At 60.9% G+C, this 115,343-nt stretch carries 102 protein-coding genes, 2 tRNA genes and 1 riboswitch (2 of these 105 cut by a window edge); of the genes, 38 read left to right on the forward strand and 66 right to left on the reverse strand.

The genetic code is table 11. The annotated features are described in order from the left end of the window. From PMI31_RS05830 to ureC, 4 genes are all read left to right on the forward strand, one after another. Positions 1-169, forward strand: the final stretch of a protein-coding gene (locus PMI31_RS05830; RefSeq protein WP_008016828.1) for a GNAT family N-acetyltransferase. It extends 365 nt beyond the left edge of the window; only the last 169 of its 534 coding nucleotides appear in the window; the start codon falls outside the window, past its left edge; its stop codon occupies positions 167-169. Positions 170-175: 6 nt separating this feature from the next. Then, complete coding sequence (locus tag PMI31_RS05835; protein ID WP_008016829.1) at positions 176-709, forward strand: GNAT family N-acetyltransferase; 534 nt, start codon at positions 176-178, stop codon at positions 707-709. Further along, a complete protein-coding gene (locus PMI31_RS05840) occupies positions 709-1,014 on the forward strand; it encodes an urease subunit beta (RefSeq protein ID WP_008016830.1) in 306 nt (101 codons plus the stop codon). Before PMI31_RS05835 ends, PMI31_RS05840 begins: the two co-directional genes overlap by 1 nt. Before the next feature lie 151 nt (positions 1,015-1,165). After that, entirely contained in the window at positions 1,166-2,866 is a 1,701-nt protein-coding gene (gene ureC / locus PMI31_RS05845) for an urease subunit alpha (RefSeq protein ID WP_008016831.1), read from the forward strand. Positions 2,867-3,002: 136 nt separating this feature from the next. Here ureC and PMI31_RS05850 read toward each other — a convergent pair whose 3' ends face one another. Both PMI31_RS05850 and PMI31_RS05855 read right to left on the reverse strand, forming a co-directional pair. Then, a complete protein-coding gene (locus PMI31_RS05850) occupies positions 3,003-3,308 on the reverse strand; it encodes a chaperone modulator CbpM (RefSeq protein ID WP_008016832.1) in 306 nt (101 codons plus the stop codon). Between the two features lie 27 nt (positions 3,309-3,335). Beyond that, positions 3,336-4,280 (reverse strand): DnaJ C-terminal domain-containing protein, encoded by a 945-nt coding sequence (locus PMI31_RS05855; protein ID WP_008016833.1) that lies wholly within the window; start codon positions 4,278-4,280, stop codon positions 3,336-3,338. A 298-nt stretch (positions 4,281-4,578) separates the two neighbouring features. Between PMI31_RS05855 and PMI31_RS05860 the strand changes: the two genes are divergently transcribed. Further along, entirely contained in the window at positions 4,579-5,853 is a 1,275-nt protein-coding gene (locus PMI31_RS05860) for an Hsp70 family protein (protein WP_008016835.1), read from the forward strand. Between the two features lie 114 nt (positions 5,854-5,967). Here PMI31_RS05860 and PMI31_RS05865 read toward each other — a convergent pair whose 3' ends face one another. The 3 genes from PMI31_RS05865 to PMI31_RS05875 all read right to left on the reverse strand — a co-directional run bounded on the left by PMI31_RS05865 (position 5,968) and on the right by PMI31_RS05875 (position 8,327). After that, positions 5,968-6,981: an AI-2E family transporter gene (locus PMI31_RS05865; RefSeq protein WP_008016836.1), complete on the reverse strand. Its 1,014-nt coding sequence runs from the start codon at positions 6,979-6,981 to the stop codon at positions 5,968-5,970. Positions 6,982-7,159: 178 nt separating this feature from the next. Then, the gene (locus PMI31_RS05870) at positions 7,160-7,468 is read right to left on the reverse strand and encodes a PsiF family protein (protein ID WP_008016837.1); all 309 of its coding nucleotides are present in this window, start codon (positions 7,466-7,468) and stop codon (positions 7,160-7,162) included. A 64-nt stretch (positions 7,469-7,532) separates the two neighbouring features. After that, complete coding sequence (locus tag PMI31_RS05875) at positions 7,533-8,327, reverse strand: AraC family transcriptional regulator (protein WP_043302231.1); 795 nt, start codon at positions 8,325-8,327, stop codon at positions 7,533-7,535. 97 nt (positions 8,328-8,424) lie between these two features. Here PMI31_RS05875 and PMI31_RS05880 point away from each other — a divergent pair, with 97 nt between their 5' ends. Next, on the forward strand, positions 8,425-9,312 hold the full coding sequence (locus PMI31_RS05880; protein WP_008016840.1) for a DMT family transporter: 888 nt from the start codon (positions 8,425-8,427) through the stop codon (positions 9,310-9,312). Positions 9,313-9,427: 115 nt separating this feature from the next. On the opposite strand, the gene PMI31_RS05885 is transcribed toward PMI31_RS05880, so the two are convergent. The 3 genes from PMI31_RS05885 to PMI31_RS05895 form a co-directional block, all read right to left on the reverse strand. Next, complete coding sequence (locus PMI31_RS05885) at positions 9,428-10,318, reverse strand: esterase/lipase family protein (RefSeq protein WP_008016841.1); 891 nt, start codon at positions 10,316-10,318, stop codon at positions 9,428-9,430. Between the two features lie 107 nt (positions 10,319-10,425). Then, positions 10,426-10,731, reverse strand: coding sequence for a DMT family transporter (locus PMI31_RS05890; protein ID WP_008016842.1), 306 nt, complete (start codon positions 10,729-10,731; stop codon positions 10,426-10,428). After that, the gene (locus PMI31_RS05895; RefSeq protein WP_043302233.1) at positions 10,732-11,370 is read right to left on the reverse strand and encodes an FMN-dependent NADH-azoreductase; all 639 of its coding nucleotides are present in this window, start codon (positions 11,368-11,370) and stop codon (positions 10,732-10,734) included. It abuts the gene before it with no gap. A gap of 110 nt (positions 11,371-11,480) precedes the next feature. Here PMI31_RS05895 and PMI31_RS05900 point away from each other — a divergent pair, with 110 nt between their 5' ends. After that, positions 11,481-12,413, forward strand: a complete 933-nt coding sequence (locus PMI31_RS05900; protein ID WP_162130430.1) for a LysR substrate-binding domain-containing protein — start codon at positions 11,481-11,483, stop codon at positions 12,411-12,413. Here PMI31_RS05900 and PMI31_RS05905 read toward each other — a convergent pair. Then, positions 12,403-14,472 (reverse strand): AsmA family protein, encoded by a 2,070-nt coding sequence (locus tag PMI31_RS05905; protein WP_008016845.1) that lies wholly within the window; start codon positions 14,470-14,472, stop codon positions 12,403-12,405. The genes PMI31_RS05900 and PMI31_RS05905 overlap by 11 nt on opposite strands. Positions 14,473-14,548: 76 nt before the next feature. On the opposite strand from PMI31_RS05905, the gene PMI31_RS30710 reads away from it, so the two are divergent. From PMI31_RS30710 to PMI31_RS05940, 8 genes are all read left to right on the forward strand, one after another. Beyond that, positions 14,549-14,854: a hypothetical protein gene (locus PMI31_RS30710; protein ID WP_157213263.1), complete on the forward strand. Its 306-nt coding sequence runs from the start codon at positions 14,549-14,551 to the stop codon at positions 14,852-14,854. Further along, the gene (locus PMI31_RS05910; RefSeq protein ID WP_008016846.1) at positions 14,851-15,405 is read left to right on the forward strand and encodes a hypothetical protein; all 555 of its coding nucleotides are present in this window, start codon (positions 14,851-14,853) and stop codon (positions 15,403-15,405) included. The genes PMI31_RS30710 and PMI31_RS05910 overlap by 4 nt, the downstream gene beginning before the upstream one ends. Positions 15,406-15,577: 172 nt before the next feature. Beyond that, positions 15,578-16,210: a TetR family transcriptional regulator gene (locus tag PMI31_RS05915; protein ID WP_008016847.1), complete on the forward strand. Its 633-nt coding sequence runs from the start codon at positions 15,578-15,580 to the stop codon at positions 16,208-16,210. Between the two features lie 270 nt (positions 16,211-16,480). After that, entirely contained in the window at positions 16,481-16,981 is a 501-nt protein-coding gene (gene ureE, locus PMI31_RS05920) for an urease accessory protein UreE (protein WP_008016848.1), read from the forward strand. Next, a complete protein-coding gene (locus PMI31_RS05925; protein ID WP_008016850.1) occupies positions 16,978-17,652 on the forward strand; it encodes an urease accessory protein UreF in 675 nt (224 codons plus the stop codon). The genes ureE and PMI31_RS05925 overlap by 4 nt, the downstream gene beginning before the upstream one ends. 23 nt (positions 17,653-17,675) lie before the next feature. After that, positions 17,676-18,290: an urease accessory protein UreG gene (ureG, locus tag PMI31_RS05930; RefSeq protein ID WP_008016851.1), complete on the forward strand. Its 615-nt coding sequence runs from the start codon at positions 17,676-17,678 to the stop codon at positions 18,288-18,290. A 29-nt stretch (positions 18,291-18,319) separates the two neighbouring features. Continuing rightward, positions 18,320-18,892 (forward strand): HupE/UreJ family protein, encoded by a 573-nt coding sequence (locus PMI31_RS05935; protein ID WP_008016852.1) that lies wholly within the window; start codon positions 18,320-18,322, stop codon positions 18,890-18,892. A 215-nt stretch (positions 18,893-19,107) separates the two neighbouring features. Continuing rightward, positions 19,108-20,241, forward strand: a complete 1,134-nt coding sequence (locus PMI31_RS05940; RefSeq protein WP_008016853.1) for an AGE family epimerase/isomerase — start codon at positions 19,108-19,110, stop codon at positions 20,239-20,241. Between the two features lie 7 nt (positions 20,242-20,248). Here the strand turns inward: PMI31_RS05940 and PMI31_RS05945 are convergent, their stop codons facing one another. From PMI31_RS05945 to amaB, 10 genes are all read right to left on the reverse strand, one after another. Further along, complete coding sequence (locus tag PMI31_RS05945; protein ID WP_008016854.1) at positions 20,249-21,154, reverse strand: cation diffusion facilitator family transporter; 906 nt, start codon at positions 21,152-21,154, stop codon at positions 20,249-20,251. A gap of 213 nt (positions 21,155-21,367) precedes the next feature. Continuing rightward, positions 21,368-22,129: an SDR family oxidoreductase gene (locus tag PMI31_RS05950; RefSeq protein WP_008016855.1), complete on the reverse strand. Its 762-nt coding sequence runs from the start codon at positions 22,127-22,129 to the stop codon at positions 21,368-21,370. A gap of 297 nt (positions 22,130-22,426) precedes the next feature. Continuing rightward, positions 22,427-22,675, reverse strand: a complete 249-nt coding sequence (locus PMI31_RS05955) for a hypothetical protein (RefSeq protein WP_008016857.1) — start codon at positions 22,673-22,675, stop codon at positions 22,427-22,429. 297 nt (positions 22,676-22,972) lie between these two features. Next, a complete protein-coding gene (locus PMI31_RS05960) occupies positions 22,973-23,689 on the reverse strand; it encodes an ABC transporter ATP-binding protein (RefSeq protein ID WP_008016858.1) in 717 nt (238 codons plus the stop codon). Next, the gene (locus PMI31_RS05965) at positions 23,686-24,561 is read right to left on the reverse strand and encodes an ABC transporter ATP-binding protein (protein WP_008016859.1); all 876 of its coding nucleotides are present in this window, start codon (positions 24,559-24,561) and stop codon (positions 23,686-23,688) included. The genes PMI31_RS05960 and PMI31_RS05965 overlap by 4 nt, the downstream gene beginning before the upstream one ends. Beyond that, positions 24,558-25,841 (reverse strand): high-affinity branched-chain amino acid ABC transporter permease LivM, encoded by a 1,284-nt coding sequence (livM, locus tag PMI31_RS05970; protein ID WP_008016861.1) that lies wholly within the window; start codon positions 25,839-25,841, stop codon positions 24,558-24,560. Before livM ends, PMI31_RS05965 begins: the two co-directional genes overlap by 4 nt. Before the next feature lie 3 nt (positions 25,842-25,844). Further along, entirely contained in the window at positions 25,845-26,759 is a 915-nt protein-coding gene (locus tag PMI31_RS05975; protein WP_008016863.1) for an ABC transporter permease subunit, read from the reverse strand. 240 nt (positions 26,760-26,999) lie between these two features. Beyond that, positions 27,000-28,133: an ABC transporter substrate-binding protein gene (locus PMI31_RS05980; RefSeq protein WP_008016864.1), complete on the reverse strand. Its 1,134-nt coding sequence runs from the start codon at positions 28,131-28,133 to the stop codon at positions 27,000-27,002. Positions 28,134-28,498: 365 nt separating this feature from the next. Further along, the gene (amaA, locus tag PMI31_RS05985) at positions 28,499-29,782 is read right to left on the reverse strand and encodes an L-pipecolate oxidase (protein WP_008016866.1); all 1,284 of its coding nucleotides are present in this window, start codon (positions 29,780-29,782) and stop codon (positions 28,499-28,501) included. A 110-nt stretch (positions 29,783-29,892) separates the two neighbouring features. Then, positions 29,893-31,383 carry an L-piperidine-6-carboxylate dehydrogenase gene (gene amaB, locus PMI31_RS05990; protein WP_008016867.1) on the reverse strand — a complete coding sequence of 497 codons (1,491 nt, stop codon included), beginning with the start codon at positions 31,381-31,383 and terminating at the stop codon, positions 29,893-29,895. Positions 31,384-31,557: 174 nt separating this feature from the next. On the opposite strand from amaB, the gene PMI31_RS05995 reads away from it, so the two are divergent. The 3 genes from PMI31_RS05995 (at position 31,558) to nadE (ending at position 34,733) form a co-directional block, all read left to right on the forward strand. Continuing rightward, a complete protein-coding gene (locus PMI31_RS05995; RefSeq protein ID WP_008016869.1) occupies positions 31,558-32,469 on the forward strand; it encodes a LysR family transcriptional regulator in 912 nt (303 codons plus the stop codon). A gap of 205 nt (positions 32,470-32,674) precedes the next feature. Next, a complete protein-coding gene (gene pncB / locus PMI31_RS06000) occupies positions 32,675-33,901 on the forward strand; it encodes a nicotinate phosphoribosyltransferase (protein ID WP_008016871.1) in 1,227 nt (408 codons plus the stop codon). 4 nt (positions 33,902-33,905) lie between these two features. After that, positions 33,906-34,733 (forward strand): ammonia-dependent NAD(+) synthetase, encoded by an 828-nt coding sequence (nadE, locus tag PMI31_RS06005; protein WP_008016872.1) that lies wholly within the window; start codon positions 33,906-33,908, stop codon positions 34,731-34,733. 182 nt (positions 34,734-34,915) lie between these two features. On the opposite strand, the gene azu is transcribed toward nadE, so the two are convergent. After that, positions 34,916-35,362 carry an azurin gene (azu, locus tag PMI31_RS06010; RefSeq protein WP_008016873.1) on the reverse strand — a complete coding sequence of 149 codons (447 nt, stop codon included), beginning with the start codon at positions 35,360-35,362 and terminating at the stop codon, positions 34,916-34,918. Between the two features lie 359 nt (positions 35,363-35,721). Here azu and PMI31_RS06015 point away from each other — a divergent pair, with 359 nt between their 5' ends. Together PMI31_RS06015 and PMI31_RS06020 are read left to right on the forward strand one after the other, a co-directional pair. Then, positions 35,722-36,309, forward strand: a complete 588-nt coding sequence (locus PMI31_RS06015; RefSeq protein WP_008016876.1) for a TIGR00730 family Rossman fold protein — start codon at positions 35,722-35,724, stop codon at positions 36,307-36,309. A 68-nt stretch (positions 36,310-36,377) separates the two neighbouring features. Continuing rightward, positions 36,378-36,557, forward strand: coding sequence for a hypothetical protein (locus PMI31_RS06020; RefSeq protein ID WP_008003055.1), 180 nt, complete (start codon positions 36,378-36,380; stop codon positions 36,555-36,557). 163 nt (positions 36,558-36,720) lie between these two features. On the opposite strand, the gene PMI31_RS06025 is transcribed toward PMI31_RS06020, so the two are convergent. From PMI31_RS06025 to rnr, 11 genes are all read right to left on the reverse strand, one after another. Then, positions 36,721-37,611 (reverse strand): transglutaminase family protein, encoded by an 891-nt coding sequence (locus tag PMI31_RS06025; RefSeq protein ID WP_008016877.1) that lies wholly within the window; start codon positions 37,609-37,611, stop codon positions 36,721-36,723. Next, positions 37,611-40,097 (reverse strand): circularly permuted type 2 ATP-grasp protein, encoded by a 2,487-nt coding sequence (locus tag PMI31_RS06030; RefSeq protein ID WP_008016878.1) that lies wholly within the window; start codon positions 40,095-40,097, stop codon positions 37,611-37,613. Before PMI31_RS06030 ends, PMI31_RS06025 begins: the two co-directional genes overlap by 1 nt. 88 nt (positions 40,098-40,185) lie before the next feature. Then, positions 40,186-43,461 (reverse strand): transglutaminase family protein, encoded by a 3,276-nt coding sequence (locus PMI31_RS06035; protein WP_008016880.1) that lies wholly within the window; start codon positions 43,459-43,461, stop codon positions 40,186-40,188. A 378-nt stretch (positions 43,462-43,839) separates the two neighbouring features. Beyond that, positions 43,840-46,143: a YgiQ family radical SAM protein gene (locus PMI31_RS06040; RefSeq protein WP_008016881.1), complete on the reverse strand. Its 2,304-nt coding sequence runs from the start codon at positions 46,141-46,143 to the stop codon at positions 43,840-43,842. A gap of 204 nt (positions 46,144-46,347) precedes the next feature. Further along, the gene (gene dnaB, locus PMI31_RS06045) at positions 46,348-47,745 is read right to left on the reverse strand and encodes a replicative DNA helicase (protein ID WP_008016882.1); all 1,398 of its coding nucleotides are present in this window, start codon (positions 47,743-47,745) and stop codon (positions 46,348-46,350) included. Positions 47,746-47,868: 123 nt separating this feature from the next. Then, the gene (rplI, locus tag PMI31_RS06050; RefSeq protein WP_007973276.1) at positions 47,869-48,315 is read right to left on the reverse strand and encodes a 50S ribosomal protein L9; all 447 of its coding nucleotides are present in this window, start codon (positions 48,313-48,315) and stop codon (positions 47,869-47,871) included. 19 nt (positions 48,316-48,334) lie between these two features. After that, the gene (locus PMI31_RS06055) at positions 48,335-49,228 is read right to left on the reverse strand and encodes a hypothetical protein (protein WP_008016883.1); all 894 of its coding nucleotides are present in this window, start codon (positions 49,226-49,228) and stop codon (positions 48,335-48,337) included. A 36-nt stretch (positions 49,229-49,264) separates the two neighbouring features. Then, complete coding sequence (gene rpsR, locus PMI31_RS06060) at positions 49,265-49,495, reverse strand: 30S ribosomal protein S18 (RefSeq protein ID WP_002551829.1); 231 nt, start codon at positions 49,493-49,495, stop codon at positions 49,265-49,267. A gap of 28 nt (positions 49,496-49,523) precedes the next feature. Further along, complete coding sequence (gene rpsF, locus PMI31_RS06065) at positions 49,524-49,946, reverse strand: 30S ribosomal protein S6 (RefSeq protein ID WP_008016884.1); 423 nt, start codon at positions 49,944-49,946, stop codon at positions 49,524-49,526. Positions 49,947-50,213: 267 nt separating this feature from the next. Further along, positions 50,214-50,981, reverse strand: coding sequence for a 23S rRNA (guanosine(2251)-2'-O)-methyltransferase RlmB (rlmB, locus tag PMI31_RS06070; RefSeq protein ID WP_008016885.1), 768 nt, complete (start codon positions 50,979-50,981; stop codon positions 50,214-50,216). Beyond that, a complete protein-coding gene (rnr, locus tag PMI31_RS06075; RefSeq protein ID WP_008016886.1) occupies positions 50,978-53,602 on the reverse strand; it encodes a ribonuclease R in 2,625 nt (874 codons plus the stop codon). The genes rlmB and rnr overlap by 4 nt, the downstream gene beginning before the upstream one ends. A 224-nt stretch (positions 53,603-53,826) precedes the next feature. On the opposite strand from rnr, the gene PMI31_RS06080 reads away from it, so the two are divergent. From PMI31_RS06080 to PMI31_RS06095, 4 genes are all read left to right on the forward strand, one after another. Beyond that, a tRNA-Leu gene (locus PMI31_RS06080) sits at positions 53,827-53,913 on the forward strand. Positions 53,914-54,080: 167 nt separating this feature from the next. Next, positions 54,081-54,167: transfer RNA gene (locus PMI31_RS06085), tRNA-Leu, on the forward strand. A gap of 275 nt (positions 54,168-54,442) precedes the next feature. Further along, positions 54,443-55,453, forward strand: coding sequence for an iron ABC transporter substrate-binding protein (locus tag PMI31_RS06090; RefSeq protein ID WP_008016888.1), 1,011 nt, complete (start codon positions 54,443-54,445; stop codon positions 55,451-55,453). Continuing rightward, on the forward strand, positions 55,453-57,000 hold the full coding sequence (locus PMI31_RS06095; protein WP_008016889.1) for an ABC transporter permease: 1,548 nt from the start codon (positions 55,453-55,455) through the stop codon (positions 56,998-57,000). Before PMI31_RS06090 ends, PMI31_RS06095 begins: the two co-directional genes overlap by 1 nt. A 118-nt stretch (positions 57,001-57,118) precedes the next feature. Here PMI31_RS06095 and PMI31_RS06100 read toward each other — a convergent pair whose 3' ends face one another. From PMI31_RS06100 to PMI31_RS06155, 12 genes are all read right to left on the reverse strand, one after another. Next, entirely contained in the window at positions 57,119-59,053 is a 1,935-nt protein-coding gene (locus PMI31_RS06100) for a methyl-accepting chemotaxis protein (RefSeq protein WP_008016890.1), read from the reverse strand. 150 nt (positions 59,054-59,203) lie between these two features. Beyond that, positions 59,204-60,496, reverse strand: a complete 1,293-nt coding sequence (locus PMI31_RS06105) for an adenylosuccinate synthase (protein WP_008016891.1) — start codon at positions 60,494-60,496, stop codon at positions 59,204-59,206. A gap of 54 nt (positions 60,497-60,550) precedes the next feature. Continuing rightward, on the reverse strand, positions 60,551-61,738 hold the full coding sequence (locus tag PMI31_RS06110) for an ATP phosphoribosyltransferase regulatory subunit (protein WP_008016892.1): 1,188 nt from the start codon (positions 61,736-61,738) through the stop codon (positions 60,551-60,553). Positions 61,739-62,048: 310 nt separating this feature from the next. Next, the gene (hflC, locus tag PMI31_RS06115; protein WP_007973264.1) at positions 62,049-62,918 is read right to left on the reverse strand and encodes a protease modulator HflC; all 870 of its coding nucleotides are present in this window, start codon (positions 62,916-62,918) and stop codon (positions 62,049-62,051) included. Next, positions 62,918-64,093 (reverse strand): FtsH protease activity modulator HflK, encoded by a 1,176-nt coding sequence (gene hflK, locus PMI31_RS06120; protein WP_008016893.1) that lies wholly within the window; start codon positions 64,091-64,093, stop codon positions 62,918-62,920. Before hflK ends, hflC begins: the two co-directional genes overlap by 1 nt. Positions 64,094-64,189: 96 nt before the next feature. Continuing rightward, positions 64,190-65,491, reverse strand: a complete 1,302-nt coding sequence (gene hflX / locus PMI31_RS06125; RefSeq protein WP_008016894.1) for a ribosome rescue GTPase HflX — start codon at positions 65,489-65,491, stop codon at positions 64,190-64,192. A gap of 12 nt (positions 65,492-65,503) precedes the next feature. Further along, the gene (hfq, locus tag PMI31_RS06130) at positions 65,504-65,764 is read right to left on the reverse strand and encodes an RNA chaperone Hfq (protein ID WP_008016896.1); all 261 of its coding nucleotides are present in this window, start codon (positions 65,762-65,764) and stop codon (positions 65,504-65,506) included. Positions 65,765-65,857: 93 nt separating this feature from the next. Next, positions 65,858-66,829, reverse strand: coding sequence for a tRNA (adenosine(37)-N6)-dimethylallyltransferase MiaA (gene miaA / locus PMI31_RS06135; protein ID WP_008016898.1), 972 nt, complete (start codon positions 66,827-66,829; stop codon positions 65,858-65,860). After that, positions 66,829-68,739: a DNA mismatch repair endonuclease MutL gene (mutL, locus tag PMI31_RS06140; RefSeq protein ID WP_008016899.1), complete on the reverse strand. Its 1,911-nt coding sequence runs from the start codon at positions 68,737-68,739 to the stop codon at positions 66,829-66,831. Before mutL ends, miaA begins: the two co-directional genes overlap by 1 nt. Continuing rightward, positions 68,736-70,166 carry an N-acetylmuramoyl-L-alanine amidase gene (locus PMI31_RS06145; protein WP_008016900.1) on the reverse strand — a complete coding sequence of 477 codons (1,431 nt, stop codon included), beginning with the start codon at positions 70,164-70,166 and terminating at the stop codon, positions 68,736-68,738. The genes mutL and PMI31_RS06145 overlap by 4 nt, the downstream gene beginning before the upstream one ends. After that, positions 70,167-70,637 (reverse strand): tRNA (adenosine(37)-N6)-threonylcarbamoyltransferase complex ATPase subunit type 1 TsaE, encoded by a 471-nt coding sequence (tsaE, locus tag PMI31_RS06150; RefSeq protein ID WP_008016901.1) that lies wholly within the window; start codon positions 70,635-70,637, stop codon positions 70,167-70,169. Beyond that, a complete protein-coding gene (locus PMI31_RS06155) occupies positions 70,625-72,124 on the reverse strand; it encodes a bifunctional ADP-dependent NAD(P)H-hydrate dehydratase/NAD(P)H-hydrate epimerase (protein ID WP_008016902.1) in 1,500 nt (499 codons plus the stop codon). Before PMI31_RS06155 ends, tsaE begins: the two co-directional genes overlap by 13 nt. A 63-nt stretch (positions 72,125-72,187) precedes the next feature. Here PMI31_RS06155 and queG point away from each other — a divergent pair, with 63 nt between their 5' ends. Then, positions 72,188-73,267 (forward strand): tRNA epoxyqueuosine(34) reductase QueG, encoded by a 1,080-nt coding sequence (queG, locus tag PMI31_RS06160; RefSeq protein WP_008016903.1) that lies wholly within the window; start codon positions 72,188-72,190, stop codon positions 73,265-73,267. Here the strand turns inward: queG and PMI31_RS06165 are convergent. Next, positions 73,249-73,860, reverse strand: coding sequence for a trimeric intracellular cation channel family protein (locus PMI31_RS06165; RefSeq protein WP_008016905.1), 612 nt, complete (start codon positions 73,858-73,860; stop codon positions 73,249-73,251). The genes queG and PMI31_RS06165 overlap by 19 nt on opposite strands. Positions 73,861-74,013: 153 nt before the next feature. Next, complete coding sequence (orn, locus tag PMI31_RS06170) at positions 74,014-74,556, reverse strand: oligoribonuclease (RefSeq protein WP_007983969.1); 543 nt, start codon at positions 74,554-74,556, stop codon at positions 74,014-74,016. Between the two features lie 107 nt (positions 74,557-74,663). Between orn and rsgA the strand changes: the two genes are divergently transcribed. Beyond that, complete coding sequence (gene rsgA / locus PMI31_RS06175) at positions 74,664-75,695, forward strand: small ribosomal subunit biogenesis GTPase RsgA (RefSeq protein ID WP_008016907.1); 1,032 nt, start codon at positions 74,664-74,666, stop codon at positions 75,693-75,695. A gap of 52 nt (positions 75,696-75,747) precedes the next feature. Here rsgA and motB read toward each other — a convergent pair whose 3' ends face one another. Beyond that, positions 75,748-76,770: a flagellar motor protein MotB gene (motB, locus tag PMI31_RS06180; protein ID WP_008016908.1), complete on the reverse strand. Its 1,023-nt coding sequence runs from the start codon at positions 76,768-76,770 to the stop codon at positions 75,748-75,750. A gap of 3 nt (positions 76,771-76,773) precedes the next feature. Then, positions 76,774-77,625, reverse strand: a complete 852-nt coding sequence (gene motA, locus PMI31_RS06185) for a flagellar motor stator protein MotA (protein ID WP_008016909.1) — start codon at positions 77,623-77,625, stop codon at positions 76,774-76,776. Between the two features lie 166 nt (positions 77,626-77,791). Here motA and PMI31_RS06190 point away from each other — a divergent pair, with 166 nt between their 5' ends. The 3 genes from PMI31_RS06190 to asd are packed head-to-tail and all read left to right on the forward strand — an operon-like array spanning position 77,792 to position 81,067. Further along, positions 77,792-79,330 (forward strand): HDOD domain-containing protein, encoded by a 1,539-nt coding sequence (locus PMI31_RS06190; protein WP_008016910.1) that lies wholly within the window; start codon positions 77,792-77,794, stop codon positions 79,328-79,330. 42 nt (positions 79,331-79,372) lie between these two features. Further along, positions 79,373-80,188: a thiosulfate sulfurtransferase gene (rhdA, locus tag PMI31_RS06195; RefSeq protein WP_008016911.1), complete on the forward strand. Its 816-nt coding sequence runs from the start codon at positions 79,373-79,375 to the stop codon at positions 80,186-80,188. Positions 80,189-80,206: 18 nt separating this feature from the next. Continuing rightward, positions 80,207-81,067 (forward strand): archaetidylserine decarboxylase, encoded by an 861-nt coding sequence (gene asd / locus PMI31_RS06200; RefSeq protein ID WP_008016912.1) that lies wholly within the window; start codon positions 80,207-80,209, stop codon positions 81,065-81,067. A gap of 101 nt (positions 81,068-81,168) precedes the next feature. Here asd and serB read toward each other — a convergent pair whose 3' ends face one another. Next, positions 81,169-82,383, reverse strand: a complete 1,215-nt coding sequence (serB, locus tag PMI31_RS06205; RefSeq protein ID WP_008016913.1) for a phosphoserine phosphatase SerB — start codon at positions 82,381-82,383, stop codon at positions 81,169-81,171. 135 nt (positions 82,384-82,518) lie between these two features. Here serB and PMI31_RS06210 point away from each other — a divergent pair, with 135 nt between their 5' ends. Beyond that, positions 82,519-84,036: an AhpA/YtjB family protein gene (locus PMI31_RS06210; RefSeq protein WP_008016914.1), complete on the forward strand. Its 1,518-nt coding sequence runs from the start codon at positions 82,519-82,521 to the stop codon at positions 84,034-84,036. A gap of 252 nt (positions 84,037-84,288) precedes the next feature. Here the strand turns inward: PMI31_RS06210 and PMI31_RS06215 are convergent, their stop codons facing one another. The 9 genes from PMI31_RS06215 to PMI31_RS06255 all read right to left on the reverse strand — a co-directional run bounded on the left by PMI31_RS06215 (position 84,289) and on the right by PMI31_RS06255 (position 93,719). Beyond that, a complete protein-coding gene (locus PMI31_RS06215; protein ID WP_008016916.1) occupies positions 84,289-85,005 on the reverse strand; it encodes a PqiC family protein in 717 nt (238 codons plus the stop codon). A 175-nt stretch (positions 85,006-85,180) separates the two neighbouring features. Then, the gene (gene parC, locus PMI31_RS06220; RefSeq protein WP_008016917.1) at positions 85,181-87,448 is read right to left on the reverse strand and encodes a DNA topoisomerase IV subunit A; all 2,268 of its coding nucleotides are present in this window, start codon (positions 87,446-87,448) and stop codon (positions 85,181-85,183) included. A gap of 7 nt (positions 87,449-87,455) precedes the next feature. Then, entirely contained in the window at positions 87,456-87,980 is a 525-nt protein-coding gene (locus tag PMI31_RS06225; RefSeq protein ID WP_008016918.1) for a retropepsin-like aspartic protease family protein, read from the reverse strand. Further along, positions 87,977-88,966, reverse strand: coding sequence for an esterase-like activity of phytase family protein (locus tag PMI31_RS06230; protein WP_008016920.1), 990 nt, complete (start codon positions 88,964-88,966; stop codon positions 87,977-87,979). The genes PMI31_RS06225 and PMI31_RS06230 overlap by 4 nt, the downstream gene beginning before the upstream one ends. Next, entirely contained in the window at positions 88,966-90,870 is a 1,905-nt protein-coding gene (gene parE, locus PMI31_RS06235) for a DNA topoisomerase IV subunit B (protein ID WP_008016922.1), read from the reverse strand. The genes PMI31_RS06230 and parE overlap by 1 nt, the downstream gene beginning before the upstream one ends. Before the next feature lie 56 nt (positions 90,871-90,926). Beyond that, on the reverse strand, positions 90,927-91,535 hold the full coding sequence (locus PMI31_RS06240) for a YqiA/YcfP family alpha/beta fold hydrolase (RefSeq protein ID WP_008016923.1): 609 nt from the start codon (positions 91,533-91,535) through the stop codon (positions 90,927-90,929). A 195-nt stretch (positions 91,536-91,730) separates the two neighbouring features. Then, positions 91,731-92,546: a 3',5'-cyclic-AMP phosphodiesterase gene (gene cpdA / locus PMI31_RS06245; protein ID WP_008016924.1), complete on the reverse strand. Its 816-nt coding sequence runs from the start codon at positions 92,544-92,546 to the stop codon at positions 91,731-91,733. A gap of 112 nt (positions 92,547-92,658) precedes the next feature. Continuing rightward, positions 92,659-93,111, reverse strand: a complete 453-nt coding sequence (locus tag PMI31_RS06250; RefSeq protein ID WP_007977461.1) for a DUF1249 domain-containing protein — start codon at positions 93,109-93,111, stop codon at positions 92,659-92,661. Further along, entirely contained in the window at positions 93,102-93,719 is a 618-nt protein-coding gene (locus PMI31_RS06255; RefSeq protein WP_008016925.1) for an NUDIX domain-containing protein, read from the reverse strand. Before PMI31_RS06255 ends, PMI31_RS06250 begins: the two co-directional genes overlap by 10 nt. A 225-nt stretch (positions 93,720-93,944) precedes the next feature. Between PMI31_RS06255 and PMI31_RS06260 the strand changes: the two genes are divergently transcribed. Continuing rightward, positions 93,945-94,691, forward strand: a complete 747-nt coding sequence (locus tag PMI31_RS06260; RefSeq protein WP_008016926.1) for an RsiV family protein — start codon at positions 93,945-93,947, stop codon at positions 94,689-94,691. Here the strand turns inward: PMI31_RS06260 and cytX are convergent. Both cytX and thiC read right to left on the reverse strand, forming a co-directional pair. Beyond that, positions 94,660-95,952: a putative hydroxymethylpyrimidine transporter CytX gene (gene cytX / locus PMI31_RS06265; protein ID WP_043302240.1), complete on the reverse strand. Its 1,293-nt coding sequence runs from the start codon at positions 95,950-95,952 to the stop codon at positions 94,660-94,662. The genes PMI31_RS06260 and cytX overlap by 32 nt on opposite strands. Positions 95,953-96,089: 137 nt before the next feature. Then, positions 96,090-97,979, reverse strand: a complete 1,890-nt coding sequence (thiC, locus tag PMI31_RS06270; RefSeq protein ID WP_008016928.1) for a phosphomethylpyrimidine synthase ThiC — start codon at positions 97,977-97,979, stop codon at positions 96,090-96,092. 164 nt (positions 97,980-98,143) lie between these two features. Then, positions 98,144-98,249: riboswitch (TPP riboswitch) on the reverse strand. A 205-nt stretch (positions 98,250-98,454) separates the two neighbouring features. Between thiC and PMI31_RS06275 the strand changes: the two genes are divergently transcribed. Next, positions 98,455-99,894, forward strand: coding sequence for a TolC family outer membrane protein (locus PMI31_RS06275; protein ID WP_008016929.1), 1,440 nt, complete (start codon positions 98,455-98,457; stop codon positions 99,892-99,894). A gap of 83 nt (positions 99,895-99,977) precedes the next feature. Here PMI31_RS06275 and waaA read toward each other — a convergent pair whose 3' ends face one another. Next, positions 99,978-101,255, reverse strand: coding sequence for a lipid IV(A) 3-deoxy-D-manno-octulosonic acid transferase (gene waaA, locus PMI31_RS06280; RefSeq protein WP_008016930.1), 1,278 nt, complete (start codon positions 101,253-101,255; stop codon positions 99,978-99,980). 11 nt (positions 101,256-101,266) lie between these two features. Further along, complete coding sequence (locus PMI31_RS06285; protein ID WP_177323555.1) at positions 101,267-102,169, reverse strand: LysR family transcriptional regulator; 903 nt, start codon at positions 102,167-102,169, stop codon at positions 101,267-101,269. Positions 102,170-102,272: 103 nt separating this feature from the next. Between PMI31_RS06285 and PMI31_RS06290 the strand changes: the two genes are divergently transcribed. The 4 genes from PMI31_RS06290 (at position 102,273) to PMI31_RS06305 (ending at position 105,752) form a co-directional block, all read left to right on the forward strand. Beyond that, positions 102,273-102,605, forward strand: coding sequence for a DMT family transporter (locus PMI31_RS06290; protein ID WP_007977444.1), 333 nt, complete (start codon positions 102,273-102,275; stop codon positions 102,603-102,605). A 161-nt stretch (positions 102,606-102,766) separates the two neighbouring features. Further along, on the forward strand, positions 102,767-103,942 hold the full coding sequence (locus PMI31_RS06295) for an NAD(P)/FAD-dependent oxidoreductase (RefSeq protein ID WP_008016932.1): 1,176 nt from the start codon (positions 102,767-102,769) through the stop codon (positions 103,940-103,942). Next, positions 103,939-104,751, forward strand: a complete 813-nt coding sequence (locus PMI31_RS06300; protein ID WP_008016934.1) for an aldo/keto reductase — start codon at positions 103,939-103,941, stop codon at positions 104,749-104,751. Before PMI31_RS06295 ends, PMI31_RS06300 begins: the two co-directional genes overlap by 4 nt. A 32-nt stretch (positions 104,752-104,783) precedes the next feature. Continuing rightward, on the forward strand, positions 104,784-105,752 hold the full coding sequence (locus PMI31_RS06305) for a hypothetical protein (RefSeq protein ID WP_008016935.1): 969 nt from the start codon (positions 104,784-104,786) through the stop codon (positions 105,750-105,752). A gap of 147 nt (positions 105,753-105,899) precedes the next feature. On the opposite strand, the gene hldE is transcribed toward PMI31_RS06305, so the two are convergent. Both hldE and msbA read right to left on the reverse strand, forming a co-directional pair. Beyond that, positions 105,900-107,324 (reverse strand): bifunctional D-glycero-beta-D-manno-heptose-7-phosphate kinase/D-glycero-beta-D-manno-heptose 1-phosphate adenylyltransferase HldE, encoded by a 1,425-nt coding sequence (gene hldE / locus PMI31_RS06310; protein ID WP_008016936.1) that lies wholly within the window; start codon positions 107,322-107,324, stop codon positions 105,900-105,902. Between the two features lie 211 nt (positions 107,325-107,535). Next, positions 107,536-109,338, reverse strand: coding sequence for a lipid A export permease/ATP-binding protein MsbA (gene msbA / locus PMI31_RS06315; protein ID WP_008016937.1), 1,803 nt, complete (start codon positions 109,336-109,338; stop codon positions 107,536-107,538). 154 nt (positions 109,339-109,492) lie between these two features. Between msbA and PMI31_RS06320 the strand changes: the two genes are divergently transcribed. Together PMI31_RS06320 and PMI31_RS06325 are read left to right on the forward strand one after the other, a co-directional pair. Next, positions 109,493-111,358: a bifunctional O-antigen ligase/aminoglycoside phosphotransferase family protein gene (locus tag PMI31_RS06320; RefSeq protein WP_008016938.1), complete on the forward strand. Its 1,866-nt coding sequence runs from the start codon at positions 109,493-109,495 to the stop codon at positions 111,356-111,358. Beyond that, positions 111,355-112,575: an acyltransferase family protein gene (locus PMI31_RS06325; protein WP_008016939.1), complete on the forward strand. Its 1,221-nt coding sequence runs from the start codon at positions 111,355-111,357 to the stop codon at positions 112,573-112,575. Before PMI31_RS06320 ends, PMI31_RS06325 begins: the two co-directional genes overlap by 4 nt. 68 nt (positions 112,576-112,643) lie before the next feature. On the opposite strand, the gene PMI31_RS06330 is transcribed toward PMI31_RS06325, so the two are convergent. The 3 genes in view from PMI31_RS06330 to PMI31_RS06340 are tightly spaced (each overlapping or abutting the next) and all read right to left on the reverse strand, a layout consistent with a single transcriptional unit that may run on beyond the window. Continuing rightward, on the reverse strand, positions 112,644-113,528 hold the full coding sequence (locus tag PMI31_RS06330) for a glycosyltransferase (protein ID WP_008016940.1): 885 nt from the start codon (positions 113,526-113,528) through the stop codon (positions 112,644-112,646). Next, complete coding sequence (locus PMI31_RS06335) at positions 113,525-114,679, reverse strand: glycosyltransferase family 4 protein (RefSeq protein WP_008016942.1); 1,155 nt, start codon at positions 114,677-114,679, stop codon at positions 113,525-113,527. Before PMI31_RS06335 ends, PMI31_RS06330 begins: the two co-directional genes overlap by 4 nt. Continuing rightward, a protein-coding gene (locus PMI31_RS06340) for a PIG-L deacetylase family protein (protein ID WP_008016944.1) crosses the window boundary here: on the reverse strand, positions 114,676-115,343 show its end. It continues 775 nt past the right edge of the window; only the last 668 of its 1,443 coding nucleotides appear in the window; its start codon lies off the right edge, out of view — the gene reads right to left on this strand; it ends in the stop codon at positions 114,676-114,678. The genes PMI31_RS06335 and PMI31_RS06340 overlap by 4 nt, the downstream gene beginning before the upstream one ends.

Raw genomic sequence — 115,343 nt, forward strand, 5'->3', positions numbered from 1 at the left:
CATCGAAAGCGGTAACGCGGCCTCCATTCGCTTGCATGAGCGCATCGGCTTTATCACCACCGGGCAAATGCCTCAGGTCGGCACCAAGTTCGGCCGCTGGCTGGACCTGACGTTCATGCAATTGACCCTCAACCCCGGCGCCCAGCCGCCAGGCATCGACCAGGAGTAATGCCCGATGAACGCCGCCCAACTGCGACGCGTCAACGTTGAAAGCTTTGCGCATTATCGCCAGGGCCTGATCGACCTGCTGCTCGATGCCGTCGGCTATGGCGCCAGTGTCGGCTTCATGGCTGACCTCGATGCAACCCAGGCCCATGCCTATTTCGATGAGGTCCAGGACAACCTCAACAAGGGCAGTGTATTGCTGTGGGTGGTGGTCAAGGACGAGCAGGTGCAGGCCAGCGTACAGCTGAGTCTGTGCCAGAAAGCCAACGGCCTGAACCGTGCCGAAGTGCAGAAGTTGCTGGTACGCGAGCATGCGCGGCGTCGTGGACTGGGCCAGCAACTGATGAGCGCTCTGGAGGCGGCCGCCCTGCAGCACAAGCGCGGCTTGCTTTACCTCGACACCGAGGCCGGTTCACCCGCCGAAGCCTTCTACCAGTCCTTGGGCTATACCCGCGCCGGTGAGATTCCCGATTACGCCTGCGACCCGAGCGGCCGCTACAAGCCGACCGCCCTCTACTACAAGATTCTCCAAGGAGCCCATTGATGATTCCCGGTGAATACCAGATCCAGCCTGGCGAGATCGAGCTCAACGCCGGCCGGCGCACCCTCAGCCTGAAGGTGGCCAACAGCGGCGACCGGCCGATTCAGGTCGGCTCGCACTACCATTTTTTCGAAACCAACGACGCCCTGACTTTCGACCGCGCCGCCAGTCGCGGCATGCGCCTGAACATCCCGGCCGGCACGGCGGTACGTTTCGAACCGGGGCAGAGTCGCGTGGTGGAGTTGGTGGACCTGGCCGGGCATCGGCGGGTGTTCGGGTTTGCCGGGCGCATCATGGGTGATCTCTAAGTCATGCAGCGCCAGTACCGGCCCCTTCGCCGGCAAGCCGGCTCCTACAGGGAATCGCACTCCAATACCGTTTCCCCTGTAGGAGCTGGCTTGCCAGCGATAGCGAGCAACGCGAGCGGTCTCAAATCCAATTGAATTCCAAGGCGAACGAATGAAGATTTCCCGTCAAGCCTACGCCGACATGTTCGGCCCCACCGTCGGTGACAAGGTGCGTCTGGCCGATACCGAGTTGTGGATCGAAGTGGAACAGGACTTCACCACCTACGGCGAAGAAGTGAAATTCGGTGGCGGTAAAGTCATCCGTGACGGCCAGGGTCAGAGCCAGTTGCTGGCCGCCGAGGTGGTCGACACCCTGATCACCAACGCGCTGATCATCGATCACTGGGGCATCGTCAAGGCAGACGTCGGCCTCAAGGACGGGCGCATCGCGGCGATCGGCAAGGCCGGCAACCCGGACATCCAGCCCAACGTCAACATCGCCATTGGCGCCAGCACCGAAGTCATCGCTGGCGAAGGCATGATCCTCACCGCTGGTGGCATCGACACCCACATCCACTTCATCTGCCCGCAACAGATCGAAGAGGCATTGATGAGCGGCGTCACCACCATGATCGGTGGCGGCACCGGACCGGCCACCGGCACCAATGCGACCACATGCACTTCCGGGCCGTGGCACCTGGCGCGCATGCTCCAGGCCGCCGATGCGTTCCCGATGAACATCGGCCTGACCGGCAAAGGCAATGCCAGCCTGCCGGAGCCGTTGATCGAACAGGTCAAGGCCGGCGCAATCGGCCTCAAGTTGCATGAGGACTGGGGCACCACGCCTGCGAGTATCGACAACTGCCTGAGCGTGGCCGACCGGTTCGACGTGCAGGTGGCGATCCACACCGACACCCTCAACGAATCCGGCTTCGTCGAGACCACCATTGCCGCCTTCAAGGGCCGCACCATTCACACCTATCACACCGAAGGTGCCGGGGGCGGTCACGCGCCGGACATCATCAAGGCCTGCGGTCTTGCCAACGTGCTGCCGAGCTCCACCAATCCGACACGGCCGTTCACCCGCAACACCATCGATGAACACCTCGACATGCTGATGGTCTGCCATCACCTCGACCCGAGCATTGCCGAGGACGTGGCCTTCGCTGAAAGCCGCATTCGCCGCGAGACGATTGCCGCCGAAGATATCCTCCACGACCTCGGCGCCTTCTCGATGATCAGCTCGGATAGCCAAGCCATGGGACGGGTCGGCGAAGTCATCACGCGCACCTGGCAGACCGCCGACAAGATGAAAAAACAACGCGGGCCGCTACCCGGCGATGGCGCAGGCAACGACAACTTCCGCGCCAAACGCTACATCGCCAAATACACCATCAACCCGGCGATCACCCACGGCATCAGCCATGAAGTGGGTTCGGTCGAAGTGGGCAAATGGGCGGATCTGGTGCTCTGGCGTCCGGCGTTTTTCGGCGTGAAACCGACGCTGATTCTCAAGGGCGGTGCCATCGCGGCCAGCCTGATGGGCGACGCCAATGCCTCGATCCCGACGCCGCAACCGGTGCACTACCGCCCGATGTTCGCCAGCTTCGGCGGTTCGCTGCACGCCACCAGCCTGACCTTCATCAGCCAGGCAGCGCAGAATGCAGGCTTGCCTGAGGCGTTGGGCTTGAAGAAGAAAATCGCTGTGGTCAAAGGTTGCCGCGACGTGCAGAAAACCGACCTGATCCACAACGACTACCTGCCGAACATCGACGTCGATTCGCAGACCTATCAGGTCAAGGCCGATGGCGTGTTGCTGTGGTGCGAACCGGCGCAAACCCTGCCGATGGCCCAGCGATATTTCCTGTTCTGAGCCCTCGCCACACCATGAAACAGGCCTCGATGCCTTGCAGGACGCGAGGGATCAGGCTCGCTCCCACAGGTGAAATACGATCAACTGTGGGAGCGAGCCTGCTCGCGAAAGAGTCATGCCAGATGACCTGAAAACATCACTCCACCACCAACCGCCCCAGCCGCTGCTTGAGCATTTCGTTCTCGGCCCGCAGTTGCCGCACTTCCTCGAGCAGGTCCAGCGCCAGGGCGACGCCTTCCCATTCCAGATCAAGGTCGCGCCGCAGCTTGGCGGCGCGCTTGGCCAGGGTCAGCTCGTAGTCATTGAAACGCCAGTCCTTGGGCTGAGCGCCCTGAGGTTCGAGGATGCCGTGTTCGACGATTTCGATCACGTAGACGTCCGACAGCTCGGTCGCCTCACAGAATTCTGCCATGTCCAGTTGAACGTTCAGGGGACTGCTCATTGTCAGTGACTCCTTGGTTCCAAGGGATCAAAAATGCTCTCGCGGGTCGAACGCGGCTTTTTTCGCCAACTCCTGCCACAGGGCCTTGATGTCATCATCGGACTTCTTCGGCATCACGGCCTTCAGTTGCACGAACAGGTAACCACGCTCACCGGCCTTGTTCATCAGGCCATGGCCTTTGGCGCGCATGCGCTGGCCGTTCTGGCTGCCGGCCGGCACCTTGAGGTTGATCTTGCCGGTCAGGGTCGGCACGGCGACTTCGGCGCCCAGCGCCAGCTCCCACGGTGCCAGTGGCAAGGTGATGATCAGGTTCTCGCCTTCAACGTCGAATTTCGGGTGCGGCGCAAAACGGATCGTCAGGTACAGGTCGCCATTGGCCCCGCCACCCGTACCCGGCGCGCCCTGCCCCTTGAGGCGAATACGCTCGCCGTCGCTCACGCCAGCGGGGATCTTCACGTTCAGGCTTTTGCTGGTGTTGCTCACATGCTGGCCGGCCGCGTTGTACTGCGGTACCTGGAAGGTGACCTTCTTCGACTCGGTCGACAGTGTTTCTTCGAGAAAAACCCCAAGCTCCATTTCCACGTCCTGCCCTCGACGTCCTGTGCTGCGACGTGACTGTCCACCACCAAAGCCTGGCCCACGGTTGCCGAATATCGAACTGAAAAAGTCCGAGAAATCGCCCGTGTCCTGGCCGCCACCACCGAAACCGCCACGGCTCTGCCAGCCCGGTGGCCCCTGGAACGGCTGGCCATGCTGGCCATAGCGGCGCAGATCATCGTATTCGGCGCGTTTGTCGGCGCTTTTCAGTGCTTCATAGGCTTCCGAAGCGTCCTTGAACTTGGCCTCGGCATCCTTTTCCTTGCTGACGTCGGGGTGGTATTTGCGCGCCAGCTTGCGATAGGCGGCCTTGATCGCCTTATCGTCTGCGGTCGGTTCCACACCGAGAATCTTGTAATAGTCTTTGAAGTCCATCGCGGGAATCACCATCCGTTATCAAAATCGCGCCACGGGCCACAGCATGCGCTTGTTTGCAGCCATTGGTCTGACCGATCTCAAATTTGTGACCGGGCGGCGCAGCAGAAGTTTATCGGCAGCAGGCGGGGCTTCTTGCGAGCACTCCCGTGGCTGTCCGGTTGATGCAGGGTAGTTTGGGGGGGATGCCCCATCTTTCAAGGCATTGTTTGCGAAGAATTAGCAGATAACCGGCCTTCGAATCTGGCGCACTCTGACATACACTGCGCGGCCGTTTTTTAACCGGAACCTGAAAGACATGAACAACGCATCTCCAGCCCGTGCCGTGGGTATCGACTTTGGCACGTCCAACTCCACCGTCGGCTGGCTGCGCCCCGGCATGGAAACGCTGATCGCGCTGGAGGACGACAAGATCACCCTGCCGTCAGTGGTCTTCTTCAATATCGAAGAACGCCGCCCGGTGTACGGCCGGCTGGCACTGCACGAGTACCTGGAAGGCTACGAAGGCCGCCTGATGCGCTCGCTCAAGAGCCTGCTGGGTTCCAAGCTGATCAAGCACGACACCAGCGTCCTGGGCACGGCGATGCCGTTCAAGGACCTGCTCGGGCTGTTCATCGGCCAGCTCAAGGCCCGTGCCGAAGCGGCCGCCGGTCGCGAGTTCGAAGAAGTGGTGCTGGGTCGGCCGGTGTTCTTTGTCGATGATGACCCGATGGCCGACAAGGAAGCCGAAGACACCCTGGTCGAAGTGGCGCGCAAGATCGGCTTCAAGGAAGTCTCGTTCCAGTTCGAACCGATTGCCGCGGCATTCGACTACGAGTCGACCATCGAGAAAGAAGAGCTGGTGCTGATCGTCGACATCGGCGGTGGTACGTCCGACTTCTCCCTGGTGCGTCTGTCGCCAGAGCGTCGCGCTGTGGATAACCGTCAGGACGACATCCTCGCCACCGGCGGCGTGCACATCGGCGGAACCGACTTCGACAAACAACTTTCGCTGGCCGGCCTGATGCCCCTGTTCGGCTACGGCAGCCGGATGAAGAGCGGAGCCTACATGCCCACCAGCCACCACATGAACCTGGCGACCTGGCACACGATCAACTCGGTGTACTCGCAGAAGTCCCAGCTGGCCCTGGGCAGCATGCGCTATGACATCGAGGACACCGGCGGCATCGATCGCCTGTTCAAGCTGATCGAGCAGCGCGCCGGGCACTGGCTGGCGATGGAAGTGGAAGAAACCAAGATCCAGCTGACCCACGCCGACAGCCGCCACGTGCCGCTGGACCGCATTGAAGCGGGCCTGAGCGTGGACTTGAGCCGTGCACTGTTCGAGTCGGCCATCGACAGCCTGCTGGAGCGGGTGCGCAACAGCGTCACCCAACTGCTGGCAAACGCCGACGTGCGGGTCGACCAGGTCGATACGGTGTTCTTCACCGGCGGTTCGAGCGGTATCCCGGCGCTGCGCAACAGCGTTTCGGCGATGCTGCCGAAGGCGCGGCATGTGGAAGGGAATATCTTTGGCAGTATCGGTAGCGGTCTGGCGATCGAGGCTGCAAAGCGTTACGGCTCGATTGACTGATCCGAAATCTGCGGTACGCCCATCGCTGGCAAGCCAGCTCCTACAGGTATTGCGTCGCCCTTGTAGGAGCTGGCTTGCCAGCGATAGCGTCAGATCAGGTACGCAAGTACCGGATCAAACCATCCCCACCTGCTTCAACTCACTCTTCAGATACGCGTAGTAAATCGGCCCCGCCACCACCCCCGGCAGGCCGAACGCGGCCTCGAACACCAGCATCGCCAGCAGCAACTCCCACGACTTGGCACTGATCTGCCCGCCGACGATGCGCGCGTTGAGGAAGTATTCGAGCTTGTGGATAAAAATCAGGTAACCCAGCGCCGCCACGGCGACCCAGATCGACAGCGATAGACCGACGATGGTGATCAGGGTGTTCGACATCAGGTTGCCGATCACCGGCAGCAGGCCGAGCAGGAACGTCAGCACGATCAGGGTTTTGGTCAGCGGCAGCTTGATGCCGAACAGCGGCAGGATCACTGCCAGGAAAATCCCGGTGAAGAAGGTGTTGAGCAGGGAAATCTTGATCTGGGCGAACACGATGTTGCGAAACGCCTGGACCAGCAGGTGCAGGCGATCGAACAGCGCCGCAGCCAGCGGCTTGCGTTTGGTCAGGTCCGGCACACGCTGCAAGGCAATGATCGCCCCCAGCACCATGCCGATCAGCAAGGTCACGAACATGTGCGCCGCGTCCTTGCCCACCAGTTGCAAATCGCTGAGGTGCTTGCTGACCCATTCGCCAATCGCCACGCGAAACTCGGCGGCACTGGCCGGCAGATAGGCGTCGATGAACGGCGGCAGTTGTCCGCGTGCGCGGTCGACCACCCCCATGAACTTGTCGAGGGAAGCACCGGGGTTTTCCGCTTCGTGCAGCAGAAAACTGATGGCGCCGGCAAAGATCAGCGACAGTACGCTGACAATCAGAGTCCCCAGCAACGCCACTGCCAGCCAACGTGCACGTCGGCCTTCAATCAGTCGTTGCAGTTGCGGGGTGAGCATGTTGACCAGTTCGAACACCAGCAGCCCGGCGAGCAGGCTGGGCAGCAACCGCAGCGGCAGGACCAGCAGCAGCCCGCCAAAAATGATGACCCAGCTGATGACCAGCAAAACTTGACGCTGAGAAAACGTTGGCATACAGCCTCAAAAACGAACGGCATAAAAAGGATTGGCAGTCTGCCAGCGATCCGGTGCGAGCACTAGGGATTGTGTGGGGCGACCTGTAGGAGCTGGCTTGCCAGCGATGGGCTCACCACGGTGACCTGATACTCCGCGTCATTTTCATCGCCGGCAAGCCGGCTCCTACAAGTGCAAATTATTTCTTCTTCAGGCAATCACTCATGAATGCCTTGCGCTCATCACCCTTGAGAGCTTTGGTGGCGGCGTCGGCATTGCAGGTCTTCATCTTTTCTTGCTGAGGGGTCAAGGCTTTACCGGCCTCGTTTGCCGCCGGCGCGGCCTTCAGGCAGGTGCTCATGAAGGCTTTGCGCTCGTCACCCTTGAGGCTTTTGGCCGTGGCGTCGGCGTTGCAGGTAGTCATTTTGTTCTGTTGGGCCGTGGCCGCGAAACCCTGGGAACAGAGCAGCAAACCGATAATCAACAAAGGGACACGCAACATCTTCATGGAGTTTTCTCCTGGTTGCCACACCGAGGGGCGCGGCCTTGTACTGGAGTGTAGACAACCCCTGTTACACCTTCCTGTTCTCCAGATGGCTGCGTCGATACTGCTCCGGCGTGCACCCGGCCTGGCGCTGGAACATCGCGATAAACGCAGAACCAGTGCTGTAGCCCATGTCGAAGGCGATTTCCTGAATGCTTCGCGGGCTATCCAGCGCTTCGATCGCCGCCAGAAAGCGCAGGCGCTGGCGCCACTCACCGAAACTCATGCCCAGCTCGCGCATGAACTGCCGTGCCAGTGTGCGCTCGCTGACATGGATGCGCGCGGCCCACTCCGACAGCGGCCGGTTATCCCCAGGCTCGGCCTGCAACGCCTCCAGGATCCCCAGCAATCCGGGGCTGCTGGCGTAGGGCAGATAACACTCGTGCACCGGGGCCTGTTGTAGCTGGTCCACCAATACCTGGGCCAGACGCTGATCGGCGGCCTGTTCGGGAATTTTCACATCCCGGGCAGCGAAGTCCTTGAGGATCGCCTTGAGGATGTCGCTGATGGCCAGGGTGCAGGCTCGCGACGGCAGATCGGCGCACACCTTGGGTGCCAGGCACACGGCGCGGTAGTTGACCGGCTGGTGGCTATAGAAACTGTGCTCGATCTGCGGCGGTACCCACACCGCGTATTGCGGTGGCGACATGAAACGGCTGCCCTCGACGTCCATGTGCAGCACGCCATGGGCTGCATATTCCAGCGTCCCCCAAGGATGTCGATGGGGTGCGGCGTATTCGTGGGCGTCGAAATCGGCGTAGCGGAAGTACACCGCCGACGGCAGTTCGCTGAAATCCAGCAGGTCGATGTGTTTACTGCTCATGCTGTCCGTCATCAGGGGCGGGTTGTCTGGTTCGAAGTATAGGCTTGCATCCAGACAAGCGGATAATTGCCCTTCATTAACGTTCTGGTTTTTCCCGATGCAATACGCTTATCCCCTGCTGGCTATTTTTATCTGGGCCGGCAACACCGTGATCACCAAAATGTCGGCCGGGGCGATCTTCCCCGCCGAGATCGGTTTCTACCGCTGGCTGCTGGCCGGGTTGCTGTTCACGCCCTTCATGCTCAAGCCAGTGCTCGCTCATTGGCCGCTGATCCGCCCGAACCTGGGCAAGATCCTTGTCCTCGGTGTTCTCGGCATGGCGGTCTATCAAAGCCTGGCGTACTTCGCCGCGAGCCTGACCTCGGCCACCAACATGGGCATCATCCTGTCGCTGATGCCGCTGATGTCGCTCGCCATGGCAATCATCAGCCTCGGCCAGCGCCTGACCATGGGGGCCCTGGCCGGTGCCGCGCTGTCATTCACCGGTGTCCTGGTGGTGGTGTCATCCGGCAGCCTTGAGGTATTGCTGGAGCACGGGGTCAACCTGGGCGACGCGATGATGCTGATCGCCACCCTGGCCTACGCGGTCTACAGCACCCTGTTGAAAAAATGGCAGCTGAAACTGCCGCCGCTGGTGCTCCTGTATTTGCAGGTGCTGGTGGCCGTGGTGGTGTTGTTTCCGCTGTTCCTCGCCTCACCGAAAGTCGGCCCGACCCTGCAGAACATTCCACTGGTGCTGTATGCCTGCCTGCTGGCTTCGATGGTTGCGCCGCTGGCGTGGATGCAGGCCGTGGTGCGTTTGGGGCCGAGCCGGACCACGCAGTTTTTCAACTTGCTGCCGGTGATTACGGCATTGATTGCGGCGGTGGTGCTGCATGAACAACTGGCGATGTATCACCTGGTGGGCGGGGTGTTGACCTTGGGCGGGGTGATTGTTTCCGAGCGCTGGACGATGGTGTTGGGTCGTAAGGCCTGCGTTGCCTGATCCGGCGCCTTCGCGGGCAAGCCACGCTCCCACAGGTTTTGTGTCGAATCTGAAATCTGTGAGCAACCGGAAACCTGTGGGAGCGTGGCTTGCCCGCGATGAACGATAACGCGGACTAGAGCCCAGCCGCGTTGAGCCGCGCCGCATGCTCGACAAACAACCGGATCGGCTCGGCCCCCTTGCCTACCAACCCCAGCGACTGGTTGACGATATCGAAGTGATCCAGAGGATATTCATCGCCAATCACCGTCCCCAGGTGTGAGCTATAGCGTCCGACCATGCCATCGCAATGCCCGGCTTCGCGGACGAAGGTTTTGGCGAACAACCGGCAACTGCGGTTGGTGCCGTCCAGCAGATTGCGCCCGCGATCGGTAATGCCCGGTTGCAAGGTGCCGGACCAGGAGTAATAACGCACGCCGTTGACCTCTTCCGCTCCGTGACCGCCCCAGATGTCGGGCAGCCCCTGTGGATAACGCTGGTTGAACAGCGCGACGCCAGCGGTGGTGAGGGAATGGTGGGACGCATGGATATCCACCGGCAGCTTCGGCCCGCGGTAACCGGTATCCAGCCACGCCATCAGCGCGCCAATCATCCGCAGCAAAAAGCACAGCAGTCGGCCACGTACACTGTCATGGGAATAATGCTCGTGCAGGTAATCGGCGAGTTCCGAACCGTGATTCGGCCCCGCCACCGAGGTTACCGATGCCACCAGATCAGGACGCTTGGCCGCTGCATAACGGGCGGTCAGCGAGCCCTGGCTATGCCCTATCAGGTTGACCTTGCCGGCACCGGTTTCCCGCAGGATTTCGTCGATACGCGCCAGCAATTGCTCACCGCGCACCTCGTTCGAGTTGAGCGGCGAGACCTGCACCGCGAACACCACCGCACCACCACGGCGCAATGCCTCGACGATCCCGTACCAGTACGGATAAAGCACCAGGCGGATGAACCCGAGCATTCCGGGTACCAACACCAGCGGGTAGCGCGGGGCAGAACCTTGCGACATGGGTGGACATCCTTGTGGTCGGGGGGTGACGCAAGGCGGGGTGCAGGACATCCACCCAGCATCACCAGCGAAGATGACAACTCGACGACAAGTCTATGTCATCCACCCTACTTCAACCCCGCCACACCCGCCACGATCAGCCCGACCGAGACCAGTTTGATCGCAGTCAGGCTTTCACCCAGCAGCGCGAAACCGAGAAACACCGTGCCCAGCGAACCGATGGCGGTCCAGATCGGGTAGGCAATGCTCACCGGCAATTCGCGCATGGCCAGGGTCAGGAAGTAGATCCCGCCCACCGCGGCCACCACGGTGATCAACGAAGGCCAGAGCCGGGTGAAGCCCTCGGCGTACTTCATGCCCATGGCGAAGGTGACTTCGAACCCGGAGGCGACCAGCAGAAACAGCCAGGCCATCTAGAACTCCCCGGCCAGCGCCAACAAGCGCCGCTCGGCCTCGGCGGCGGAGATTTCAAAGGTGCGCTCGGCGGATTCTTCACCCTCGGCGGCCACCACGGTGACGTCCGTGATGCCGATGAATCCGAGCACCGTGCGCAGTAGCTTGTCGGCATGGTTCATGGCTTCCAGCTCGCCTCCCGGGCCAAAACCGAAGCCGCCACGGCTGGTGATGATCAGGGCTTTTTTGCCCTGCACCAAAGGCTGGTACTGGGCCACGCCATTGTCCAGGGTGTGATCGAAGGTCACCCCGACCCGCACGATCTGATCGATCCACGCCTTGAGGCCGCTGGGCACGCTGAAGTTGTGCATCGGCGTGGAAATCAGCAACACATCGTGGCCCAGCAGTTCGCCGACCAGCTCGTCGCTGAGCGCCAGGTCGGCCTGCATCGAAAGTGGCCGGGCGTCGGGCTCGGGGTAAAACGCGGCCGCCACGAATGCCTCGTTGACCGGCGGTATCAGCGCCCGACCGACTTCGCGCCGGGTCAACTGCGCTTGCGGATGACGGGCCTGCCAAGCCGCCAGAAACACTTCGGCCAAACGACGGGAGTGAGAGCGGTCACCACGGGGACTGGCATGTACGGCAAGAATTTTACTCATCTGAACCTCCTCAAGGACTAAACTCAAACGGCTTGTGGCTTGTAGCTTGAGGCTCATAGCTGCGCCTCTTCAAATGAGCAAAAATCAGTCAGGGTGAATCCATTTCATCCGTGGAGTTTTCAATGTTCGCCTCGCTGCCCTTGACCGCCCTGCGCGCCTTCGAATCCGCCTCTCGCTTGTTGAGCTTCAAGGCGGCCGCCGAAGAACTGTCGGTCACCCCGACGGCGGTGTCCCATCAGATCCGCTCCCTGGAGAGCTGGCTCGGCGTGCCGTTGTTCGAGCGCCTGCCACGCCAGGTGCGCCTGACCGAATGCGGCGAACGGCTGTTCCAGAGCTTGCACGGGGCTTTCCTCGAAGTGGCGCAAAGTGTCGATACCCTGCGCCCGCAACGCAGCGGCGCCAACCTGACGGTGTCCACCACCGCTGCCTTCGCCGCGCTGTGGCTGGTGCCACGACTGGGACGCTTCTACGCTCGGCACCCGAACATCAACGTGCGCCTCGATACCCACTGCGAAGTCATCGATCTGCATCAGGACGCCAGTGTCGATCTGGTGCTGCGCTACAGCCTCGACGATTACCCCAACCTGTACGGCCAGTGCCTGTTCGATGAGTCCTTCGGTGTCTACGGTTCCCCTGAACAGGTGGCCCTGGCAGTGAGTCGTGCCCCGACGCTGATCAGCGTGCGCTGGCACAACTCGAAGCTGTATGCCCACGGCTGGGAGGCCTGGTGCGCCCGCTCCGGCGAAACCTGGCTGAGCGGCCGGCCCGCGGTGCGCGAATACGACGAAGAGCATTACGCCCTGCAAGCGGCGATTGCCGGGCAAGGTCTGGTGTTGGCAAGCAATATCCTGGTGTCGGAAAGCGTGGCCAGTGGTCTGTTGCTGCCGTACCGGGGCGAAATCCAGGTCGATGGCGCTGGCTATAGCGCACTGTGCGTGCCGGGACGCGAACGTCATCCACCGGTTCGGGCGTTTTTTGCGTGGCTGCGTGAAGAGGCATTGTTGTCCGGGCATGCAGTGCGCGGATCAGCGATCAGTTTTTGACGGTCTTGGGCACCTTGCCCGCCTTCATTTGCTCCAGCAACGGCGCGCATTGATTCGGCTCGCCCCCACTCGGCGCCACCAGCGCGAGCAACCCGGCCGCCGGTGCGGCGATCACGCCCAGCGCCACCATCCCGGCTCCGCGCAGCATCAACGGCACGGCCTTGACCCCGGCATCGGGCTTGATGAACTTGCCGCGCACATACAGCGGCGAGCGCAATGAAAGCAGGCGCCAGCCCTTGGATTCCGGGGTGATGGTCAGGTCCAGTTGTTCGGTCGCCATGTTAGCGGTGCCGTCGATGTAGATGATGGCGTTCTCGGTATCGAACACAAACAAGCGGGTACTCGCCAGACCGGACTGGATACCGAAGTCGGCGGCCGCGCAGTTGATCTTCACTTCCTTGTCGCCAAAGATCTTGCCAACCACGTAGTTGCCGACGTTCAGGCCCGCCAGCTCCATCAGTTCGCGACTGATGGCGCCATCGTTGATCAGCATTTTCAGATTGCCATTGGCGCTGCCCAGCAGCTTGGCCACCGAATTGCCGCGCCCGCTGATATCGGCATCGCCGTTGAGTTCGCCAAAACTGGTTTTCATTGGCTCAAAGCCGGGGAACAACTGCTTGAGCTTGAAGCCCCGTGCGGTGAGTTTTGCCTGGCCTTGCAACGGCTCGGCATGGCCGTTCAGGCGAATCTGCGCATCCAGCTTGCCGCCGGCCACGCCGAAGCGCAGCGGCTCGAGACTGAGCACGCCATCGGTGAGCACCAGATGGGTATAGAGGTCGTTGAACGGCAGTTTTTCGCTGTGCACGATGCGCTTGCCGGTGAACTCGACATCGGCATCCATATCGCGCCAGCGATCGGTCTTGAATTCTTCGACCGGCAGCACCTTGTCCGCCGGCTGTTTGCTGTCACCGCCACGGGCCTTCTGTTCAGCGTTGGAGTCAGCACCGATCAGCGGCGCCAGATCAGCGAACAGCAATTGATTGGACAACAGCGAGCCGCTGAGTTTTGGCCGTGGCTGGCTGGCCACGTAAGTCAGATTGCCGTGGATGTCACTCTCGCCGATCTTGCCGTTGAATTCTTCATAGCGAAACACCGCGCCACCGGCCTCGTGCAACCTGGCAATCAGGTGGCCGTCGGTGGCATAGGGTGGCGTGTCCGGCAGGGTTACGCCGGTCAGCGGGTAGAGGTTGCCCAGGCTGGTGCCGGCCAGTTTCAGGCGCAGGTCGAGGGCGCCGAGATTCATCGGATCGGTCAGGGTGCCGGCCAGTTCAACGCTGGAATCGGCGATCTTCACCTGTGCCTGAAGCGGAAACGGTCGTGCCGCATCCTGCAATGCCAACAGCCCGCCAATCTTGCCCTGGCCCGCGAGCTTCTGGCCGTGGTACTGGCCGTTGACCTTGAGGGCGAATGCATAATCCTGGGGCGACGAGCCCTTTTCCTGCGCGGCTTTCGCCACTTTGTCGCCGACAATATCGCTGAACGGAACCGGTTTGCCCAATGGATCGATCAGCACGTCGAGTTGAGTCTTCAGGCTCTGGTCGTCGAGGATGACGTGGCCCTTGTCGAAGCCGATCGCGCCAATATCCACCCCCCAGCTGGAAGGCTCGGCGTTCGGGTCTTTCGGGTCGAGTTTGAAGACCCAGTTGGCGCGCCCGTCAGCCAGGCGTTGCAGGTGGGCATACGGCTCGGTGAGATCGATACGCGGGATCACCACCCGCTGCGCCAGCAATGCCAGGGGTGAAATACGCAGTTCGACGCGCTTGAGGGTGACCATCTGCGGTTGCTTTGACCAGTCCGGATTGCCCAGGCTGAGGTCCTCGGCCACCACGTGGGGCCACGGCACCCAGGCGCGCCAGCCGCTTTCATCGGGTTCGGGCCGCCAGACCACCGACAGATTGCCGTTAATCGCAAAAGCCCGGTGCAGTTCTTCGGAAACTTTGGCGCTGAGTGGCGGTTTGATCCGGTTCCAGTCGAAGAACACGATGATCAGCACCAGTACCGCCAACAAGGTAAGGAAAGTGGAAAGGGTCCAGACAAACGTCTTTTGAGTGCGCGTCATTGCACAGGGCTCCTGATACGACCGGGCGCCCCGACTGCGACGCACATGTGAAACGGTGAGCCGCAAGCGGCTCGCCATGAAGTCTACGACCGATAAAAATCCGCCAGGTTTAATCGACAGACAGATTTCGCCAAGTCAAACAATGACCAGCCAGTCAATCAGCGTTACCGGCCCCGCACTTTTGCATGTCACAGGTGAGTCGAAAATACCCACATCAGTGCAGAACAATTCGCCTGAAACGCCCGGCCTAGAGCTTCTGCAGCAAACAATCAATTCCGTTGATTATTACCATTGCGTTTATGAACTTTTATATCGACTTATCGAGAGTAGCATTGCTCTCGTGCCCACTTATTCGCCCCCACAAGGAGCAAAACAATCATGAAACGCCAACTCCTGCTTAGCCTTTCCCTCTCGATGCTGGCCAGCACTGCCTTTGCCCTGCCAGCCGCTGACCAGGCCACGCCACAAGTGAAACAGAACCACTCGGTGTTCAGCCAGACCGTCGCCGCCGATGGCTCCGAACGCACGCCACAAGGCCAGACCCTTGCCGAAGGCGGCAATGATCGCCTGAAAGAAAAAGGCCTGATCACTCAGGATGGCTCGGACCGTACTCCACAAGGCCAAACCCTGGCTGCCGATGGTTCGGATCGCACCCCACAAGGCCAGACCCTCGCCGCTGACGGTTCGGATCGCACCCCACAAGGCCAGACCCTGGCTGCCGACGGTTCCGACCGCACCCCACAAGGCCAGACCCTGGCTGCCGACGGTTCCGACCGCACCCCACAAGGCCAGACCCTGGCTGCCGACGGTTCGGATCGCACCCCACAAGGTCAAACCCTGGCTGCCGACGGTTCGGATCGTACTCCACAAGGTCAAACCCTCGCTGAAGGCGGTGGTGACCGTGTGATCGAACGCAACAGCGCCCTGAGCTAAGTCCCATGGCCGCCTCGAAAAGAAGCCCAATCCCCGGATTGGGCTTTTGACTTTTCAGCGGTCCGCTGGATAGATACCGCACTTCCCCGCTGGATCCCCCCACAGTCGTTCGACGCCGGCAAAGCCGATTTGCTAGAGTGCGCCGCGTCCCAGTCCAGAAAACGCCCTTGCGATGCTGCCCCGCGCCGAACAGAAGCAACAGACCCGTAACGCCCTGATGGACGCTGCCCGGCGCTTGATGGACGGCGGCCGAGGATTCGGCAGCCTGAGCCTGCGCGAAGTCGCGAAAACCGCCGGCATCGTGCCGACCGGTTTCTACCGCCATTTTGCCGATATGGATGAATTGGGCCTGGTGCTGGTCAGCGAAGTCGGCCAGACATTCCGCGAAACCATTCGCTTGGTACGACACAACGAATTCGTGATGGGCGGCATCATCGATGCCTCGGTGCGGATCTTTCTCGACGTGGTCAGCGCCAACCGTTCGCAGTTCCTGTTTCTCGCCCGCGAGCAATACGGCGGTTCGCTGCCGGTGCGCAAGGCCATCGGCCGCTTGCGTGAAGACATCAGTTCGGATCTGGCGGCGGATTTGTCACTGATGCCGAAACTGCAGCATTTGGACATCGCCGACCTGAGCGTCATGGCGGACCTGATCGTCAAAAGCGTGTTCGCCACCCTGCCAGACATCATCGATCCGCCAACCGAAGCCTTGCCCGAGCACCTGACGCCCCAGGCGAAAATCACCCAGCAACTGCGGTTTATCTTTATCGGCCTCAAGCATTGGCAAGGCCTCGGCAGCACTGAATAAGCAACCTGTAGGAGCGAGCTTGCTCGCGATGGCGTCGGCACCGTCAGCATTCATATGACAGACACACTGCCATCGCGAGCAAGCTCGCTCCTACAGAGATGCGCATCGCATCATCTTGGTGCGCACCGCAAAAGCAACGCACTAAATTCATCCAAAAACCTCACGCCAAAAAAACCGTCCTACGCCCCCATCAGGCATTTCCTACGCATCACGTCGATTGGCAAGCCCCTTGCTCTAGCCTGAGCATTGTTCATTGCTGGAAGCCTTCCGATGCTGGTGATTCACCGCAGAATCGACCCTCAACCCGTTTGGGCCGCCGAACTGCATCTGACGTTCGAAGCCCGCAGCAAAAGCCGTTTACGCTGTTTCAGTGCCGAAGGCGAAGACGTCGGCTTGTTTTTGGCGCGCGGCCAGCCGCCCTTGCATGACGGTGAATGCCTGCAAGCCGAAGACGGGCGAATCGTGCGTGTCTGCGCCCGCCCCGAACAATTGCTGCACGTCACCTGCGCCAATGCCTTCGAACTGACCCGCGCGGCCTATCACCTTGGCAACCGTCATGTCGCCCTGCAAGTTGGCGACGGCTGGTTGCGCCTGCTCGACGATTACGTGCTCAAGGCCATGCTCGAACAACTCGGCGCCGTTGCCTCGAACATCGAAGCGCCGTTCCAGCCGGAACACGGTGCCTATGGTGGTGGCCACCATCATTCGCGACACGGTGATGAAGACTTCAACTACGCACCGAAACTGCACCAGTTCGGCGTACGCCCATGAACCCGGCCTGGGCACTGCTGCGTCTGGCCAGTCCGCAATTGCCGATTGGCGGCTACAGCTACTCCCAGGGGCTGGAAATGGCGGTGGATAACGGCCGCGTAAACGACTCCGACAGCGCCCGACGCTGGATCAGCGATCAATTGTTGCTGAACCTGGCCCGCTTCGAAGCACCGTTGCTGCTCGCCCATTGCATGGCCGCCAGTGAGGACAACTGGGGCCAATTGCTGCAACGCTGTGAGGAACACCGCGCCAGTCGCGAAACCCGCGAGCTGCATCAGGAGAGCCGGCAGATGGGCTACTCGTTGCAGCAATTGCTCAACGGCTTGCCGGAACTCGACACACCCGCCCGCACCTTCCTCGAACAACGCACCGAGCCACATCTGGCCCTGGGTTGGGCGTTGGCCGCACGCGCCTGGCAGATCAACCCGCAGGACGCCCTGGCCGCGTGGCTGTGGAGCTGGCTGGAAAACCAATTGGCGGTGCTGATGAAGACCTTGCCACTGGGTCAGCAAGCCGCCCAACGCCTGACCAGCGAACTGTTGCCGCTGCTTCAACAAGCCCAACAGAACGCCAGTCAAGTCGATCCCGATCATTTCGGCAGCGCCGCTTTCGGCCTGTCCCTGGCGTGTATGGCCCATGAGCGCCAATACAGCCGCCTGTTCCGTTCCTAGGGCCCCTTATTTTGGAGAACCACATGAACACACAACCCCTGCGTGTCGGCATCGGCGGCCCGGTCGGCTCCGGCAAAACCGCCCTGACCCTGGCCCTGTGCCTGGCCCTGCGCGAGCGCTACAACCTGGCCGTCGTGACCAACGACATCTACACCCGCGAAGACGCCGATTTTCTGGTGCGCAACGAAGCCCTGGCGCCGGAACGCATCATTGGCGTGGAAACCGGCGGCTGCCCGCACACGGCCATCCGCGAAGACGCCTCGATCAACCTCGAAGCCGTGGATCAACTCAATCGCCGTTTTCCGGGGCTGGACTTGATTCTCGTGGAGTCCGGTGGCGACAACCTCTCCGCGACCTTCAGCCCGGAACTGTCCGACCTGACGATCTACGTGATCGACGTATCCGCCGGCGACAAGCTGCCGCGCAAGGGTGGGCCGGGGATCTGCAAATCCGACCTGCTGGTGATCAACAAGATCGACCTGGCGCCGCTGGTCGGCGCCTCGCTGGAGATGATGAACAGCGACACCCGGCGCATGCGCAACGGCAAGCCATTCGTGTTCAGCAACCAGAAAACCGGCCTGGGCCTGGAAGAGATCATCGCTTTCATCGAACGCCAGGGATTGCTGACCGCGGCCTGATTACGACTTATCAACAAGGAAGCTTATCCATGACATTCAAACGCATTCTCGGCGCCCTGGCCCTGCTGCTGACCCCGGCCCTCGCCTTCGCCCATCCGGGGCATGGCGACAACGGCTTGATCGCCGGAATCAGCCATCCGCTTGGCGGTCTCGATCACCTGCTGGCGATGCTCGCGGTGGGGTTGTGGGCGGCACAGCAACAAGGTGCCGCACGCTGGGCGCTGCCGTGCACTTTTGTCGGCACCCTGCTGATCGGCGGACTGTTGGGCTTTGAGGGATTGAACCTGCCGGCACTGGAGAGCGGGATTGCCGCGTCGGTGTTCGCATTGGGTCTGGCCGTGGCATTGGCGGTGCGTCCACCGCTGGGCATGGCGGTGGCTGCGACGGCGTTGTTTGCGCTGTTCCATGGCGTGGCCCATGGCCTGGAGTTGCCGGAGATGTCGAGTCCCTGGACCTACGCCGCAGGCTTCGTCGCGGCGACGGCAGTATTGCACGCGGCAGGTTATGCGCTGGTGCGGATATTGCCGCAGGCGGCGGCACCGTTGGTGCGATTGGCGGGTGCGGCGTCGGCAGCGACCGGTGTGTGGTTGTTGGCGGGTTGATTCCTCGGCGCCTGACCTGACCTCTTCGCGGGCAAGCCCGCTCCCACAGGTTTTTGGGGTGTGGTTACGATCGCATGTACACCGCGAATCCCTGTGGGAGCGGGCTTGCTCCGGGCGGCGTTCCGACGAAGGCGGCCTGACAGACACAGCCTCTCTCAGGCCAGCCTCTCTGCTAACATGTCGCGCAATCGCCCCTGCCGTGACGACGCCAGCCAATGCCGCCTGTTTCCCGCTCCGCCTCTCAGCCTGAATTGACCGCCCTGTTCGCCTCGGTGCAACAGCACTTCCTGAACGTCATCGTGCCGCTCTGGCAAGGTCCGGGCTGGAATGCCGACATGGCGTTGCCCTACGAGGCGCTCGATGCCGAACACCAACCGCTGCCACCGCAACGCTACCGGGCCATGGCCTGTGCGCGGCAGTTGTATCTGTTTGCCAGCCTGATCGGTCAGGTGCCTGGTGCCGAGGAGCGCGCCGCCGCGCTGTTCCGCTCGTTGCAGCGGCACTTCCACGATGCCGAGCACGGTGGCTGGTTCTACAGCGTCGACGCACAAGGGGCGCCGCTGGACCCACGCAAAGACCTCTACACCCACGCCTTCATCCTGTTCGCCTGCGCCCATTACTGGGACAAGGTCCGCGAACCACTGGTGGAATCAGTGCTCAACGCCGCACTGGAAGTGGTGGCGCAGCGCTTCGCCACGGGCGACGGCCTGTACGAAGCCAGCCTGGACCGTGATTGGTCCTCGCTCGACTCCGGGCCATTGCAGAATCCTCTGATGCATTTGGCCGAAGCCTTCCTCGCCACTCTGTCGGTGCGCGAAGACGCGGCTGTGCAGAACGCGCTCGTCGAGTTATGCACAGCCATGCAAAAGCGCTTCATCGACCCGCAACGCGCGGTGTTGATGGAGAAGCCGCTCGGAGCTGTGGATAACTGGTTCGAGCCAGGCCATCAGTTCGAATGGTATTTCCTGTTGCAATCCTCGCCACTGCTGCGCGGCTCGACACTGCATGCCTCGCTGGAGCGTGCGTTTGCGTTCACCGAGCAACGGGGTGTCGATCAGCAGACCGGTGCCGTGGGAGCGATGCTGGAACTGGACGACCACCCTCGCGACGCAACCCAACGCATCTGGGCACAGGCCGAATACTTGCGTGCCCTGACCTTGCGCCCGGGCAGTGACGCATCGGTGCAACGCCAATTGCAGGCGTTGCAACAGCGCTTTCTTCATGCGGGCGGTTGGTATGAGTGTCGCGATGAGCAGGGCGAAGTGAGTCGCAAGGACATGCCGTCGACCACGCCCTATCACTTGGCGACCTGCTATCGCGGGTTGGCGGAATATCTCGCCACAAGGTGAAATCCAATCACTCAATCCACTTGCGATCCCCGGTAAAGCTGATGGTCAGCCATCGCGCAGCGTCCGGCTCGCCAAGCTTTGTTGAAATTTCCTCGCGCAAGCTGTCCAGTTGCCCCACACCATCGAGCCAGTAATCCTTCGGCAATACGATGTGAATCTCGATGAAACAGGCCCTGCCGTGTTTCTGCACGTAGGAAATGTAATCGTCGAAACCATGCTCGACCTTCGCCACCTCCATCACCTGACGCACCTTGTCGTCCAGTTGATCCGGGACGATCCCCAGCACATCGCGCAATGCCGGCCCGAGGATTTTGAACGCCGGAGGAAGCATGCCCAAGGCCAGCAGAATCAGGATCATCGGATCGACATACACCGCCCACTTGTCGTACCCCTGAGTCTTCAGCAGCAGTGCTATCAGGAAACTCACCAGCAGTCCCGCCGACAGCATCGCGTCCACCAGCCAACTGATGTTGTCGAACTGGATCAGCGATGATTTGAGTGTGCGATTGCGATGGCGGACGTAGAAAAAATAAATCAGTTCAACAACGGTAAACACCGCCGCATAGAGGATTACCAGACCGAGTTCGACCTCGCGGCCACCACTGATGATGCCGAACACACCGTTGAGAAACGCATAAACGGCCACCAGGAATATGAAACTGCCTTCGATCACCAGCACCATGGGCTCCAGGTGCCAGGAACCGAACTGGAAGCGTTGATTGCTTTCCTTGGCGATCAACCGGGCGGTGATCAGCATCAACACCTTGATGAAAGCTGCGACTAACGAAAAAAAGCCATCGAACAGGATGGATTGGGCGCCTGAAACAAAACCGGTGATGATCCCGGCAAATGTCACGGCGAGCATCAGGAAGGTCGATTGTTTGAGCAGCGACTGCTCGCCTCGATTACTCACTTCATCTCCTCTGATACCTCTAGACCGACGGGCGTGGCGGGTTGTTTGAGGGAGGAGTCTAGCTGATGTCCTGTTTAGTCTGTTCCGGCCCCTTCGTCGGAGCGCCGCCCGGAGCAAGCCCGCTCCCACAGTGGATCGTGGTGAACACAAGTTGTGTGGACGACACAAAAACCTGTGGGAGCGGGCTTGCCCGCGATTGGCCGCTATTCGGTCTTAAGACTTGCGATCAATCGCAAACCCGGCCCAGGTCTGGCTCACCGGCATCAACTCCAGGCTGTTGATGTTGATGTGCGCCGGGGCGTTGAGCACCCAGAAGATGGTTTCAGCGATGTCTTGCGGCTGAATCGCCTCGGCGCCGGCGTAAGTGGCGTTGTAGCGCTCCTGGTCACCGGCAAAACGCACCAGCGAGAACTCACTCTCGCACAGGCCCGGCTCGATGTTGCTGACCCGTACGCCCGTGCCTTGCAGGTCGCAGCGCAGGTTCAGGGAGAATTGTTTGACGAACGCCTTGGTCGCGCCATACACGTGGCTGCCCGGGTACGGGTAGTTGCCGGCAATGGAACCCAGGTTGACGATGCCGGCACCACGACCATGGGCAATCAGGCGTGGCAACAGCAGACGGGTGCTGTACATCAGGCCTTTGACGTTGGTATCGACCATGGTGTCCCAATCGTCCAGGTCGCACTTGGGCGCAGGGTCAACCCCCAGGGCCAGCCCGGCGTTGTTGATCAATCCGCGCAGTTTGGCAAAGGATGGCGGCAGGTTGGCGATGGCCTCCTCCATGGCCTTGCGATCACGCACGTCGAGCACCAGCCCATGCACCTCAGTCTGCTTCGACAGCTCGGCGCACAGTGCCTTGAGGCGTTCTTCACGACGGCCGGTCAGCACCAGTTTCCAGCCGGCCTCGGCAAAACGACGGGCACAGGCTTCACCAAAACCGGAGGTCGCGCCGGTAATAAACAGGGTGTTGGACATCGTGTTCTCCTTGCTTCGGCTGATCGCCAGCCATTGGAATAGAAAATCAGCAGGCAGCATGCCCGGCCTTGTTCGCAGCGGCAACCACCGCTCAAACTGTGCAAAAAACGCTCAACCCCGGCAAGCCCTTGACCTGCGTAGCCTGTAGCCATGTGCGCGCACGTTATCCACAGGCCGGTCCACAGTCTTTGGGGGCAAGTGGAAAAGCTGCAAGCCGCTATCCACAAGGCTTTGCGCGGAGTTTTAAAACTTTTTTGCTTGACCCTCAAGTGCCGGCTGTGTAGCCCTTAGCGATTTTCATGACTGACGGGTCAAACCGGCGATGGCGCCAAGCCAGTAACCACGGCCTTCAGCCGAGTCTTTCCAGAGTTTAATCACAGACTTATCCACAGGCTTGTTCACACTCGTCGCCGGCACTTTCACCGCCAAGAAAAAAGTTGACAAAGCCACTTCCAGGTTTCGAAAAAGCGCCTGATCAAAAAACAACCACACCTCTGCAAGCCACGGATTAAAAGGCCTCCAGCCAGCTACACCCACGTTATTCACAGCCGGCTCCACAGCAAACGGGGACAAGTCAAAACCGTGACAAAACAGGTATTTGCAGCGGCTTTATGTCGCGCTTCGGGAGCTTGGGAATATTGTTTTCCACAATTTCCATTTTCCATGCACCACTACCCTCTGTAGGAGCCGGCTTGCTGGCGAAGACGGCGGTACATTCCGCATCATCGGCACAGATCCACCGCTTTCGCCGGCAAGCCGGCTCCTACAGGGGTAATGGTGTATGGGAGATGTAAAAAAGCCCCGGCGATTGCTCGACGGGGCTGTGGGTATTTCAGAAAGGTATCAGTGCCCGCCGAGGTAGGCGTTGCGCACATCCTCGTTGACCAGCAACTCCTTGCCGGTGCCGGTCATGCGGATTTCGCCGTTGACCATCACGTACGCCCGGTCCGACAGACGCAAGGCGTGGTTGGCGTTCTGCTCCACCAGGAAGATGGTCATGCCGGTCTTGGCCAGTTCACGCAGGGTCGCGAAGATCTGCTTCACCACGATCGGCGCCAGGCCCAGGCTCGGCTCGTCCAGCAGCAACAATTTGGGTCGACTCATCAGGGCCCGGGCGATGGCGAGCATCTGCTGCTCGCCGCCGGACATGGTCATCGCCCGCTGGGTACGCCGCTCTTCGAGCCGCGGGAACAGCTCGAACATGCGTTGCATGTCTTCCTTGGCGTACTTGTCACCAATAGGGATAGTGCCCATCAGCAGGTTTTCCTCGACGGTCATGTCGGGGAACACCCGCCGCCCTTCCGGCGACTGCGCGATGCCGTTGGAGGCGATGTAGTGCGACGACTTGTGGGTAATGTCCACGCCCTGATAAAGGATCTGCCCGTCCGCCGCCCGTGGCTGGCCGAAGATCGACATCAGCAGGGTCGACTTGCCGGCACCGTTGGAGCCGATCAGGCTGACGGTTTCCCCTTCCTTGATGTGCAGCGAGACTTTCTTCAGGGCCTGGATCGGCCCGTAAAACACATCCAGTTCCTTGAGTTCGAGGATGGGTTGGCTCATAGCACCACTTCCTCTTCATCGGCGCCCAGGTAGGCCGCAATCACTTTCGGATCGTTACGAATCGCATCGGGTCCGCCCTCGGCGATGACGATGCCGTGGTCCAGCACCACGATGTGGTCGGAAATGCTCATTACCATGCCCATGTCGTGTTCGATCAGCACCACGGTCAGATCGTGCTCGTCGCGCAGCAGCCGGATCATCGCGCTCAGCGCTTCGGTTTCCTGAGGGTTGAGGCCGGCGGCCGGCTCGTCGAGGCAGATGATCTGCGGACGGGTGCACATGGCGCGGGCGATTTCCAGGCGGCGTTGCTGGCCGTAGGACAGCTCACCGGCCAGGCGGTTGGCGCAATCCACCAGGTCCACCACTTCCAGCCAGTAGAACGCGTGGTCCAGCGCATCGCTTTCGGCCTTGCGATAGCCCTTGGTGTTGAGGATGCCGGCCAGCATGCTGCGGTTGACCCACATGTGCTGGGCCACCAGCAGGTTTTCCAGCACCGACATTTCCTTGAACAGGCGAATGTTCTGGAAGGTCCGCGCCAGCCCGGCACGGTTCACCAGGTGGGTGCCGCCGAACGCCTTGTAGAACAGCCGGCTGGCGAAGGATTTCGGCGAGACGAAATCGGTCGGTTTGAACGATTCGCCCAGCAACTTGATGACGTTGGTCTGCTGACCACGCACATTGAGTTCGATTTTGCCGCCGGTGGCCTTGTAGAACCCGGTCAGGCAGTTGAACACCGTGGTTTTGCCGGCGCCGTTGGGCCCGATCAGGGCGAAGATCGAATTGCGGTGGACTTTCAGGCTGACATCGTTCAACGCCTTGATGCCGCCGAAGTGCATCATCAGCTTTTCGACACTGAGTACGACTTCGCTCATGGCGCTACTCCTTTACGCGGGGTCACACCGGTACGGCTGATCCGAATCAGGCCGCGCGGTCGCCAGATCATCATCAACACCATCAGGATGCCGAACAGCAGCACGCGGTATTCGGCGAAGCCACGCAGCAGTTCCGGAGCCACGGTCAGCACAAAGGCGGCGATGACGACGCCTATGGTCGAGCCCATGCCGCCGAGTACCACGATGGCGAGGATCAGCGCCGACTCAAAGAAGGTGAACGAGGTCGGGTTGACGAAGCCCTGGTAAGTGGCGAAGAACACACCGGCCAGACCAGCCGTCGAAGCGCCGATGGTGAACGCCGAGAGCTTGACCAGTACGTGGTTCAGGCCCATGGAGCGGCAGGCGATTTCGTCTTCCCGCAGCGCTTCCCAGGCACGGCCGACCGGCATGCGGGTCAGGCGATGCTTGATGTGCAGCACGGCCAGGACCACCAGGAACAACACGGCGTAGATGAAGTAGTACTTCACGTCAGGGTTGTAGGCGATACCGAAGAACTCGTGGAACGGCACCCCGCCATCCTTCGCCCGCTTGCCGAACTCCAGGCCGAAGAAGGTTGGCAACGGTGCCGGCATGCCGTTCGGGCCGCCGGTCAGGGACAGCCAGTTGTTGAGGATCAGGCGGATGATTTCACCGAAGCCCAGGGTCACGATCGCCAGGTAGTCACCGTGCAAACGCAGCACCGGGAAACCGAGGATGCAACCAGCCAGGCCGGCCGTGATCGCCGCCAGCGGCAACACGGTCCAGAAGCCCAACCCCAGGTATTGATAACCGAGCGCCAGGCCGTAGGCGCCGATGGCGTAGAACGCCACGTAACCCAGGTCGAGCAGGCCGGCCAGGCCGACCACGATGTTCAGCCCCAGCCCCAGCAACACGTAGATCAGCCCGAGGATGACCACGCCCAGCAGATAGGAGTTGGAGAAAAACGGGAACACCACGGCAATCGCGATGACCAGCGGGATGACCCAGCGCAGCCGCGACTTGTAGTCCGGTGCCAGCACGTGTACGCCGGAACCGGTGACTTCAAAGCCTTCGAGGATTTTCAGGCCCTTGGGCGTTTGCAGGAACAGGCTCAAGGCGAACCGGCCGCCCATGACGATGGCAATGATCCAGGCGACCCGGGTCGGCTCCAGATTGAAACCGTAGCCGTCGAGGACGACGCCGACGATCGGCCCGAACACGATCAGGGCAATGAGGCCGGAGAGAATCGCGTCAACCAGGCTTTTTTTGATATCGATTGTTTTATGAGTGGTTGAAGACATCGCTTACACCTTCGACACAAGAGGACGGCCGAGCAGGCCTTGGGGCCGAAAGACCAGAACGAGGACCAGCAGCGAGAAGCTGAAAACGTCCTTGTAGTCCGAGTTGACCAGGCCCGAGAACAGCGATTCGGAGATGCCGAGGATGATCCCGCCGAGCATAGCGCCAGGCAGCGAGCCGATCCCGCCGAGTACCGCTGCGGTGAAGGCCTTGATGCCTATCACGAAGCCTGCGTAAAAGTCGAAAGTGCCATAGTTCATGGTGATCAGCACGCCGGCCAGGGCCGCCATGGCTGCACCGATGATGAACACGTAGGAGATCACCCGGTCGGTGTTGATCCCCAGGATCGAGGCCATCTTGCGGTCTTGCTGGGTGGCACGGCACATGCGGCCGAGCTTGGTGTACTTGATGACGTAGGTCAGCAGGCCCATCCCGACAAAGGCGGCGACCAGAATGAAGATCTTGGTGTAGGTAAGCTGCACGAAGCCGCTCCCGACATCGATTCGCCATGCCCCGGTCAGCAGGGTCGGAACGCCTTGTTGGCGGGCACCCTGGGCGATCTGAGCATAGTTTTGCAGGATCAGCGAAATCCCGATGGCGCTGATCAGCGGTGCCAGCCGGGTGGAGTTACGCAGGGGTTTGTAGGCAACACGCTCGATGACCCAGCCATACACCGCCGTGACGACGATGGTGAAGATCAGTGTGCCGAGCATCAACAGGGGGAAGGATTCAATACCGAAGTATGCCAGCAGAGCCAGACTGATTGCCGCGAGGTAAGCGGAAATCATGTAAACCTCGCCGTGGGCGAAGTTGATCATGCCAATGATGCCATAGACCATTGTGTAGCCGATGGCGATCAGGCCATAGACCGACCCGAGGGTCAGGCCGTTGACCATTTGCTGCAGGAAAATACCATCCATAACGCAATCTCACGCAATGAGAACCTGCACAGGTGGCTGTGCGGTTCTTCTAAGAAAAATACAGATATACGTCGGAGCAATGTCAGCCACGATCAGGCAAGCCACCACTGCTCCCCGTAGGAGCTGGCTTGCCAGCGAAAGCGGTGTATCAGCCAACATTGATGTCGACTGATCTGTCGCATTCGCGAGCAAGCTCGCTCCTACAAGGGTTCTGTGGAACTCAGCCGATCAAGCCAGCCCTTACTTCTGTTTTTCCAGCTGGTGGTATTTGCCGTCCTTGTCCCACTGGTAAACCACGTAGTCGGAGATTTTCAGGTCGCCCTTGCTGTCCCAGGTCTTCTCGCCCATGACGGTCTTGACCGGGTTGGCTTTCAGCCACTTGGCAGCGTCTTCGCCCTTGTTGGACTTGGCGCCATTGAAGGCGGCAGCCAGGGCTTGAACCGAAGCGTAGGCATACAGGGTGTAGCCTTCAGGCTCGTAGCCAGTCTTGCGGAACGTGTCCACCACGGCCTTGCTGTCCGGCAGCAGACGCGGGTCGGCGCCGAAGGTCATCAACACGCCGTCGACGTATTGCGGGCCACCAGCAGTGGTCACCAATTCGTCGGTCACGATGCCGTCGTCGGACATGAATTTCACGTCTTTGAGGCCTTCGGTGCGCAGTTGTTTAACCAGTGGACCGGCTTCCGGGTGCAGACCACCGAAGTAGACCACGTCGGCACCGGCCGCACGGATCTTGGTCACGATGGCGCTGAAGTCTTTCTCGCCGCGGGTCAGGCCTTCATACAGCACCGGCGTGACGCCGCGCTTGATCAGTTGTGCCTTGGTGGCATCCGCCAGGCCCTGGCCGTAGGTGTCCTTGTCGTGCAGGACAGCCACTTTCTTGCCCTTGAGCACGTCGACAATGTAGTCGCCGGCCACGATGCCCTGCTGGTCGTCACGTCCGCACATACGGAACATGGCACTCAGGCCACGCTCGGTAACCTGCGGGTTGGTGGAACCCGGGGTGATCGCGATGATCCCGGCTTCGTCGTAGATTTCCGACGCGGGAATGGTGTTGGAAGAACAGAAGTGACCGACCACGCCGGCAACTTTCTGGTTGGTCAGGTCCTTGGCGACCGTCACAGCCTGTTTCGGTTCGCAGGCGTCATCGCCCTTGACCAGTACGATTTTTTCCCCATTCACGCCGCCCGCTGCGTTCACCGCATCGGCTGCTGCCTGTGCACCCTTCATGTACTGCTCGCCAAATGCCGCGTTGGCGCCTGTCATCGGGCCCGCCACACCGATTTTCACGTCAGCTTGTGCAAATGCAGAAACACCCAGCGCAGTTGCCACTGCGAGAGCCAGAAAGCCTTTCTTGTAAAACGTATGGGACATGAGGTGGTGCTCCATGGTTTTTTTTAATTGGCACTGCGACTTCACTGAATGCTCAGAGCAAGGGCCGTGCCATCGGTTTTTTATTCTGAAAAAAGTCGCTGCTTTCTTGTTATTTCGACTGTTTCGGGCCCATTTTCATTGGGCGTGCAACCGTCTAAACCGCGGAAGGTAAAACCATTATTTTTTTGAGGCGCAACCCGCCTGCGCCATCATTGCAACCGCGGCTTTAAACGACGTGCAACCAGCCTGTAACAACGTGCGTCACCGAAGTGCACACTGCTGGTGCGGGGACTGCTACAACCCGCACCATTGACAGGCTAGCTGCAGATCGAAAAAGCGCCGCTTCCCGCTGCAAAAATCAACATTCAGATCACGATCCGCAGGCACTGGCCTGCGTGATACAGCGAGAATCCCGCCTCATACAGACAGCTGCGCAACCCCACCCCGGCCAGTGGCTGCATGGGGGCAAAGGGGATCGGTAGCGCTTGAGGATTTCCGTTACACAGGTAGTCGGCAAAGGCCTTGCCGACCACCGTCCCGGTGGTCACGCCCCGTCCGTTGTAACCGGTGACGGCCACCAGACCGGGCGCCGGTTCGAACAGGCGCATCAAATGATCGGGGGTGAAGGCGATGCGACCGGTCCAGGTGCACTCCCACTCCACCGGTTTGAGATACGGGAAATAGTGTTGCTGTACCCGATCGGCCCAGGCCTTGAGAAACCAGACCGGTTTCTGATTGCCATTACCGAGGCTACCCAGCAGCAGCCTTCCGTCTTTATCCCGACGGATGCTGCTCAGGACCTGGCGGGTGTCCCAGGAACCCTGGCCGCCGGGAAGAATTTGCCGGGCGGCCTCTTCGGTCAGCGGGACCGAGGCCACCTGGTAGTAATAACCGGGGAAGAAATTGCGCCGCAGCTCCGTCCAGTCGCCTTCGGTGTAGGCATTGGAGGCAATCACCACTTTCTCGGCCATGACCGAACCCTGGGCGGTTTGCACTGACCAGCGCTGGCCCTGGCGTTCGAGTCGGGTGACCGGAGAATGATCGAACAATTGACCGCCCAGACCGATGGCCGCCTTGGCCAGCCCCGTGGTGTAGGCCATCGGGTTGAGAGTGCCGGCACGGCGATCGAGCAGCGCGGCGGCGATCTTCTTGGTGCCCGTGGCTTGCTCGCAAGCCTGACCGGTCAACAATTCCACCGGCGCCCCACGACGTTTCCATTGTTCTTCTCGACTGCGCAGGTCGGCCTCGCCACGGGCGTTATGCGCCATGTGCAGCGTGCCTTCGCGGCGCAACTGGCAATCGATGTCGTACTTGTCCACCAGGCTGAACACCAGGGATGGCGCCGCGCCCAGCATGCGGTTGAGCTGGCTGCCGACTTCCGTGCCGAACCCGGCTTCGATCTCGTCCGGGGGAATCCACATCCCGGCATTGACCAGCCCGACGTTGCGCCCCGAACCACCGTGGCCGGCGCGATGGGCCTCCAGCACACAAACGGTCTTGCCTTGCTCCAGCAGATGCACCGCCGCCGACAAGCCGGTAAAACCGGCGCCGATGACGCAGACATCCACCGTGACCTCACCCTTGAGGGCCGAATTGTCCGGCCTTTGCGGCGTCAGTTTTTCCCACAGACACTCTTCGCGTAACGGCATTGCCAGACTCCAACAGAAACCTAACAAACAACAAGAGCTTCGCTGGCAAGCCAGCTCCTACAGAAGTTTGCAATGCCCTGTAGGAGCTGGCTTGCCAGCGAAGGGGACCATCAGTCGAATGTGATGCCCTGCGCCAACGGCAACTCCAGCGAATAGTTCACGGTGTTGGTCTGGCGGCGCATGTAGCCGCGCCATGCATCGGAGCCGGACTCACGACCGCCGCCGGTTTCTTTCTCGCCACCGAATGCGCCGCCGATTTCCGCGCCGCTCGGGCCGATGTTGACGTTGGCGATGCCGCAGTCGCTGCCCACCGCCGACATGAACTGCTCGGCTTCACGCACGTCGGTGGTGAAGATGCACGAGGACAGGCCTTGTGGCACGGCATTGTTCAGGCGCAGGGCTTCCTGGAAATCGCTGTAACCGACCACGTACAGGATCGGGGCGAAGGTTTCGTGGCAGACCACGTCGCTCTGCTCCGGCATTTCGACGATGGCCGGCGACACGTAGTAGGCATTCGGGAATTTGTCTTCCAGCTGACGCTGGCCGCCGAACACCCGACCGCCTTCGCTCAGAGCCTGTTCCAGCGCGTCCTGCATGTTGTCGAAGCTTTGCTTGTCGATCAGCGGACCGACCAGATTGCCTTCCAGCGGATGGCCGATGCGTACTTTCGAGTACGCAGCTTTCAGGCGGGTGACGATTTCTTCTTTCACCGATTCATGCGCGATCAGGCGACGCAGGGTGGTGCAGCGCTGACCGGCGGTGCCAACGGCGCTGAACAGGATCGCGCGAACGGCCATGTCCAGGTCGGCGCTCGGGCCGAGGATCATCGCGTTGTTACCGCCCAATTCGAGAATGCTGCGGGCAAAGCGCGCGGCCACTTTCGGTGCCACTTCGCGGCCCATGCGGGTGCTGCCGGTGGCACTGATCAGGGCCACGCGTGGGTCATCGACCAGCGCTTCGCCGGCATCGCGACCGCCGATGATGACCTGGCTCAGGTGCGCAGGTGCATCACTGAAGTTTTTCAGCACGCGGTCGAACAGTGCCTGGCAGGCCAATGCGGTGAGCGGAGTCTTTTCCGATGGTTTCCACACCACAGGGTTGCCACACACCAGCGCCAGCGTGGCGTTCCAGGCCCAGACCGCGACCGGGAAGTTGAAGGCGCTGATCACCCCGACGACGCCCAGCGGATGCCAGGTTTCACGCATGTGGTGGCCAGGACGCTCGGAGGCGATGGTCAAGCCGTACAGTTGACGGGACAGGCCGACGGCGAAGTCGCAGATGTCGATCATTTCCTGAACTTCACCCAGGCCTTCCTGAGTGATCTTGCCGGCTTCCCAGGACACCAGTTCGCCCAGATCGGCCTTGTATTCACGCAGGATATCGCCCAGTTGACGCACCAGTTCGCCACGGCGCGGTGCCGGGACCTTGCGCCACAGTTCGAACGCATGATCTGCGCGACTGATGTGCTGCTCGACTTCAGCCGCGCCTTCCCAGTTCACGGCGGCGATCCTGCTGCCATCGATCGGCGAGTGCACCGGCACTTTGCCGTTCTGGTACAGGGCCGGGTTCACACCTAGACGATCAAGCAATGCGGCAACCATGGGTCACTCCTCAAGCAAAAGACAGAACACGTGCAGCCGGAAAGTCACGGCTGATCAGACCTGTAGTTTTAGCTGCCCGGAGGTTACTCAACAAACGACCTTTAAGAGAGATATCATTCCGTTTATTCATGCTGTGCATTGCTGGCAATAAGAAACAAGAACCAAGGACCGCCCATGCTGAATAAACGCTACTTGCCATCGATCGCTGCGTTGCAGTGCTTCGAAGCCGTCACCCGGCACTTGAGCTTCACCCGGGCCGCCGAAGAGCTAAACCTTACCCAAAGCGCCGTGAGCAAACAGGTCGCACAACTCGAAGAGCTGTTGCAGCACCTGCTGTTTCGCCGGGTGCGCCGCCGCCTGCAGATGACACCGGCCGGCGATCTGTACTTGGTTGAGGTGCGGAAAATCCTCACACAGGTCGAGATGTCGACCCATTACCTGCGTTCCTACGGTGGCGAAACAGAAGTCTTGCGGGTTTCGACGCCTCCCACCTTCGGCGCGCGCTGGCTGGTGCCGCGCCTGAAAGGCTGGCGCCTGCGGCACCCGTCGATCCACCTGGACCTGTGCAGCGAGCAGGAAGCCGACGATCTGCTGCAAGGTCGCAGCGACCTGGCGTTCTACTTCGGCCAGGGCTCGCGGCCCGGCACCGAATGCCTGAAGCTGTTCGGCGAAGAGCTTGTTCCTGTATGTGCCCCCGGCAGCCTGCCGGACACGCCATTTACCGACCCGACGCAACTGACCGACCTGGTCCTGCTGCAAAACGCGTCCCGCCCCCAGGCCTGGCATGACTGGTTCGACCACCAGGGCTACCACACCGAGCACAGCTACCACGGCCCGCGTTTCGAAACCTTCTATATGTGCATCCGCGCCGCCCAGGTTGGCTGCGGCGTGGCGCTGCTGCCACGGTTTCTGGTGGAAGAGGAACTGGCGGACGGCAAGCTGGTCATTCCCTGGCAGCATGCAATGCCCAGTACCGATGCGTATTACCTGGCGTATCCGGAGCATTCGGCGGAAGTGCCCAAGGTGCGGGACTTTGTGAAGTGGATGCTGGAGCAGATCGATAGCCCGGATGCCCTCCCCCATTGAGCCTTGCGCATACCCTGTGGGAGCGGGCTTGCTCGCGAAAGCGGTTTCACATCCAACAATGATGTTGCCTGACACTCAGCCTTCGCGAGCAAGCCCGCTCCCACAGGGATCTGTTGTGATCCAAGAAATTGCTGGCAATCCTGCCCTCTGATATGCGCCACTAGCGCCACTGATCAATACCGCTGCAACGCTGGAGATTCCCGTTATGAGCGAGAGTGTGTTTGCCGATCGTATCGTGCAGAACCTGCTCGACACCGACTTCTACAAACTGACGATGATGCAGGCGGTGCTGCACAACTACCCGAACGTCGAAGTCGAATGGGAGTTTCGTTGCCGTAACAGCGAGGACTTGCGCCCCTATCTGGCGGAAATCCGCTTCCAGATCGAGCGCCTGGCCGAACTGAGCCTGACCGCCGACCAGTTGAGCTTTCTGGAGCGCATCAGCTTCCTGAAGCCGGACTTCCTGCGTTTTCTCGGTTTGTTTCGCTTCAACCTGCGCTACATCCACACCGGCCTCGAAAACGGTGAGCTGTTTATCCGCCTGCGGGGTCCCTGGCTGCATGTGATCCTGTTCGAAGTGCCGCTGCTGGCGCTGGTCAGCGAGGTGCGCAACCGCTACCGCTACCCCGAAGTCGTGCTGGAGCAGGTCCGCGAGCAGCTCTACCGCAAGTTCGACTGGCTGAGCGTCAACGCCAGCAGCGATGAACTATCCGAATTGCAGGTGGCCGATTTCGGCACCCGTCGCCGTTTTTCCTACCGCGTGCAGGAAGAAGTGGTGAACGTGCTCAAGCACGACTTCCCCGGCCGCTTCGTCGGCACCAGCAACGTGCACCTGTCCCGGGAGCTGGACATGAAGCCCCTGGGCACCATGGCTCACGAATGGATCATGGCGCACCAGCAGCTCGGCCCGCGGCTGATCGACAGCCAGATAGCCGCGCTCGATTGCTGGGTTCGCGAATACCGTGGCCTGCTGGGGATTGCCCTGACGGACTGCATCACCATGGATGCCTTCCTCGGCGATTTCGATCTGTTTTTCGCCAAGCTTTTCGACGGTTTGCGCCACGATTCAGGCGATCCCGTGCTGTGGGCGGAAAAAGCCATCGCCCACTATCACAAGCTCGGCATCGACCCGATGAGCAAGACGCTGACCTTCTCCGACAGCCTGAACCTGCCCAAGGCCCTGGAGATATTCCGGGCGTTGCGTGGTCGGATCAATGTCAGCTTCGGCATCGGCACCAACCTGACCTGTGACATTCCGGGTGTCGAACCGATGAGCATCGTGCTTAAAATGAGCGCCTGCAACGACCAGCCGGTGGCGAAGGTCTCCGACGAGCCAGGCAAGACGCACTGCAAAGACCCGAATTTCGTCGCTTACTTGCGACACGTTTTTCAAGTACCTGCCGCCCTTTCAAGTACATCAAGCAAGGAGTGAATTCATGCAAGCCGTACAGCGTGAGATTGCTGAACAGCTCAAGGTCCAGCCGCCATTCGCCGACGAGGCCGCCCTCGAGGCCGAAGTCGCCCGGCGAGTGGCCTTCATTCAGGACTGCCTGGTCAACTCCGGGCTCAAGACCCTGGTATTGGGCATCAGCGGCGGTGTCGACTCCCTGACCGCCGGCCTGTTGGCCCAGCGTGCCGTCCGTGAACTGCGCCAGCGCAGCGGTGATGCCGCCTACAAATTCATTGCCGTGCGCCTGCCCTACGAAACCCAGTTCGATGAGCACGACGCCCAGGCTTCGGTGGACTTCATCAAGCCGGACGAGCGCCACACCGTGAACATCGGCCCGGCGGTCAAAGCCCTGGCCAATGAAGTGGCGGCTTTTGAAGGCAAGCACGCGGTGTCGGTGGATTTCGTGCTCGGCAACACCAAGGCGCGCATGCGCATGGTCGCCCAGTACACCATCGCCGGCGCGACCCATGGCCTGGTGATCGGCACCGATCACGCGGCGGAAGCGGTCATGGGGTTCTTCACCAAGTTCGGTGACGGCGCCTGCGACCTGGCGCCACTGAGTGGCCTGGTGAAAAACCAGGTCCGCGCCATCGCCCGCAGCTTCGGTGCGCCGGAGTCGCTGGTGGAGAAAGTCCCGACCGCCGACCTTGAAGACCTGGCGCCCGGCAAACCGGACGAAGCCTCCCACGGCGTGACCTACGCCGAGATCGATGCGTTCCTGCACGGCAACCCGGTGCGCGAGGAAGCATTCAGGATCATTTGCGACACCTACAACAAGACCCATCACAAGCGTGTCATGCCGTTTGCGCCTTGAGGCGTGAGTGAATGAAAAAGCCCGCTGAAGTGTTGAACTTCAGCGGGCTTTTCTTTGGCCAAAACATGCGTTGATGTTTCTGGCCTCTTCGCTGGCAAGCCAGCTCCTACTATGATTTGTGTCGTTCACAAAACCTGTGGGGGCTGGCTCGCCAGCGAAGAACGATGACGCGGTGAACCTGCTTACTTCAGGGTCACGGTACCTTTCATCATCGAGATGTGGCCCGGGAACGAGCAGAAGAAACCGTATTTTTCAGCGGCGTCGAGCTTCGACACGTCGAAGGTCACCGAGTCGGTTTCATTGGCGCCGATGATCTTGGTGTGGGCGATCACGCGGGCGTCGCCTTCCTTCAGGTAGTTCTTGTCGATGCCGGCGCTCAGGCCATCGGTGGCGATCGGCTGCATGTCGGCTTCTTTACTCAGCACCCAGTTATGGCCCATGACGTTCTTCGGCAAGCTGCCGGAGTGCTTGAGTTCCACGGTAAACGTCTTGCAGCTCTTATCGATTTCAATGGCCTTTGTGTCGAAAGACATCTGGTCGGTGGAGTCGACGGTGACTTTGCACTCTGCAGCCATCAATTGGCTGCTGGCCAGTGTCAACAGGGATACCGCAACAAGTTTGGCAAACATGGTGAATCTCCAAGGCAGGGTTAGCAGAAATGCGAATGGACAGAAGACTGCCTGAAAACTTCGCAAGTTCATATGACTTGAATCAAAAATTGTATACAACTTTCGGGCTATAGGCACGATGCAAACAATCTACCGGCCAGGCGTCTGGTCCGGCCCTATCATCAGGTCGTCCCCTTCTCTCTCCCCCCAAAAAAGCCGGAGCACTGATCATGTCCATCAACAACCTGTTGTACAGTTTGCTCGCCGCCTACGCCTGCGGCGCCAGCGGTACGTACGAAACACCGAAACACGAAGTCTAGCCCTTGGAGTGCCGTGCGCCTGCCTTTACTCTGTGGCCCTGATCGACCAAGGAGCAAGGCATGTCTTTAACATCCGTTTGTGTTTTTTGTGGTGCCAGCACCGGCACCAACCCGGCTTACCGCGAAGCAGCGATGGCCCTTGGCCGGGCTTTGGCCGAACGCAAGTTGACGCTCGTTTATGGCGGCGGCGCCGTAGGCTTGATGGGGATCGTCGCCGACGCGGCCCTGGCGGCCGGCGGTGAAGTGATCGGCATCATCCCGCAAAGCCTCAAGGACAAGGAAATCGGCCACAGCGGCCTGACTCGCCTGGAAGTCGTCGATGGCATGCACGCGCGCAAGGCCCGGATGGCCGAGCTCAGCGATGCCTTTATCGCGCTGCCCGGCGGCCTTGGCACCCTCGAAGAACTGTTCGAAGTCTGGACCTGGGGCCAACTCGGCTACCACGGCAAACCACTGGGTTTGCTGGAAGTGAACGGTTTCTACAGCAAATTGACGGCTTTTCTCGATCACATCGTCGGCGAAGGCTTCGTTCGCGGGCAGCACCGTGACATGCTGCAAGTGAGCGAATCGCCGCAAACCCTGCTCGATGCTCTGGATGCCTGGCAACCCTCCATAGCGCCAAAATGGGCCGAGCAAAAACCCAGCTAACGGCCCGGCACCGATACAGGGCAGAATATGCGCCGCTCAACCTCACCTTCGACCCCAGAGGATCGCCCATGGCCAAACCTAATTATTCCTTCGCCAAACGTCAGAGAGACTTGGCCAAGGAGCAGAAGAAAGAGGAAAAGCTTCAGCGCAAGAAAGCTTCAGCTGAAGAAGCTGCCCTGAACCCCGAGGGTGAAGTGGCGGCAGAAGATGATGTTGATGCACCGAAAGACTCGGCGCCTGACGCCTGAGAACCTCCGGGCCGGCTGATCTGATCCGGCCCACCGGATCCTGTGCCCCTTGTAGGAGCGAGCTTGCTCGCGAAGATATCGAAGACAACGCGTTTTTCCAGACAGGACGCGTCATCGTTGACGTCCATCGCGAGCAAGCTCGCTCCTACAGGGTGGATCGTTATTATTCCAGTGGCATCACGGTTACCCGAACTTCCGGGTCGTGGCTCCCTCCTCCCAGAATCACCCCCCGCAACGGCGACACATCGGAAAAATCCCGGCCCCAGGCCAGGGTGATGTGCTCCAGTGCCGGCTGCACATTGTTGGTCGGGTCGAAATCCACCCACCCCAGCACCGGGCAAAACACCGATACCCAGGCGTGGGACGCGTCAGCACCAATCAACCGTGGCTGACCCGGCGGTGGCTGGGTCAGCAAATAGCCGCTGATGTACCGCGCCGCCAATCCACGGGAGCGCACGCAAGCGAGCATCAGGTGAGCAAAGTCCTGACAGACCCCGCGTCGGCGCTCCAGCACTTCCACCAGCGGCGTCGCCACTTGGGTCGCTTCGGCATCGAAGGTGAACTCGCTGAAGATTTTCTCCATCAGCGCCTGCACGCCGAGCAGCAGCGGTCGACCCGCCGGGAAGCAACTTTCGGAAAACTCCACGAAGTTTTTCTTCAAATGCACATACGGCGATTCAAAGCGGTATCGGCAGGCTTCCAGCAATTGCGGCGACAGCGGCTGACTGCTGTAGGTCAGCGCGCTTCGTGTGCGTTCCCACGCCGTTGACCGTCTGAAGTCCGGCACAGGTCGGGGCAACACTTCGATCGTGAGGTTGGCGTTGACCAGCAGTTCATCGTGGGGACGCTCGAATGCCAGCCGGGTCAGCGGATTGCCGAACACATCCAGTTCATCGCGACGCGAGGTCGGCTGCGGACTGATCTGCAATTGCCGGTCGGTGCAGCGCTGCCATTCACAAGGCCGCGGCCACAAATGTGCCAGTTGCTGGGCCAAGGACACAGGACTGTCGTAGTGATAATGGGTGTCGTGGAAAATCTGGTAGTGAGCGCTCATCAGACGGACACCGTGCGCTGGCTGACATCGTCGACATGGGCGAAATGCCGCAGCGCCAGTCGATCGGAAACCTGCCCACTGGCATCGGCGATCTCTTGCAGCAGCGCGGCCAGCCCCTCGATGGCGGCGCGAACACTCGCGTCGCCGAACAGCGGGTTTTCCAGGCAGCCCAGATCGAATCGCGCCAGACGCTCGACCAATTGCGGCAGTGCCGCTTCGCGCGGCACCCCAAAGTCATCATTGAGGCGCTTGAGGGTGCGGGTCACCAATTTCAACTGGAACAACACGGCGTGAGGGTTCTGTTCGTCGAGCAACAACAGGTCGAGCACCGGGATCAACTGCGCCACCGCCAGGTAGCGAGAACGGTAGGTGATACTGCTGTTGCCCAGTTCCAGCAACCATTCCAGCCCGGCCTGATCGAAAGCCCCAGCGCCCCGCAGGAACGCCGCCAGGCTGCCGCTGAGAAATTGCAGTCGCTCGACCCGCCGGCCAATCATCAGGAAACGCCAGCCTTCGTCCCGGGTCATGTCGTCCAGGGCAAAGCCGGACAGCGCCGCCAGGGACATCACCAGACGGTTGAGGAAATCCAGCAACTCGCCGAAATCCGGCTCTTCGGTTTCCAGCTCCATGGCTTCACGCTGCAACTCCACCAGCGCCTGCCAGTTTTCCCGCGAGAGCTTGCCGCGCACCTGCGAAGCCGCCCACTGCAAGCGTTGCAGGTTGGAACGCAGGCTGAACGGCCAGTCATCGCCGAGCAGCGCCGCCAACAGGCGCTCCGGCAATTCGCCCTCATCGGGCAGCAGCATCAGCCGCTCGCCGAGATCCACCGCTGCTTGCAGGGCTTGTGGGTCGTCGCCATCGACATAGCGCGCCAGCATGATGCGCAGCAAACGGGCACTGTCGTCGCAACGTTCGCAGTAACGACCGAACCAGAACAGGTTTTCCACCACCCGCGACGGCAGGTACGGATCGCGCCGCACCAGGTCATGCACACCGATGTTGCGTTGGGCCTTCCATTGTTCACCGCTGGGTGCACGATCGCCCAGCACCCAGGTGTCTTTACTGGCGCCACCGCGCTGCATCGACACCACTTCGGCGTCGGCTTCGGCGGCGACCCGGGTCAAGCCACCGGGCAGCACCCGATATCCCTCGCGGCTGGCGACCGCATACACGCGCATGCCGATGGCACGGGGTTGCAACTGACCGTCTTCGGCTTGCCAGACCGGCGCCTGGGACAATTGCGCAAGTTCTTGCGCCACATAAGCGTATGGCCGCGCCTGCATGCGCTCGGCGAGCTCCTGGCGCTGTTTTTCACTCAAGTCACGGCCAAATACCGGTGCAAAGCTCTGGGACGGAAACGCCGGTTTGATCAGCAGCTCCGGCAGTTTTTCCAGGGCCTGGGCCAATACCGGCGCTTCGCCGCACCACCAGGTGGCGATGGACGGCAGGATCAGTTCTTCGCCGAACAGGAATTGATTGATCTTCGGCAGGAAACCCAACAGGCCTGGTGACTCCAGTACTCCGCTGCCCAGAGCGTTGGCCACCAGCACCCGCCCCTGCCGCACAGCCTCAAGCAGCCCCGGCACACCAAGGGCCGAGTCAGTACGCAGCTCCAGCGGGTCGCAGAAATCATCGTCGAGCCGGCGCATGATCGCGTGGACCCGACGCAGACCACTGAGGGTCTTCAGGTAGACCGTGGCGTCGCGCACCGTCAGGTCGCCGCCCTCCACCAGTGGGTAGCCAAGCTGACGAGCGAGGTACAGATGTTCAAAATAGCTTTCGTTGAAACGCCCTGGCGTCAGCAGTACGACCAACGGCGCGTCCCCGTCACTCGGGGCCTGACGAGCCAGCGTTTCCTGCAAGGTGCGGAAGAACCCGGCCAAGTGCTGCACTTTCAGATCGCGGTACAACTCGGGAAAGGCCCGGGACACAATCGTGCGGTTTTCCAGCGCATACCCGGCACCCGAAGGCGCCTGGGTACGATCCGCCGTGACCCACCAGCGGCCATCGGGTGTGCGCGCCAGATCCATGGCATACAGATGCAGAAAGGCGCCGTCAGGTGGGCGGATGCCCTGACAGGGCCAAAGGAAATTGTTGTGACCGAACACCAGCTCCGCCGGCAGCAACCCCTCGGCAATCAGGCGCTGCGGGCCGTACAGGTCAGCCAGCACCGCATTGAGCAACCTGGCCCGTTGCGCGATGCCGGCCGCCAGACGCGCCCACTCATCATTAGCGATGATATGCGGCAGCAGGTCCAGCTCCCATGGCCGGTCAGCGCCCTTGGGATCGGCATAAACGTTATAGGTCACGCCGTTTTCCTGAATCTGCCGGGTCAGCAGGGCCTGACGCTGCACCAATTGCGCCGGCGTGCTGCGTTGCAACTGCTCGAACAGCCGGCGCCAATGCGGACGCACACCGCCACTGTCGTCGAGCAGTTCATGATAGGTGCCCGCCGTCAGCGGGTAGCGGTCTAGCAGGTCAGGCATGGAAAACTCGGCAGACAGCATTGAACGGTCAGACTAACGCAGGCTCATGACGCCCGGGTATACGAAAAACCCGAGCGTCGCGCACGGTTCAGAAACGTCGCAAATCGAGCGTCATCGGCAGCTCGTCGTTAATTTCCAGATGGGGTACAGGCAGTTTCCCCGGCGTGTGTCCGATGCGGAAGAAACGCGCCATGCGCCGGCTCTCGGCCTCGTTGGCATTGACCGGCAAGCTGTCGTAATTGCGCCCGCCCGGATGAGCGACGTGGTACTGGCAGCCGCCCAGCGAACGCTGCATCCAGGTATCGAGCAGGTCAAATACCAGCGGCGCATGGACCGGGATGGTCGGTTGCAGGCAGTTGGCCGGTTGCCAGGCTCGGAAACGCACGCCGGCCACGAACTCGCCGAGCCGCCCCGTGGGCTGCAATGGCACCGGGATGCCATTACAGGTCAGCAGATATCGCTGGGGCGGCAAGCCGCTGAGCTTGACCTGCAAACGCTCCAGCGACGAATCCACGTAACGCACCGTACCGCCCATGGCGCCCTCTTCGCCCAGCACGTGCCAAGGCTCGAGCGCCTGGCGCAGTTCCAGTGCAATACCACTGACGGCGTAATCGCCAACCTTGGGAAAACGGAACTCCAGATGCGCGGCGAACCATTCGGCCCGCACCGGATAACCGGCGGCGTTGAGGTCGACGATGACATCGGCGAAGTCTTGCTCGATAAAGTGCGGCAACAGGAAGCGATCGTGCAGCTCCGTGCCCCAGCGCGCCAGTTTCTGCGGTGCATAGGGCTCGCGCCAGAACCGCGCCACCAGCGCCCGCAGCAACAATTGTTGCGCCAGGCTCATGCGGGCATGGGGCGGCATCTCGAATGCACGCAGTTCCAGCAATCCGAGGCGTCCGGTGGCTCCGTCCGGCGAATAGAGTTTGTCGATGCAGAACTCGGCACGGTGGGTGTTGCCGGTCACATCGATCAGCAGGTTGCGCAGCAGTCGATCCACTAGCCATGGCGGGCACTCCTCACCCGCTTCAGGCATTTGTGCGAAAGCAATTTCCAGTTCGTACAAGGCATCGTTGCGTGCTTCGTCGACCCGCGGCGCCTGGGACGTCGGGCCGATGAACAATCCGGAAAACAGGTAGGACAGCGACGGATGGTTGTGCCAGTAGCTGATCAGGCTGCGCAGCAGATCCGGACGGCGCAGAAACGGTGAGTCCCCCGGGGTCGCGCCACCCAGCACGAAATGGTTACCGCCACCGGTGCCGGTGTGCCGGCCGTCGATCATGAATTTTTCGGTGGTCAGCCGGGTCTGGCGCGCCTCTTCGTAGAGGAATTCGGTGCGCTCGACCAATTCATCCCAGGTCGCGGAAGGCTGCACGTTGACCTCGATCACTCCCGGATCCGGAGTGATACGGAAGTTGCTCAGGCGTGGATCGCTTGGCGGCTCATAGCCCTCCAGCAATACCGGGCACATCAGCTCTTCAGCGGTGGCTTCGATGGCGGCGATCAGTTCGAGGTAGTCCTCGACCCGCTCCAGTGGCGGCATGAACAGGTACAAACGGCCTTCCCGCGCCTCGGCGCAGAAGGCGGTGCGGGTCAGCCAGTCGGCGGATTCGTCGACCTTAGGTGCGCGCTCTTGCACCTCGGCAGTCTCGCCCTGGCTTTGCAGTTGCGCGGTGTCGGGCAGCGGCGGGAAATCCTGATTCGGGTCTCGTGGATGAATAAACGGGTACTCCGCCGCTTTTACCCAGGGCTGTGAGCCCAGCGGCAAGCGATACCCCAGCGGCGAATCCCCCGGCACCAGTCGGCAGTGCTCGTCGCGCAGATACCAGCGACCGCTCTGCCACTGATCGCCCTTGGCGGTGCGCGCCAGCGGCAGGACCTGGCCGATGACCTTGTCCAGGCCTTGACTGAAGACCTTGCGCAGACGCGCACGCTCCAAAGGCTCTTCCAGGCGCGAATCTTCGGCGCTGACGTTTTGCGGCAACATCCCTTCGCGCCAGAGGTAATAGAAATTGTCTTCGTAGGCTGGAAACACAAAGCGTGTCGGAATGTTCAAGCGCTCGGCCACGCTTGCCAGAAAACGTCCGGCCAGCGCGCCATCGGCGCCATAGTCTTCCTGCTCATCGGCGATCAGCGCGCTGTTGTGCCAGATCGGCACGCCGTCACGGCGCCAATAGCAATTGAGCGACCAGCGCGGCAGTTGCTCGCCGGGGTACCACTTGCCCTGCCCGAAATGCACCAGTCCCATGGGCGCGTAGTGTTTACGCAGGCGCTGGAACAGTTCGGCGGACAGCCGCCGTTTATCCGGCCCCAGTGCCGCGGTGTTCCACTCGGCGCCATCCGGGTCATCAATGGACACAAAGGTCGGCTCGCCGCCCATGGTCAGGCGTACATCGCCTTCCAGCAGATCGGCATCGATCTGTCGCCCCAATGCCTGGATCGCCTGCCACTGTTCGTCGGTGTAGGGCTTGGTGACCCGTGGTGCTTCCCAAACCCGCTCCACGGACATTTCGTGGCTGAATTCACACTCGCACGGTTCCACCAGGCCAGTGATCGGCGCCGCAGAGGACGGATCGGGACTACAGGCCAACGGAATATGCCCTTCACCGGCAAACAGCCCGGAGGTCGCATCCAGGCCGATCCAGCCGGCACCGGGCAAGTACACCTCGCACCAGGCGTGCAGATCGGTGAAATCCACTTCGGTGCCGGACGGACCGTCGAGACTTTTGACGTCGGCGGTCAGCTGGATCAGATAGCCCGATACGAAACGCGCCGCCAGTCCCAGGTTGCGCAACAGTTGCACCAGCAACCAGGCGGAATCGCGGCACGAACCGGAGGCCTGTTCGAGGGTGTGTTCAGGTGTTTGTACGCCGGGCTCCATGCGGATCAGGTAGTCGATGTCTTCGCTCAGGCGCTGGTTGAGCGCGACGAGAAAATCCACGGCGGGCAACGGTGTACGGTCGATGCCGTCCAGATAGGCCTTGAACTTCGGCGTCAGGGGCAGGGTTTCCAGGTACGGCGCCAGCTCCTTGCGCTCGTCAGTGGCATAGGTAAAAGGGATTTTTTCCGCGTAGGGCTCGAGGAAAAAATCGAACGGATTGAAGATCGCCATCTCCGCCAGCAGGTCGACTTCGATCCGCAACTCTTCAGTCTTCTCCGGGAACACCAGCCGCGCCAGGTAATTGCCCTGAGGGTCCTGTTGCCAGTTGATGAAGTGCTGCTCGGGCGAGACTTTCAGCGCATAGGACAGAATCCGCGTGCGGCTGTGAGCGGCGGGACGCAGGCGAACAATCTGCGGGCCGAGCTCGACAGCGCGGTCGTAGCGGTAATGCGTGACATGGTGCAATGCGACATGAATCGACACGGCGTGCCTCCTGCGAGCCTTGAGCGTATGGGAAAGCGCGCAAGACTTATGCCATCCAGCAACGCTGGCGCTTTCCTTGGTTGCCTGAGGCAGTACAGCACCAAAATCGGGCGATGCGGGAAAATGGTTTGGCGCAGGTGCACGTAAATGTGGCGGCCAGCCAGAAATTGGTTGGCAACTCCGGCCTCATCGCGGGCAAGCCCGCTCCCACAGTTTTCGGGGTGCCCGCAGTTTTGTGTTCGCCACAAATCCTGTGGGAGCGGGCTTGGTCCGGGCGGCGATCCGACGAAGAGGCCAGTGGCTCCAGCACAAATGGTTGAACCCTGAAACGCAAAACGCCAACCCGAAGGTTGGCGTTCTGTTCAGCGCAGGCGCGGCTTAGCGCGGTACGACCGGCTTGCGAGCCGGCTTCGGCCCCTTGCCTTTGGCCGCTTCCTTGCGCTCCTTGGCCGCCTGCTGGTTGCGGGCAAACGCCGCAGCCTTGGCCTGCTCGCGCTTGTCCCACGGGTTACCGCCATCGCTGGCACGCGGTGGCAGGCCAGTGTGCTGGGTGAGGATCTTGGTGGTCTTTTCCTTGGCCACTTTATGGCTGCCGGCCGGCGTCGAATTCTTGCGACGGGCGCTCTGGTAGCTGTCGGTCGACGGCTGGTGCAAAGGAATCAACTGATTCTTGCCCGGCCCGATCAGGTCGGCGCGGCCCATGCGGGTCAGTGCCTCACGCAGCATCGGCCAGCCTTTCGGGTCGTGATAACGCAAAAACGCCTTGTGCAGACGACGCTGCTCTTCGCTCTTGACGATGGTCACCGCGTCACTCTTGTAGGTGACCTTGCGCAGCGGGTTCTTGCCCGAGTGGTACATCGCGGTGGCAGTGGCCATCGGCGACGGGTAGAACGCCTGCACCTGGTCGGCACGGAAGCCGTTGCCCTTGAGCCACAGGGCCAGGTTCATCATGTCTTCATCGGTGGTGCCCGGGTGGGCGGCGATGAAGTACGGAATCAGGTACTGCTCTTTCCCTGCTTCCTTCGAATACTTCTCGAACATGCGCTTGAACTTGTCATAGCTGCCGATGCCCGGTTTCATCATCTGGTTGAGCGGACCTTCCTCGGTGTGTTCCGGGGCGATCTTCAGGTAGCCACCGACGTGGTGGGTCACCAGTTCCTTGACGTACTCCGGCGACTCGACCGCCAGGTCATAGCGCAGGCCGGAAGCGATCAGGATCTTCTTCACACCCGGCAACTCACGGGCACTGCGATACAGCTGGATCAGCGCCGAGTGGTCGGTGTTCAGGTTCGGGCAGATGCCAGGGAACACGCACGATGGCTTGCGGCACGCGGATTCGATTTCCGGGCTCTTGCAGGCGATGCGGTACATGTTCGCGGTCGGGCCGCCGAGGTCGGAGATCACGCCGGTAAAACCCGGAACCTTGTCACGAATTTCTTCGATTTCGCGAATGATCGACTCGTGGGATCGGTTCTGGATGATCCGGCCTTCGTGCTCGGTGATCGAGCAGAAGGTGCAGCCACCGAAGCAGCCACGCATGATGTTCACCGAGAAACGGATCATTTCGTAGGCCGGGATCTTTTCCTTGCCGTACGCCGGGTGCGGAATGCGCTGATAAGGCATGCCGAACACGTAGTCCATTTCTTCGGTGGTCATCGGAATCGGTGGCGGGTTGAACCAGACGTCCACTTCACCGTGCTTCTGGACCAAGGCGCGGGCGTTGCCCGGGTTGGTCTCCAGGTGCAACACGCGGTTGGCGTGGGCGTAGAGCACCGCGTCGTTGCGGACCTTCTCCACCGACGGCAAACGGATAACGGTCTTGTCGCGAGTCATGCGCGGGCTGGCCAGGATCTGCACGACTTTGGCTTCCTGCGGATCTTCGACCGGGCCCTTCTCCTGCTCGATGGCGCAGGCGGCGGTGTCCTGGGTGTTGACGTACGGGTTGATGATCTTGTCGATCTTGCCCGGACGGTCGATACGCGTGGAGTCGACTTCGTACCAGCCTTGCGGCGTGTCACGACGAATGAACGCGGTGCCGCGCACGTCAGTGATGTCTTCGATCTTGTGACCGTAGGACAGACGCTGGGCGACCTCGACGATGGCCCGCTCGGCGTTGCCGTACAGCAGGATGTCGGCGCTGGCGTCGATCAGGATCGAGTTGCGCACACGGTCCTGCCAGTAATCGTAATGCGCGATGCGGCGCAGGGACGCTTCGATGCCGCCGAGCACGATCGGCACGTGCTTGTAGGCTTCCTTGCAGCGCTGGCTGTAAACCAGGCTGGCGCGGTCCGGACGCTTGCCGGCCAGGCCACCCGGCGTGTAGGCATCGTCGGAACGGATTTTCTTGTCGGCGGTGTAGCGGTTGATCATCGAGTCCATGTTGCCGGCCGCGACACCGAAGAACAGGTTCGGCTCGCCGAGCTTCATGAAGTCGTCTTTGGACTGCCAGTTCGGCTGGGCAATGATCCCGACGCGGAAGCCCTGGGACTCCAGCAGCCGGCCGATGATCGCCATGCCGAACGACGGGTGGTCGACGTACGCATCACCGGTGACGATGATGATGTCGCAGGAATCCCAGCCGAGCTGATCCATCTCCTCCCTGCTCATGGGCAGGAACGGCGCTGGCCCGAAACATTCGGCCCAGTACTTGGGATAGTCAAATAACGGCTTGGCTGCTTGCATGTCGATAACCGGTGTTGGCTTTCATTGAATTTCGCGGGCGCGGAATATAGCACAAATTTTGACCAATTCCGACGGCCATGGTCGGAAATTGCGGCGACCCCATCGCGGGCAAGTCGGATCGCCGCACCGCCGCTCCCACAGGTTCACCGTGATCCCGTAGGAGCTGGCTTGCCAGCGAAGGCGTCAGCTCAGACGCTGAACAGCTTATTCATCATCATCGAAGTTGTAGCTACCCGGCGCCAGGTTCTCGAATCGCGTGTACTTACCGATAAAGGCCAACCGGATAAAGCCGATCGGGCCGTTCCGCTGCTTGCCGATGATGATCTCGGCAATGCCCTTGTGCTCGGTTTCCGGGTGATACACCTCGTCGCGATAAACGAACATGATCACGTCGGCGTCCTGCTCGATCGCTCCGGATTCCCGCAAGTCGGAGTTCACCGGGCGCTTGTTCGGCCGCTGCTCCAGGGAACGGTTGAGCTGCGAGAGCGCCACCACCGGGCAGTTGAATTCCTTGGCCAGGGCTTTCAGGGATCGGGAGATCTCGGAAATCTCGTTGGTCCGGTTGTCACCGCTGGAACCCGGGATCTGCATCAGTTGCAGGTAGTCGATCATGATCAGGCCGACATCGCCATGTTCCCGCACCAGGCGGCGGGTCCGGGCGCGCATTTCCGACGGGCTGATGCCGGCGGTATCGTCGATGAACAGCTTGCGGTCGTTGAGCAGGTTGACCGCCGAAGTCAGGCGCGGCCAGTCGTCATCTTCCAGCTGACCGGAACGGACCTTGGTCTGGTCGATACGCCCCAGCGACGACAACATACGCATGATCAGCGATTCGCCTGGCATCTCGAGGGAGTAAACCAGGACAGCCTTCTCGCTGCGCAACACGGCGTTTTCCACCAGGTTCATCGCAAAGGTGGTTTTACCCATGGACGGACGACCGGCGACGATGATCAGGTCGGCCGGTTGCAGGCCGCTGGTCTTCTCGTCGAGGTCGGTGTAGCCGGTGGACAGGCCGGTGATCGCGTTGTCGGTGTTGAACAGGGTGTCGATGCGGTCGATGGCCTTGGTCAGCAGTTCGTTCACACCCACCGGGCCGCCGGTTTTTGGCCGGGCCTCGGCGATCTGGAAGATCTGCCGTTCAGCTTCATCGAGGATTTCTTCAGCCGTGCGACCTTCAGGATTGAAGGCGCTGTCGGCGATTTCGGTGCTGATGCCGATCAACTGACGCAAAGTCGCACGCTGGCGAACGATCTGCGCATAAGCCTTGATGTTGGCGACGGACGGCGTGTTTTTCGCCAGTTCACCGAGGTAACCGAGGCCGCCGACTTGCGAAGTCTGACCTTCCTTGTCCAGTTGTTCGGACAGGGTCACGACGTCGATCGGCATGTTCTGATCGGCCAGCTTGGCAATCGCACGGAAGATCAGGCGGTGGTCATGTCGATAGAAATCGCCGTCGGAGACTTGATCGAGCACGCGTTCCCAGGCGTTGTTGTCCAGCATCAGACCACCGAGCACGGCCTGTTCGGCCTCGATGGAGTGCGGCGGCACCTTCAGGGCGGCGGTTTGCAGATCGTATTGCTCGGGAGCGGAGATATCGTTCATGGCCACTTGTGTTTTGGGTGATGAAAAGCAGGGGGTTCAGAAAGACAAAGGGCACGACCTGTAAACAGGATCGTGCCCGATGTTACCGGCAAGCACCCAAGGGTGCCAGCCGACAAGTGCTGCTTAAGCTGCTACCACGACAACGCGTACGGTGGCTTCAACTTCGGCGTGCAGGTGCACGGCTACGTCGAATTCGCCTACGTTGCGGATGGTGCCGTTCGGCAGACGAACTTCGCTCTTCTGCACTTCAACGCCGGAGGCGGTCAGTGCGTCAGCGATGTCGTGAGTACCGATCGAACCGAACAGCTTGCCTTCGTCGCCAGCGGTGGCAGTGATGGTCACTTCCAGCTCGGCCAGTTGGGCAGCGCGGCTTTCAGCCGATGCTTTGCGATCTGCTGCAGCTTTTTCCAGCTCGGCACGACGCTCTTCGAACGCAGCCAGGTTGGCTGGGGTCGCAGCGGTAGCTTTGCCGTAAGGCAGCAGGTAGTTACGACCGTAACCAGCCTTAACGTTCACTTTGTCACCCAGGTTGCCCAGGTTGGTGACTTTTTCCAGAAGGATCAGTTGCATGTGAAAATCCTCTTAACTTTTAACCTTCACCGTTCGCGTTATCGGCATCTTTCGGTGCCGAACGACCGCGAAAATCAATCAGGCTGTCGACGATGGCCAGGACCACCAGCAACGGATAGATCAGCTGCATGAACAGCAACAGCGTGACGTACAACCCCACCAGCCAGAACCTGGCCAGTCGCTTCTGCGCCACCAGCCCGTGAATCAGGGCCAGCCCGGCGAACACCAGCGGTACGCTGCACAACGGCGTCAACATGGCCATCTGAGAGCCGATATTCGGCCCCAGAAGCATGCACGCCAGCAGCAACATCGCCGGCAACAGCGGGAAGCGGATGGCGCGAAACTCGCGACCAAAACCGCCCGGGTTGTACAACAACGCCTGCCAGTAGCGCCCGACAAGCAGGCTCAGCAAGCTGACGATTTGCAACAACGCCGCAATCAGGCCGGTCAGGACCGGTGCAATCAGGGACGCGAAACGCGCTTGTTCGTCTACCGACATCTTCTGGTAGACATCACCGAGCAGCGACGGCATGACTTTGATCAAAGCCTGCGCCAGCATCTCGATCTGGGGAGCAAAAGCTGTCCCCAACACCACTGAAAACACCACTCCCATCGCTATGCTGACCAGCAGCACGCGGTTCCAGGACTCGCTTGCGCGCAAAACCAACGCAAGGCTCGCAGACCCCAGCAGCACCAGAAGTGCCCGTGGGTCGTCGGAGTACAGCCACCAGGCCAATGCCGGCAGCAGTCCCAGAGCAAGAACGCCCAGGGCGTCCCTCAATCCGCGCCGCAGGAGCACAAGGCATCCGGCGGCAGCACCCAACCAATACAACAACGGCATCGCCGCGCATCCAGCCACTACCAGAGTGGCCTGCATACGGCCGCGCATGATGAACTCAGCTATGGCCCGCATGCATTCAATCCTTTGCTACGAGTCGACTGCCCGGTCTCAGCGGCCGTGGCTGTCGGTGTAGGCCAGCAGGGCCAGGAAGCGGGCGCGCTTGATAGCGGTGGCCAGCTGACGCTGATAACGAGCTTTGGTACCGGTGATGCGGCTTGGAACGATTTTGCCGGTCTCGGATACGTAGGCTTTCAGAGTGTTGAGATCTTTGTAATCGATCTCTTTCACGTCTTCAGCGGTGAAGCGGCAGAATTTACGACGACGGAAGAAACGTGCCATTTGATAGGCTCCTTAAAAGGTCCGTGGATTACTCGTCAGCGTTATCGCTGTTGTCGCTGTCATCACTGTCAACGCTTTCAGCGCCTTCGTGCTCAGGACGGTCGCGACGCTCACGGCGCTCACTGCGGTTTTCTTCAGCCTTGAGCATCTCGGACTGGCCGATAACGGCTTCGTCGCGACGGATGACCAGGTTACGGATCACTGCATCGTTGTAGCGGAAGTTGTCTTCCAGCTCGGCCAGGGCCTTGCCAGTGCACTCAACGTTCAGCATCACGTAGTGAGCCTTGTGAACATTGTTGATTGCGTAGGCCAGTTGACGACGGCCCCAATCTTCCAGACGGTGGATTTTGCCGCCGTCTTCTTCGATCAGCTTGGTGTAACGCTCAACCATGCCGCCGACTTGCTCGCTTTGATCCGGGTGGACCAAAAAGATGATTTCGTAATGACGCATGAATGCTCCTTACGGGTTGTAGCCTGCCGCTCAAAAGCGGTCAGACAAGGAGTGAATGACACTTATGGACTTGCGTGGGTAAGGCACATGAATGCCTGCCGTCACAGCAAGGGGCGCAATTGTAGAGAAGGGGCGTGGGAGGCGCAAGGTAATTGGTGATTATTTGAACAATACTCACCGAATCTCCTTGTAGGAGCCGGCTTGCTGGCGATGGCGCCCTTGAGGACGCCTTCGCTGGCAAGCCAGCTCCTACAAGGAGTGTTTCAATCAGAGCTTTTTAGCGGCAGCCTTCGCCTTGACGCCGCGCTGACGCTGCGCCTCGAACAGGCACACGCCAGTCGCTACCGACACGTTTAGGCTGCTGACGCTACCGGCCATCGGCAGATGCACCAGGTAATCACAATGCTCGCGGGTCAGGCGGCGCATGCCCTTGCCTTCAGCCCCCATGATCAGGATGGTCGGGCCGGTGAGATCCTGGTCATAAAGACTGACTTCGGCCTCCCCCGCCGTACCGACAACCCACAAGCCACGCTGCTGGAGCTTTTCCAGGGTGCGCGCCAGGTTGGTCACAGCAACCAGCGGAATCACTTCCGCCGCACCGCAGGCAACCTTGCGTACTACCGGCGTCAGGGTCGCGGACTTGTCCTTCGGCACGATCACCGCCAATGCACCCGCCGCATCGGCAGAACGCAGGCAGGCGCCGAGGTTGTGCGGATCGGTCACGCCGTCGAGCACCAGCAACAACGGCGCGCCTTCGGTGCGATCAAGCAGCTCGTCGAGCATCGCCTCGCCCCAGACCTGACTAGGACTTACGTCCGCCACTACGCCCTGGTGCACGCCTTCAACCCAGGCGTCCATTTCACGGCGCTCGGCCTGACCGACCTGGACACGGTTTTCGTTGGCCAGTTCGATCAACGTCTGCACCCGCGGATCATCGCGGCCTTCGGCCAGCCAGATCTGCTTCACGCGTTTCGGGTGATGACGCAACAACGCTTCTACAGCGTGTACGCCGTAGATCTTTTCCAACTGACTCATGACTTGGCCTTAGGTTTACGCGCCCCGCCAGTCTTGGCTGGAGCAGAGCCCGCTTTTGGCGGGCCTTTACGGTGTTTGCTCGGTTTGGCTGGTTTGCCGCCGACTGCCTTGTCAGGCGCCGACCGACTGGTCTTTCCCCCAGACGCCGCTTTACCGCCGCTTTTCGCACCGGCCAGCAACGCCTGTTTCATTTCGCGACTCTTGCGCACTTCGGCGTTTTTCGCCGCCGCATCACTCGGACGATAGGCTTCGACAGCTTTCTCCTTGGCAGGTCGACGACCGGCTTTCGCTGGGGCCGGTTCTGCTTCGGTTTTAGCCGCAGGGGCTGTTTCGGTGCCACGTTTTTTACGGCCGATCGGCGCACTGATGGTTTTTTCGGCCATCTCGAAGTCGATCTTGCGCTCGTCGAGGTCGACGCGCATGACCCGCACTTCCACGGTGTCACCCAGACGGAAGCTGCGACCGGTACGCTCACCGGCCAGGCGGTGGTGCACAGGATCGAAGTGGTAGTAGTCGCCCGGCAGCGCGGTGACGTGCACCAGGCCTTCGACGTAGATATCGGTCAGCTCGACGAACAGACCAAAACCGGTCACTGCAGTGATCACGCCCGGGAACGATTCGCCCACACGATCTTTCATGAACTCGCACTTGAGCCAGTTCACCACGTCGCGGGTCGCTTCGTCGGCACGGCGCTCGCTCATCGAGCACTGCTCGCCGAGCTGCTCCAGGGCCGCTTCGTCGTATGGATAGATGCGTGCCTTCGGAATGGTCATCGCACCGGCACGACGAACGTGCGGGGTGTCCTGCTTGGAATGGATCACGCTGCGAATTGCCCGGTGCGTGAGCAAGTCCGGGTAGCGGCGGATCGGCGAAGTGAAGTGCGTGTACGCCTCGTAATTCAGGCCGAAGTGGCCCTGGTTATCGGCGCTGTACACCGCCTGGCTCAACGAACGCAGCATGACGGTCTGGATCAGGTGGAAATCCGGACGATCCTTGATACCGGCCAGCAGTGCCTGGTAATCCTTCGGCGATGGACCATCCTTGCCTTTGTGCAGGGACAGGCCGAGTTCGCCGAGGAAGGCGCGCAGCTTTTCCAGACGCTCCGGTGGCGGACCATCGTGAACGCGATACAGCGCCGGAATTTCGTGCTTTTTCAGGAACTCGGCGGTAGCCACGTTGGCCGCCAGCATGCATTCCTCGATCAGCTTGTGCGCATCGTTGCGCACGGTCGGACGGATTTCGGCGATTTTGCGCTCGGAGCCGAAGATGATCCGGGTTTCCTGGGTTTCGAAATCGATCGCGCCACGCACATGACGAGCGGCCAGCAATACCTTGTACAGCGAGTAGAGCTGCTTGAGGTGCGGCACCACGTCGGTGTATTCACCGCGAAGCTTGCGCGCCTCGGTGGCTTTCGGCGTTTCCAGCATCGCGCTGACCTTGTTGTAGGTCAGGCGGGCATGGGAGTGGATCACCGCTTCGTAGAAGCAGTAGTCGGTCATCTCGCCGGATTTGGAGATGGTCATCTCGCAAACCATGGCCAGGCGATCGACTTGCGGGTTCAGCGAGCACAAACCGTTGGACAGCTGCTCAGGCAGCATCGGAATCACCCGCTCGGGGAAGTACACCGAGTTGCCGCGAACCTGCGCCTCGGCATCCAGCGCCGAACCGAGCTTCACATAACTGGATACGTCAGCAATCGCCACGTACAGCTTCCAGCCGCCGGAGAAAAGACGCAGCTTGCCCGGACGGGCTTCGCAGTAGACCGCGTCATCGAAGTCGCGGGCATCTTCGCCGTCGATGGTGACGAACGGCAGATGACGCAGGTCGATGCGCTTCTCTTTGTCTTTCTCTTCGACTTCCGGCTTGAGCTTGCCGGCTTCCTTGAGCACGGCCTCAGGCCAGACGTGAGGAATGTCATAGGTACGCAGGGCAACGTCGATCTCCATGCCCGGCGCCATGTAGTTGCCCACGACTTCAACCACGTCGCCTTGCGGCTGAAAGCGTGGCGTCGGCCAGTGAGTGATCTTCACTTCGACGAACTGACCGATCTGCGCGTTGGCGTTACGACCCGGCGTGACCAGCACTTCCTGCTGGATCTTCGGGTTGTCGGCAACCACGAAACCGATACCGCCTTCTTCGAAGTAGCGGCCAACGATGGTTTCGTGAGCGCGGGAGACCACTTCGACGATCATGCCTTCGCGGCGACCACGACGATCCAGACCGGATACACGGGCCAGGGCACGGTCACCGTCGAACACCAGGCGCATCTGCGCCGGACTCATGAACAGGTCGTCACTGCCGTCGTCCGGCACCAGGAAGCCGAAGCCGTCGCGGTGACCGCTGATGCGGCCCAGGATCAGGTCGAGCTTGTCCACCGGCGCATAAGTGCCGCGACGGGTATAGATGAGTTGAGCATCGCGCTCCATGGCGCGCAGGCGGCGGCGCAGGGCTTCGATCTGGTCTTCCGTGGTCAGACCAAACTCTTCGACCAGTTGCTCGCGGTTAGCAGGCGAACCTCGATCAGCAAGGTGCTGAAGGATCAGTTCGCGGCTAGGAATGGGGTTTTCATATTTTTCCGCTTCACGAGCGGCCTCGGGATCGAGGGACTGCCAATCGGCCATTAGAGAGTTTTCACCTTGTCTATATGCGGGTTAGTTTGGCATAGGCGTAATGAAACGGGAAATTTCAAGCTAAGACGACCCATCTAAAGCCCTGTATCGACACCTCAAAGCTGAATTGCAGACCGCTGGTGAATTTTTTCAGGTTTTTTTGAGGCCGGGGGTTTACAGTTAAAAAGACGCTCCGTATAGTGCGCGCCATCGACGACGGAGACGTTGTCGATAATGCCCAGATGGTGAAATTGGTAGACACGCCAGCTTCAGGTGCTGGTGACCTTACGGTCGTGGAAGTTCGAGTCTTCTTCTGGGCACCAATTTCGAGCTTGAGATTAGATCAATTTCAAGGCTCACACAAAAACCCGCGAAAGCGGGTTTTTGCATTTTGGACCCCTAGTTTATTAATTTTAAAATCAGGGGTTTACAGATTAAAACGCTCTCCGTATAGTGCGCCACATCAACAGCGGCAACGCTGAAGATGAATGCCCAGATGGTGAAATTGGTAGACACGCCAGCTTCAGGTGCTGGTGGCCTTACGGCCGTGGAAGTTCGAGTCTTCTTCTGGGCACCAATTCAAATTCAAGGTTACGACCTTGAATTTCACAGAAACCCGCGAAAGCGGGTTTTTGCGTTTCCGGGGTTTAAAAACACACCTCCCCCCCCTGTAGGAGCGAGCATGCTCGCGATGGATGTGCAGGCGACACATTTCTCCAGGCACCCCTCGTTTTCGTTCACGCCCATCGCGAGCAAGCTCGCTCCTACAAAAGCCATGACGGCGCATTTGAGAAGCAATATCGTTTATCATTGTTGCAAGTTTTTGCAATGCGACAGTGAGGAACCCTGCGAATGATGTTTCGAAATACCCTGCGCCGCGGCCTGACCATTACCCTGCTCGGCCTGGCACTCGCCACTCCCCTCACCCAAGCCGCCGACCCGGTTTCCCTGACGCTCTACAACGGGCAACACAAGGAAGTCGGCGACGCGGTCGCCAAAGCCTTCGAAGCCAAGACTGGCATCCACGTCAATGTACGCAAAGGCAGCAGCAATCAGCTCGCCAGTCAGATCGTCGAAGAGGGCGATCGCTCCCCTGCCGACGTCATCTACACCGAAGAATCGCCGCCACTGAACAAACTCGGCGAACAAGGCCTGCTGGCCAAGACGGATGACGCCACGCTGGCCGTTCTGCCCAAGGAATACGTGGCCGGCAACGGCACCTGGATTGGCGTGACCGCCCGGGTACGTGTGGTGGCCTACAACCCCAAACTGGTTGATGAAAAAGACCTGCCAAAGTCGGTGATGGATTTCTCCAATCCCAAATGGCAAGGCAAGGTTGGCTTCGTGCCCACCAGTGGCGCCTTCCAGGAACAAGCCGTTGCGATCATCAAGGTGCACGGTATGGACGCGGCCGAAGAATGGCTGACCGGGTTGCGCGCATTCGGCAAGACCTACAGCAACAACATGGTGGCATTGAAAGCCGTGGAAAATGGCGAAGTGGCCACCGTGCTGGTCAACAATTACTACTGGTTCGCCCTGCAGCGTGAAAAAGGCCAGCTCGACTCGAAGCTGCATTACTTCAGCGGCGGCGACGTCGGCGGGCTCATCACGGTATCCAGTGCAGCAGTCCTCAAATCCAGCAAACACCCCCAGGAAGCACAGCAATTGCTCGCCTACATGGCCAGCGAGGAAGGCCAGCGCGTGATCACCCAGACCACCGCCGAATACCCTCTGCACAAAGGCATGGAATCTGATCGCGGGCTCAAGCCATTCAGCGAGTTGCAGGCGCCGAACGTGACACCCGCCGACCTCGGTAATGCCGAAGAAGCCCTGGACCTGGAACGCGACGTTGGCTTGAACTGATGAGCGCATTGCTATCCGTCACCCGCCTGCGCAGCAAGCGACCGCCGATAGGGTTGGTGTTGCCGGTTTTGCTGCTGGTCGTACTCAGCTTCCTGCCGCTGGCCTATGTCGGACTCAAAGCCTGGCAAGCCGGCTGGGCCGAAGCCTTGCACCTGCTGTGGCGGCCCTACGTATTCGGCCTGTTGCGCAACACCCTGGCGTTGATGCTGGGCGTCACTCTCGCCTGCGGCGTGATCGGCCTGTCACTGGCGTGGCTGCTCGAACGCAGCAATCTGGCGGGACGCCGGATCTGGGGCGTGATCCTGTGCCTGCCGTTTGCCGTACCGGCTTTTGTCAGCAGCTTCACCTGGGTTTCGCTGAGCGCGCACTTTGAAGGACTCGGCGGGGCGATCCTGGTGATGAGCCTGTCCAAGTACCCGCTGATTTTTCTGCCTGTGGCGGCAACCCTGCGCAATCTCGATCCATCCCTGGAAGAATCGGCCCGCACCTTGGGCCAGAATCGCTGGGGTGTGTTTTTCCGCGTCACCCTGCCCCTGCTCTGGCCTTCGCTGCTGGCGGGCTCGTTGCTGATTGCGCTGCACATGCTGGTGGAGTTCGGCGCCTTGTCGATCATCGGCCTGCAAACCTTCACCACGGCGATCTATCAGCAGTTCGAGCTGGAATTCAGCAATGCCAACGCGGCGATGCTCTCCGCCGTACTGCTGATGCTGTGCCTGGCGCTGCTGTGGCTGGAACTGCGCGTGCGCGGCAAGGGTCGACACGTGCGCACCGGCCAGGGCGCGGCAAGACACGCGGAGCAGGTTCAACTGGGGCCGTGGGCAGTGGCGGGACAGCTTTATTGCCTGCTGCTGGCAATCATTGGCAGCGGGATTCCGCTGGGCATGCTGGCGTACTGGTTGGCAGTGGGTTCATCCGCGGCGTTCCCGGTAGCGGCAATCGGTGAGGCGCTGCTTTCATCCCTGACCCTGTCGCTGGGCGGCGCAGCGTTATGCCTGGTGTTGGCAGTACCCGTCGGATTGTTGGTAGTGCGCTACAAAGGCCAACTGGCGATCTGGGCCGAGCGCTTGCCATATCTGCTGCACGCCCTGCCAGGGCTGGTCATTGCCCTGACCCTGGTGTATTTCGCCCTGCACTACGTGCCGATGCTTTACCAGACTTCGGCATTGCTGCTGATCGCCTACGCCCTGCTGTTTCTGCCGCTGGCCCAGGCGCCGATCCGCACCGCCCTGAACAAGGCGGCGCCGCAACTTGAGGAGGCCGCTCGCACACTCGGAGCCTCGTCATTCAGTGCGTTCTGCCGAGTGACACTGCCGATTATCTTTCCGGCGCTGGGCGCGGCTTTTGCGCTGGTGTTCCTGGATGCGATGAAGGAACTGACGGCGACACTGCTGCTAAGTCCCACCGGGCTGAACACCCTGGCGACGGAGGTGTGGGCGCATACCGCGAATGTGGAGTTTGCGGCGGCGGCACCTTATGCGGCGTTGTTGATATTGGTGTCGGGGTTGCCGGTTTATCTACTGACGACGCGGATGTATCTGAGTCGCTGAGATCGCCTTCGCGGGCAAGCCCGCTCCCACAGTGTCTCTGCTGTTCACAAATATTGTGTTCACAGAAAATCCCTGTGGGAGCTGGCTTGCCCGCGATGGCGTCATCCCTGACAACACCTTACGCCCTGAACTGCCCCAGGCTCGCCTTCAACTGTGCCGCCAGCCCATCGAGCACTTTGCCGCTCGCCGTGGTCTCCACGACCGCCTGCGCCGCTTTCTCGGCCTGGGCGTGAATGGTCTGGACCCGCCCTCGCACGGCCTGCGCGCCCTGCGCCTGATGCGCCGCAGCCTGGGTAGCCAAACCGATCGCCGCATGGACCTGCTCGACGGATGCCTGCACCGACTGCTGCAACCTTGCACTGTCACGCAGCACCAGCAAACCTTCACTGGCCTGGCGCCCGGCCTGACCAATTGCCGCCACCGCCTCACGCGCACCTTGCTGCAACGCAACGATGTGCGCCTGAATATCGCCAGTGGAACTCTGCGTCTTGCTCGCCAGCGCCCGCACCTCATCTGCCACCACCGCAAACCCGCGCCCGGTCTCGCCGGCACGCGCCGCTTCAATAGCCGCGTTCAGCGCCAGCAGGTTGGTCTGCTCGGCGATGCCGTGAATCACCGTCAACACCACTTCAATCTGCTCACTTTGCTGTGCCAGGCGCTCAATCACTTGCGCACCGGTGTTGACCTGACCCGCCAGCTCCTCGATCAGGCTGCCGACTTTCGCCGAAGTCCGGGTGTTTTCGTCGGTAGCCTGACGAATGTCCACCACCTGCTTCAGCGCCGCCTGCATGGCGTGGCTTTCCGACTGCGCTTCATCAGCCATCTGCGACAAGGCACGCAAACTCTCCGCCACCTCGTCGCGCTGCATGCCTGCCGCCGCATCCGCACCAGCATTGCGCAAGGTCATGGCGCCAATTTCTACACCGGTACGCTGGGCCACATCGCCCGCCTCGCGCACGATCGGCTGCAACTTATCCACAAAGCGATTGACCGCCGAGGCCATGTCGCCGATCTCATCCTTGCTGTTGATCTGCACCCGCTTGGTCAGATCGCCCTCGCCCGCCGCCAGGTCATCCATGGCAACGATCAGCATTTTCAGGCGATTGACCACTCGGCGACCGAGCACCACCGCCAACAACAGCAGGACACCAAAGCCCACCACCGCCAGACACACACCGATGCGCCAGCGCAATGTCGCGGCAGCTTCCTGTACGGTGCTCGTGGTGTTGGCTTTCATTTCAGCCGCTGTGGACTGAGCCGACTGCAGACGCGAGCGCATGGCCGCTGCGCTGTCGGCGGCCGCACCTTTGAGGCTGTCGCCCACCAGCTGATCGCTGCTGGCGATCAAGGCCGAGAAGCGCTTGTCGAGGGCCGCGAGATCAGTTTCCACCGAAGCAGTCGAGACCCCCATCAGGACCTTGCCGATTTCCACGCCGTTGGGGTTGATTGAAGCCTCGACGTAGAAGACTGACAGATCGTTCTTCGCCGCATCCAGTACCTTGTCGAGCGCCCGCTCGCCCTGGCCTTTTTCCAGCAGTGCCTTGTTGATCGGGTTTTCCCGGTTGAGGTAGCGCGTCAGGTGCTGGCCGGCGGCGTCGTCATACACCACGAACAGCACATTGGGATTGCGCTGGGCCCGACGGGCAAACTCGGACAGTGTCGGAACGTCGTTGTCCCACATGGCGCGGGGCGCGACCGAAGCCAGAAGCTGCGCCATATCGCTGGCGGAGTCCTTCAGGTCCTTTTCCAGGGTCGAACGCAATTGCGCCTGCTCTTGCTCAAGACGCGAAGACAAACCGGCCGTGAGGCGTTGACGTGTACTGGTAGAGAGACTGTCCAGACTGGACGTGACTTCGCGCCCTGCCTGCTCGAGCTCAGCGGAGAGCTTTTGACTGTCCGCGCCCAGGCGCATGCCGAGATCGGCTTCCAGCGCGGTCACCGTGCTCCGGGTCAGAGCAACAGCCACCAGCACCTGCACCAAAAGGGCGATACCAAGGGTAACGAACACAGGCCGCAACAAACGGCTCTGTAACAATGAGAGAACGGCCGACATCTGAAATCCCTCTGCTTTGGCGCCATTAAATTGATAGCACGCCGGAAGCAATGCTTTTTTTAATGTTCACAGCAAAGGTCATGCCGTTCGACAGGCAAAAACGACAAAGGCCCCGATTAAGGGGCCTTTGTGTTTTACATCAACGACTTATCAAGCAAACGGATGACGCAGAACGATGGTTTCGTTGCGGTCAGGACCCGTCGAAATAATGTCGATCGGCGCGCCGACCAACTCTTCGACGCGCTTGATGTAGTTGCGCGCAGCCTGCGGCAGCTCTTCCAGGGTCTTGGCGCCCAGGGTGGATTCTTTCCAGCCCGGCATCTCTTCGTACACTGGCTCCAGGCCGATGTAGCTGTCGGCATCGGTCGGTGCGTCGATCACTGCACCGTCAGCGTTCTTGTAGCCAACGCAGATGTTGATGGTTTCCAGGCCGTCCAGCACGTCGAGCTTGGTCAGGCACAGGCCCGAGATGCTGTTGACGTCGATGGCGCGACGCAGGATGACGGCATCGAACCAGCCGCAACGACGGGCACGGCCGGTGGTCGCACCGAACTCGTGGCCACGCTTGGCCAGGAATGCACCCACGTCGTCGAACAGCTCAGTCGGGAACGGACCCGAGCCAACACGGGTGGTGTAGGCTTTGGTGATGCCGAGGATGTAATCCAGGAACATCGGACCCACGCCCGAACCGGTAGCGATACCGCCAGCGGTGGTGTTGGAGCTGGTGACGTACGGGTAGGTACCGTGGTCGATGTCCAGCAGAGAGCCCTGGGCGCCTTCGAACATGATGTCTTTGCCGGCGCGACGCAAGTTGTGCAGTTCGGCAGTGACGTCCAGCATCATCGGCTTGAGCAGCTCGGCGTATTCCATGCACTCGTCCAGAGTCTTCTGGAAGTCGATGGCTGGCTCTTTGTAGTAATTGACCAGTACGAAGTTGTGGTAATCCAGCAACTCGCCCAGCTTGGCGGCGAAACGCTCGCGGTGGAACAGGTCGCCGATGCGCAGGCCGCGACGCGCAACCTTGTCTTCGTACGCCGGGCCGATGCCGCGACCGGTGGTGCCGATCTTCAGCTCGCCACGGGCCTTTTCACGAGCCTGGTCCAGCGCTACGTGGTAGGACAGGATCAGCGGGCAGGAAGGGCTGATACGCAGGCGCTCGCGCACCGGTACGCCTTTCTCTTCCAGCTTGACGATTTCACGCATCAGGGCGTCAGGTGCAACCACCACGCCGTTGCCGATCAGGCACTGCACGCCTTCGCGCAGCACGCCCGACGGAATCAGGTGCAAGACAGTCTTTTCACCGTCGATCACCAAGGTGTGGCCAGCGTTGTGGCCACCTTGGTAGCGCACTACGGCGGCAGCATGTTCGGTCAGCAGATCAACGATCTTGCCTTTGCCCTCATCACCCCATTGGGTGCCCAGGACTACGACATTCTTACCCATAACACTTGTCCTCATTCGCGCAAACTTGGTGCCGGCGGCAGCCGGCGGGAAAACTCAAGAAGCCAGTGGCGATACTTGCCAAAGCCCGTTCTGCTGAATCAATTGCCGGTCGCAGTCCGCTTCACGGGCGGCGGCCAAAGGTTGTCCAGGCAAGGCCTGAACGACACGCTGACCCTCACTGCGCAACTGGCAAACCTGCTGCCAGAGTGCTGCATCCGTACTGTCAGGCATCCAGATACCGCCAGACGGTAGCTCGATCTCAGCACGCCCCAGGGTCACCAGGGTTTTCAAATCGGTGGAAAAGCCGGTTGCCGGACGCGCGCGACCGAAGTCGGCGCCGATGTCGTCGTAACGACCGCCCTGGGCAATGGACTGGCCAACACCCGGTACGAACACGGCGAACACCACACCGGTGTGGTAGTGGTAACCGCGCAGCTCGCCCAGGTCGAAATACAGTGGCAGCTCAGGGAACCGCACGGACAGCCGATCGGCGATCGCCAGCAAGTCGTCCAGCGCTGCCGTCACTTGCGCCGGCGCCTTGGCCAGACGCTCGCGGGCCGCTGCCAGCACTTCACGGCCGCCACACAGGTCGACCAACGCGCGCAACATGCCCGCCAGATCCGCCGGCAAGCCTTCGGTCAAGGTAATGACCTCGTCGATGGCTTTACGTTGCAAGGCATCAAACAACTGCTGTTCAACTTCACCGGACAAACCGGCGGCGCGGGCCAGGCCGCGATAGATGCCGACATGGCCGAGGTCCATGTGCACATCCGGCACATCGGCCAGTTGCAGCATGGCCAGCATCAGGCTGATGACTTCGACGTCGCTGCTCGGGCTGGCATCGCCGTACAACTCGGCGCCCAACTGGATCGGGCTGCGCGAAGTCGACAAGGCGCGTGGCTGGGCATGCAGCACACTGCCGGCATAGCACAGGCGGTTCGGACCTTCACGGCGCAGAGTGTGCGCATCGATGCGCGCCACCTGCGGCGTGATGTCGGCACGGAAACCCATTTGCCGGCCCGACTGCGGGTCGATGACCTTGAAGGTCCGCAGATCCAGGTCCTGGCCCGCGCCAGTCAGCAGGGATTCCAGGTACTCGATATGGGGAGTCACGACAAACTCGTAACCCCAGCTCTGGAACAGATCCAACACCTGACGACGCGCGACTTCAATACGCGCCGCTTCCGGTGGCAGTACTTCTTCGATGCCATCTGGCAGAAGCCAGCGGTCTACCGTTGCCATTACGCCTTCCCCTATATCCGGGCGACCAGCCTGTCGGCGAGCCTTGAGTGAAGCAGAAAATGATCAGCTCATACACAATCCACGCGCATGAGCGACGGAGCGAAAAGCCCTTCTACCGGCTTCGCCAACCACTTTCCTCGAAAAACTGTCGAGCCAATCGGCCCGGCGTCCGCTTAAAAAGAGCAATCAAACATGCAGACGCAAAAAAGCCGGGAATTTCCCGGCTGCCGCATCATACACACGTTTTCCCAAAGGATCACCCCGCCAGAGGTTTTAGCCGCCCGGCGGGAGGATTCAGGTCAACGCCGTATCAAGGCTTGGCTTTTTCCAGGTAGTGGAAGAAGTCACTGCTTGGGTCGAGGACCATGACGTCGGATTTGTTCGCGAAGCTTTCACGGTAGGCGCGCAGGCTACGGTAAAACGCGTAGAACTCCTGATCCTGACCGTAGGCCTTGGAGTAGATCGCCGCAGCCTGGGCATCGCCGTCACCGCGAACCTCTTCGGACTCACGATAGGCTTCAGCCAGCAGCACGCGACGTTGACGATCGGCGTCGGCACGGATGCCTTCGGCCAGCTCGTTACCCTTGGCGCGGTGCTCGCGAGCTTCACGCTCACGCTCGGTGCTCATACGCTCGAACACGCTGCGGTTCACTTCTTTCGGCAGGTCGATGGTCTTGACCCGAACATCGACAACTTCGATGCCCAGCTCTTTTTCAGCCATCTTGTTCAACGAAGCAGTAATGTCCGCCATCAGCGCATCGCGCTCACCGGAGACCACCTCGTGCAAGGTGCGCTTACCGAACTGGTCACGCAGGCCCGACTCCAGACGACGGGACAAACGCTCGTCGGCGATCTGCTTGAGGCCGGAAGTCGCGGTGTAGTAACGCTCTGCGTCCTTCACGCGCCACTTGGCGTAGGCATCGACCATCACGGCTTTCTTTTCCAGCGTCAGGAAGCGTTGTGTCGGTGCATCCAGCGTCATCAGGCGAGCGTCGAATTTACGCACCTGGTTGACGTAAGGCACTTTCACATGCAGGCCTGGCTGAACATCGGTCTGGACCACGCGACCGAACTGCAGCAACACCGCACGCTCGGTCTGAGCCACGATGTAGAAGCAGTTCCAGGCAGCGATCGCCACGACGACGCCGACAATAAGGGCGATCAGCGATTTATTGCTCATCAGCGACTCTCCCTGGTACGTGCCTGCTGCTGCAGATCTGCTGCCGCACGCGTATTCGCTTCATTGCTGGTGGCTGCCGCACTGCTGCTCATCGGAGTGCTGGTGCTACGACCACTTTCAACCATTTTGTCCAACGGCAGGTACAACAGGTTGTTCTGGCCATTCTTGTTGCCGGTCACGAGAACCTTGCTGGTGTTGCTGAAGACTTCCTGCATGGTGTCCAGGTACAGACGCTGGCGGGTGACTTCAGGAGCCTTGCGGTACTCGGCGACCAGCTTGGTGAAGCGATCGGCCTCACCCTTGGCGCGCGAGACGGTTTCGTCACGATAACCGTTGGCATCCTCAAGGATACGCTGGGCCTGACCACGAGCTTCCGGCACGACGCCGTTGGCATAGGTTTCGGCCTGGTTGCGCGAACGCTGCTCGTCTTCCCGGGCACGGATCACGTCATCGAAGGCTTCCTGGACTTCGCGCGGTGCCGCTGCGCTCTGAACGTTGACCTGGGTAACGGTGATACCGGTGCGGTAGGTGTCCATGAAGCGCTGCAGACGCTCCTTGATTTCGCTGGCCATCAATTCACGACCTTCAGTCAGTACCTGGTCCATTGCGGTGGAACCCACCACATGGCGCAAGGCGCTGTCGGTCGCGTGCTGCAGGCTGATTTCCGGCTGATCGACGCTCAGCACGAAGTCCTGCAGATTGCTGATCCTGTACTGCACGGTCAGTGGCACTTCGACGATGTTCTCGTCTTCGGTCAGCATCTGGCCCTGCTTGGTGTAGGCACGCTCACGCGTGACGTTTTCCATGTACTTCCTGTCGATTGGCGGGAAGTAGATATTCAGGCCCGGCCCCACGGTTTCGTAGTACTTGCCGAAGCGCAGCACCACGGCCTGCTCCTGCTCGTCGACGACATAAACCGCGCTGTACAGCCAGACGGCGGCCAGCACGACCAGGCCGATGCCGAGCAGACCGCCAAAGCCGCCACTCCTGCCCGGACCACCGCCGTCGTCGCCACCACGTTTCTTACCACCACCGAACAAACCGTTCAGGCTTTCCTGCAGCTTTCGGAAGGCCTCGTCGAGATCCGGTGGTCCCTTGCGGTCGCCGTTGTTACGACGCTTGCCACCCCAAGGATCCTGATTATTCGAGTTGCCACCCGGCTCATTCCAAGCCATAGCGCTCTCCATCTGATAAAGCAAAGACGCACCCACGGCGCGCCGACCAATGCTACAGAATGCCTGTCACCACGACACAACCGCTTTCTCAGGCTTTTATTGCAAAGTGTGTTGCTCGATGAATTCCATCGGTTGCAAACCTTCGCGGCTCACCAGCCGATTCAATTCGGCCCGTGGCAAACGAACGGCCAGTAAACTGATGCCTTCGTCATCGTGTTCTTCTTTCTGTACCGCACCGAGTTCGAAAAACTGCGCACGCAGTCGAGCAAACCGATTCGGCAATCGCAAGGTGCCAACAAACAATTCATCGCCAAGCAACTCGGCCACGGCCTGCTTGAGCAGGTCCAGCCCTGTACCGTCTTTCGCCGAAAGCCAGACCCGCTGCGGCTTGCCATCGGCATCACGCTGGATCTGCGGCTCCACACCCTCGAGCAAATCGAGTTTGTTATAGACCTCCAGGATCGGCAAGTCTTGAGCCCCAATCTCTCCGAGCACCACCATGACCTGTTCAATCTGCGCCATGCGCTCGGGTTCATGGGAGTCGATCACGTGCAGCAACAGGTCGGAGTTGCTCGACTCTTCGAGCGTAGCCCGAAATGCTTCAACCAGTTTGTGCGGCAAGTGACGAATGAAGCCCACGGTATCTGCCAGCACGATCGGCCCGAGGTCCTCGAGTTCCAGTCGGCGTAGCGTCGGGTCGAGGGTGGCGAAGAGCTGGTCAGCGGCGAAAACGTCGGAATCGGTCACCGAGTTGAACAGCGTCGATTTGCCGGCGTTGGTATAACCCACCAGCGAAACCGTCGGAATGTCAGCCCGTTTGCGGCCACGGCGCGATTGCTCGCGTTGGCTGCGGACCTTTTCCAGGCGCCCCTTGATCTGCCGCAGGCGAATCCGCAACAGGCGCCGGTCGGTTTCCAGCTGGGTTTCACCCGGACCGCGCAGGCCGATACCGCCTTTCTGCCGTTCGAGGTGAGTCCAGCCGCGAACCAGCCGCGTACTCATGTGCTCAAGCTGGGCCAGTTCGACCTGGAGCTTGCCTTCATGGGTGCGGGCGCGTTGGGCGAAGATATCGAGAATCAGACCCGTGCGATCGATCACGCGACACTCGAAAACACGTTCGAGGTTACGTTCCTGACTGGGTGTGAGGATGTGATTGAAAATCACCAGATCTACCTGTTCGGCTTTGACCAGGTCGCGTAACTCCTCGACCTTGCCGCTGCCAATCAGGTATTTGGCGGTTGGCCGATTACGCGGCACGTTGAAAAACGCGACGGTCTCGGCGCCAGCCGACATTGCCAACTCCTGAAACTCCTGCGGATCTTCGCGCGCCTCAGGGTCCTGACCATCCAAGTGAACGAGAATGGCTCGTTCACCACCACCGTGGCGCTCAAAGAACAAAGGAGACTCCTATCAGGCGTTACCTGGCTCAGTGTCACCTGCATCGGATTCGGTTGCGCTAGGCAGACGAATTGGACGAACCGGCACCACTGTAGAGATCGCGTGTTTGTAGACCATCTGGCTGACGGTGTTTTTCAGCAGGATAACGAACTGGTCGAAGGACTCGATCGTGCCTTGCAGTTTGATACCGTTGACCAGGTAGATGGACACCCCAACTTTCTCTTTACGTAAAGTATTCAAGTAAGGGTCTTGTAGCGAATGCCCTTTTGACATGTGCCGCACTCCTTTAAGGATTCAATATAAAAAATAGGTAAACAGATGGCTTCGGCCGCCACACCCCCAAGGATAGACGGCAATTGCAAGGACTCAGCTCAATATGGAGATGGCCCCAAGGTATTTCAAGGCGCGCGGCAGATTGTCGCAATCCAGACTGTCCAGCCAATGCAGATCAGTCCAGCTGCGCAGCCAGGTGAACTGGCGTTTCGCCAATTGGCGCGTGGCAATGATTCCACGCTCCTGCATCTCGGCTGACGTCAGCTTGCCATCCAGGTAGTCCCAGACTTGGCGGTAGCCTACTGCACGTATAGACGGCAACCCGGCATGCAGGTCACTTCTCTTACGCAGGGCTACGACCTCGTCAATGAATCCCTGTTCCAACATTAAAGTGAATCTTTGTTTAATTCGCTCGTGCAGTACCTGGCGATTTGCCGGGGCAATGGCCAAGTTCGCAACAGTATAGGGCAATTGTTGCTGTCCCGAAGCGGCTGCTTCGGTACTTTGCACAGATTGTCGCAAACGCAGGGCGGTCATGCTTTGACCGCTGACACGATAAACTTCCAGCGCTCGACTCAACCGCTGGGGATCGTTCGGATGTATTCGCGCCGCAGACTCCGGATCAATCACCGCCAATTGTTCGTGCAAGGCTTGCCAGCCAAGGCGTGCAGCCTCTTCTTCGATTTGCGCACGGACGTCGGGATCGGCGGCCGGCATATCCGCCAGGCCTTCAACCAAAGCCTTGTAATAGAGCATTGTGCCGCCCACCAGCAGCGGAATTTTTCCGCGCGCGGTGATATCGGCCATGGCTTCCAGTGCATCACGACGGAATTCCGCAGCCGAATAACTCTCGGCCGGGTCGAGAATATCGATCAGACGATGCGGATATTGCGCCAACAGTTCTTTTGAAGGCTTGGCGGTGCCGATGTCCATGCCACGGTAGACCAGCGCCGAATCGACGCTGATCAACTCGCAAGGCAGGACTTTGGTGAGTTCGATCGCCAGGTCGGTCTTGCCGGCGGCGGTCGGCCCCATCAGGAAAATCGCAGGAGGGAGCTGGTTCATCAACGACCGCGCAAGAACAGTTTGTCCAGATCGTCCAGGCCCAACTGGGTCCAGGTCGGTCGGCCATGGTTGCATTGACCGCTACGCTCGGTGTTTTCCATGTCACGCAGCAGACCGTTCATTTCCGGCAGGGCCAAACGCCGATTCGCACGAACCGCGCCATGGCAGGCCATGGTCCCGAGCAATTCGTTCAGGTGCGCCTGAATGCGGTCGCTGGTGCCGAACTCCATCAGGTCGGCCAGGACGTCGGCGACCAGCCGGTTGGCTTCGGCCTGCTTGAGCAGTGCCGGAATCTGCCGGATCGCCAGGGTTTCCGGACCCAGGCGCTGCAATTCAAAGCCCAGGCGCTGGAACCAGGCGACGTGCTCCTCGGCGCAATCGGCTTCACGCTGGCTGACGGCCAGGGACTCCGGCACCAGCAACGGCTGACCGCTCAGGCCCTCGCTGGCCATCGCCACCTTCAAACGCTCATACATGATCCGCTCGTGGGCGGCGTGCATATCCACCAGCACCAGGCCTTGAGCGTTCTCCGCAAGAATGTAGATGCCTTTGAGTTGTGCCAGCGCATAACCCAGCGGCGGGATGTCGTCTTGCCCGGCCGGCAGCGCGACGGCATTGGCCTCGGGCAGCGGCGCAAAAAACTCGCGATAGGCGGCCTGCGCCTCAGCGACAGGCACACCGGACTGCGGACGCGGCGTGTATTGATACTGATAGCCCGCGCCAGACCCCGAACCCGCCGGCGTATTGAACGACGGCTGGGCCTGAGGCTGCTCCAGCAGCGCATTGGCGGCCAGGCGCATTTCGCCCTGGGGCCCGAATTCACCGGCTTCGAGGCCGGTAGGCCGGACGATGGCCGTGGCAACCGGCGCCGCCAGATGATCATCGGGCCGCACATCGCCCAAGGCGCGGTGCAAGGTGCCATAGAGGAAATCATGGACCATGCGCCCTTCACGGAAGCGCACTTCGTGCTTGGTCGGATGCACGTTGACGTCGACGCCAGTCGGATCGACTTCGAAAAACAGCACAAAGGTCGGGTGCCGACCGTTGAACAGCACGTCGCGATAGGCCTGGCGCACGGCGTGAGCCACCAGCTTGTCGCGTACGGCACGGCCATTGACGAAGAAATACTGCAAATCGGCCTGACTGCGGTTGAAGGTCGGCAAGCCGACCCAGCCCCATAGATGCAGGCCGTTGCGCTCGATTTCGATCGGCAGCGCCTGCTCCAGGAAGCCCGGCCCGCAAATCGCCGCCACGCGCCGGGCACGGGCCGCATCATCATGGGCCTCATGCAGGCTGAGGATGGTCTTGCCGTTGTGGCGCAGATGGAAGGCCACATCGAAGCGCGCCAGGGCCAGGCGCCGGATCACTTCCTGCAGGTGATCGAATTCGGTTTTTTCGCTTTTGAGAAACTTGCGCCGCGCTGGCGTATTGAAGAACAGGTCACGCACTTCAACCGACGTGCCCACCGGGTGGGCCGCGGGTTGTACGCGGGGCGCCATGTCACGCCCCTCGGTCTCGACCTGCCAGGCCTGGTCGGCATCGCGGGTACGGGAGGTCAGGGTCAGGCGCGCGACGGAGCTGATCGATGCCAGGGCCTCGCCACGAAACCCCAGGCTCATGACCTGTTCGAGGTCTTCCAGGTTGCGGATCTTGCTGGTGGCGTGACGGGCCAGCGCCAGCGGCAAGTCATCGGCGGAAATGCCGCTGCCATCGTCGCGCACCCGCAGCAGCTTGACGCCGCCCTGCTCCACATCGACATCGATACGCCTGGCGCCGGAGTCGAGGCTGTTTTCCAGCAGCTCCTTGATCACCGAAGCCGGACGCTCGACCACCTCACCTGCGGCAATCTGGTTCGCCAGTCGCGGGCTGAGCAGCTCGATTCGAGCGCCACTGTTCACAACCTGATTCATTCTTTGGCCGCCAATTCAGTGCCCGGAATAGTCAGGTGCTGACCGATCTTGAGCTCATCGCTCGACAGGTTGTTGGCGCTGCGCAGGGTCGCGGGCGACACCTGATAGCGCACAGCGATCATCGCCAGGGTCTCGCCGGGATTGACGCGGTGGTCACGTGGACCTTGAACAATCTTGCCGGAGTCGCGCAGCCAGGCAATGTAGGTGCCCGGTGGCGGGTTCTGCTGGAAGAACTGGCGCACGCCGGCGCTGATCGAACGCGCCAGCGCCTGCTGGTGGTTCGATGCGGCAAGCTTCGAGGCTTCGTTGGCGTTGGAGATAAACCCGGTTTCCACCAGGATCGACGGAATATCCGGCGACTTCAGCACCATGAACCCGGCCTGTTCGACCCGTTGCTTGTGCAGAGGCGTCACCCGGCCAATGTTGCTCAGCACCTTCTGGCCAACGTTCAGGCTGGACGTCAGGGATGCCGTCATCGACAGGTCAAGCAGCACACCGGCGAGCATGCGGTCCTTGTCATCGAGGCTGACGTTGCCGGCACCACCGATCAGGTCGGAACGGTTTTCGCTGTCGGCCAGCCAGCGGGCCGTCTCCGAAGTGGCACCGCGATCAGACAGGGCAAATACCGAGGCGCCGAAAGCGGCGGCAGAAGGCGCGGCGTCGGCGTGGATCGAGACAAACAGGTCCGCGCCTTTCTTGCGGGCAATTTCGGTACGGCCGCGCAATGGAATGAAGTAGTCGCCGGTACGGGTCAGTTCGGCGCGGAAACCTTTCATGCCGTTGACCTGGCGTTGCAATTCGCGGGCAATCTGCAACACCACGTCTTTCTCGCGTTGTCCGCGAGAACCCGAAGCACCCGGGTCTTCACCCCCATGTCCGGCGTCGATCACCACAATGATGTCGCGCTTGCCGGCCGGAGCTGGCGGCAACTTGATTGCAGGTTCCGCAGGCGAGACCGGCACGGCGGGCACCGTGGCGACCGATGGCGTTGGTGCTGGAGGAGGTGCAGCATCTGCGGCGTTATCGAACAGATCGACCACCAACCGGTTGCCGTACTGGGCGTTCGGCGCCAGGGAGAAGCTTTTCGGTGTCACGGCCTTTTTCAGGTCGATGACCACCCGCAGGTCGGTCGGCGTACGTTGAGCCGAGCGCATGGCGGTAATCGGGGTGTTCGAGGTGTTGACATTGAGCGGCGCACCGAGGGTCGCGCCATTGATGTCGATGACCAGGCGATCCGGTGCCGTCAGGGTGAAGACGCTGTGTTGCACCGGGCCGGTCAGGTCAAACACCAGTCGTGTGTTGTCCGGTGCCCGCCACAGACGAACACTGTTGACCTTCGAATCGGCCACAGCGTCGACGGTTACCGCCAAAAACAACACCCCTACGGCAGCCACCAACGCGCGAAAGCGCATACCTAACCCCATCATCTATTTGGATTCCAATGCCAAAGCGGCACACCAGGCCTCGCCACGCGAGCCCTGGGATAAAATTTTCAGCGAACGCCCGCTGTCTTGCGGGCTAATGGTAATGGTCAGGTCCGGCTTTGGCAAAAAGCCTGCACCTTTGTCGGGCCACTCGATCAGACACAGGGCATCGTCTTCGAAGTAGTCGCGGATACCGAGGAACTCCAGCTCTTCCGGATCGACCAGCCGGTACAAATCGAAGTGAAAGGCGCGGATGTCGCCGATTTCGTAGGGTTCGACCAAGGTGAAGGTCGGGCTTTTTACTGCCCCGGCATGCCCCAGTCCGCGGATGATGCCTCGGGACAACGTGGTTTTACCCATCCCCAGGTTGCCCTCAAGGAAGATCAGGCCATGGCCTTGGGTGATTCGGGCAATGCGTGCGCCAAAGTCGCTCATGGCCTGTTCATCGGCCAGGTACAGGGTTACTTCAGACACGGTGCTTGCTCCTCCAACAACTGACGAATGGCTGGAATCAGATCACTGGCCGCCAGCCCACGGCCCAATTTTCCTTGTTGTTCACCGGCATTGGCGTGCAGCCAGACCGCCAGGCAGGCCGCGTCGAATGGCTCCATGCCCTGGGCCAGCAACGCGCCAAGCAAACCGGCCAGGACATCGCCCAAACCGGCAGCGGCCATCGCCGGATGCCCCTGATGACACAGCGCCAGACGTCCGTCGGGATGGGCGATCAGGCTACCGGCACCTTTCAGCACCACCACTGCTGAGTATTTCTTGCTCAACGCCATCGCTGCGGCCGGGCGATCGGCCTGCACCTGGGCAGTGCTGCCCCCCAGCAAGCGCGCCGCTTCGCCCGGATGCGGAGTGATCACGCAATCCTTGGGCAAACGGACGAAACCGCCTGCCAGCAGGTTCAATGCGTCGGCATCCCACACTTGCGGCAATGGCGCGTTGGCGGCGGCCGACAACAATGAACGCCCCCAACCGGCCTGCCCGAGGCCTGGACCGACCACCAGCACTGAGACTTTCTCCAACAGCCCCATCAACTGATTGGCCGACGAAGTGCCGAGCGCCATGGCTTCCGGCACTCGGCTCAACGCCGCTGGCACATGCTCGGGACGGGTTGCCAGCGAAACCATTCCAGCGCCGCTGCGCAATGCGCTTTCGGTGCTGAGCAGGATCGCTCCGCCAAGGCCATGATCGCCACCGATCAACAGTACATGCCCGAAACGCCCCTTGTGGGACGTCGGTGGGCGAGCCGCCGGGCGCGGAAGATTAGCTGCGTTGAGACGTCGGGCGCGAACAGGAATATCACTGTATGTTTCAGCTGTGGCTTGCAGGTCGTTGAACACCAGCTCGCCGACGTGATCCGCTGCGTCGCCCGTGAACAGACCCGCTTTCAGCCCGATGAAAGTCACCGTGAGATCGGCGCGCACCGCGACACCCAATTCTCGCCCGGTGTCGGCACACAGTCCGGAAGGAATATCGACCGCCGTCACCGACAGGCCGCTGGCATTGATCGTTTTAATGGCAGCCGAGTAAGGCTCGCGCACTTCGCCGCTCAGGCCGGTGCCGAGCAAGGCATCGAGGACAACACCACGCAACTCGCTCTGGTCGCTCCAGCCCTGCACCGCGACGCCTTCAGCCAGCGCCTCGGTATGGGCCAGCGCGGCATCGCCCTGCAAGCGCCGCGGATCACCGACCGCCAGCACGCGCACCTGCCACCCGGCACGCCGTGCCAGCACGGCCACCAGATAACCGTCGCCAGCGTTGTTGCCATGCCCGGCGAGCACGGTCAGTTCATTCGCCGATGGCCATTGCCGTACCAGCGCCCGCCACGTTGCACGGGCTGCGCGTTGCATCAATTCGAAGCCCTGCGTGCCCGCGGCAATCAGCCGCGCGTCGAGCGCACGCAACTGTGCGGCACCGTACAGCGCGTCGGGTAATTCATCTTTCGTCTGTGGCATGCGTCTTCAGGCTCCGATGTCTGGCAGAATTATACGCACCTCAGCTCCGGTTTCTCTCGCCTCATGTCCGCCATCACCACAGACCTGCCTGCCCTCGCCCAAGCCATCAAGGACTGGGGGCGCGAGCTGGGCTTTCAGCAAGTCGGCATCAGCGGCCTCGACCTGGGCGAGCATGAGCAACACCTGGAGCGCTGGCTCGCCGCCGGCTACCACGGCGAAATGGACTACATGGGCGCTCATGGCAGCAAGCGCTCGCACCCGGAAGAACTGGTGCCCGGCACTTTGCGGGTGGTTTCGCTGCGCATGGACTATCTGGCGGGCGACACCCACATGGCGAAAATGCTCGCCCAGCCGGAAAAAGCCTACGTCTCGCGCTATGCCCTGGGTCGCGATTACCACAAGTTGATCCGTAAACGCGTGCAACAACTGGCGGAAAAGATTCAAGCAGTCATCGGGCCTTTCGGCTATCGCGCTTTCGTCGACAGTGCCCCGGTGCTGGAAAAAGCCATCGCCGAACAGGCCGGCCTGGGCTGGATCGGCAAGAACACCCTGGTCTTGAATCGCAAGGCCGGCAGTTATTTCTTCCTCGCCGAATTGTTCGTCGATTTGCCGCTGCCGGTAGACCCGCCTCACGCCAGCGAACACTGCGGTCGCTGTAGCGCCTGCCTCGACATCTGCCCGACCAATGCCTTCGTCGGTCCCTATGTGCTGGACGCCCGACGCTGCATTTCCTACCTGACCATCGAACTCAAAGGCGCGATCCCTGAAGACCTGCGGCCGCTGATCGGCAACCGGGTGTTCGGTTGCGACGATTGTCAGATTGTCTGCCCATGGAACCGCTTCGCCCGTCCGTCCGGTGAAAGCGACTTCAAACCGCGGCACAACCTGGACAACGCTGAGCTGGCCGAACTGTTCATGTGGGATGAGGAAAAATTCCTGAGCAGTACCGAAGGCTCGCCGCTGCGCCGGACCGGTTACGAAAACTGGCTGCGCAACCTGGCGGTAGGCCTGGGCAATGCGCCTTCAACGATTCCGGTGCTGGAAGCGTTGAAGGCGCGACGGGAACATCCTTCGCAACTCGTACGCGAACATGTCGAGTGGGCGTTGCGGCAACATGCCGAACGTCAGGCTTCGTCGTTATAGACGAACTTGGGCATTTCCCAATGAAAACGGATCGCCAGCAAGCGCAACAGAAACCCGCCGAACAGGGTAATCAGAATCGATTGCTCAGCGGGTAACTGCAGATAGATGCAGAGCATGTAGCACCACGCCGCCGCGAACGAGACGCTGGCATAGAGCTCCCGCCGGAAGATCAGCGGAATATCGTTGCAGAAGATGTCCCGCAGGATGCCGCCGAAGACGCCGGTGATCACGCCGCTGACCGAAGCCACCAGCATGCCGTGGCCCATTTCCAGCGCGGTCATGCAGCCGATCAGGGTGAACGCCACCAGACCAATGGCGTCGAGCACCAGAAACAGCGAGCGCAGGTGGCGCATCCAGCGCGCCGTGAACACAGTGATCATCGCGGCGGCCGTGGTCAGCACCAGGTATTCCGGGTGTTTGACCCACGTCAACGGGTAATGCCCGAGCAGCACATCGCGCACCGACCCGCCACCCAGCGCCGTGACGCAAGCGATCAGCACCACACCGAACCAGTCCATGCCACGACGCCCGGCAGACAGGGCGCCGGTCATGGCTTCGGCGGTGATGGCGATCAGGTAGAGCATCAGCAGCATAGTGGCGGTCCTTGCAGAAAGGCGCGCAGTCTACTGACTTCGCCGGAGCACCAAAAGAGGGCATCACTACTTATAGGAGCCGGCTTGCCGGCGATGACGTCCTCATGGGCCCCATCGCTGGCAAGCCAGCTCCTACAAGGTCGAGCTTCAAGCTCAGGCTTTGATGAAATGCTTGCGGTAGTGCTGCAATTCGGCGATGGATTCGCGGATGTCGTCCAGCGCCAGGTGGGTGCTGCCCTTCTTGAAGCTGTCACGCACGTCTGGTGCCCAGCGCGCAGCCAGCTCTTTGAGCGTGGACACGTCGAGATTGCGGTAGTGGAAATAGCTTTCCAGGGATTTCATGTGCGTATAAAGGAAGCGACGATCCTGGCAGATACTGTTGCCGCAGATCGGCGATTTGCCCTTCGGTACCCACTTTTCCAGGAAGGCGATGGTTTCGGCCTCGGCTTCGGCCATGCTGATGCGGCTGTCGCGAACCCGCTGGGTCAGCCCGGAACCGCCGTGCTGACGGGTGTTCCACTCGTCCATGCCGGCGAGGATTTCGTCGCTGTGGTGAATGGCGATCACCGGGCCTTCGGCCAGGGTGTTCAGGTCACTGTCGGTGACGATGGTGGCCATTTCGATAATGACGTCGGTATCAGGGTTCAAACCGGTCATTTCCAGGTCGATCCAGATCAGGTTCTGCGGATTTTGCATGTGTCGGCTCCTAGGCAATGCTGCGCAGTTTAGCCTAGGCCGGTGGCCGGGCGTGCTAAACTCGCGGCCGTTTTACCTAATCGCTGCATTCTTGATACGGAACACCCATGGCCAAACGCCAACTCAATCGCCGCCAAAACTGGCGCATCGAAAAGATTCAGGGCGAACGCGCTGCCCGCGCCGCCAAACGCGAGTCCTCGGCTGTCGAGGCACTTGAGGGCGGCGATCTGGGCCCGGAACAGCACGGTCTGGTGATCGCGCACTTCGGTGTGCAGGTCGAGGTCGAAGCCCGCGACGGCGAACTGGCCGGCCAGGTGTTCCGTTGCCACCTGCGCGCCAACCTGCCGGCGCTGGTGACAGGCGACCAGGTAGTGTGGCGTGCCGGCAACCAGGGCATCGGCGTGATCGTGGCACAACTGCCGCGCAACACCGAGCTGTGTCGCCCGGACAGCCGAGGCCAGCTCAAGCCGGTGGCGGCCAACGTCGACATGATTGTCATCGTGTTTGCACCGCTGCCCGAACCCCACGCCAACCTGATCGACCGCTATCTGGTGGCAGCCGAGCATGCGGGCATCAAGCCGCTGTTGCTGCTGAACAAGTTCGACCTGATCGACGAACACAACGCTCCGGCGCTCAATGCCTTGCTCGCCGTGTACCGCACCCTCGGCTATCCGGTGCTGGAAGTGTCGGCGCACCATGGCAACGGCATGGAGCAATTGCAGGCACAACTGGACGGGCGCATCAGCGTGTTCGTCGGCCAGTCCGGTGTCGGCAAGTCGTCGCTGGTCAACAGCCTGCTGCCGGATGTCGAAACCCGCGTCGGCCCGCTGTCCGAGCTGTCCGGCCAGGGCACTCACACCACCACCACCGCGCGGTTGTTCCACTTCCCAGGCGGCGGTGAGTTGATCGACTCCCCGGGTATCCGCGAATTCGGCCTGGGCCACGTCAGTCGTGCCGATGTCGAAGCCGGCTTCATCGAATTCAACGACCTGCTCGGCACCTGCCGCTTCCGTGACTGCAAGCATGACCGCGAACCCGGTTGCGCCCTGCTCAAGGCCCTTGAGGACGGCCGCGTGCAGCAGCAACGGATGAACAGCTACCGCTCGATCATCGCCAGCTTGCCGGAAAACGGCTACTGAGCCGCTTCCCGCAGACATGAAAAAGCCGCGATGATCGCGGCTTTTTCATGGGTCACTGTTTAGGCGCGTCACCCGGTTTGGGCGCCGGATTGTCAAACAGATTCAGCCGCTCGCGAAGTTCGTGGGCCGGTAGCGGCTCCTTGTCCGCCGGCAACGCGTTCGGGTCAGCCGGCGCGGCAGGCGCTGCGCCGGGAGCGCCTTGGGAGGCATCTGGAGCCGGCTCCGCGCCTTGGGATCCTTCGATGGCGCGCTGGGCTTTCTTGGTCAGCACGATGATGTCGATACGGCGGTTGACCGGATTGAACGGGTGCTCGCGGTCGAACAGGGCCGACGAGGCATAACCGACCACGCGCGCCACCTGCGCATCCGGATAGCTGCCCGCCACCAGCGCGCGACGTGCCGCGTTGGCACGGTTGGCCGACAGCTCCCAGTTACCGAAATCACCGGTGCCGGTGTATGGCTTGGCATCGGTGTGGCCGCTGATACTGATCTTGTTCGGCACCGCCTTGATGGTGTCGGCCATGGCCAGCAGGATGTCTTCGAAATACGGCTTCAAGCGAGCTGAACCTGAATCGAACATCGGCCGGTTCTCGGCATCGACGATCTGGATACGCAGGCCGTCCGGGGTGATCTCGAACATGATCTGGTCTTTGAATTTCTGCAGCTGCGGATTCTCTTCGACCTTGTTTTGCAACTCTTGCAGCAACAGCTCGAGGCGTTCCTTCTCCACCATTTCGGCCATGCCTTCGACCTGCTCGGCATCGACGGTCACCTTGTCCGGCTGTGGCTGGGATTTCACCTCGGGGTTGAGGGTGTTTTCCGGCGCCAACTCTGGCGTGCCGCCCAGATCGATGATGTACGGCGTGCCGCTTTCGGTGAAGCCGATCGGGTCCTTGAAGTAACCGGCGATGGCAATCTTCTGTTCCGGCGTGGCGGTGGACAGCAGCCACAACACCAGGAAGAACGCCATCATCGCCGTGGCAAAGTCAGCGAAGGCGATTTTCCAGGAGCCCCCGTGATGCCCGCCGGCGTAGCGCTTGACGCGCTTGATGATTATCGGCTGATTGTTCTCCATGGTTTAGCGACCACGAACCGCTTGTTCCAGCTCCGCGAAGCTAGGGCGGTGCGCCGGGTACAGAACCTTGCGCCCGAACTCTACCGCCAGCGATGGCGGCATGCCGGAAGCCGAAGCGACCAACGAGGCCTTGATGGCTTCGTAGACGTTCAGCTCTTCCTTGGCATCGTGACCCAGGGCATGTGCCAGGGGACCGAAGAAGCCGTAGGCCGCGAGAATACCGAAGAAGGTACCGACCAGTGCCGCACCGACGTGCAGGCCAATCATTTTCTGGTCGCTTTCACCCAGCGAAGCCATGGTCACCACAATACCCAACACCGCCGCGACGATACCGAAACCCGGCATGGCGTCGGCAATGCCGTTCACTGCGTGGGACGGGTGATCCAGGTCTTCCTTGAGGCTGGCAAGCTCCATGTCGAACAGGTTTTCAAGTTCGTGGGGAGCCATGTTGCCGGAGGACATGATGCGCAGGTAATCGCAGACAAATGCTGTCATGCGCTCATCCTTGAGGACCGTAGGGTACTTGGCGAAGATCGGGCTCGCGGCGGCATCTTCGATATCGCCTTCAATCGCCATCATGCCTTCGCGGCGACTCTTGTTGAGGATCTCGTAGATCAGGCCCAGCACTTCCAGATAGAACCCGTGGTTGAAGCGTGAACTGAACATTCCCAAGGCTTTCTTGAGAACGTGCATCGCCATATGGCCAGGGTTGGCCTGCAGGAATGCGCCGAGGGCCGCACCACCGATAATCATGACCTCGAAAGGCTGGATCAGGGCGGCAATCTTGCCGTGGGAAAGCACGTATCCGCCGAGCACGCTCGCGAATACGACAATGATGCCGATAATTTTAGCCATAGGTAGGAGAGCACTTACTGAGTCGGGTTCAAGGTCATATTCGGAAGTTAAAAAATCTCTTCTTCTACTTATCGGCAAAACTGCGCCAGACTATAGCCCGTTCAGGCGAAAAGCCAATTTGACCCACTCCGGGCCTGGGTAATGCTGACGATGATCGCCTCCAACCATGGTTAACGAAACGAACGTTCCAACGCCAAAACCGACGACACTCGAAGGCTGGATCAAGCTGCTCGATGGCGTACGCCTTCCCGTCCCGCAAGCCAGCCACGACCTTGTCTGCAAGGCCATCCGCGACAACCGCAGCTCGCTGCGCGACATCGCCGACCTCATGCAAGGCAGCCCGGCCCTGGCCTTGAGCGTGATTCGCGAAGCCAACCGGCACACCCACGGCAGCATGACGGAGCCTGCGGAAAACCTCGAGATCGCGATCAATCGCCTTGGCCTCAAGCGCACCGAAGAGCTGCTCGCGCGCTTGCCCGCTGAACCCCAGTCCGACATTCCCAAAGCCTTGCGTCAGCTGCAGATGATCAGCCAGCACGCCACGCAACAGGCCAACGGTTTTTTTGCCAGTCGCCTGGCACGCCTGTGGCAAGACATCCACTGGGGTAGCCTGCTGTTCCTTTCGCCCCTGTGGCCGTTGGCGCTGACCCATCCAGAACTGCTCGAAGACTGGGAACTGCGGGTCATCCACAAAGGCGAGTCGGCACGCAAAGTCGAGCGGCAACTGTTTGGTGTACGCCTGCTGGACATCGGCCAGGCACTGGTGGAGACCTGGCGCTTGCCGATCTGGGTACAGCAAGGCTATCGACTGTTGCTCACCGAACAGCGGGAACTGGTGAAAGTCCTGCGCATTGCCCGTGACAGCAAGCATCCATTGCGTCAGCAGAACCGCCTCGATGACAACCCGACCCTGCGCCGCTGGCTCAATCAACCGGCCAATACGGTGTTGCTGGCCAACGGGTTGGCGCTGTCGGCGCAACACGCCTGGGACAGCCCGCACAGTGAGCGCTGGCAGTACCTGACCAGCCTTTACCTGCAAATGCCGATGGACGAGGTGCAGCAGCAACTTCATCAGCAAGCCGCCAACAGCGCGCGCCAGCATGCCATGCCCGATCTCTGGCACCCCGCCGAATCGCTGATCTGGCCGTGGGGCATGAACCGTATCCACGCCGGACTGCTACCGGCCGCGGCCCCCACCGCCGAAGATCTGGCGAAATGGCGCAAGCAATGCGCCGAATTGCTGGTCGAGCCGAGCCGCTTCACCAACGCCATGCACCTGACGATCGCCGCCCGGGACGCCCTCGCAGCCTGCGGCATGCGTCGGGTGATGATCCTGATGGCCGACCGCACCCACGCCAACCTGCGCGTGCACCAGACGGCCGGCCTGCCGAAAGAGGCGGCCGGGCTGAACTTCGTGGTCAGCCAGAGCAACGTGTTGCAACGCCTGCTCGCGCAACAGGCCCAGGTCCGCCTGACGCCAGCCAACAACGCGCAATTCTCGGCCCTGCTGCCCAACAATCTGCGTTCGCAGTTCAGCGGCGAACACCTGCTGCTGCGTTCGCTGGTCAACAATGGCCGGGTGATCATGATCGTCGTGGCGGACCAGGGCGGTGGGCCGTTTTCGGAAATTTCCGTACAGGCCTTCGGCAAAACCGCACAATGCATCGAAAAAGCCCTGCACAGCTTTAGCAACCGAGGCCAATAAGCTGCGCTACAATCCTCCCTTTTTGTGCTCTGGAGACCTCACATGTCTGACTTCTCTGGCTTGCCGCTGGTGATCGAGCCGAGCGACTTGCTCCCTCGCCTCGACGCCCGCGAACTGATTCTGGTGGACTTGACCAGTGCCGCCCGCTACGCCGAAGGGCACATTCCCGGCGCGCGCTTTGTCGATCCCAAACGCACGCAACTGGGTCAGGCGCCCGCCCCGGGGCTGATGCCCCCGCAGGCAGCACTCGAAACGTTGTTTGGCGAGTTGGGACACAACCCCGACGCGGTCTACGTGGTGTATGACGACGAAGGCGGCGGTTGGGCCGGACGCTTTATCTGGCTGCTGGATGTCATCGGCCACAGCAAGTACCACTACGTCAATGGCGGCCTGCCGGCCTGGCTGGCAGAAGGTTCGCCCATGTCGATCCAGATCCCGCCACCCGTGGGTGGCCCGGTTTCTTTGACCTTGCACGACGAACCCACTGCCACCCGCGAATACCTGCAAAGCCGTCTCGGCGCCGCCGACCTGGCCATCTGGGACGCACGCGGGCCGCTGGAGTATTCCGGTGAGAAAGTCCTGGCAGCCAAGGGCGGCCACATTCCCGGCGCGGTCAATTTCGAATGGACCGCCGGCATGGATCAGGCGCGCCAGTTGCGCATCCGCACCGATATGCAGCAGATCCTCGAACAACTCGGGATCAGCAAAGACAAAGAAGTGATTACCCACTGCCAGACCCATCATCGTTCTGGCTTCACCTATCTGGTGGCCAAGGCTCTCGGTTATCCGCGGGTCAAAGGCTACGCCGGCTCCTGGGGCGAATGGGGCAACCATCCCGATACGCCCGTAGAGATTTAAGTTTTTCAAGGACAGTTAATGAACAAGCGTCTGTTTATCCTCAGCCAGTACCTGCTGCCCCACAACTTGCTCTCGCGACTGGCCGGCTGCATCGCCGAATGCCGCGTGCGCTGGTTCAAGAACGCCTTTACCGCCTGGTTCGCCAAGCGTTACCAGGTGGACATGTCCCAGGCGCTGGTCGAAGACCTGACCGCCTACGAGCACTTCAATGCGTTCTTCACCCGCGCACTGAAAGACGGTGCCCGCCCGCTGGACGAGACCCCGGGCGCGATCCTCAGCCCGGCCGACGGCGCGATCAGCCAGCTCGGCCCGATCGAGCACGGTCGTGTGTTCCAGGCCAAGGGCCACAGCTTCAGCGTGCTGGAACTGCTCGGTGGCGATGCGGCGAATGCTGCGCCGTTCATGGGCGGCGACTTCGCGACCATCTACCTGTCGCCGAAGGACTATCACCGCGTGCACATGCCGCTGGCTGGCACCCTGCGCGAGATGATCTACATCCCGGGTCGTCTGTTTTCGGTCAACCAGACCACCGCTGAAAACGTTCCGGAACTGTTTGCCCGCAACGAGCGCGTGGCGTGCATTTTCGACACCGAGCACGGCCCGATGGCCGTGGTGCTGGTGGGCGCGATGATCGTGGCCTCGATCGAAACCGTCTGGGCGGGCCTGGTGACGCCGCCCAAGCGCGAACTGAAAACCTTCCGTTACGACGAAGCCTCCCGCGCACCGATCCACCTGGAAAAAGGTGCGGAACTGGGTCGCTTCAAGCTGGGTTCGACCGCTGTCGTGCTGTTCGGGCCGGATCAGGTGAAGTGGGCTGAAGAAATGACCGCCGGTACAGCGGTGCAGATGGGTCAGGGCATGGGCCTGCCAAAGGCATAAGTCTGAACCTGTAGGAGCCGGCTTGCCGGCGAATGTTACAACGCGGTGTGCCTGATACGCCGCCTTCGCTGGCAAGCCAGCTCCTACAGTGGGTTTACGTGTTACAGCTGGCCGTCGCGATCGCGCAAGCCCAGCAGATACAGCACACCATCCAGCCCCAGCGTCGAAATCGCCTGCTTGGCCGATTGCTTGACCAGCGGCTTGGCGCGGAACGCCACGCCCAACCCGGCAATCGCCAGCATTGGCAGATCGTTGGCACCGTCGCCGACCGCAATGGTCTGCTCCAGGCGCAAGCCTTCCTTGTGTGCCAATTCCTTCAGCAAATCCGCCTTGCGCTGCGCGTCGACAATCGGCTCGATCGCCACGCCGGTGACTTTGCCGTCGACCACTTCCAGTTCGTTGGCGAAAACGTAGTCGATGCCCAGTTTGGCCTGCAATTGCTTGGCAAAGTAAGTGAAGCCACCCGACAGAATCGCGGTCTTGTAGCCCAGGCGCTTGAGTTCGGCGAACAGGGTTTCGGCACCTTCGGTCAGGCGCAGCGAGGCGCCTATGGAGTCCAGCACGTTGACGTCCAGACCTTTGAGCAAGGCCAGACGCTCTTTGAAACTGGCACGGAAATCCAGCTCACCGGCCATTGCCCGCTCGGTGATTTCCGACACCTTGTCACCCACACCGGCCGCCTTGGCCAGTTCATCGATCACTTCGGCTTCGATAAGCGTTGAATCCATGTCGAACACGGCCAGGCGACGGTTGCGACGGAACAGCGAATCTTCCTGGAAGGCGATGTCGACATTCAGTTCCTGGGCAACGCTGAGGAATTCTGCCCGCAGCGCCTGCGGATCAGCCGCCTCGCCACGCACGGAAAATTCGATGCAGCCCTTGCCCTTGTCGGCCGGGGTGTCCAGCGGCATGCGCCCGGAAAGACGGTCGATGTGGTCAATGTTCAGGCCATATTTGGCGGTGATCGAGCTCACGGCCTGCAACTGCCCGGCTGTGACCTTGCGGGTCAACAGGGTCACGATGTGGCGTTTTTTGCCCTGGTTGCCGACCCACTGCTGGTAATCCTGTTCGGATACCGGCGTGAAACGCACCTGTTGATCGAGCTCATAGCCCTTGAACAGGATGTCCTTGAGCACGGACTTGCCTTGCTCGGTGTCAGGAATTTCAACCAGGATGCCGAACGACAAGGTGTCGTGGATCACCGCCTGACCGATGTCGAGAATGTTCACACCACCCTGGGCCAGAACGCCGGTAATGGCCGCAGTCAGACCCGGACGGTCCTCACCAGTGATGTTTATCAGGACGATTTCGCGCAAGGCGCACCCCCGCAGGTGGAAAAAAACCGCATTCTACCCACTTTCAGTGACCATCGGGCACCGTGAGCGCTTTGACGGTCTAGGGCCTGTCGCTATACTGCGCGTCAACTTCACGGACAAAAGAGCCGAGCTCAAGTGAACCGGCCCACGCCAGTAAAAACCGACAACTTCTTCCTGCTGATCTTCCGGGCACTGCGTCACCGCCGTGTACCGATTGCATTGCGCATTGCCAGCCATAACGTGATCCTGGTCGCCCTGGCCCTGGTCATCTATGCCGGTGTGATGGGCTTGCAGTTCAAGCAGGCCATGCACGAGCAGGCGGATGCGCTGGGCGAAAGCCTGACCACGCAGACGGCCACCTCGGCCACCGAGCTGTTGGTGTCCAACGACATCCTCAGCCTCAACGTGCTGCTCAATAACCTGACCAAGAACAAGCTGGTGGCCCACGCCGCCATCTACAGCCCGGACAACCGCATCCTCGCCGAATCCGGCCAGCGCCCCAAGCATGGCCTGCTGGGCGAAGCCGAGGGCATGTACCAGAGCAAGATCACCTTCCAGGACGTGACCGCCGGGCAATTGCGCATCAGCCTGGACATGGACCAGTTCCAGCAGCCGATGACCATCAGCCTGCAAAGCATGGGCATCCTCAGCGCCATCCTGCTCGCCCTGTCTTTGGCCTTGAGCCTGCGCATGGGGCGTTATCTCTCCACGCCGCTGCTGCAATTGCGGGTGTGGCTGCGCAATATCGATGAATACACCCCGGCCACCGACCGCCAGGACGAAATCGGTGACCTGGCGCGTCAGCTGCACGCCAATTTCGCCCCGGAACCCGCCCCTGTGCCGGAACCGGAGCCGGAATTCGACGGCATCGATGACGAGGCCGACCCGGCCTTCGAAGTGCGTAACCTGCGCGATCCGAGTTTCGACGAGAGCCGCCCGGTAGCGGCGCTCAAGCCAGCGCCACGGCAGATCGTCAGCACCGTCGAAGACGACGATGATGAAGACCCGTTCGCCGACCTGCGCGACGAGTCGCTGGACAGCACCCCACAACCGGTGATTCGCAAGGCCACGCCGAGCGTGCCGCAACACAGCGCGGTGCTGGCAGTGCAACTGGGTTCCCAGGAACAACTGCGCCGCCTGCCGCGGGCACGCCTGGAAGAACTGCTCGAACGCTATCGCGACTGCCTAGACCAGGCCGCTTCGCTGTATCAAGGCGAAGTGGAGACCTTGAACGATGGCAGCACCTTGATGTTGTTCCACACCGAAGACAGCGGCGACGATTACCTGACCAACGCCATTTGCTGTGGCGAGCTGCTGCGAGCCCTGGGCCACCAGTTGCAGATCGAAGTCGCGGACAGCGGCATCACCCTGCAATTGCAGCTGGGCCTGACCCTCGGCGAGGAACTGTTCGGCCTGAGCCAGATCGACCTGCTGCTGACCGACTCCGCCCAGGACGCCCTGGCCCTGTCGCAACACAGCCGCAACCTGCTGTTGGTGGAGCGCAAGATCAGCGATGACGCGCTGATCCGCCAGCGCGCGCGGATCCGCCCGATCGCCAGCCCTGAAGGTGCGTGCTGCGTGGAGCGGTTGATGGAGCCGTATCCGTCGATGCTTGAACGGCAATTGGCGCGAATGCACGAGCGCCGCGCTTAAGCCACAGGCCCGGCCACAATGAAGCCCGCAGATGAGCGATCGTCTGCGGGCTTTTTTGTTGCCTGTCCTGACGCCTTCGCGGGCAAGCCCGCTCCCACAGGTTCAGGGGGCGTTCACATAGTTTGTGTACGACGCGGACACTGTGGGAGCGGGCTTGCCCGCGAAGAGGTCAGGACAGGCGATAAGTATCTCTGGCCTGCAGAAACAACAAAGCCCGCACAGAGGCGGGCTTTGCAGGGATTCAGTCCAGGCTTAGAAGCGGAACACTTCCATATCCGTACGAATAGGCGCGGCCATCGGGATCTTCGGCTGCTTTTCCTGTTCTACCGCAGGTGCTGTCGCCTTGGCTGCCGCCGGCTTGCGCGGGACTTCGGCGATCGGTGGCTGATTGGCCAGAGGCTTGATTGCCACCGACAGTTGCTCGGCCAGGCGTTGCAACAACACGCCCTGCGCCTGGACCTGAGCCGCCGTACTACCGGCATGCTGTTCCTGCAAATGGATGATGCGGTTGTCGCGGACCTGCCCGCGACGGTCGATCAGGCGCCATTGCGCATCGAGGATCGCCGGTTGTTTTTCACCCGAATCCAGGCGAGTGATGGTCAACAGCACCTGAACGTCCGGGGTGAAACCCGCTGTCGCCGGAGCCAGCACCACGCGCTGGCTGTCCAGGCGACCCGAGACCTGACGCAGCAGCAGCTGATCGATATCCGACGAAAGGCTGCCAGCCCAGCGACCATCGGTCGAGGCTTGCAGGCTTCCATCCGGCTGACGCTGCAACAGGGTTTCGCGTTGCAGGTAGTCGGCCACGGTGACCGGGCCCAACAATACCGCCATGCCAGCGTTCTGTGCAGGCTGAGCCGGACTTCCAGCGTCCAGCTGGTACAACGACACCGGTTGGTGAACGCTGCAACCCGCCAGGCCAAGTATGCCGGCGAGCATGAGAATAAAAGGAAGGCGCAGAGCAGTCATCGTCCCATCCAGGTGATCGCCAAAAGGCTGACCACAGTGAAAATACTCAACAAATATTAAAAATGCGCGGCTACGCCGACGCTTGAAAGGCCATATCATCCGTGAATATGCGTTCCGACTCCAGCGCAAAGCGCCGAACTACGGGTTAAATCGTAGTTCGGCGCTTCTAAGTCGCCTAATTGAGGTTTTCGACGAGCAGCGCATCGACCCTCTGGAAGCCACGCGGCAACTTGTTGCCCCGGCGACCGCGCTCACCCTTGTAGTGTTCGAGGTCGTCCGCTTTCAGCGACAAGGTACGTTTCCCGGCCTGCAACACCAGCGTTGCACCGTCCGGTAATACGGCGATGTCCGTCACATACTCTTCGCGACTGGCCACTCGTTCACCAGGAATCCCGATGATCTTGTTGCCTTTGCCCTTACCTAATTGTGGCAGGTCGCTGATCTTGAAGATCAGCAGGCGACCTTCGGTCGTCACCGACGCCAGCCAGTTCTGCTCACGATCGGCCACGGGACGCGGCAGCATGACTTTGGCATTGTTCGGTAGGCTCAACAAGGCCTTGCCTGCCTTGTTCTTGGCCTGCAGGTCTTCACCCTTGACCACGAAACCGTAACCGGCGTCGGAGGCGATCACGTACAGCGCATCGTCTTCCGGCATCAGCACGCATTCGAAACTCGCCCCCGGCGGCGGCGTCAGGCGGCCGGTCAGCGGCTCGCCCTGGCCACGGGCCGACGGCAAGGTGTGGGCAGCCACCGAATAGCTGCGACCGGTGGAGTCGATAAACACGGCAAACTGGTTGGAGCGCCCGGCTGCCAGGGCCTTGAAACCGTCCCCGGCCTTGTAGGAAAGCCCGGTGGCATCGATCTCGTGGCCTTTGGCGGAGCGAATCCAGCCTTTTTCCGACAGCACGACCGTCACTTTCTCGTTCGGCAGCAGATCGTGCTCGGTCAGGGCCTTGGCCTCGGCGCGCTCGACAATAGGCGACCGGCGGTCATCACCGTAGGTTTCAGCGTCCTTGATCAGTTCGCTGCGCACCAGTTTTTTCAACTTGGCTTCGCTGCTCAGCAGAGCTTGCAGCTTGGCTTGTTCCTTGAGCAGTTCATCCTGCTCGGCACGCAGCTTCATCTCTTCCAGCCGCGCCAACTGGCGCAGACGGGTGTCGAGGATGTAGTCGGCCTGGATTTCGCTCAGGGCGAAGCGTTCGATCAGCCTGGCCCGTGGAAACTCCTCGGTGCGGATGATGTGGATCACTTCATCCAGGTTGAGGTAGGCAATCAACAAACCGTCCAACAGGTGCAGGCGACGCTCGACCTTGTCGAGGCGGAATTGCAGGCGACGACGCACGGTCTGCACCCGGAACTCCAGCCACTCGACCAGCAGCGCGCGTAGATTTTTCAGCTGCGGCTTGCCATCCAGGCCAATGATGTTGATGTTGACCCGGTAGCTCGACTCCAGCTCGGTGCTGGCGAACAGGTGCTGCATCAGCGCATCGTGGTCGAAGTTTTTCCGGGCGCCCGGAATGATCACGATCCGGCACGGGTTTTCGTGGTCGGACTCGTCACGCAGGTCGGCAATTTGCGGTGCCTTGGACGGCTTGGCCTGCATCATCGCGGCAATCTGTTCCAGCACCTTGGCGCCCGAAACCTGATGCGGCAGTGCGGTGACGATGATGTCGCCGTCTTCGATGTGATACACGGCGCGCATGCGCACGGAACCGCGACCGGTTTCGTAGATTTTCAGCAGGTCGGCGCGCGGGGTGATGATTTCCGCTTCGGTCGGGTAGTCCGGGCCCTGGATGTGTTCACAGAGCTGTTCGACCGTGGCCTTGGGTTCGTCGAGCAAGCGCACGCAGGCAGTAGCGACTTCGCGCAGGTTGTGCGGCGGAACGTCGGTGGCCATACCCACGGCGATACCGGTGGTGCCGTTGAGCAGAATGTTCGGCAGACGGGCTGGCAAGACCAGCGGCTCGTCCAGCGTGCCGTCGAAGTTCGGCCCCCAGTCCGCCGTGCCCTGGCCCAGCTCACTGAGCAGCACTTCGGAATAACGCGACAGCCGCGCTTCGGTGTAACGCATGGCGGCGAAGGACTTGGGATCATCCGGCGCACCCCAGTTGCCCTGGCCGTCGACCAGCGTGTAGCGGTAGCTGAACGGCTGGGCCATCAGCACCATGGCTTCGTAGCAAGCCGAGTCGCCGTGGGGGTGGAACTTACCGAGCACGTCACCGACGGTACGCGCCGACTTCTTGTGCTTGGAATCGGCGTCCAGCCCCAGCTCGCTCATGGCGTAGACGATACGCCGCTGTACCGGTTTCAGACCGTCGCCGATATGCGGCAAGGCACGGTCCATGATCACGTACATGGAGTAATTGAGGTAGGCATTTTCGGTGAAGTCAGCCAGTGACCGGCGTTCTACACCGTCCAGGCTGAGATCAAGGGAGTCGCTCATGCGGGCCTCATCGGTTCGTTGTCTGGCGCAGCAGCATGGTGCCACCGCGCTGGGTAAATTCAAGTTTGTTCAGTGCGCTCATGCCGAGCAGCACCTGATTGCCATTCAGCCCCGGCGCCACCAGTGCACGCACGTCATGCAGCACGATGTCGCCCAGTTGCAGGCGTTCGATACGGGTGCGATAGCCCTGGCTCAGGCCATTGGCCGTGCTCAGGGTCACGCCGAAACCTTCCTCGAGCTTCAAGCGCTTGGCCACGTCTGCCGGGATCGACACGTCGGTCGCTCCGGTGTCGAGCATGAAGTCCACCGGCTGGCCGTTGATCTGGCCGCTGGCAACGAAATGCCCCTGCACATTGCTGACCAGCTTCACTTCAATGAAACCTTCGCCCTGCTCCGAACTGACCACCACATTCGGATTTTGCTGACGCGCCTCCCACTGGCCGAAAAATCGCGTGGCCAGAAACAGCGCCGCACACCAGGCCAGCACCATAAACACCCGGCCGATGCGTTGACCCGGCGATTGTTGACTCATGGCTTGGCACTCCAGCCACCTTCCGGTGCAGCAAAGCGCCAGACCACCGGACGCACTTCACCATCGGCGCGCGGGCCAAAGTTATTGTCGACACCGATCCAGGCGCCATCGGCATCCACGATCAACGCTTCTTCCAGCCCGTAGTCCTTTGGATAACGACGGTTGTCCTGCAACAACTCGGCGGCGTACGACCAGCAGCGCTCGACCTTGGCCGTCTGCGGATCCCGGCGACAGATCTGGTAGGCATTGCGTTCAAGGGTGAACAGCTTGCCGTCGAACAGCGACAGGTCAGAGAAGTCCCGCGGCACAGCTTTGGCGTGGGAAAACTGCTCGGGCTGCATTTCCATGCCCGCCTCGCTCAGCAATACACAGCCACCGTCGCAATCCCACACTGTCTGTTTGCGCTTGATCATCAACAGTCCGCGACCTTGACGTTCGGCGGCGAGCCACATCTGATCGCCCGCCGGATTGATCGCCAGCCCTTCGAACAGTGCGTTGAATTGCAACAACAGACCACTGGCCCGCGCCTCGCGAACCAGCATCGGCGAAATCTTCAGCCAGGAGGCAGGCCCCGTTGGCGGCACTTGCAGGACAGCGGCATGGCCCTCACTGACCACGTAGCGATTACCGGCGCTGTCGCAGGTGATGCCTTCGAAGTCCAGATCGCCGCCACGCACGAACGAAGCCCCCCAGACACGAGACTTCAGCCCCCAAGGCAAGCCGCTGTCAGGCACCGGCGGTACATCAATGTGCACCGCTTCGGCCTGCCAGGCAGATTCGCGGGTATCCAGGCGATAGATCTGATCATCGTCGCGGTCGGAAACCGCCCACAGATCATTGCCGCACTGCGCCAGCCCGGACAGGTTGCCGCCGCGCATGCCGTCCACGACATGCCCGGACAACAGGCGCAACTGTGGCGCCGGCCCGGCGCAGACCGTGATCGATGTCAGCAGCAACCCACAGGCCAGGGCAAAGCCCAGACGCATCAGCCCAGAACCTCGGCCAGGTTGCCCTTGGATTCCAGCCAGTTCTTGCGGTCACCGGCGCGTTTCTTCGCCAGCAGCATGTCCATGATTTCCGCAGTCGCCTCGAAATCATCCAGGGTCAGTTGCACCAGACGCCGGGTGTTCGGGTCCATGGTGGTTTCACGCAACTGCGGCGGGTTCATTTCACCCAGACCCTTGAATCGCGTGACCTGCGGCTTGCCGCGCTTCTTCTCGGCCACCAGGCGATCGAGGATGCCGTCGCGCTCGGCTTCATCCAGGGCGTAGTAGATTTCCTTGCCCAGGTCGATGCGGTACAGCGGCGGCATGGCCACATAAACGTGACCGGCATCCACCAGCGCGCGGAAATGCTGGACGAACAACGCGCACAACAAGGTTGCGATGTGCAGACCGTCGGAGTCGGCGTCGGCGAGAATGCAGATCTTGCCGTAGCGCAGTTGGCTCATGTCGGCCGCGCCCGGATCGACACCGATCGCTACGGCGATGTTGTGCACTTCCTGGCTGGCCAACACTTCGCTGCCGTCGACTTCCCAGGTGTTCAGGATCTTGCCGCGCAACGGCAGAATCGCCTGGAACTCTTTGTCCCGCGCCTGCTTGGCCGAGCCGCCGGCGGAGTCACCTTCCACCAGGAACAGTTCGGAACGCATCGGGTCCTGCCCGGCACAGTCGGCCAGTTTGCCCGGCAGCGCCGGGCCTTGGGTAATGCGTTTACGCTCGACCTTCTTGCTCGCCTTGAGGCGACGGCCGGCGTTGTTGATCGCCAATTCCGCCAGCAGCATGCCGGTTTCCGGGTTGGCGTTGAGCCACAGGCTGAACGCGTCCTTGACCACACCGGAGACAAACGCCGCCGCTTCACGGGACGACAGACGCTCTTTGGTCTGGCCGGAGAATTGCGGCTCCTGCATCTTCATCGACAATACGAAGGCAATGCGTTCCCAGACGTCCTCCGGCGCCAGCTTCACGCCGCGCGGCAACAGGCTGCGGAATTCGCAGAATTCACGCATGGCGTCGAGCAGGCCCTGACGCAAACCGTTGACGTGAGTGCCGCCCTGGGCCGTAGGGATCAGGTTGACGTAGCTTTCCTGGACCGCGTCGCCACCTTCCGGCAGCCACAGCAGCGCCCAATCCACCGCTTCCTTGTTACCGGCCAGGCTGCCGCAGAATGGCTCGTCCGGCAGGCGCTCGAATTCGCTGACCGCATCCACCAGGTAGGAACGCAGGCCGTCTTCGTAATGCCATTCGACTTTCTCGCCGGTGGCCTTGTCTTCAAAGCTGACCAACAGCCCCGGGCACAACACGGCCTTGGCCTTGAGCACGTGCTTGAGGCGGCTGATGGAGAATTTAGGGGAGTCGAAGTATTTTGGATCCGGCGCGAAGAACACGCTGGTTCCGGTGTTGCGCTTGCCGACAGTGCCGACGATTTCCAGCTCGGTGGCCTTGTAGCCATCCTTGAAGGTCATCTGGTATTCGTTGCCGTCACGCTTGACCCGCACCCGCACTTCGGTGGACAAGGCGTTGACCACGGAAATGCCCACCCCGTGCAAACCGCCGGAGAACTGGTAGTTCTTGTTGGAGAACTTGCCGCCAGCATGAAGCTTGGTGAGGATCAACTCGACGCCCGACACACCTTCCTCGGGGTGAATGTCCACCGGCATGCCACGGCCGTCATCGCTGACTTCCAGGGAATGGTCGGCATGCAGGATCACCTGCACCGATCTGGCATGCCCGGCCAAGGCTTCGTCGACACTGTTGTCGATGACTTCCTGGGCGAGGTGGTTCGGCCGACTGGTGTCGGTGTACATGCCGGGGCGCTTGCGCACCGGGTCGAGGCCCGAGAGGACTTCGATGGCGTCTGCGTTATAAGAGCTAGCGCTGGGAGTGGCCATGGGGTCTCGTCGTCAGTGTTGCGTGAAAAAAGAAATCCATGAAAACAGGCATCGCATCAAAGCGATGTGAAATCAATTGCCTGATACAAATCAGCGCCAATGCCGGCAAAACTCAGCATGGCCGGCAATCGCGCGGCAAAACCCTGGAAACCGTGGTCGCCGCCGGCCTGGATACGCAAGGCGCATGCCCGGTAATACTGCTGGGCGAGGCGATAGTCCAGCGTTTCGTCTGCTGTCTGCAACCATACCTGATAACGCTGCGGTTCCTGGGGCGCCGGCACTTCCAGCTCGGCCAGGGCCGCCACGTGGTCGCGGGTCAATTCCCACGTCTCTTCGGTATACAGGTTTTTCTGCGTCCCAAGATGGCCGTCGAACATCCGGTGCGGGCTGACGGCAGGGTTGATCAGCAGGGCTTTCAAGCCAAGGCGCTCGGCCAGGTGAGTGGCATAGTAGCCGCCGAGCGAGCTGCCGACCAGCAGTGGCCGCCCCAGCTCGGCAATCGCCCGTTCCAGCTGCGCGATAGCCTGGCGCGGGTGATGGTGCAGCGCCGGAACGCGCAAATGTTCGCTCAGGCCCAGACGCTCCATCACCTCGATCAACTGGCAAGCCTTCTTCGACAACGGCGAGCTGTTGAAGCCGTGGATATAAAGGATCGAACCGGACATTTGAGTTCCCTGGACGTCGGCTAAAGAGGCGGAGTTTACAGGGACTTGGGGGGTGTTGGGCCAGCATCCATGGAAATGAACGTCTCCCTGCAGGAGCTGGCTTGCCAGCGAAGGTGGACTGTCAATCAACATAAATATTGAATGGGACGGCCTCTTCGCTGGCAAGCCAGCTCCTACAAAGGCGCAGAAATAGGATCAGTAACCGTTGGAACCGTAATCCACGGTGAAATCGAACCCGGTGACCCGCTCAACACCGGTTTCCAGCCGTCCATCGGGCAGCAGTCGCAACCAGCGATACCCCGGCGCTTGCTCTGCGACCTTGAAATCCTCGCTGCCCGGCTCGAACTGGATGCAGGTCGAGGGCGAGGCGAGCAGACGCACGCCGTTACGCAATTGGTCGATTTCCTGATGCACATGCCCCCACAACACCGCGCGCACCTGTGGAAAACGGTCCAGCACGGCGAACAGCGCCTCGGGATTGCGCAAGCCGATCGGTTCCATCCAGGCACAACCAATGGACACCGGATGATGGTGGAAACACACCAGATGATGGCGCTCCGGCGCTTCGCTCAACGAGCGGGCGAGCAACTGCAACTGTTCGTCCTGCAGATAACCCGGCACCGAGCCGGGCACCGCCGAATCGAGCAATGTGACCCGCCAGTTGCCGATATCCACCACCGGCTCAAGCAAAGCACTCTGCACCGCCGCCTCAGCCATGATCTGCGGTTCATCGTGATTGCCGGGAATCCAGCGCGCCGGCGCATCGAGTTGGCGCGTCATGTCGCGAAATTGCCGGTAGGACTCCAGCGTCCCGTCCTGGGACAGATCGCCCGTGGCCAGGATCAAGTCAATCCGCGGCTGCTGCGCGCGCACCAGCTCGATGACCTTTTGCAGGCTGTCGCGGGTGTTCATGCCCAGCAACGCGCGGTCCGCTTCGGCAAACAGATGGCTGTCGGAGAGTTGCACCAGCAACGCCGGATCGGCGGTGGTCAATGTGGATACGCTCGGCAAGGCGTTCTCCCAGGGCGTGATCACGGGGATGGGTAAGTGCCGCAATTATGCTGGGGGATGACCGAAAGGGGAAACTGTTGAACCTGACGCAGTTCACAACTGCGTTGCTCGCTCAACGGACAACTTCGTACTCATGCCCCAGCGCCAGGCAATGGCTCAGCCATTCGCCCAGAAACATGTTCAGTTGGGCCTTTTCGTCCGGCTGGTGCATCGAGGCGTTCGGGTAAGGATAGATGCCGCGAAAGCGTCGCGCATGTTCGGCGCTGACCACTTCGGCCATGCGCGCGTCGTGATAGACCTGTACTTCCAGTTGCGGCACCGGCAGCCACGGCAGACTGTGCTCCTGACGCACTTGCAGGGTCGTGGTGTAAGGACAGGTCAGCAACACTTCCAGCGCCAGCACACCCAGCATCTGGTCGCCATGGGTCACGGCGATGCGCCGCGCGGCCGGCTCGCTGCGCATGTCCGGCAGCAGTCGCATCAGGCGCGCGTAATTCGCCTCGCAGGACGCTTGCAGCCCCACCAGGTCCACCCGATAGCGATCGCGCAGCTTGTTTACGACCATAACCCCCTCACTTCAACGCGGTTCAAAGCCAGCCATTGCAAGGCAATGATGCTCGCCGCGTTGGCAATACGCCCGTCGCGCACGGCTTGCAGGGCATCTTCGAAAGCCCAGACCGTTACGCGGATGTCTTCTGCCTCTTCCTCCAGCCCATGCAGGCCGCCCACCCCGGTAGTGTCACAGCGCCCCAGGTACAAATGCACGAATTCGTTGCTGCCGCCCGGCGATGGAAAGTATTTGAGCATCGGCCAGAGTGCCCCGATCACAAGCCCAGCTTCCTCCTGCGCTTCGCGGTGAGCAACTGCTTCCGGTACTTCATCCTTGTCGATCAGACCAGCGACCAGTTCGATCAGCCAGGGGTTGTCGGTCTTGCCCATGGCACCGACGCGAAACTGCTCGATCAGCACCACTTCATCGCGCTGCGGGTCGTAAGGCAGCATGCATACCGCGTCATGGCGAACGAACACTTCACGATTGATTTCGCGGCTCATGCCCCCGGCGAACAATTCGTGGCGCAAGTGCACGCGTTCGAGTTTGTAGAAGCCCTCGTAGCACTTTTCGCGCCGCACGATATCAACGGCCGTCGGAATGGCGTTGGCAAAATCCGTCATGACAATCCTCTTTTACTGCAAATCCTGATCGAGGCTGCTTTTTTCCTGGGCCTCGACTTCGCGCCATCCTAACGCGCCCGTGACGTTTGATGCAGCCCCTTTCCCGTCAGCGGGATGGACGGTGAGGGCGAAACCCACTCTAATTAGCTTAGTGGCGAACTGATTGCTTTGTTGAGAGTCGAAGCCGGTATCTTTTTGCCTTCCCCAGTTTCAGAAAGGACGCACATGTCGCTTTTCAAAATCGCCTCCGTGGCCGCTATCGCCCTGACCCTGGGCGCTTGCGCGAGCCTGTTCCAGCCCAACTACCGGACGCCGCTGGAAACCACCCGCGACGCCTCCGAGCAACTCAAGCCCGGTTGCAGCAGCCCGGATTGCCCACTGGTAAACATCGACACCCTGCACTTTCCGGACGAGCCGGCACTGGACAGCATCATCGAAAAACGCCTGCTGCAGATGACCCGCACCTCGCCCGACGCACCGGTCGCGCCGACCCTGGCAGCCTATCGCGAAGAGTTTTTGCGCACCGCCGGCCCGCGCAACAGCAGCTATCTGCAAGCGAAGGTACGCGAGCAGCATGACGGCTTGGTGATCGTCGAATTATCCAGCTACCTGGACACCGGCGGCGCCCATGGCACGCCAGGCCGGGGTTTTATCAACTATTCGCGCCAGCAACATAAAGTGCTGACGCTGTCGGACATGCTGGTGCCAGGGCAGGAAGATGCGTTCTGGAAAGCGGCGCAAGTGGCGCACAACAGCTGGTTGATCAGCACCAAACTCGATCAGGAACCGGAGTTCGTGAAGAGCTGGCCGTTCCAGAAAACCCGGAACGTGGCGCTGACCTACGGTGGGGTGATCCTCAAGTACGAAACCAGCAGCATTGCGCCTTACGCGCTGGGCCATGTCGAACTGAAGATCCCCTACCCTCGCCTGAACGGCATCATCAAACCCGAGCTGTTTCCCGGCCGTAACTGAAGGCCCGGCCCAGCACCAGCTGCAGCAACCCTGCCAGGACGAGCGCCGGCAGGGTGGCGCCGACATCCGGGTACAGGTTGGCCAGCAAATGATAGGTGCTGATCCCGCCCAGCCAGGCGAGCAGCGCCGGCCAGCGCAGTGCAGTCGAGGCAACCTGGCCACTGCGCTTGCGCAGGATGAAGTGATCCACCAGCACTACGCCGAACAATGGCGCAAACACCGAACCGATCAGCAGCAGGAAGTTCTGGTACTGGGCCAACGGCGCCAGCAGGGCAATCAACGTGCAGATAACGCCGATAGCCAAGGCCAGATGCTCGACTTTGGCGCGCAACAGAATGCCGCTGGACACCGCCGCCGAGTGAATATCGGCAAAGGCGTTTTCCGATTCGTCCAAAAGAATCAGCAGCAGCGGAATCCCCAGACCAGCCCCGGCCAGTGCCAGCAGCAAGGCATTGACTTCACCGCTCGGCGCGAACGCCAGGGTGTAGGCCACGCCCAGGCTCATCAGCCAGAAATTGCCAATGAAGAAACCGATGGCAGTGCCACCGAAGACGTTTTTCGCCCGCTTGCCGAAGCGCGAATAGTCGGCAATCAGCGGCAACCACGACAGCGGCATGGCAATGGCGATGTCGAAACCCACGGCAAACGGCATCGAACCGTCGCCAGCCTGGGCCCACAACGCAGCCAGGTCGGCCTTGGCGAACAGGTTCCAGGTCAGCCAGGTGCATGCGGCCAGCAGCAGCCAGATGCCCCATTTGCGCAGGATCTGCCGCACGAAAGTCAGCGGACCGCTGACCGCCAGCAAGGTCGCCAGTGCGCCGAAGAACAGTGTCCACAACAGCGGATTGGACAGCAGGCTGCCTTCGCTGAACGCCTTGGCGCCCAACAGGCTGGCGGCATCGCGCATGACGATGATTTCGAACGAACCCCAGCCGATCAATTGCAGCAGGTTCAGCACCGCCGGCAGGCTCGCGCCCTTGGTACCAAGGCTGAGCTTGAGCGCAGCCATCGACGACAGGCCGGTATCGCTGCCGATCACCCCGACCGCCGCCAGCAGCAGAACGCCGACCAGGGTGCCGAGGAAAATCGCCAGCAACGAGCCGGACAGGCCCAGACCTGGCGCGAGCAATGCACCAGTCTGCAAGACCATCAGGCCGATGCCGAGGGAGAACCACAGGGAAAACAGATCGCGGCCGCCGAACACACGCTTGTCGGTCGGCACCGCGATATCGGGGGAGTAAGTGCTGGGTTGAATGCTCAAGGGTGTTATCTCAGAGGGACATTTGTTGTTGTGTGGCTGGTCGCACGCCCTGTAGGAGCCGGCTTGCTGGCGATAGCGGTGCATCTGATGCACCGCGTCGCGATTGATCGCCGGCAAGCCGGCTCCTACAGTTGGCATCAAACCTTCTTGTACAGCTGACTGCCTTCCTGCTTGAAGCGCTCGGCCTGCTCGGCCATGCCCTGTGCGACGTCCACGTCGACCGCTTCGATCCGTTGGTTGGCCGCGTACTCGCGGACTTCCTGGGTGATTTTCATCGAGCAGAACTTCGGCCCGCACATCGAGCAGAAATGCGCGACCTTGGCCGAATCCTTCGGCAGGGTTTCGTCGTGATACGAACGGGCGGTGTCCGGGTCCAGGCCCAGGTTGAACTGGTCTTCCCAACGGAATTCGAAACGCGCCTTGCTCAAGGCATTGTCGCGGATCTGTGCACCCGGATGCCCTTTGGCCAGATCGGCGGCATGCGCGGCGATCTTGTAGGTGATGATCCCGGTCTTCACGTCATCCTTGTTCGGCAGGCCCAAGTGTTCCTTCGGCGTCACGTAGCAAAGCATGGCGCAGCCGAACCAGCCGATCATCGCCGCACCGATGCCGGAGGTGATGTGGTCGTAGCCCGGCGCGATGTCGGTAGTCAGCGGGCCGAGGGTGTAGAACGGCGCCTCGTCGCAGCATTCGAGCTGCTTGTCCATGTTCTCTTTGATCAACTGCATCGGCACGTGGCCCGGGCCTTCGATCATGCACTGCACGTCATGCTTCCAGGCAATCTTGGTCAGCTCGCCGAGGGTTTCCAGTTCGCCGAACTGCGCCTCGTCGTTGGCGTCGGCAATCGAGCCCGGACGCAGGCCATCGCCCAGCGAAAAGCTGACGTCGTAGGCCTTCATGATTTCGCAGATGTCTTCGAAATGGGTGTAGAGGAAGTTCTCTTTGTGGTGTGCCAGGCACCACTTGGCCATGATCGAACCACCACGGGAGACGATGCCGGTGACGCGCTTGGCGGTCATCGGTACGTAGCGCAACAGCACGCCGGCGTGGATGGTGAAATAGTCGACACCCTGCTCGGCCTGTTCGATCAGCGTGTCGCGGAACAGCTCCCAGGTCAGGTCTTCGGCCACGCCGCCGACTTTTTCCAGGGCCTGGTAGATCGGCACGGTACCGATCGGCACCGGCGAGTTGCGGATGATCCACTCGCGGGTTTCGTGGATGTGCTTGCCGGTGGACAGGTCCATGACCGTGTCCGAACCCCAGCGAATGCCCCAGGTCAGTTTCGCCACTTCTTCTTCGATGGACGATCCCAGAGCGCTGTTGCCGATGTTGCCGTTGATCTTCACCAGGAAGTTACGGCCGATGATCATCGGTTCCAGTTCGGTGTGGTTGATGTTGGCCGGAATGATCGCGCGGCCGCGGGCGATTTCGTCACGGACGAATTCAGGGGTGATGATTTTCGGCACGCTGGCGCCGAAGCTGTGGCCGGCGTGTTGCTGGTCCAGCAGGCCGGCGGCGCGGGCCACTTCCAGCTTCATGTTTTCGCGGATGGCGACGTATTCCATCTCGGCGGTGATGATGCCTTTGCGCGCGTAGTGCATCTGGCTGACGTTGGCACCCGGCTTGGCGCGTCGCGGGTTGTTGACGTGAGCGAAGCGCAGCTTGGTCAGCTCCGGATCGGCAAGGCGCTCCTGGCCGAAATTCGAGCTCAGGCCGCTCAGGCGTTCGGTGTCGCCACGGGCTTCGATCCACGGCGAACGCACATCGGCCAGACCTTTGCGTACATCGATGATGACATTGGGGTCGGTGTACGGGCCCGAGGTGTCGTACACCACCACCGGCGCGTTGACCTCGCCGCCGAAGTCGGTCGGCGTCACGTCCAGGCTGATTTCGCGCATCGGCACGAGGATGTCCGGGCGAGTGCCCTGAACATAGATTTTTTGCGAGCGGGTAAACGGCTGAACCGATTGCTGATCGACCTTGGCCGAGTCACTCAAATTGGTTTCGATTTTTGCTTTTGTAGTCATCACGGGCTCTCCAGACAGCATCCAGGCAGTGGATTTTTGTCGGAGCGAACCTGTAAACGAATGGACGCACGGGCGCTGGGAAAACCAGCTGTGCTGTGCTCAGTGCTCGAGGGGTGTTCGATTGTCGAACAACATCCCGGACGAAGCACAAGAGGACTCGCCGGGTGACGAGAAATCTTGTTCCCTACGCAGGCGCTAACCTGATCAGGTTCAACGGGATCCGAAATTATTCGATCTCAGCCTCATAGCAAGGCACCCCGACAAGAACCCGGCCAGTCTAGACACAACTGGCGAAGAACGCCAACCCCACTGCAAACACCATGATGAATGGCGTAATTGCACGCAGTATCAGGATTGTTGCCACCCGAATGCACAACTACACTCGCTACGCTGAGTCGCGCATTGACGCTGTCAACGCAGCGCCTTAGCCTTGGCGCTCAAATTATCTGTGTAATATCAATTCTAGGGAACGTCTATGCTGCGCAAACTCTCACTGGCCCTTGCCGTGTCTTGTGCGACCAATGGAATGGCCTGGGCAGCAGATGTGCCCTTATCGAACAAGACGGACCTCGTCAGCGTTTATCAGGAAGCCGTCAACAACAACGCTGACCTCGCGGCTGCGATCGCCCAATACGGCGCGCAGAAGGAAGTCGTACCCCAGGCCCGCGCCGGGTTGCTGCCGAACCTCTCGGGCGGAGCGAATATTTCCGAGGTGCGTACGTCGCTCGATCAGCCGTCCGCCACCACCAACCGCGATGCTCATTCGTACCAGGCCACCCTGGCGCAACCCTTGTTCCGCGCCGATCGCTGGTTCCAGTTCCAGGCCGCCAAGGAAGTCAACGAACAGGCCGCCCTGCAACTCTCGGCGACCGAGCAGAACCTGATCCTGCAAACCGCTCAAAGCTATTTCAACGTGCTGCGCAGCCAGGACAACCTGGCCTCGACCAAGGCCGAAGAAGCGGCGTTCAAACGCCAGCTCGACCAGTCCAACGAGCGTTTCGATGTCGGCCTCTCGGACAAAACTGACGTATTGAACTCGCAAGCCAGCTACGACACCGCACGCGCCAACCGCATCATTGCCCAGCGCCAGGTGGACGACGCCTTTGAAGCCTTGATCACCCTGACCAACCGCCAGTACAACTCGATCTGGGGCATCAGCCATAACTTGCCGATCCTGCCGCCAGTACCGAACGACGCCAAGGCCTGGGTCGAAACGGCAGGCAGGCAGAACCTCAATCTGTTGGCCAGCAACTATGCCGTCAGCGCCGCCGAACAAACCCTCAAGCAGCGCAAGTCCGGGCACTTGCCAACGGTTGACGCGGTAGCCAAGTACGAGAAAGGCGACAACGACGCACTGGGCTTCAGTAACCCGAACAACCAGCCAATACCCTACGGTGGCAACGTCTCGCAAACGACCGTTGGCCTGCAACTGAACATCCCGATCTACAGCGGTGGCTTGATCAGCTCCCAGGTGCGTCAATCGTATGCACAACTGGACCAGACCGAGCAGCAGCGCGAGTCCCTGCGTCGGCAGGTCGTGGAAAACACCCGCGACCTGCACCGCGCGGTGAACACCGATGTCGAGCAGGTACAGGCGCGCAAGCAATCGATCATCTCCAACCAGAGCGCGGTGGAAGCGACCGAAGTCGGCTATCAGGTGGGTACGCGAAACATCGTCGACGTGCTGGATGCGCAGCGCCAGCTGTACACCTCCGTACGCGACTACAACAACACCCGCTACGACTACATCCTCGACAACCTGCGCCTGAAGCAACAGGCCGGCACGTTGAATCCGGGGGATCTGCAAACCCTGGCACGCTGGCTCAACCCCAACTACAACCCGGACAAGGACTTCCTGCCACCGGATCTGGCCAAGGCTGCGGAGGAGCAGTTGAAAGCGCGACCGGGGCAGTAACAGCAAAAGCTTCGCGAGCAGGCTCGCTCCCACATTCGAAACAAGGTGGGAGCGAGCCTGCTCACGAATGGATACAGCGCGGTCTAGCGGTCGATCAACCGCCCCAACCCGTCCAGCAACCGCTGCAGCGCCCCCTGATTGGTGCGCATCACCTTCAACCCGGCCTCGGCCATGCGCTGCGCATCACGCGGCAGTTCGAACAGCCGCTGCACCGCCACCGCCAGCCCTTCGGCATCCTCCACTTCCTGTAACGCCCCGGCACTGCGCAACTGCGTGGCGATTTCGAGGAAGTTGAAAAGATGCGGCCCACTCAACACCGGCTTGGCGAGGGCTGCCGGCTCCAGCAGATTATGCCCGCCATTCGGCACCAGGCTGCCGCCGACGAAGGCACTGTCAGCCAGGGCGTAGAGAAACAGCAACTCGCCCATGGTGTCGCCCAGCAGCACTGAAGTATTCGCATTGACCGCATCGCCGCTGGAACGCCGGACCGTGGCAAAACCTTGTTGCTGGCACAACCCGTACACCGAATTGAAGCGCTCAGGATGACGCGGCACCAGAATCAGCAAGGCATCAGGGTGATTGGCCAACAACTGACGATGGGCCGCCAGCACGACCTCGTCTTCACCCTCATGGGTACTGGCCGCGATCCACACTGGTCGCTCCAGCGCCTGCCATTGCCCGCGCAATTGGCTGGCGCGCTCAAGCAGTTGTGGGTCGATGGTCAGGTCGAACTTGATCGAACCGGTCACTTCGACGGTTTCCGCCCACGCGCCCAGGTCGCGAAAGCGTTGGGCTTCGGCTTCGGTCTGCACCGCGAACAGGCTCATCTCGGCCAGCATCGGCTGGGTCAGCTTGCGGAACCGGCCGTAGCCTTTGGCCGAACGCTCGGACAGTCGCGCATTGGCCAACGCCACCGGAATCCCGCGTTTGGCACATTGATGGATATGGTTGGGCCACAGTTCGGTTTCCATGATCACCGCCAATTTCGGCTGGACCCGATCAAGGAAGCGCCGGGCGGCGCAAGGCAGGTCGTAAGGCAGATAACAGTGCTGGATGCGCGGCTCATTGGCGAACAGGGCCTGGATCCGTTCCGAACCGGTCGGCGTCATGCAGGTCACGGTGATCGGCAGATTCGGATAACGCGCCAGCAAGGCGCGGATCATCGGTGCGGCAGCAATGCTTTCGCCCACCGACACGGCGTGCACCCAGATGCCGCCCGGTTTCATCGCCGGCATCCCATAGGAGAAGCGTTCGCCGATGCGTCTGGCATACGCCGGCGCCTTGCGCGCGCGCAGCCAAAGCCGAATCGCTACCAATGGCAGCCCCAGATAAAACAGCGCGGTGTAGAGAGTTCTATTCATGGCGGCGGAGTTTATCGGCTTTTTTCGCCAATCGCCTGCAAGTGCACGGCAAAACGTTCGGCGAGCCAGCGCGCGGCCAGACCGAGCGGTTCATCCCGGCGCCATACCAGCTCCACCACCAGGGCTGGCGGGGTCCATTCGCTCGCCAGTTCGACCATCTGATTCTGATAAGTCGGGTACTGCACCACGTGGCGTGGCAACCAGGCCCAGCCGAGGCCGCGCACCAACCATTCGGCCATCACATAGAAACTGTCGGCGCGCCAGACTTGCGGGCTGGCGGGATCACTGCCGGGATAAATGCTCGACTCCGTGGACATCAGCAACTGCCGATGTTGCGCCAGTTGCTGGCCGTCCACTGAGCCTTTGCGCGCCAACGGATGATCCTTGCCGCACACCGTGACCATTTCCACGCTGCCCAGTACCCGCCGCTCAAGTGCCTCGGGAATCTGATCGTGAAAGAACAGCAGCCCCAGATCGGCGCGCCGCTCCACCAGCTTACGCGCGACATCGCCTTGGGCGGCGCTGGTCAGTTGCACTTCAAGGCTGGGGAATTTTTCCGCCAGGGCCTCGAAGCTTTCGATGATCGGCTGATACGGCATCGCTTCATCCTGCGCCACACGCAGTCGTGCCTCCTGCCCGCGCATCATCGCCAAGGCCCGGCCGTTGAGTCGTTCGCACTGGCGCAATACTTCCCGCGCTTCATCCAGCAACGCCGTGCCGGCTTCGGTGAGTTTCGGTTGCCGGCCGCTGCTGCGGTCGAACAGGCTGACGCCCAGGTCTTCTTCCAGCAACGCTATCGAACTGCTGACCGCCGACTGCGCCTTGCGCTGGTCCCGCGCCACGGCAGAAAACGAACGCTGCTCCGCTACGCGCACAAACAACCGCAGCTGCTCCAGATTCCATTGCATGCTCATGGCTCAACCCATCTTCTATACAGATAGGTAATGACTTTACCGCATCTGGCAACTCACTAGAATGCCGACCTCATAGAGCAACACTTCATACGAGGATTGACCCATGACCGCTTACTACTACCTGGCCATAGCCATCTGCGCCGAAGTGATTGCCACTGTTTCGATGAAAGCCGTCAAAGGCCTCAGCACCCCGCTACCCTTGGTGCTGGTCATCCTCGGCTACGGGATTGCCTTCTGGATGCTGACCCTGGTGGTGCGCAGCGTTCCGGTGGGCGTGGCATATGCCGTGTGGGCCGGCATGGGGATCGTGATGGTCAGCGTCGCGGCGCTGTTTATCTACGGGCAGAAGCTGGACGTACCGGCGATGCTGGGGATGGCGTTGATCGTGCTGGGCGTCGTGGTCATCCAGTTGTTCTCGAAAACCGCCGGACACTGACACTCTGTAGGAGCCGGCTTGCTGGCGATATCAGTGCATCAGACACACCGCATTGGCCGGATCGCCAGCAAGCCGGCTCCTACAAGGCCACCTGCATCCTGCAACAGATCCTGAAGATGCCTTGTATACTGCGCCCTCGTCTTGAACACAGAGGTCGCTGCATGCCATCCGTTATTTCCACCGACGTTCTGATTGTCGGCGCTGGTGTCGCCGGCCTCTGGCTGAATGCGCGCCTGCGCAGCCAGGGTTTTTCGACCGTGCTGGTGGAAAGTGCCAGCCTCGGCGGTGGGCAGAGTGTGAAGTCCCAGGGCATCATCCATGGCGGTGCCAAATACGCGCTGCACGGCGCCCTGACCGGTGCCTCGGAAGCCATCGCCGACATGCCGCGCCGTTGGCGTGAAGCCTTGGCGGGCAATGGTGAGCTGGATCTGTCCGGCGTGCGTTTGTTGTCCGAGGCCCATTACCTCTGGTCCCCCGGCACCCTCGCCGGCAACCTCACCAGTTTCTTTGCCAGCAAAGCCGTGCGCGGTCGCGTCGATCAGGTCAAGGGCGAGCAATTGCCGCCAGCCCTGCAAGACAAGCGCTTCAAGGGCAAGGTCTATCGCCTGGCGGAACTGGTGATCGATGTGCCAAGCCTGATCCAGCGCCTGGCCGATCTGGCGGGAGATGGCTTGCTCGCCGGGCAGAACATCGAGCCGCTGCTGGAGAACGGTGATCTGGTTGGCTTGAAAGTCGATGAGCGCCAGATCCGCGCCCAGCGCATCGTGCTCAGCGCTGGCGCCGGCACCGCCGACCTGCTCACCGCGCTCGGCCTGAGCCAGCCGGCCATGCAGCGCCGACCGCTGCACATGATCATCGCCAAAGGCCCGGGGCTCAAGCCACTGTACGCCCACTGCCTGGGCGGCGGCACCAAACCGCGCCTGACCGTGACCACCCACCCGGCCGCCGATGGTCAATGGGTCTGGTACCTGGGCGGCGACATCGCCGAAGCCGAAGGCGTGGCCCGCGAGCCCGCCGAGCAAATCGCTACCGCCCGCAAAGAGCTCGGCCAGTTGCTGCCGTGGATCGATCTGAGCACCGCGCAATGGGCGACCCTGCGGGTCGATCGCGCCGAACCGCTGCAATCGGGTTTGAACCGCCCGGACAACGCCTTCCTCGCCGAACAGGATCGCCTGCTGGTGGGCTGGCCAACCAAACTCGCCCTGGCGCCGGACTTCGCCGACCGGGTCATCGCCAGCCTGACCCGCGACGGTATCCAGCCAAGCCACCCGGCAGCGCTGCCTGAACTGCCGAAGCCGCCGATGGGCGTGCCTGCCTGGGAGCAACTGCTGCCATGAGCCAACCGACCCTGCACGACTTGCATCGCCCATTGGGCAGCACCGGCCTGCTGGTTTCACCCCTGGGCCTGGGCACGGTGAAACTGGGCCGCGACCAGGGAGTGAAATACCCCAACGGCTTCCGGATTCCCGATGACGATGAGGCGCGCATGTTGCTCAAGCTCGCCCGCGACCTGGGCATCAACCTGATCGACACCGCCCCGGCCTATGGTCGCAGCGAAGAGCGCCTCGGGCCGTTGCTGCGCGGTCAGCGTCAGGATTGGGTGATCGTCAGCAAGGTGGGCGAAGAGTTTGCCGACGGCCAGTCCCGTCACGATTTCAGCGCTGCACACACGCGAATGTCGGTGGAACGCAGCCTGCAACGCCTGGAAACGGACTTCATCGATCTGGTGCTGGTGCACTCCGATGGCAACGACCTGGCGATCCTCAATGACGAGGAAGTCTACGACACCCTCGCCAAGCTCAAGGCCGAAGGCAAGATTCGCGGTTTCGGGTTTTCCGGCAAAACCGTCGACGGCGGCCTGAAGGCGCTGGAGCACGGCGACTGCGCGATGGTCACCTACAATCTGAACGAACAAAACGAGAAGGCCGTCATTGACTATGCTGCTGCACACGGCAAAGCCATTCTGGTCAAGAAAGCCCTCGCCAGTGGTCATGTATGCCTGAGTCCGGGTGTGGATCCGGTGCGCGCCAGTTTCGAGCTGTTGTTTGAACATCCGGGTGTTGCCAGTGCTATTGTCGGGACCATCAATCCGCTGCACCTCGCCCACAATGTCGCGACCGTTGCCCAGGTCCTACGTAGCCACTGATGCCGCCCACGCGGCCTTAAGCAGGAGCCGACATGCCGCGTACGCTCATAAGAAAGAACCCGAGCAACTTCAAGACCCTGCCGTTATTCGTCGAAGCGACTCCCGAAGGCCTGGCTTATCAGAGCGTCGGCAGGCCGCTGAATTTCTCCCAGACCCTGCAACGTCGTCGGCCGGTGACGGTCGGCGACAGCGAACGGTTTGCCCTGGAGCTGGCCAATCTCGGGGTTTCGGTGCGCCTGACCCTGCATTGGCAGAATCGTGACTATTGGGTGCTGGTACGCCAGCGTCGTCAGGACCGTGGCGATGTAGTGCTCAAGCTGATCTCCGGATACGTGCCGGCCCATGAACTGAACCTGCCCCTGCACACAGCGATCCAGGAAATTGCCGAAGAATGCCTGCTGGAAACCCCCGAAGGCTGGCTCGGTGGGCGGTTCAATGACACCTGGCTGCCGGCGCCCTACTCGGCCGCCCTGCATTACCGTGAAGCCCTGCCGTTTCGCCTGTCGCCACTGTCCGGCTCGGCGCGGCCAGTACGTTGCGCCAATCTGATGCTGATGGAGCGTCCGCGGGCTTACGTGCATTTGCCAACGGCGTCACTGCAACTGATTTACGACTTGCGCCTGGACGTTCCCAGGGAAGCCAAATCCCTGAGTCTGTTCCATGTCGATGAAAGACTGGAAGGCGATCAACTCGTCGCCCGTCTCGACCGCAAACGCCCCGATCTGTACTTGATGCCCTTGCAGGACGGCCACCCGATGGCTGAGCTCTACACCTTGAAAAAGGATCAGCTGTACCCGGCCAGCACCCGCGGCCTGTACCTGGCCGAGAGTTTTGCCCGACAGGAAGGCTGGCTGGTGCGTGATGAACGAATTCGCTGGAAGGACTGGGTGAGGCAGCAAGGCTTGACCCCGCCGGGGAAGGATTCGGGGTTGGCGCGGTTGCGCGGGAAAGCCAAATTACTGCTGAAGAAGATCGTGCCGCGTAAAAAAGTCAGCTCCTGAAAGCAAACTGCTGCTCCGACTGATGTACGCATAACTTTGTAGGAGCTGGCTTGCCAGCGATGGTCGTTAACGATAACGCGTATCTACTGATTGAACGCGCGCGCCCTGACTCCATCGCGAGCAAGCTCGCTCCTACAAAAAGCTGCGTTATTCGGACTTGCGGATCTTCTCGACAATCGCGGTGGTCGAGCTGTTTTCCACCAGCCCCAGCACTTTTACGGTACCGCCGTAGGCTTTCACGATGTCCGCGCCGACCACCTGGTCGATCCCGTAGTCACCGCCCTTGACCAGCACGTCCGGCTTGACCGCGCTCAACAGGTTTTCCGGTGTGCCTTCCGGGAAGCTGATCACCCAGTCCACCGCGCCCAGACCGGCCAGTACCGCCATGCGCCGGTCGACGCTGTTGATCGGACGGCCCGGCCCTTTCAAGCGGCTGACCGATGCATCGTCGTTGATCGCAACGATCAGGCGATCGCCCTGGGCCCGCGCCTGTTCCAGATAAGTCACGTGGCCGGCGTGCAGGATGTCGAAGCAACCGTTGGTGAACACGATCCGCTCGTTGTGCGCGCGGGCATCATCGACCGCCAGCAACAGTTGCTCAAGACCCAGCACACCGCGCTCGGAACCCTCCTCGCGCTGAATCGCACGACGCAGTTCCGGCGCACTGATGGCCGCCGTACCGAGCTTGCCGACCACGATACCGGCCGCCAGGTTGGCCAGGGCCACCGCGTGAGGCAGTTCTTCACCCGCGGCAATCGCAGCCGCCAGAGTGGAAATCACCGTATCGCCGGCACCGGTCACGTCAAACACTTCACGGGCACGGGCGGGCAGGTGCAGCGCCGGATGATCCGGACGCAGCAAGGTCATGCCGTGCTCGCCACGGGTCACCAGCAAGGCGCCGAGGTCCAGGTCGTGCATCAGCTGCGCGCCCTTGTTGACCAGCTCGTGCTCATCGGCGCAACCACCGACGATGGTTTCGAATTCGCTGAGGTTCGGCGTGATCAGGCTCGCACCGCGGTAGATCGAGAAATCCTTGCCCTTGGGATCGGCCAGCACCGGAATGCCCCGGGCACGGGCGGCCTGGATCAGCGCCTGATGATTTTTCAGCGCGCCTTTGCCGTAGTCGGACAACACCAGCACCTTGATGCCTTCGAGCAATTCATCGACCTGCGCGGCCAGCGCCAGCGCGTCGGTGGCGAAGGGCTCTTCGAAGTCGATACGCAGCAACTGCTGGTGACGACTCATGACCCGCAACTTGACGATGGTCGGCTGATGCGCAATGCGCTGGAAGATGGCCCGCACGCCAGCGCCCTTGAGGCTGTTGACCAGGCTGTTGGCGGCTTCATCGTCGCCCGTGACACCGACCAGCGAGGCCGGAGCCCCCAGGGCGGCAATGTTCAAGGCAACGTTGGCAGCGCCGCCCGGACGGTCCTCGATGTGATCGACCTTGACCACCGGCACCGGCGCCTCAGGAGAAATCCGTGAGGTACCACCATGCCAGTAACGGTCGAGCATGACATCGCCGACCACCAAGACAGGGGCTTGATCGAATCGCGGCATGGACAACTTCATGGTGCAACCCACATACAGAATGAACAGGGGCGCGATATTAACACAGGGTTGGTGTCGGCTTGTGCGGTGGCTGCAACGGGATGATTCGCCAGCATTTTTTGCTCATTTTTTGAGCAAAAAAAAACGCTAGACGAAATCATCAAAGTCACGGTAGTGACTGACCGGTTTCGTCGGGTGTGCGAAAGGGCGAGCCAGGCTCGCCCTTTCGGAGTCAGGCGATGTCTTCGGCCGGGGCGTCGAGGCCCATCGCGTTGAGGCGCGAGTAGTAGCCGTTTTGCGCCAGCAGTTGCTCATGGGTGCCGCGCTCGACGATTTTCCCCTGGTCCATGACCAGGATCAGGTCGGCCTTCTCGATGGTCGACAGGCGGTGAGCGATCACCAACGTGGTGCGACCTTTCATGACTTGATCAAGGGCTGCCTGAATATGCCGCTCGGACTCGGTATCGAGTGCCGAAGTCGCCTCATCGAGAATCAGCAGCGGTGCATTTTTCAACAGCGCCCGGGCAATCGCCAGGCGCTGGCGCTGACCACCGGACAGCAGCACGCCGTTCTCCCCGACCTGGGTATCAAGACCTTCAGGCAATTGGGCAATGAAGTCCATCGCATAGGCATCCCTGGCCGCCTTTTCAATGTCTTCACGGGGTGCGCCGGCCAAGTCGCCATAGGCGATGTTGTTGGCCACGGTGTCGCTGAAAAGGGTCACGTGCTGGGTCACCTGGGCGATATGCTGACGCAGGTTCAACAGCTTGTACTGCTCCACTTCGACGCCATCGATGAGGATTTCGCCCTTGTCGTGGTGATAGAAGCGTGGAATCAGGTTGGCCAGGGTCGACTTGCCACTGCCCGAACGTCCCACCAGCGCCACCATTTGCCCGGGCTCGACCGAGAAACTGATGTCATTGAGTACCTGACGCTCGGTTTCAGGGTAGGTAAAGCTGAGGTTGCGCACTTCCAGGCGGCCACTGACGGCATCACGCTCGACAGTGCCGGTATCGACTTCAGGCTCGACATCCAGTTGCTCGAAGATACTTTCTGCGCCTGCCACACCTTTCTGGATGGTCGAGCTGACTTCGGACAGCTGGCGAATCGGCTTGGGCAGCAGGCCGGCCAGGGTGATGTAGGCCACCATGTCACCGGCGGACGCATCGCCCCGCAGGAACAGCACCAGGAACATCAGCACGGCCATGGCGGTGTAGATCACCAGTTGCAGCAGCGGCGTGTAGATGGCGCCGGTGCGGGTCATGCGCAATTGTTTCTCGGTATTGCCCTGGCTGGCGTCGAAGAAGCGTTTCTCTTCGTACCTTTCACCGCCGAAGCTGCGCACCACGCGATAGCCCTGGATCGTTTCGGACGCCACATGCGTCACGTCCCCCATCGCCAGCTGGATTTTCTTGCTCTGCTTGCGGAATTTCTTGCTGGCCGTGCGCACCATGATGGCGATCAGCGGCAGGATGGCAACCATGACCAGGGTCAGCCGCCAGTTCATGAACAACAGCGAGGCAAACAGGAAGATCACTGTCATGCCTTCACGAATTACGACCTTGATCGCATCTGTTGCCGCCCCCGTGACCATGGTCACGTTGAAGGTGATACGTGAAATCAGATGCCCCGAGTTATGCTTGTCGAAATACCGGTTTGGCAACACCAGCAGGTTGTTGAACAACTGGACCCGCAAGTCATGGACCAGGCCCAGGGAAACCTTGGCCAGGAAGTAGTTGCCCAGGTACGACCCCAATCCCTGCCACGCGGCGATCAGGATGATCAACAACGGCACCGCCTGCAGCAGTTGCAGGTCCCGAAGGTAAGGCACGGTTGGAAACAGCGCCGCTTCAGGGTTGGATAGACCGTCGACAAAGTACTTGAGGATGTAGCCCAGCATTGGCTGCGTCGAAGCGAAAATCAGAAAACCGACGATGCTGATCAGGAACAGGCTGATGTACGGCCGGACATAGCCGAGCAGACGGAAGTAGATTTTCAAGCTCGATGGGCTTGCGGAGAGACTGGAGTCGGTCATATCACGCGAATGTCGATGAAAAGGACGCTGACTTTAGCACAGCTTCTCCAGGGTTCTGGCAATCGCATACAGTCTGTGTATTGTGGCGCGTCAAATAGCCACCAGATGTCCCTGCCTTGGTACTGTCGCTCAATTCAGGAATAAGTTACTCAGCATGCAATTAAACGCTTTGAACAGCACGTCCAATAGAGTCTTCGATTTCATTTGCCTGTGGATTCTTCCGCTCGGTTATTTATTGCTGCTTTGTGCACTGTTTTTCCTGCCGGGGCGCAGTGTGCATCACAAACTTTACTATGGCCTGTTCAGCATTCCGGCACTGATTGCACTGTGCCTGCGTCCGCGGTTCAGCAAAGAACTGCTGCACGAACCGATCGTCATTGCAGCCCTGTTGTTTGTGGCGTGGGCACTGCTCAGCCTGCGCTGGGGGCCGGGTTACGATATTGACTTCGGTCAGTTCAAACCGCCATTACATACCCTGTTTCTGTTCGTTGGCTGCTACCTGCTGGTGCGCTATCGCAGCGAAATCATTCAGCCCCTGCTGTTCTGTGCTGCGACGGTGGCGCTGATCGCCTCTGTCTACAACCTGTACAGGTACGGCCGGATCTACCAACCGGAAATGCGCCTGATCGGTGTAGGCGCGTTCGACAATCCACTGCTCAGCTCCCACGTTTTCGGCTTTTTCTGTACCTACTGGATGAGCCTGAGCATGACCTGCAAGCGACGTCAGGTACTCTGGTTGAGCATACCGGCGATGGCGATCATGTTCGCCACAGTGCTGGCCACCGGCTCCAGGACTCCACTGGTTGCGCTGACGATCGCTGCGCTGTGGCTGTGTTTCATCTGCTGGAATCGACGCTCAGTCTTCATGCTTGGTTCCATGTTCATCGCCGGAGCGGCGACATTCGCGCTGTTAGCAGACAAGATCTTCGAAAGAGGCAGTTCCTTCCGTATCGAACTCTGGCAATTGGCCCTGGGCAGGATCGCTGAGCATCCATGGATCGGCCACGGCTACAACGCCGAACTGGCCCTGGACCCTGGCGTCGGTTACACCCTCCAGGAGCCCCATAGCTTTGCCCTGGGCGTGCTCTACTATGTCGGCATTATCGGTCTGCTGCCATGGCTGTTCTTCCTCGCGTGGAGCTTCATCAGTAGCTGGCGCCATCGCGTGCAACCGCTGTTTATCATGGCCTCAGCCTGGCTGGCCTTCGGTATCGGCGCAGGCCTGACCGAAGGTGGCGGGATTATCTCTCGCCCCAAGGAACACTGGTTCCTGCTGTGGATACCCTTGGCACTGATTGCCGCATTGAGCATCAATCAACGGGCCAGGCGCCTGCTGGACAGGCCGATCAAGGCCGCGACGCCAAGCGCCCTGCAACAGCTGACTGTCGATGCCCGGGTCATCGAAGAGGATGGTTTGGGCCCCAAGGTCCTGCGCCTGACCGATGGCAGCTTTCTCAAGCTGTTCCGCCGCCGCCGCTGGTATACCTCGGGCAGTTTCACGCCCTATTCCGATCGATTTGCCGTCAACAGTGTGCAACTGCGCAACATGGGCATCCCGACGCCGCACATCCTCGACCTTTACCGGTTCGAGGACGGCAGCACCGCTGTGCACTACTCGCCCCTGCCGGGCAACACGCTGCGCCAGATCCTGCAAGGCATCACCGCCCCGGCAGTGCGTCAGGCACTGGTGGAGCGTTTCGGCAAGTTCATGGCCCAATTGCATCGGCAAGGGGTCTACTTCCGCTCCCTGCACCTGGGCAATGTGCTGGTACTGGAAGACGGCGAGTTCGGCCTGATCGACCTGGCCGACCTGCGAATCTACCCCTCATCGTTGAGCCCTTCCCTGCGTCGGCGCAACCTGCGCCATATGCAGCGCTATGCAGAAGATCGGCATTGGCTGTTCGAGGACCACTTCGAAGCGCTACTGCAGGGATACGCCGCAGCGGCTTCGAAAGCCGACGTGGATAATTTGCACAGGCAAGTGCTGGCTGCAAGTCCTCCGGCCCAGGCTCACCGATGACCGCAACCAACCCGCTTATCGCGATGACAGCCTACCTGCTCGCCATCGCGACCGCTGCACTGCTGCTGCGCACCGTACCGGGATTCACCCGACAGCTGGAGCATCGCGGTGAGAGCCGCTTTGCCGGCATCGATGGCTTACGCGGATATCTGGCCTTCGGCGTGTTCGTGCACCACTCGATAATCACCTGGATCTTTCTGCAAACCGGCGTGATCGACTTGCCGCCGAGCAATTTTTACTCGCAGCTCGGCCAGGGTAGCGTTGCCCTCTTTTTCATGATCACCGGTTTTCTCTTCTGGGACCGATTGCTCACCCACGGGCGGCAACACGACTGGCTGGCGTTCGCGCTATCGCGGCTGTTTCGCCTCTACCCGCTCTACCTGCCGTTGATGTTGGCCGTGTTTGTCAGCGTGTTCTATCTGCAAGACTGGGAACTCAAGGACTCCGCGACCCAGCTCATTGGCCAGACCCTGGCCTGGCTGGCCTTCGACCGGCCGGACGTCAACCAGTACCACCAGACCGGCATGTTGATCTCCAACGTCACCTGGACGCTGGGCTACGAGGTGTTTTTCTACCTGGCCTTGCCACTGGCCACCATGGTGTTCATTTATCGCGGCGGCTGGATATCGACGGTGCTGTGCCTGGTGGGCATCTATGCCCTTTACGAGGTGGTAGGCTGGGAACACTCGCTGAAGAAACACTACATGGCCAGCTTCCTCGGCGGCATCGCTGCGGCGTACTGGATTCGCCGCCCACACTGGGTCGCCTGGAGCCTGTCTCCGCTGGCGGGCATCATCGCCCTGCTCGCAGTGGCGATCGCCTTCACGGCATTCAACCGTGCATTCAACCTGGGAGCGCTGCTGCTGCTTTCACTGTTTTTCGTGATCGTGGCGTCCGGCAATACCTTGTTCGGCGCGCTGAGGCCGCGCAGCATTCGCTGGCTGGGGGAAATCAGTTACAGCACGTATTTGCTGCACGGTTTCGTGCTCTGGATTCTGGTGCAGCGACTGCCGCCGGTACTGCATCTTGACGCCCGACAAGCCTGGGTCTTCCTGCCGTTGCTGGCCGTGTGCAGTTGCCTGCTGATCATCATCAGCAGTCTGACTTACCAGTACATCGAAAAACCCGGTATCAATGCCGGCAAGAAAACACTGCACTGGTTACGCCAGAACGGGAAGTTCAGGAACGAACTGGAGAAGACGGCTCAACAACGTTGAGCAATCGCCAGGGGCATTTCACCGCGGGCAACAGCACGTCTTGCGCCCCTTTGAATCCAACCATAGGCTCAGTCTTTTTCCAGCCGCGAGAAATACATCCGGCCCAACCCTCGCCAGGTTTTCCTGTTCCAGGCCTTGAACGGAATCTGCGCCAGCAACTCACGCGCCAGCTTGCGATCGCGGTTGGCGGTCTTGAGGAACATGGAATTGAGAAACTTGTAGCGCACTTCGTCATACAGCGGGTGATCGCTGAAGAGCGCGTAGGTGCGCAGGATGCTGTCGATCATGAAGCGGTGGTTCTTGTAGGAGTTGGTGGCGTGCTTGCGATAGCGCGCCATCAACACATTCAGGCCATCGATGAAGTAACCGGCATGGGTCACCTTCAACTCGATCAGCAAGTCTTCCAGGCGAATGGTCGGGTCGAAACCGCCCACCTTCTCCAGCGCTTCGCGACGGATCATCAGGGTGGGTGCCGGAGGATAAGGCTTGCGCTCCAGGAACATGTCATCGAAGTCCAGGCGACGGAACGGCACATCCCGACGCTGGCGCTTCTCCGGGTAGAGGTTGCCGTCGGCATCGATCAGCTCGATGTTGCCGGCGCAAATGCCGACCTCGGGCTTGTCGTCCATATGAGCGACCTGGGTGGCGATGCGCTCCGGCAACATGATGTCGTCCGAACCGAACGGCACGATCAGGCTGCCCTTTGCCCGGGCAATCGCACCATTGAGGGTGTTGGTCAGCCCCTGGTTTTCCTGAACCCGAAAGTCGAAACCATGGATGGCCTGCAGCGCCTTGATCCGCTCGACACTGTCATCCTTCGAGCCATCATCGACCACCAGCAACTCGATGTTCTGATAGGTCTGGTTGAGGACGCTGAGAATGCTTTCCTCGATGTAAGGGGCGTGGTTGTACGACGCGATAATGACCGTGACGATGGGTTGCGCGTCGTTCATGGCTGTTCCTTGCGGGCCTGCTCCAGGCCGGAGTCGATCAGATTGAGGTATTCGCGACGGAATTCCTCGATGTCATGGTGCTGTTGCAGATAACGGAAGGCCTGCTCGCCCTTGGCCTTGAGCTCGTCATCCGACAGCCCGAGATAAGTGTCCAGCGCAGCCTGCAGCGTCGGCACATCCTTCGGCGTAATCGCCAGGCCACCGGCCCCCTCGATGAGCGGCAACATGGCCGGCACGTTCGAGGCAATCACCGGCAAATGCCCGCTCATGCCTTCAAGCAGCGCCAGTCCGAGGCCTTCCGCCAGGGAAGGCATGGTCCAGATGTCGAAAGCGCGAATGTACTGCAGGGCAATTTCCTTGAACCCCAGCAAATGGGCACGACCACTGAGGCCGAGGCGGTCGATTTCAGCAGCCAGGCGTGACTCTTCGCGGCCGGCACCGATGATCGCCAGTTGGGTATTCGGGTATTTGTCCTTGAGTGCGGCAAAGGCCTGCAGCAAATAGATATGGCCCTTGACCGGCACCAGTCGCCCCAACGCACCGATCAGCCGCACCGACGGATCGATGCCCAGCATTTCGCGGGCCTTTTCACGACTGTGTTGCAGACCTTCGGCTTGCTCGATGTCGATGGCATTGGTGATGGCGTAGGTATTCTGGTCGGTGAAGCCACAGTCACAGTCCAGCAGATACTGTTTCACCGCTGGCGACACGCCAACGAAGCGCCAGTGACGATCGATCAGGCGCTGGGTCTGGCGGCGCCGGTAAAAACGGTCGTACTCGCCAAATCCGTGGGAAATGCCGATGCACAGCGGCACTTTCAACCAGCGGTTGAGCGCCAGCATCATGTTCACCGGCTTGAAGCGGTTGCAGATCACCACATCGAATTTTTCCCGACGGCAGAACTTGTACAGCTGCCACATCGCCCGCAGGCGCATGCCCTTGAGGGACTTGTCGGAAAACTCGAAGTATACGGAACGGTCGGCTCGGCTCACCGCTTCGCCCGGCCCGGGCTTGCCGCGCAGAAACGCGGCGGTCACTTCATAGCGATCACTGGGCAGGGCCTTGACGATCTGCTCCGCGAGGTCGGCGAAATCATGGGCTTTGACGTTGTAGTCAGGCTGCAGTTGCAGGACCTTTGACCGCTGACTCATAACTCTCCCCGCTGAGTGACATTGCCTGGTGTGTGCTTGAGGGACCACAAAAGCTCGTGGCGCCGGACTGCCTTGCGAAAGAATTCGTTCTCGCCATAGATTGGCGGCAACCGGCCGGCCAACAACCGTTGAATCAACCGACGCAAGCGACGCTTGAATGGCATCGCCGGTTGCAGGTCGTGCATCATGCCCAACGCCATGGCTTTGTCTCGTTGTTGCTCAAGTGGCATCGGCAGGCAATAAGGCTGCATCGGTTGGGTCGAATCGAAGGCCGGCGGCAGGGCGATGCCATCACCGCTATCGCCCATCGGCCAGCGGTCGTTGTCGTGCAGGTGGTTGGCGTAGCCCAATAGTGTGGTCGGCTGCCAGTCCAGGCCTTGCAAGGCTTCAAGGACTGCCGCCTGGGCGCAGATATGATCGGGATGCGGATCCAGGGTCGGATGCGGCAGGACGATGACCTCGGGCCGGGCGCGCAGCAGCAACTCTCGCAGATCCGCCAGCAGATTGTTCCAGGTCGGCGCGCCATCGGCATCGCCGGGCAGTGCGAAAGGATTCAATTGACGGAACAGCCGGGTGTCGCACAGGTCCGCTTCCCGCGATCCCGCTGCCACGGCAGGCGCGGCCTGCATGCTCGCCAGTTGCAGACAGAAATAACCGAGCTGTA

It is taken from the genome of Pseudomonas sp. GM55 (assembly GCF_000282395.1).
In the GTDB taxonomy this organism is placed as follows: Bacteria; Pseudomonadota; Gammaproteobacteria; order Pseudomonadales; family Pseudomonadaceae; genus Aquipseudomonas; species Aquipseudomonas fluorescens_CC.

What these genes read in the sequence shown, in the direction of transcription:
- PMI31_RS05835 (WP_008016829.1), top strand. Translation starts at nt 176, where the DNA reads ATGAACGCCGCCCAACTGCGACGCGTCAACGTTGAAAGCTTTGCGCAT.
- PMI31_RS05840 (WP_008016830.1), top strand. Translation starts at nt 709, where the DNA reads ATGATTCCCGGTGAATACCAGATCCAGCCTGGCGAGATCGAGCTCAAC.
- ureC (WP_008016831.1), top strand. Translation starts at nt 1,166, where the DNA reads ATGAAGATTTCCCGTCAAGCCTACGCCGACATGTTCGGCCCCACCGTC.
- PMI31_RS05850 (WP_008016832.1), bottom strand. Translation starts at nt 3,308, where the DNA reads ATGAGCAGTCCCCTGAACGTTCAACTGGACATGGCAGAATTCTGTGAG.
- PMI31_RS05855 (WP_008016833.1), bottom strand. Translation starts at nt 4,280, where the DNA reads ATGGACTTCAAAGACTATTACAAGATTCTCGGTGTGGAACCGACCGCA.
- PMI31_RS05860 (WP_008016835.1), top strand. Translation starts at nt 4,579, where the DNA reads ATGAACAACGCATCTCCAGCCCGTGCCGTGGGTATCGACTTTGGCACG.
- PMI31_RS05865 (WP_008016836.1), bottom strand. Translation starts at nt 6,981, where the DNA reads ATGCCAACGTTTTCTCAGCGTCAAGTTTTGCTGGTCATCAGCTGGGTC.
- PMI31_RS05870 (WP_008016837.1), bottom strand. Translation starts at nt 7,468, where the DNA reads ATGAAGATGTTGCGTGTCCCTTTGTTGATTATCGGTTTGCTGCTCTGT.
- PMI31_RS05875 (WP_043302231.1), bottom strand. Translation starts at nt 8,327, where the DNA reads ATGAGCAGTAAACACATCGACCTGCTGGATTTCAGCGAACTGCCGTCG.
- PMI31_RS05880 (WP_008016840.1), top strand. Translation starts at nt 8,425, where the DNA reads ATGCAATACGCTTATCCCCTGCTGGCTATTTTTATCTGGGCCGGCAAC.
- PMI31_RS05885 (WP_008016841.1), bottom strand. Translation starts at nt 10,318, where the DNA reads ATGTCGCAAGGTTCTGCCCCGCGCTACCCGCTGGTGTTGGTACCCGGA.
- PMI31_RS05890 (WP_008016842.1), bottom strand. Translation starts at nt 10,731, where the DNA reads ATGGCCTGGCTGTTTCTGCTGGTCGCCTCCGGGTTCGAAGTCACCTTC.
- PMI31_RS05895 (WP_043302233.1), bottom strand. Translation starts at nt 11,370, where the DNA reads ATGAGTAAAATTCTTGCCGTACATGCCAGTCCCCGTGGTGACCGCTCT.
- PMI31_RS05905 (WP_008016845.1), bottom strand. Translation starts at nt 14,472, where the DNA reads ATGACGCGCACTCAAAAGACGTTTGTCTGGACCCTTTCCACTTTCCTT.
- PMI31_RS30710 (WP_157213263.1), top strand. Translation starts at nt 14,549, where the DNA reads ATGAAGTCTACGACCGATAAAAATCCGCCAGGTTTAATCGACAGACAG.
- PMI31_RS05910 (WP_008016846.1), top strand. Translation starts at nt 14,851, where the DNA reads ATGAAACGCCAACTCCTGCTTAGCCTTTCCCTCTCGATGCTGGCCAGC.
- PMI31_RS05915 (WP_008016847.1), top strand. Translation starts at nt 15,578, where the DNA reads ATGCTGCCCCGCGCCGAACAGAAGCAACAGACCCGTAACGCCCTGATG.
- ureE (WP_008016848.1), top strand. Translation starts at nt 16,481, where the DNA reads ATGCTGGTGATTCACCGCAGAATCGACCCTCAACCCGTTTGGGCCGCC.
- PMI31_RS05925 (WP_008016850.1), top strand. Translation starts at nt 16,978, where the DNA reads ATGAACCCGGCCTGGGCACTGCTGCGTCTGGCCAGTCCGCAATTGCCG.
- ureG (WP_008016851.1), top strand. Translation starts at nt 17,676, where the DNA reads ATGAACACACAACCCCTGCGTGTCGGCATCGGCGGCCCGGTCGGCTCC.
- PMI31_RS05935 (WP_008016852.1), top strand. Translation starts at nt 18,320, where the DNA reads ATGACATTCAAACGCATTCTCGGCGCCCTGGCCCTGCTGCTGACCCCG.
- PMI31_RS05940 (WP_008016853.1), top strand. Translation starts at nt 19,108, where the DNA reads ATGCCGCCTGTTTCCCGCTCCGCCTCTCAGCCTGAATTGACCGCCCTG.
- PMI31_RS05950 (WP_008016855.1), bottom strand. Translation starts at nt 22,129, where the DNA reads ATGTCCAACACCCTGTTTATTACCGGCGCGACCTCCGGTTTTGGTGAA.
- PMI31_RS05960 (WP_008016858.1), bottom strand. Translation starts at nt 23,689, where the DNA reads ATGAGCCAACCCATCCTCGAACTCAAGGAACTGGATGTGTTTTACGGG.
- PMI31_RS05965 (WP_008016859.1), bottom strand. Translation starts at nt 24,561, where the DNA reads ATGAGCGAAGTCGTACTCAGTGTCGAAAAGCTGATGATGCACTTCGGC.
- livM (WP_008016861.1), bottom strand. Translation starts at nt 25,841, where the DNA reads ATGTCTTCAACCACTCATAAAACAATCGATATCAAAAAAAGCCTGGTT.
- PMI31_RS05975 (WP_008016863.1), bottom strand. Translation starts at nt 26,759, where the DNA reads ATGGATGGTATTTTCCTGCAGCAAATGGTCAACGGCCTGACCCTCGGG.
- PMI31_RS05980 (WP_008016864.1), bottom strand. Translation starts at nt 28,133, where the DNA reads ATGTCCCATACGTTTTACAAGAAAGGCTTTCTGGCTCTCGCAGTGGCA.
- amaA (WP_008016866.1), bottom strand. Translation starts at nt 29,782, where the DNA reads ATGCCGTTACGCGAAGAGTGTCTGTGGGAAAAACTGACGCCGCAAAGG.
- amaB (WP_008016867.1), bottom strand. Translation starts at nt 31,383, where the DNA reads ATGGTTGCCGCATTGCTTGATCGTCTAGGTGTGAACCCGGCCCTGTAC.
- PMI31_RS05995 (WP_008016869.1), top strand. Translation starts at nt 31,558, where the DNA reads ATGCTGAATAAACGCTACTTGCCATCGATCGCTGCGTTGCAGTGCTTC.
- pncB (WP_008016871.1), top strand. Translation starts at nt 32,675, where the DNA reads ATGAGCGAGAGTGTGTTTGCCGATCGTATCGTGCAGAACCTGCTCGAC.
- nadE (WP_008016872.1), top strand. Translation starts at nt 33,906, where the DNA reads ATGCAAGCCGTACAGCGTGAGATTGCTGAACAGCTCAAGGTCCAGCCG.
- azu (WP_008016873.1), bottom strand. Translation starts at nt 35,362, where the DNA reads ATGTTTGCCAAACTTGTTGCGGTATCCCTGTTGACACTGGCCAGCAGC.
- PMI31_RS06015 (WP_008016876.1), top strand. Translation starts at nt 35,722, where the DNA reads ATGTCTTTAACATCCGTTTGTGTTTTTTGTGGTGCCAGCACCGGCACC.
- PMI31_RS06020 (WP_008003055.1), top strand. Translation starts at nt 36,378, where the DNA reads ATGGCCAAACCTAATTATTCCTTCGCCAAACGTCAGAGAGACTTGGCC.
- PMI31_RS06025 (WP_008016877.1), bottom strand. Translation starts at nt 37,611, where the DNA reads ATGAGCGCTCACTACCAGATTTTCCACGACACCCATTATCACTACGAC.
- PMI31_RS06030 (WP_008016878.1), bottom strand. Translation starts at nt 40,097, where the DNA reads ATGCCTGACCTGCTAGACCGCTACCCGCTGACGGCGGGCACCTATCAT.
- PMI31_RS06040 (WP_008016881.1), bottom strand. Translation starts at nt 46,143, where the DNA reads ATGCAAGCAGCCAAGCCGTTATTTGACTATCCCAAGTACTGGGCCGAA.
- dnaB (WP_008016882.1), bottom strand. Translation starts at nt 47,745, where the DNA reads ATGAACGATATCTCCGCTCCCGAGCAATACGATCTGCAAACCGCCGCC.
- rplI (WP_007973276.1), bottom strand. Translation starts at nt 48,315, where the DNA reads ATGCAACTGATCCTTCTGGAAAAAGTCACCAACCTGGGCAACCTGGGT.
- PMI31_RS06055 (WP_008016883.1), bottom strand. Translation starts at nt 49,228, where the DNA reads ATGCGGGCCATAGCTGAGTTCATCATGCGCGGCCGTATGCAGGCCACT.
- rpsR (WP_002551829.1), bottom strand. Translation starts at nt 49,495, where the DNA reads ATGGCACGTTTCTTCCGTCGTCGTAAATTCTGCCGCTTCACCGCTGAA.
- rpsF (WP_008016884.1), bottom strand. Translation starts at nt 49,946, where the DNA reads ATGCGTCATTACGAAATCATCTTTTTGGTCCACCCGGATCAAAGCGAG.
- rlmB (WP_008016885.1), bottom strand. Translation starts at nt 50,981, where the DNA reads ATGAGTCAGTTGGAAAAGATCTACGGCGTACACGCTGTAGAAGCGTTG.
- rnr (WP_008016886.1), bottom strand. Translation starts at nt 53,602, where the DNA reads ATGGCCGATTGGCAGTCCCTCGATCCCGAGGCCGCTCGTGAAGCGGAA.
- PMI31_RS06090 (WP_008016888.1), top strand. Translation starts at nt 54,443, where the DNA reads ATGATGTTTCGAAATACCCTGCGCCGCGGCCTGACCATTACCCTGCTC.
- PMI31_RS06095 (WP_008016889.1), top strand. Translation starts at nt 55,453, where the DNA reads ATGAGCGCATTGCTATCCGTCACCCGCCTGCGCAGCAAGCGACCGCCG.
- PMI31_RS06100 (WP_008016890.1), bottom strand. Translation starts at nt 59,053, where the DNA reads ATGTCGGCCGTTCTCTCATTGTTACAGAGCCGTTTGTTGCGGCCTGTG.
- PMI31_RS06105 (WP_008016891.1), bottom strand. Translation starts at nt 60,496, where the DNA reads ATGGGTAAGAATGTCGTAGTCCTGGGCACCCAATGGGGTGATGAGGGC.
- PMI31_RS06110 (WP_008016892.1), bottom strand. Translation starts at nt 61,738, where the DNA reads ATGGCAACGGTAGACCGCTGGCTTCTGCCAGATGGCATCGAAGAAGTA.
- hflC (WP_007973264.1), bottom strand. Translation starts at nt 62,918, where the DNA reads ATGAGCAATAAATCGCTGATCGCCCTTATTGTCGGCGTCGTCGTGGCG.
- hflK (WP_008016893.1), bottom strand. Translation starts at nt 64,093, where the DNA reads ATGGCTTGGAATGAGCCGGGTGGCAACTCGAATAATCAGGATCCTTGG.
- hfq (WP_008016896.1), bottom strand. Translation starts at nt 65,764, where the DNA reads ATGTCAAAAGGGCATTCGCTACAAGACCCTTACTTGAATACTTTACGT.
- miaA (WP_008016898.1), bottom strand. Translation starts at nt 66,829, where the DNA reads ATGAACCAGCTCCCTCCTGCGATTTTCCTGATGGGGCCGACCGCCGCC.
- mutL (WP_008016899.1), bottom strand. Translation starts at nt 68,739, where the DNA reads ATGAATCAGGTTGTGAACAGTGGCGCTCGAATCGAGCTGCTCAGCCCG.
- PMI31_RS06145 (WP_008016900.1), bottom strand. Translation starts at nt 70,166, where the DNA reads ATGATGGGGTTAGGTATGCGCTTTCGCGCGTTGGTGGCTGCCGTAGGG.
- PMI31_RS06155 (WP_008016902.1), bottom strand. Translation starts at nt 72,124, where the DNA reads ATGCCACAGACGAAAGATGAATTACCCGACGCGCTGTACGGTGCCGCA.
- queG (WP_008016903.1), top strand. Translation starts at nt 72,188, where the DNA reads ATGTCCGCCATCACCACAGACCTGCCTGCCCTCGCCCAAGCCATCAAG.
- PMI31_RS06165 (WP_008016905.1), bottom strand. Translation starts at nt 73,860, where the DNA reads ATGCTGCTGATGCTCTACCTGATCGCCATCACCGCCGAAGCCATGACC.
- orn (WP_007983969.1), bottom strand. Translation starts at nt 74,556, where the DNA reads ATGCAAAATCCGCAGAACCTGATCTGGATCGACCTGGAAATGACCGGT.
- rsgA (WP_008016907.1), top strand. Translation starts at nt 74,664, where the DNA reads ATGGCCAAACGCCAACTCAATCGCCGCCAAAACTGGCGCATCGAAAAG.
- motB (WP_008016908.1), bottom strand. Translation starts at nt 76,770, where the DNA reads ATGGAGAACAATCAGCCGATAATCATCAAGCGCGTCAAGCGCTACGCC.
- motA (WP_008016909.1), bottom strand. Translation starts at nt 77,625, where the DNA reads ATGGCTAAAATTATCGGCATCATTGTCGTATTCGCGAGCGTGCTCGGC.
- PMI31_RS06190 (WP_008016910.1), top strand. Translation starts at nt 77,792, where the DNA reads ATGGTTAACGAAACGAACGTTCCAACGCCAAAACCGACGACACTCGAA.
- rhdA (WP_008016911.1), top strand. Translation starts at nt 79,373, where the DNA reads ATGTCTGACTTCTCTGGCTTGCCGCTGGTGATCGAGCCGAGCGACTTG.
- asd (WP_008016912.1), top strand. Translation starts at nt 80,207, where the DNA reads ATGAACAAGCGTCTGTTTATCCTCAGCCAGTACCTGCTGCCCCACAAC.
- PMI31_RS06215 (WP_008016916.1), bottom strand. Translation starts at nt 85,005, where the DNA reads ATGACTGCTCTGCGCCTTCCTTTTATTCTCATGCTCGCCGGCATACTT.
- parC (WP_008016917.1), bottom strand. Translation starts at nt 87,448, where the DNA reads ATGAGCGACTCCCTTGATCTCAGCCTGGACGGTGTAGAACGCCGGTCA.
- PMI31_RS06225 (WP_008016918.1), bottom strand. Translation starts at nt 87,980, where the DNA reads ATGAGTCAACAATCGCCGGGTCAACGCATCGGCCGGGTGTTTATGGTG.
- PMI31_RS06230 (WP_008016920.1), bottom strand. Translation starts at nt 88,966, where the DNA reads ATGCGTCTGGGCTTTGCCCTGGCCTGTGGGTTGCTGCTGACATCGATC.
- parE (WP_008016922.1), bottom strand. Translation starts at nt 90,870, where the DNA reads ATGGCCACTCCCAGCGCTAGCTCTTATAACGCAGACGCCATCGAAGTC.
- PMI31_RS06240 (WP_008016923.1), bottom strand. Translation starts at nt 91,535, where the DNA reads ATGTCCGGTTCGATCCTTTATATCCACGGCTTCAACAGCTCGCCGTTG.
- PMI31_RS06250 (WP_007977461.1), bottom strand. Translation starts at nt 93,111, where the DNA reads ATGGTCGTAAACAAGCTGCGCGATCGCTATCGGGTGGACCTGGTGGGG.
- PMI31_RS06255 (WP_008016925.1), bottom strand. Translation starts at nt 93,719, where the DNA reads ATGACGGATTTTGCCAACGCCATTCCGACGGCCGTTGATATCGTGCGG.
- PMI31_RS06260 (WP_008016926.1), top strand. Translation starts at nt 93,945, where the DNA reads ATGTCGCTTTTCAAAATCGCCTCCGTGGCCGCTATCGCCCTGACCCTG.
- thiC (WP_008016928.1), bottom strand. Translation starts at nt 97,979, where the DNA reads ATGACTACAAAAGCAAAAATCGAAACCAATTTGAGTGACTCGGCCAAG.
- PMI31_RS06275 (WP_008016929.1), top strand. Translation starts at nt 98,455, where the DNA reads ATGCTGCGCAAACTCTCACTGGCCCTTGCCGTGTCTTGTGCGACCAAT.
- waaA (WP_008016930.1), bottom strand. Translation starts at nt 101,255, where the DNA reads ATGAATAGAACTCTCTACACCGCGCTGTTTTATCTGGGGCTGCCATTG.
- PMI31_RS06285 (WP_177323555.1), bottom strand. Translation starts at nt 102,169, where the DNA reads ATGAGCATGCAATGGAATCTGGAGCAGCTGCGGTTGTTTGTGCGCGTA.
- PMI31_RS06290 (WP_007977444.1), top strand. Translation starts at nt 102,273, where the DNA reads ATGACCGCTTACTACTACCTGGCCATAGCCATCTGCGCCGAAGTGATT.
- PMI31_RS06295 (WP_008016932.1), top strand. Translation starts at nt 102,767, where the DNA reads ATGCCATCCGTTATTTCCACCGACGTTCTGATTGTCGGCGCTGGTGTC.
- PMI31_RS06300 (WP_008016934.1), top strand. Translation starts at nt 103,939, where the DNA reads ATGAGCCAACCGACCCTGCACGACTTGCATCGCCCATTGGGCAGCACC.
- PMI31_RS06305 (WP_008016935.1), top strand. Translation starts at nt 104,784, where the DNA reads ATGCCGCGTACGCTCATAAGAAAGAACCCGAGCAACTTCAAGACCCTG.
- hldE (WP_008016936.1), bottom strand. Translation starts at nt 107,324, where the DNA reads ATGAAGTTGTCCATGCCGCGATTCGATCAAGCCCCTGTCTTGGTGGTC.
- msbA (WP_008016937.1), bottom strand. Translation starts at nt 109,338, where the DNA reads ATGACCGACTCCAGTCTCTCCGCAAGCCCATCGAGCTTGAAAATCTAC.
- PMI31_RS06320 (WP_008016938.1), top strand. Translation starts at nt 109,493, where the DNA reads ATGCAATTAAACGCTTTGAACAGCACGTCCAATAGAGTCTTCGATTTC.
- PMI31_RS06325 (WP_008016939.1), top strand. Translation starts at nt 111,355, where the DNA reads ATGACCGCAACCAACCCGCTTATCGCGATGACAGCCTACCTGCTCGCC.
- PMI31_RS06330 (WP_008016940.1), bottom strand. Translation starts at nt 113,528, where the DNA reads ATGAACGACGCGCAACCCATCGTCACGGTCATTATCGCGTCGTACAAC.
- PMI31_RS06335 (WP_008016942.1), bottom strand. Translation starts at nt 114,679, where the DNA reads ATGAGTCAGCGGTCAAAGGTCCTGCAACTGCAGCCTGACTACAACGTC.